The 112,848-nt window shown below is 72.7% G+C and carries 103 protein-coding genes, 1 tRNA gene and 1 pseudogene (2 of these 105 cut by a window edge); 52 read left to right on the top strand and 53 right to left on the bottom strand.

Going from position 1 to position 112,848, the window contains the following annotated elements; translation table 11 throughout:
- On the bottom strand, positions 1-11 hold the start of the coding sequence (locus ACRRSS_RS29635; protein ID WP_435974117.1) for an endonuclease/exonuclease/phosphatase family protein. It extends 1,090 nt beyond the left edge of the window; only the first 11 of its 1,101 coding nucleotides appear in the window; the start codon lies at positions 9-11; the stop codon falls past the left edge of the window.
- Positions 12-134: 123 nt separating this feature from the next.
- Between ACRRSS_RS29635 and ACRRSS_RS29630 the strand changes: the two genes are divergently transcribed.
- Genes ACRRSS_RS29630 through ACRRSS_RS29600 form a run of 7 tightly spaced genes read left to right on the top strand, consistent with a single transcriptional unit; the run spans position 135 to position 8,034 of the window.
- Positions 135-1,178 (top strand): glycosyltransferase family 2 protein, encoded by a 1,044-nt coding sequence (locus ACRRSS_RS29630; RefSeq protein WP_435974116.1) that lies wholly within the window; start codon positions 135-137, stop codon positions 1,176-1,178.
- Positions 1,175-2,296, top strand: a complete 1,122-nt coding sequence (locus ACRRSS_RS29625) for a lysylphosphatidylglycerol synthase domain-containing protein (protein ID WP_435974115.1) — start codon at positions 1,175-1,177, stop codon at positions 2,294-2,296. The genes ACRRSS_RS29630 and ACRRSS_RS29625 overlap by 4 nt, the downstream gene beginning before the upstream one ends.
- A complete protein-coding gene (locus tag ACRRSS_RS29620) occupies positions 2,283-3,683 on the top strand; it encodes an aspartate aminotransferase family protein (protein WP_435974114.1) in 1,401 nt (466 codons plus the stop codon). Before ACRRSS_RS29625 ends, ACRRSS_RS29620 begins: the two co-directional genes overlap by 14 nt.
- Entirely contained in the window at positions 3,677-4,699 is a 1,023-nt protein-coding gene (locus ACRRSS_RS29615) for an NAD-dependent epimerase/dehydratase family protein (protein ID WP_435974113.1), read from the top strand. The genes ACRRSS_RS29620 and ACRRSS_RS29615 overlap by 7 nt, the downstream gene beginning before the upstream one ends.
- 11 nt (positions 4,700-4,710) lie before the next feature.
- Entirely contained in the window at positions 4,711-5,619 is a 909-nt protein-coding gene (locus tag ACRRSS_RS29610; RefSeq protein WP_435974112.1) for a UbiA prenyltransferase family protein, read from the top strand.
- A gap of 55 nt (positions 5,620-5,674) precedes the next feature.
- Positions 5,675-6,682 carry a glycosyltransferase family 2 protein gene (locus ACRRSS_RS29605; protein ID WP_435974111.1) on the top strand — a complete coding sequence of 336 codons (1,008 nt, stop codon included), beginning with the start codon at positions 5,675-5,677 and terminating at the stop codon, positions 6,680-6,682.
- On the top strand, positions 6,679-8,034 hold the full coding sequence (locus ACRRSS_RS29600; RefSeq protein ID WP_435974110.1) for an endonuclease/exonuclease/phosphatase family protein: 1,356 nt from the start codon (positions 6,679-6,681) through the stop codon (positions 8,032-8,034). The genes ACRRSS_RS29605 and ACRRSS_RS29600 overlap by 4 nt, the downstream gene beginning before the upstream one ends.
- A gap of 20 nt (positions 8,035-8,054) precedes the next feature.
- Here ACRRSS_RS29600 and ACRRSS_RS29595 read toward each other — a convergent pair whose 3' ends face one another.
- The 4 genes from ACRRSS_RS29595 to ACRRSS_RS29580 all read right to left on the bottom strand — a co-directional run bounded on the left by ACRRSS_RS29595 (position 8,055) and on the right by ACRRSS_RS29580 (position 10,602).
- Positions 8,055-8,804, bottom strand: a complete 750-nt coding sequence (locus ACRRSS_RS29595) for an AfsR/SARP family transcriptional regulator (RefSeq protein ID WP_435974109.1) — start codon at positions 8,802-8,804, stop codon at positions 8,055-8,057.
- Between the two features lie 25 nt (positions 8,805-8,829).
- A complete protein-coding gene (locus tag ACRRSS_RS29590) occupies positions 8,830-9,090 on the bottom strand; it encodes a hypothetical protein (RefSeq protein ID WP_435974108.1) in 261 nt (86 codons plus the stop codon).
- A gap of 73 nt (positions 9,091-9,163) precedes the next feature.
- Entirely contained in the window at positions 9,164-9,406 is a 243-nt protein-coding gene (locus ACRRSS_RS29585; protein WP_435974107.1) for a hypothetical protein, read from the bottom strand.
- Between the two features lie 431 nt (positions 9,407-9,837).
- On the bottom strand, positions 9,838-10,602 hold the full coding sequence (locus ACRRSS_RS29580) for a GntR family transcriptional regulator (RefSeq protein ID WP_435975454.1): 765 nt from the start codon (positions 10,600-10,602) through the stop codon (positions 9,838-9,840).
- A 285-nt stretch (positions 10,603-10,887) separates the two neighbouring features.
- Here ACRRSS_RS29580 and ACRRSS_RS29575 point away from each other — a divergent pair, with 285 nt between their 5' ends.
- The 4 genes from ACRRSS_RS29575 to ACRRSS_RS29560 all read left to right on the top strand — a co-directional run bounded on the left by ACRRSS_RS29575 (position 10,888) and on the right by ACRRSS_RS29560 (position 15,736).
- Positions 10,888-12,177 carry an extracellular solute-binding protein gene (locus ACRRSS_RS29575; RefSeq protein ID WP_435974106.1) on the top strand — a complete coding sequence of 430 codons (1,290 nt, stop codon included), beginning with the start codon at positions 10,888-10,890 and terminating at the stop codon, positions 12,175-12,177.
- A 131-nt stretch (positions 12,178-12,308) separates the two neighbouring features.
- The gene (locus tag ACRRSS_RS29570) at positions 12,309-13,331 is read left to right on the top strand and encodes a carbohydrate ABC transporter permease (protein ID WP_435974105.1); all 1,023 of its coding nucleotides are present in this window, start codon (positions 12,309-12,311) and stop codon (positions 13,329-13,331) included.
- 35 nt (positions 13,332-13,366) lie between these two features.
- On the top strand, positions 13,367-14,203 hold the full coding sequence (locus ACRRSS_RS29565) for a carbohydrate ABC transporter permease (RefSeq protein ID WP_351895910.1): 837 nt from the start codon (positions 13,367-13,369) through the stop codon (positions 14,201-14,203).
- A gap of 9 nt (positions 14,204-14,212) precedes the next feature.
- Positions 14,213-15,736 carry a glycoside hydrolase family 3 protein gene (locus ACRRSS_RS29560; protein ID WP_435974104.1) on the top strand — a complete coding sequence of 508 codons (1,524 nt, stop codon included), beginning with the start codon at positions 14,213-14,215 and terminating at the stop codon, positions 15,734-15,736.
- 105 nt (positions 15,737-15,841) lie between these two features.
- Here ACRRSS_RS29560 and nagB read toward each other — a convergent pair whose 3' ends face one another.
- Positions 15,842-16,627: a glucosamine-6-phosphate deaminase gene (nagB, locus tag ACRRSS_RS29555; protein ID WP_435974103.1), complete on the bottom strand. Its 786-nt coding sequence runs from the start codon at positions 16,625-16,627 to the stop codon at positions 15,842-15,844.
- 317 nt (positions 16,628-16,944) lie between these two features.
- On the bottom strand, positions 16,945-17,793 hold the full coding sequence (locus ACRRSS_RS29550) for an SDR family oxidoreductase (RefSeq protein WP_435974102.1): 849 nt from the start codon (positions 17,791-17,793) through the stop codon (positions 16,945-16,947).
- Between the two features lie 84 nt (positions 17,794-17,877).
- Here ACRRSS_RS29550 and ACRRSS_RS29545 point away from each other — a divergent pair, with 84 nt between their 5' ends.
- Positions 17,878-18,477 carry a TetR/AcrR family transcriptional regulator gene (locus tag ACRRSS_RS29545; protein ID WP_435974101.1) on the top strand — a complete coding sequence of 200 codons (600 nt, stop codon included), beginning with the start codon at positions 17,878-17,880 and terminating at the stop codon, positions 18,475-18,477.
- Positions 18,478-19,030: 553 nt separating this feature from the next.
- The gene (locus tag ACRRSS_RS29540; RefSeq protein ID WP_435974100.1) at positions 19,031-20,497 is read left to right on the top strand and encodes a sensor histidine kinase; all 1,467 of its coding nucleotides are present in this window, start codon (positions 19,031-19,033) and stop codon (positions 20,495-20,497) included.
- A gap of 197 nt (positions 20,498-20,694) precedes the next feature.
- Here the strand turns inward: ACRRSS_RS29540 and ACRRSS_RS29535 are convergent, their stop codons facing one another.
- A complete protein-coding gene (locus ACRRSS_RS29535; protein ID WP_003953983.1) occupies positions 20,695-20,952 on the bottom strand; it encodes a WhiB family transcriptional regulator in 258 nt (85 codons plus the stop codon).
- Between the two features lie 317 nt (positions 20,953-21,269).
- A complete protein-coding gene (locus ACRRSS_RS29530) occupies positions 21,270-22,238 on the bottom strand; it encodes a diacylglycerol/lipid kinase family protein (protein ID WP_435974099.1) in 969 nt (322 codons plus the stop codon).
- 107 nt (positions 22,239-22,345) lie between these two features.
- Between ACRRSS_RS29530 and ACRRSS_RS29525 the strand changes: the two genes are divergently transcribed.
- Positions 22,346-22,765, top strand: a complete 420-nt coding sequence (locus ACRRSS_RS29525; protein ID WP_435974098.1) for a hypothetical protein — start codon at positions 22,346-22,348, stop codon at positions 22,763-22,765.
- A gap of 3 nt (positions 22,766-22,768) precedes the next feature.
- Here ACRRSS_RS29525 and ACRRSS_RS29520 read toward each other — a convergent pair whose 3' ends face one another.
- The 3 genes from ACRRSS_RS29520 to ACRRSS_RS29510 all read right to left on the bottom strand — a co-directional run bounded on the left by ACRRSS_RS29520 (position 22,769) and on the right by ACRRSS_RS29510 (position 24,898).
- The gene (locus tag ACRRSS_RS29520; RefSeq protein WP_435974097.1) at positions 22,769-23,842 is read right to left on the bottom strand and encodes a SigB/SigF/SigG family RNA polymerase sigma factor; all 1,074 of its coding nucleotides are present in this window, start codon (positions 23,840-23,842) and stop codon (positions 22,769-22,771) included.
- Entirely contained in the window at positions 23,839-24,252 is a 414-nt protein-coding gene (locus ACRRSS_RS29515) for an anti-sigma regulatory factor (protein WP_019889334.1), read from the bottom strand. The genes ACRRSS_RS29520 and ACRRSS_RS29515 overlap by 4 nt, the downstream gene beginning before the upstream one ends.
- 385 nt (positions 24,253-24,637) lie before the next feature.
- Positions 24,638-24,898 carry a UBP-type zinc finger domain-containing protein gene (locus ACRRSS_RS29510; RefSeq protein ID WP_435974096.1) on the bottom strand — a complete coding sequence of 87 codons (261 nt, stop codon included), beginning with the start codon at positions 24,896-24,898 and terminating at the stop codon, positions 24,638-24,640.
- Between the two features lie 39 nt (positions 24,899-24,937).
- Between ACRRSS_RS29510 and ACRRSS_RS29505 the strand changes: the two genes are divergently transcribed.
- Positions 24,938-26,533, top strand: a complete 1,596-nt coding sequence (locus ACRRSS_RS29505; RefSeq protein ID WP_435974095.1) for a Na+/H+ antiporter — start codon at positions 24,938-24,940, stop codon at positions 26,531-26,533.
- On the opposite strand, the gene ACRRSS_RS29500 is transcribed toward ACRRSS_RS29505, so the two are convergent.
- Both ACRRSS_RS29500 and ACRRSS_RS29495 read right to left on the bottom strand, forming a co-directional pair.
- Positions 26,509-27,447, bottom strand: a complete 939-nt coding sequence (locus tag ACRRSS_RS29500) for a 1-aminocyclopropane-1-carboxylate deaminase/D-cysteine desulfhydrase (RefSeq protein WP_435974094.1) — start codon at positions 27,445-27,447, stop codon at positions 26,509-26,511. The two genes, ACRRSS_RS29505 and ACRRSS_RS29500, sit on opposite strands and share 25 nt — an antisense overlap.
- Positions 27,448-27,475: 28 nt before the next feature.
- On the bottom strand, positions 27,476-28,066 hold the full coding sequence (locus ACRRSS_RS29495; RefSeq protein ID WP_435974093.1) for an N-acetylmuramoyl-L-alanine amidase: 591 nt from the start codon (positions 28,064-28,066) through the stop codon (positions 27,476-27,478).
- 279 nt (positions 28,067-28,345) lie between these two features.
- Here ACRRSS_RS29495 and ACRRSS_RS29490 point away from each other — a divergent pair, with 279 nt between their 5' ends.
- The gene (locus ACRRSS_RS29490) at positions 28,346-29,764 is read left to right on the top strand and encodes a family 2B encapsulin nanocompartment shell protein (protein ID WP_435974092.1); all 1,419 of its coding nucleotides are present in this window, start codon (positions 28,346-28,348) and stop codon (positions 29,762-29,764) included.
- A 172-nt stretch (positions 29,765-29,936) separates the two neighbouring features.
- Complete coding sequence (locus ACRRSS_RS29485) at positions 29,937-30,980, top strand: family 2 encapsulin nanocompartment cargo protein polyprenyl transferase (RefSeq protein WP_435975453.1); 1,044 nt, start codon at positions 29,937-29,939, stop codon at positions 30,978-30,980.
- Positions 30,981-30,996: 16 nt separating this feature from the next.
- Here the strand turns inward: ACRRSS_RS29485 and ACRRSS_RS29480 are convergent, their stop codons facing one another.
- Complete coding sequence (locus ACRRSS_RS29480) at positions 30,997-31,572, bottom strand: TetR/AcrR family transcriptional regulator (RefSeq protein ID WP_435974091.1); 576 nt, start codon at positions 31,570-31,572, stop codon at positions 30,997-30,999.
- A gap of 235 nt (positions 31,573-31,807) precedes the next feature.
- Here ACRRSS_RS29480 and ACRRSS_RS29475 point away from each other — a divergent pair, with 235 nt between their 5' ends.
- From ACRRSS_RS29475 to ACRRSS_RS29465, 3 genes are read left to right on the top strand one after another with little or no spacing between them, the layout of a single operon-like run.
- Positions 31,808-32,389: a dihydrofolate reductase family protein gene (locus ACRRSS_RS29475; protein WP_435974090.1), complete on the top strand. Its 582-nt coding sequence runs from the start codon at positions 31,808-31,810 to the stop codon at positions 32,387-32,389.
- 42 nt (positions 32,390-32,431) lie between these two features.
- A complete protein-coding gene (locus tag ACRRSS_RS29470; protein WP_435974089.1) occupies positions 32,432-32,770 on the top strand; it encodes a hypothetical protein in 339 nt (112 codons plus the stop codon).
- 42 nt (positions 32,771-32,812) lie between these two features.
- Positions 32,813-33,232, top strand: a complete 420-nt coding sequence (locus ACRRSS_RS29465; RefSeq protein WP_435974088.1) for a DUF6304 family protein — start codon at positions 32,813-32,815, stop codon at positions 33,230-33,232.
- A 129-nt stretch (positions 33,233-33,361) separates the two neighbouring features.
- Here the strand turns inward: ACRRSS_RS29465 and snpA are convergent, their stop codons facing one another.
- Positions 33,362-34,006 carry a snapalysin gene (snpA, locus tag ACRRSS_RS29460; RefSeq protein ID WP_435974087.1) on the bottom strand — a complete coding sequence of 215 codons (645 nt, stop codon included), beginning with the start codon at positions 34,004-34,006 and terminating at the stop codon, positions 33,362-33,364.
- 185 nt (positions 34,007-34,191) lie between these two features.
- Here snpA and ACRRSS_RS29455 point away from each other — a divergent pair, with 185 nt between their 5' ends.
- On the top strand, positions 34,192-35,160 hold the full coding sequence (locus tag ACRRSS_RS29455; RefSeq protein ID WP_435974086.1) for a LysR family transcriptional regulator: 969 nt from the start codon (positions 34,192-34,194) through the stop codon (positions 35,158-35,160).
- Positions 35,157-35,642: an N-acetyltransferase family protein gene (locus ACRRSS_RS29450; protein ID WP_435974085.1), complete on the top strand. Its 486-nt coding sequence runs from the start codon at positions 35,157-35,159 to the stop codon at positions 35,640-35,642. The genes ACRRSS_RS29455 and ACRRSS_RS29450 overlap by 4 nt, the downstream gene beginning before the upstream one ends.
- A gap of 34 nt (positions 35,643-35,676) precedes the next feature.
- Here the strand turns inward: ACRRSS_RS29450 and ACRRSS_RS29445 are convergent, their stop codons facing one another.
- On the bottom strand, positions 35,677-36,831 hold the full coding sequence (locus tag ACRRSS_RS29445; RefSeq protein ID WP_435974084.1) for a hypothetical protein: 1,155 nt from the start codon (positions 36,829-36,831) through the stop codon (positions 35,677-35,679).
- Between the two features lie 151 nt (positions 36,832-36,982).
- Positions 36,983-37,378: a superoxide dismutase, Ni gene (sodN, locus tag ACRRSS_RS29440; RefSeq protein ID WP_015036129.1), complete on the bottom strand. Its 396-nt coding sequence runs from the start codon at positions 37,376-37,378 to the stop codon at positions 36,983-36,985.
- A 134-nt stretch (positions 37,379-37,512) separates the two neighbouring features.
- On the opposite strand from sodN, the pseudogene sodX reads away from it, so the two are divergent.
- A pseudogene (sodX, locus tag ACRRSS_RS29435) lies at positions 37,513-37,848 on the top strand (nickel-type superoxide dismutase maturation protease); the annotation flags it as partial.
- A gap of 17 nt (positions 37,849-37,865) precedes the next feature.
- On the opposite strand, the gene ACRRSS_RS29430 reads toward sodX, so the two are convergent.
- Positions 37,866-38,519, bottom strand: coding sequence for a CGNR zinc finger domain-containing protein (locus tag ACRRSS_RS29430; RefSeq protein WP_435974083.1), 654 nt, complete (start codon positions 38,517-38,519; stop codon positions 37,866-37,868).
- 95 nt (positions 38,520-38,614) lie between these two features.
- Here ACRRSS_RS29430 and ACRRSS_RS29425 point away from each other — a divergent pair, with 95 nt between their 5' ends.
- Positions 38,615-39,364, top strand: coding sequence for a class I SAM-dependent methyltransferase (locus ACRRSS_RS29425; protein WP_435974082.1), 750 nt, complete (start codon positions 38,615-38,617; stop codon positions 39,362-39,364).
- 115 nt (positions 39,365-39,479) lie between these two features.
- Here the strand turns inward: ACRRSS_RS29425 and ACRRSS_RS29420 are convergent, their stop codons facing one another.
- Genes ACRRSS_RS29420 through ACRRSS_RS29410 form a run of 3 tightly spaced genes read right to left on the bottom strand, consistent with a single transcriptional unit; the run spans position 39,480 to position 42,192 of the window.
- Positions 39,480-40,247 (bottom strand): amino acid ABC transporter ATP-binding protein, encoded by a 768-nt coding sequence (locus tag ACRRSS_RS29420; protein ID WP_435974081.1) that lies wholly within the window; start codon positions 40,245-40,247, stop codon positions 39,480-39,482.
- Positions 40,244-41,194, bottom strand: a complete 951-nt coding sequence (locus ACRRSS_RS29415; protein WP_435974080.1) for an amino acid ABC transporter permease — start codon at positions 41,192-41,194, stop codon at positions 40,244-40,246. The genes ACRRSS_RS29420 and ACRRSS_RS29415 overlap by 4 nt, the downstream gene beginning before the upstream one ends.
- 29 nt (positions 41,195-41,223) lie before the next feature.
- On the bottom strand, positions 41,224-42,192 hold the full coding sequence (locus ACRRSS_RS29410) for an ABC transporter substrate-binding protein (RefSeq protein WP_351895453.1): 969 nt from the start codon (positions 42,190-42,192) through the stop codon (positions 41,224-41,226).
- A 537-nt stretch (positions 42,193-42,729) separates the two neighbouring features.
- Between ACRRSS_RS29410 and ACRRSS_RS29405 the strand changes: the two genes are divergently transcribed.
- From ACRRSS_RS29405 to ACRRSS_RS29395, 3 genes are all read left to right on the top strand, one after another.
- Positions 42,730-43,941 (top strand): NAD(P)-dependent malic enzyme, encoded by a 1,212-nt coding sequence (locus ACRRSS_RS29405; RefSeq protein ID WP_435974079.1) that lies wholly within the window; start codon positions 42,730-42,732, stop codon positions 43,939-43,941.
- A gap of 146 nt (positions 43,942-44,087) precedes the next feature.
- Positions 44,088-45,053, top strand: coding sequence for a zinc-binding dehydrogenase (locus ACRRSS_RS29400; protein WP_435974078.1), 966 nt, complete (start codon positions 44,088-44,090; stop codon positions 45,051-45,053).
- Between the two features lie 90 nt (positions 45,054-45,143).
- Positions 45,144-46,541: a cellulase family glycosylhydrolase gene (locus ACRRSS_RS29395; protein ID WP_435974077.1), complete on the top strand. Its 1,398-nt coding sequence runs from the start codon at positions 45,144-45,146 to the stop codon at positions 46,539-46,541.
- A gap of 11 nt (positions 46,542-46,552) precedes the next feature.
- Here ACRRSS_RS29395 and ACRRSS_RS29390 read toward each other — a convergent pair whose 3' ends face one another.
- Positions 46,553-47,452: a PadR family transcriptional regulator gene (locus ACRRSS_RS29390; RefSeq protein WP_435974076.1), complete on the bottom strand. Its 900-nt coding sequence runs from the start codon at positions 47,450-47,452 to the stop codon at positions 46,553-46,555.
- A 1-nt stretch (position 47,453) separates the two neighbouring features.
- Positions 47,454-48,329, bottom strand: coding sequence for a DUF4097 family beta strand repeat-containing protein (locus ACRRSS_RS29385; RefSeq protein ID WP_435974075.1), 876 nt, complete (start codon positions 48,327-48,329; stop codon positions 47,454-47,456).
- Positions 48,330-48,479: 150 nt separating this feature from the next.
- On the opposite strand from ACRRSS_RS29385, the gene ACRRSS_RS29380 reads away from it, so the two are divergent.
- Positions 48,480-49,295, top strand: coding sequence for a hypothetical protein (locus ACRRSS_RS29380; protein ID WP_435974074.1), 816 nt, complete (start codon positions 48,480-48,482; stop codon positions 49,293-49,295).
- Between the two features lie 46 nt (positions 49,296-49,341).
- On the opposite strand, the gene ACRRSS_RS29375 is transcribed toward ACRRSS_RS29380, so the two are convergent.
- Positions 49,342-49,527: a DUF6104 family protein gene (locus ACRRSS_RS29375; RefSeq protein WP_010061466.1), complete on the bottom strand. Its 186-nt coding sequence runs from the start codon at positions 49,525-49,527 to the stop codon at positions 49,342-49,344.
- A gap of 94 nt (positions 49,528-49,621) precedes the next feature.
- Between ACRRSS_RS29375 and ACRRSS_RS29370 the strand changes: the two genes are divergently transcribed.
- From ACRRSS_RS29370 to fxsT, 7 genes are all read left to right on the top strand, one after another.
- On the top strand, positions 49,622-50,137 hold the full coding sequence (locus tag ACRRSS_RS29370) for a CU044_2847 family protein (RefSeq protein ID WP_435974073.1): 516 nt from the start codon (positions 49,622-49,624) through the stop codon (positions 50,135-50,137).
- Positions 50,134-52,179: a trypsin-like peptidase domain-containing protein gene (locus tag ACRRSS_RS29365; protein WP_435974072.1), complete on the top strand. Its 2,046-nt coding sequence runs from the start codon at positions 50,134-50,136 to the stop codon at positions 52,177-52,179. The genes ACRRSS_RS29370 and ACRRSS_RS29365 overlap by 4 nt, the downstream gene beginning before the upstream one ends.
- Positions 52,180-52,300: 121 nt before the next feature.
- Positions 52,301-53,311 carry an AAA family ATPase gene (locus ACRRSS_RS29360; RefSeq protein WP_435974071.1) on the top strand — a complete coding sequence of 337 codons (1,011 nt, stop codon included), beginning with the start codon at positions 52,301-52,303 and terminating at the stop codon, positions 53,309-53,311.
- Between the two features lie 7 nt (positions 53,312-53,318).
- Complete coding sequence (locus tag ACRRSS_RS29355; protein ID WP_435974070.1) at positions 53,319-56,540, top strand: SAV_2336 N-terminal domain-related protein; 3,222 nt, start codon at positions 53,319-53,321, stop codon at positions 56,538-56,540.
- Between the two features lie 114 nt (positions 56,541-56,654).
- Positions 56,655-56,852 carry a hypothetical protein gene (locus tag ACRRSS_RS29350; protein WP_435974069.1) on the top strand — a complete coding sequence of 66 codons (198 nt, stop codon included), beginning with the start codon at positions 56,655-56,657 and terminating at the stop codon, positions 56,850-56,852.
- Positions 56,853-56,990: 138 nt separating this feature from the next.
- The gene (locus ACRRSS_RS29345) at positions 56,991-58,289 is read left to right on the top strand and encodes an aKG-HExxH-type peptide beta-hydroxylase (protein WP_435974068.1); all 1,299 of its coding nucleotides are present in this window, start codon (positions 56,991-56,993) and stop codon (positions 58,287-58,289) included.
- Between the two features lie 58 nt (positions 58,290-58,347).
- Complete coding sequence (fxsT, locus tag ACRRSS_RS29340; protein ID WP_435974067.1) at positions 58,348-61,368, top strand: FxSxx-COOH system tetratricopeptide repeat protein; 3,021 nt, start codon at positions 58,348-58,350, stop codon at positions 61,366-61,368.
- A gap of 77 nt (positions 61,369-61,445) precedes the next feature.
- Here fxsT and ACRRSS_RS29335 read toward each other — a convergent pair whose 3' ends face one another.
- The 11 genes from ACRRSS_RS29335 to ACRRSS_RS29285 form a co-directional block, all read right to left on the bottom strand.
- Positions 61,446-65,252 carry a multifunctional oxoglutarate decarboxylase/oxoglutarate dehydrogenase thiamine pyrophosphate-binding subunit/dihydrolipoyllysine-residue succinyltransferase subunit gene (locus tag ACRRSS_RS29335; protein WP_435974066.1) on the bottom strand — a complete coding sequence of 1,269 codons (3,807 nt, stop codon included), beginning with the start codon at positions 65,250-65,252 and terminating at the stop codon, positions 61,446-61,448.
- A 304-nt stretch (positions 65,253-65,556) separates the two neighbouring features.
- The gene (locus ACRRSS_RS29330) at positions 65,557-66,627 is read right to left on the bottom strand and encodes a HAMP domain-containing sensor histidine kinase (protein WP_435974065.1); all 1,071 of its coding nucleotides are present in this window, start codon (positions 66,625-66,627) and stop codon (positions 65,557-65,559) included.
- 50 nt (positions 66,628-66,677) lie between these two features.
- Positions 66,678-67,415, bottom strand: a complete 738-nt coding sequence (locus ACRRSS_RS29325) for a response regulator transcription factor (protein WP_435974064.1) — start codon at positions 67,413-67,415, stop codon at positions 66,678-66,680.
- A gap of 71 nt (positions 67,416-67,486) precedes the next feature.
- Positions 67,487-68,158 (bottom strand): spermidine synthase, encoded by a 672-nt coding sequence (locus ACRRSS_RS29320; RefSeq protein WP_435974063.1) that lies wholly within the window; start codon positions 68,156-68,158, stop codon positions 67,487-67,489.
- 272 nt (positions 68,159-68,430) lie between these two features.
- Complete coding sequence (locus ACRRSS_RS29315) at positions 68,431-69,033, bottom strand: hypothetical protein (protein WP_435974062.1); 603 nt, start codon at positions 69,031-69,033, stop codon at positions 68,431-68,433.
- Positions 69,030-70,355: a hypothetical protein gene (locus ACRRSS_RS29310; protein WP_435974061.1), complete on the bottom strand. Its 1,326-nt coding sequence runs from the start codon at positions 70,353-70,355 to the stop codon at positions 69,030-69,032. The genes ACRRSS_RS29315 and ACRRSS_RS29310 overlap by 4 nt, the downstream gene beginning before the upstream one ends.
- Positions 70,352-71,146 carry an ABC transporter ATP-binding protein gene (locus ACRRSS_RS29305; protein ID WP_435974060.1) on the bottom strand — a complete coding sequence of 265 codons (795 nt, stop codon included), beginning with the start codon at positions 71,144-71,146 and terminating at the stop codon, positions 70,352-70,354. Before ACRRSS_RS29305 ends, ACRRSS_RS29310 begins: the two co-directional genes overlap by 4 nt.
- Positions 71,143-72,039, bottom strand: coding sequence for a zf-HC2 domain-containing protein (locus ACRRSS_RS29300; RefSeq protein WP_435974059.1), 897 nt, complete (start codon positions 72,037-72,039; stop codon positions 71,143-71,145). Before ACRRSS_RS29300 ends, ACRRSS_RS29305 begins: the two co-directional genes overlap by 4 nt.
- The gene (locus ACRRSS_RS29295) at positions 72,036-72,644 is read right to left on the bottom strand and encodes an RNA polymerase sigma factor (RefSeq protein WP_435974058.1); all 609 of its coding nucleotides are present in this window, start codon (positions 72,642-72,644) and stop codon (positions 72,036-72,038) included. The genes ACRRSS_RS29300 and ACRRSS_RS29295 overlap by 4 nt, the downstream gene beginning before the upstream one ends.
- 108 nt (positions 72,645-72,752) lie before the next feature.
- Positions 72,753-73,352, bottom strand: a complete 600-nt coding sequence (locus tag ACRRSS_RS29290) for a hypothetical protein (protein WP_435974057.1) — start codon at positions 73,350-73,352, stop codon at positions 72,753-72,755.
- 83 nt (positions 73,353-73,435) lie between these two features.
- Positions 73,436-74,074, bottom strand: coding sequence for a GNAT family N-acetyltransferase (locus tag ACRRSS_RS29285; RefSeq protein WP_435974056.1), 639 nt, complete (start codon positions 74,072-74,074; stop codon positions 73,436-73,438).
- 131 nt (positions 74,075-74,205) lie between these two features.
- Between ACRRSS_RS29285 and lon the strand changes: the two genes are divergently transcribed.
- Together lon and ACRRSS_RS29275 are read left to right on the top strand one after the other, a co-directional pair.
- Positions 74,206-76,632, top strand: a complete 2,427-nt coding sequence (gene lon, locus ACRRSS_RS29280; RefSeq protein ID WP_435974055.1) for an endopeptidase La — start codon at positions 74,206-74,208, stop codon at positions 76,630-76,632.
- A 125-nt stretch (positions 76,633-76,757) separates the two neighbouring features.
- Positions 76,758-77,363, top strand: coding sequence for a DUF4240 domain-containing protein (locus ACRRSS_RS29275; RefSeq protein WP_435974054.1), 606 nt, complete (start codon positions 76,758-76,760; stop codon positions 77,361-77,363).
- Here the strand turns inward: ACRRSS_RS29275 and ACRRSS_RS29270 are convergent.
- Both ACRRSS_RS29270 and ACRRSS_RS29265 read right to left on the bottom strand, forming a co-directional pair.
- The gene (locus ACRRSS_RS29270; protein ID WP_435974053.1) at positions 77,360-78,235 is read right to left on the bottom strand and encodes a lytic polysaccharide monooxygenase auxiliary activity family 9 protein; all 876 of its coding nucleotides are present in this window, start codon (positions 78,233-78,235) and stop codon (positions 77,360-77,362) included. The two genes, ACRRSS_RS29275 and ACRRSS_RS29270, sit on opposite strands and share 4 nt — an antisense overlap.
- Positions 78,236-78,428: 193 nt before the next feature.
- The gene (locus tag ACRRSS_RS29265) at positions 78,429-79,259 is read right to left on the bottom strand and encodes a lysozyme (protein ID WP_435974052.1); all 831 of its coding nucleotides are present in this window, start codon (positions 79,257-79,259) and stop codon (positions 78,429-78,431) included.
- Between the two features lie 244 nt (positions 79,260-79,503).
- Here ACRRSS_RS29265 and ACRRSS_RS29260 point away from each other — a divergent pair, with 244 nt between their 5' ends.
- A complete protein-coding gene (locus ACRRSS_RS29260) occupies positions 79,504-80,055 on the top strand; it encodes a MarR family winged helix-turn-helix transcriptional regulator (protein ID WP_435974051.1) in 552 nt (183 codons plus the stop codon).
- Here ACRRSS_RS29260 and ACRRSS_RS29255 read toward each other — a convergent pair.
- Positions 80,033-80,842, bottom strand: a complete 810-nt coding sequence (locus ACRRSS_RS29255) for a hypothetical protein (protein WP_435974050.1) — start codon at positions 80,840-80,842, stop codon at positions 80,033-80,035. The genes ACRRSS_RS29260 and ACRRSS_RS29255 overlap by 23 nt on opposite strands.
- Before the next feature lie 359 nt (positions 80,843-81,201).
- On the opposite strand from ACRRSS_RS29255, the gene ACRRSS_RS29250 reads away from it, so the two are divergent.
- From ACRRSS_RS29250 to ACRRSS_RS29225, 6 genes are all read left to right on the top strand, one after another.
- Positions 81,202-84,258 carry a nitrate- and nitrite sensing domain-containing protein gene (locus ACRRSS_RS29250; RefSeq protein WP_435974049.1) on the top strand — a complete coding sequence of 1,019 codons (3,057 nt, stop codon included), beginning with the start codon at positions 81,202-81,204 and terminating at the stop codon, positions 84,256-84,258.
- The gene (locus tag ACRRSS_RS29245; protein WP_435974048.1) at positions 84,255-84,746 is read left to right on the top strand and encodes a roadblock/LC7 domain-containing protein; all 492 of its coding nucleotides are present in this window, start codon (positions 84,255-84,257) and stop codon (positions 84,744-84,746) included. The genes ACRRSS_RS29250 and ACRRSS_RS29245 overlap by 4 nt, the downstream gene beginning before the upstream one ends.
- The gene (locus ACRRSS_RS29240) at positions 84,743-85,174 is read left to right on the top strand and encodes a DUF742 domain-containing protein (protein WP_435974047.1); all 432 of its coding nucleotides are present in this window, start codon (positions 84,743-84,745) and stop codon (positions 85,172-85,174) included. Before ACRRSS_RS29245 ends, ACRRSS_RS29240 begins: the two co-directional genes overlap by 4 nt.
- Positions 85,155-85,862 (top strand): GTP-binding protein, encoded by a 708-nt coding sequence (locus ACRRSS_RS29235; RefSeq protein WP_435974046.1) that lies wholly within the window; start codon positions 85,155-85,157, stop codon positions 85,860-85,862. The genes ACRRSS_RS29240 and ACRRSS_RS29235 overlap by 20 nt, the downstream gene beginning before the upstream one ends.
- A 29-nt stretch (positions 85,863-85,891) precedes the next feature.
- Positions 85,892-87,127 (top strand): styrene monooxygenase/indole monooxygenase family protein, encoded by a 1,236-nt coding sequence (locus ACRRSS_RS29230; RefSeq protein ID WP_435974045.1) that lies wholly within the window; start codon positions 85,892-85,894, stop codon positions 87,125-87,127.
- 102 nt (positions 87,128-87,229) lie between these two features.
- Positions 87,230-87,757 (top strand): DUF6584 family protein, encoded by a 528-nt coding sequence (locus ACRRSS_RS29225; protein ID WP_435974044.1) that lies wholly within the window; start codon positions 87,230-87,232, stop codon positions 87,755-87,757.
- 88 nt (positions 87,758-87,845) lie between these two features.
- Here the strand turns inward: ACRRSS_RS29225 and ACRRSS_RS29220 are convergent, their stop codons facing one another.
- From ACRRSS_RS29220 to ACRRSS_RS29205, 4 genes are all read right to left on the bottom strand, one after another.
- Positions 87,846-89,279: an NlpC/P60 family protein gene (locus tag ACRRSS_RS29220; RefSeq protein WP_435974043.1), complete on the bottom strand. Its 1,434-nt coding sequence runs from the start codon at positions 89,277-89,279 to the stop codon at positions 87,846-87,848.
- Positions 89,280-89,353: 74 nt separating this feature from the next.
- Positions 89,354-89,638 carry a hypothetical protein gene (locus tag ACRRSS_RS29215; RefSeq protein WP_351895536.1) on the bottom strand — a complete coding sequence of 95 codons (285 nt, stop codon included), beginning with the start codon at positions 89,636-89,638 and terminating at the stop codon, positions 89,354-89,356.
- Positions 89,639-89,708: 70 nt separating this feature from the next.
- Positions 89,709-90,431, bottom strand: a complete 723-nt coding sequence (locus ACRRSS_RS29210) for a TetR/AcrR family transcriptional regulator (protein ID WP_435974042.1) — start codon at positions 90,429-90,431, stop codon at positions 89,709-89,711.
- 46 nt (positions 90,432-90,477) lie between these two features.
- On the bottom strand, positions 90,478-91,413 hold the full coding sequence (locus ACRRSS_RS29205; RefSeq protein ID WP_435974041.1) for an AurF N-oxygenase family protein: 936 nt from the start codon (positions 91,411-91,413) through the stop codon (positions 90,478-90,480).
- A 225-nt stretch (positions 91,414-91,638) separates the two neighbouring features.
- Here ACRRSS_RS29205 and ACRRSS_RS29200 point away from each other — a divergent pair, with 225 nt between their 5' ends.
- Both ACRRSS_RS29200 and ACRRSS_RS29195 read left to right on the top strand, forming a co-directional pair.
- Positions 91,639-92,748: a ferritin-like domain-containing protein gene (locus ACRRSS_RS29200; RefSeq protein ID WP_435974040.1), complete on the top strand. Its 1,110-nt coding sequence runs from the start codon at positions 91,639-91,641 to the stop codon at positions 92,746-92,748.
- Positions 92,749-92,805: 57 nt separating this feature from the next.
- Positions 92,806-93,645 carry a hypothetical protein gene (locus ACRRSS_RS29195; protein ID WP_435974039.1) on the top strand — a complete coding sequence of 280 codons (840 nt, stop codon included), beginning with the start codon at positions 92,806-92,808 and terminating at the stop codon, positions 93,643-93,645.
- 128 nt (positions 93,646-93,773) lie between these two features.
- Here the strand turns inward: ACRRSS_RS29195 and ACRRSS_RS29190 are convergent, their stop codons facing one another.
- The 7 genes from ACRRSS_RS29190 to ligD all read right to left on the bottom strand — a co-directional run bounded on the left by ACRRSS_RS29190 (position 93,774) and on the right by ligD (position 103,592).
- Complete coding sequence (locus tag ACRRSS_RS29190) at positions 93,774-95,249, bottom strand: penicillin-binding transpeptidase domain-containing protein (protein WP_435974038.1); 1,476 nt, start codon at positions 95,247-95,249, stop codon at positions 93,774-93,776.
- Between the two features lie 136 nt (positions 95,250-95,385).
- Positions 95,386-96,765 carry an FtsW/RodA/SpoVE family cell cycle protein gene (locus ACRRSS_RS29185; protein ID WP_435974037.1) on the bottom strand — a complete coding sequence of 460 codons (1,380 nt, stop codon included), beginning with the start codon at positions 96,763-96,765 and terminating at the stop codon, positions 95,386-95,388.
- 145 nt (positions 96,766-96,910) lie between these two features.
- On the bottom strand, positions 96,911-98,182 hold the full coding sequence (locus tag ACRRSS_RS29180; RefSeq protein WP_435974036.1) for an ATP-binding protein: 1,272 nt from the start codon (positions 98,180-98,182) through the stop codon (positions 96,911-96,913).
- Positions 98,179-98,979, bottom strand: a complete 801-nt coding sequence (locus tag ACRRSS_RS29175; protein ID WP_435974035.1) for a hypothetical protein — start codon at positions 98,977-98,979, stop codon at positions 98,179-98,181. The genes ACRRSS_RS29180 and ACRRSS_RS29175 overlap by 4 nt, the downstream gene beginning before the upstream one ends.
- 316 nt (positions 98,980-99,295) lie before the next feature.
- Positions 99,296-101,428: a PBS lyase gene (locus ACRRSS_RS29170; protein ID WP_435974034.1), complete on the bottom strand. Its 2,133-nt coding sequence runs from the start codon at positions 101,426-101,428 to the stop codon at positions 99,296-99,298.
- A gap of 185 nt (positions 101,429-101,613) precedes the next feature.
- On the bottom strand, positions 101,614-102,501 hold the full coding sequence (locus ACRRSS_RS29165) for an ATP-dependent DNA ligase (protein ID WP_435974033.1): 888 nt from the start codon (positions 102,499-102,501) through the stop codon (positions 101,614-101,616).
- Between the two features lie 194 nt (positions 102,502-102,695).
- Positions 102,696-103,592 carry a non-homologous end-joining DNA ligase gene (gene ligD, locus ACRRSS_RS29160; protein ID WP_435974032.1) on the bottom strand — a complete coding sequence of 299 codons (897 nt, stop codon included), beginning with the start codon at positions 103,590-103,592 and terminating at the stop codon, positions 102,696-102,698.
- A gap of 59 nt (positions 103,593-103,651) precedes the next feature.
- On the opposite strand from ligD, the gene ACRRSS_RS29155 reads away from it, so the two are divergent.
- The gene (locus ACRRSS_RS29155; RefSeq protein WP_435974031.1) at positions 103,652-104,686 is read left to right on the top strand and encodes a Ku protein; all 1,035 of its coding nucleotides are present in this window, start codon (positions 103,652-103,654) and stop codon (positions 104,684-104,686) included.
- Positions 104,687-104,761: 75 nt separating this feature from the next.
- Here ACRRSS_RS29155 and ACRRSS_RS29150 read toward each other — a convergent pair whose 3' ends face one another.
- The 3 genes from ACRRSS_RS29150 to ACRRSS_RS29140 all read right to left on the bottom strand — a co-directional run bounded on the left by ACRRSS_RS29150 (position 104,762) and on the right by ACRRSS_RS29140 (position 108,107).
- Positions 104,762-106,489: an AAA family ATPase gene (locus ACRRSS_RS29150; protein WP_435974030.1), complete on the bottom strand. Its 1,728-nt coding sequence runs from the start codon at positions 106,487-106,489 to the stop codon at positions 104,762-104,764.
- A 281-nt stretch (positions 106,490-106,770) separates the two neighbouring features.
- The gene (locus ACRRSS_RS29145; RefSeq protein ID WP_435974029.1) at positions 106,771-107,463 is read right to left on the bottom strand and encodes an HAD family hydrolase; all 693 of its coding nucleotides are present in this window, start codon (positions 107,461-107,463) and stop codon (positions 106,771-106,773) included.
- Positions 107,464-108,035: 572 nt separating this feature from the next.
- Positions 108,036-108,107: transfer RNA gene (locus tag ACRRSS_RS29140), tRNA-Arg, on the bottom strand.
- Positions 108,108-108,267: 160 nt separating this feature from the next.
- Between ACRRSS_RS29140 and ACRRSS_RS29135 the strand changes: the two genes are divergently transcribed.
- The 5 genes from ACRRSS_RS29135 to thrC form a co-directional block, all read left to right on the top strand.
- Entirely contained in the window at positions 108,268-108,750 is a 483-nt protein-coding gene (locus tag ACRRSS_RS29135; protein ID WP_435974028.1) for a response regulator, read from the top strand.
- A 98-nt stretch (positions 108,751-108,848) separates the two neighbouring features.
- Positions 108,849-109,958, top strand: a complete 1,110-nt coding sequence (gene nrtL / locus ACRRSS_RS29130; RefSeq protein WP_435974027.1) for an ArgS-related anticodon-binding protein NrtL — start codon at positions 108,849-108,851, stop codon at positions 109,956-109,958.
- Between the two features lie 18 nt (positions 109,959-109,976).
- Positions 109,977-111,368 carry a diaminopimelate decarboxylase gene (lysA, locus tag ACRRSS_RS29125; protein WP_435974026.1) on the top strand — a complete coding sequence of 464 codons (1,392 nt, stop codon included), beginning with the start codon at positions 109,977-109,979 and terminating at the stop codon, positions 111,366-111,368.
- 136 nt (positions 111,369-111,504) lie between these two features.
- The gene (locus ACRRSS_RS29120) at positions 111,505-112,803 is read left to right on the top strand and encodes a homoserine dehydrogenase (RefSeq protein WP_435975452.1); all 1,299 of its coding nucleotides are present in this window, start codon (positions 111,505-111,507) and stop codon (positions 112,801-112,803) included.
- 6 nt (positions 112,804-112,809) lie between these two features.
- Positions 112,810-112,848 carry the 5' end (the start) of a threonine synthase gene (gene thrC, locus ACRRSS_RS29115; protein WP_435974025.1) on the top strand. Its footprint extends 1,032 nt past the window's final position, so the window shows 39 of its 1,071 coding nt (coding positions 1-39); it begins with the start codon at positions 112,810-112,812; its stop codon lies beyond the right edge, outside the window.

Below are 112,848 nucleotides of genomic sequence, written 5' to 3'. Positions count from 1 at the left end.
GGGAGGTTCACGACCGGGAACGCTAGCAGCGCCCAACTCCCTTTTGTTTCAGCAACGTTGACCGTCTCGGACTGCGAGAAGCCGCGATACGCGATCGATATCCGGTCAATACGCGGACCCAGTGTGCTCTTCCCATGACGCAAACCGTGTCGGTCGTCATACCGGCCTACAACTCCGCACGCACCCTCGACGCCTGCCTCAGATCCGTCCTCGCGCAGACCCACCCCGTCCACGAGGTCATCGTCGTCGACGACGGCAGCACCGACCGGACCGCCGAGATCGCCCGGACCCACCCGGTCGTCCTGATCGGCGGCGAGGGCAACCGCGGTGTCTCCGCCGCCCGGAACGCGGGAATCGCCGCAGCCACCGGCGACGTCCTGTTCTTCCTCGACTCCGACGAGGCGCTCACCCCGGACTCGGTGGCCAACGCGCTGGAGATCCTGCGCGACGACCCCTCCTGCGGCTGTGTGCACGGTGTCATCGCGCCCGAACCGCTCTTCGACGACGGGCCCGTCGAGTGGTACAAGACGCTGCACGCCTACTGGTGGCGCGCCCGGGGCGCCGGGGTCGTGGAGACCGCGTTCTTCGCCCAGGCGGCGGTGCCGCGGGAGGTCTTCGACCGGCTCGGCGGCTTCGACGAGCGGCTGCGCGACTCCGAGGACCTGGAGTTCAGCGACCGACTGGCCCCGCACTACCGGATCATCCTCACCGAACGGGTGATGGCGCGCCATGACGAGGAGCACCGGCTCGGCCCGCTCCTGTCGGAGACCTACCGCCGGGCCCTGCTGCTCGTGCCCGCCCTCCTCTCCGCCCGCGCCGGCGGACGGAGCAACCTGACGGCCAACACCCCCGCGTCCGTCCTCGCCGCCGCCCTCTGCCTCGGCTCCGTGCCGCTGCCGTTCCTCGCGCTCCTCCTGTCCGCGCCGTCGCCGGTCGTGCCGCTCCTCGCGGCCCTGCCCGCGGCCGGACTGCTCGCCTTCTGCCTGGCCAACCTCGGTCTGCTCGGCTTCGCGGCCCGGCGCAGGGGTGCCTCCTTCGTCCCCTTCTTCACCGGCGTGCACCTCGCCAACCACGCCGCACTGCTCGCCGGTGCCGCGCGGGGGGCCCTCGGCGCGCTCACCTCGGCCCGGCCCTCCGCCGGTGACCGGCGGACCCCCGAACGGGCGGCGGCGCGATGACGGTGTGGCTGCGCAGACTTCTCACCCCGGTCGTCGTGGCGGCCGCCCTGATCGGGGTCTACTTCCTCCTGCGGGGCGAGGGACCCAAGGTGGTGGAGGCGTTCGCCCGCGCCGACGCCGTCCCCCTGATCGCCGCCTCGGTGGTCGCCAACGTCGCCGGCCTGGTCCTCGCCGTGCACGCCTGGCGGGTTCTCATCCCCGGCGACCACCCCATCCGGGGCCTGCGCGCGGCGAAGATCTACTTCCTCGGCCAGCTCAGCAAGTACGTGCCCGGCCGGGTCTGGGGGGTCATCACCCATGTGGCGCACGGCCGGGAGGCCGGTGTCCCCGGCGCCCAGATGACCTCCGCCTATGTGCTGAGCCTGGCCCTGACCCTGCTCACCGGCGCCGCCGTCGGCCTGGTCGCGGCCCCCGCCGCGCTCCCGGGGTACTGGGTGTGGCTGTGCCCGCCCGCGCTCCTCTTCCTCGCCGGCGTCGTGCGGCCCGCGCTGATCACCCGGCCCGTCACGGCCCTCGCACGGCTGGTGAAGCGGCCGGTCGTGCCCCCGCCGGACCACGCGGTCCGCAGGGCGGTCCTGCTCGCCGTCGCCTCCTGGACGGCCTCCGGACTCCACCTGTGGTTCCTGCTCCTGGCCGTCGGAGCACCTCCTCTGGCCGGGTTCGGCGCGGCGGTCGGCGGCTTCGCCCTGGCCACCGTGATCAGCAGCCTGGCGCTGATCGTCCCCGACGGCTGGGGCGTGCGCGAGCTGACCCTCACCGCCGCCCTCTCCACCGTCCTGCCCGGTGGCCTGGCCGCCGCCGCGGCGATCGCGAGCCGCCTGGTGTGCGTCGTCGCCGAGCTCGCCAGTTCGGCGGTCGTCCTCGCCTGGTCGCGGGCCAGATCGGCCCGGGAGCCCCGTACGGCCGCCGGCACGAAATCGTCCCCGCCCGCCTCGGCCGCCCCCACGGCCCCGCCCGCCCCGACCGCCCCCACGCACGAGGCCGCCCCCACGAGCACCACGGCCGCCCGCCGCGCCCCGGCCCCCGCCCCCGACCCCCTCTCCTTCCCCGCCCTCCTCGTCGCCCCGATCACCCACACCACCGCCCCGATGGGAGACCAAGCCCGTGTACACCCTTGACGACGCCGAGAAGTTCCAGGTCGACGAGGTCCACGACCTCTACCGCCGCTACGTGAACAAGAGCCAGGTCTCCCTCATGACCTCGTTCGGCTTCGGCCGCGAGCTCGTCCGCAGCGCCGAGGGCGCCTACCTCACCCTTGAGGACGGCAGGCGGATCCTCGACCTGACCGGAGGCGTCGGCGTCCTCAACCACGGCCACAACCACCCCCGCATCCTCGCCGCCCGCGAGCGCTTCGCCCGTGACAAGCGGATGGAGGTCCACAAGACCTACTTCTCGCCCTACCTCGCCGCCCTCGGCCACAACCTGGCCGAGGTCCTGCCCGGCGACCTGAACATGGCGTTCCTGCCGAACTCGGGCGCCGAGGCCGTCGAGGGCGCGGTGAAGCTCGCGTACAAGTTCCACAACGGCAAGCGGAACACGGTGCTGCGCGCGGACTGCGCCTTCCACGGCAAGCTCCTCGGCTCGGGCGGGCTGACCGGCCAGGCCCAGTTCGGCTTCCCCACCATCCCCGGCGTGGACACCTTCCGTTACGGGGACCTCGACTCCGTCCGCAGGGTCGTCGCCGCCCACCGGGGCGACGTCTACGCCCTCCTCATCGAGCCCTTCAGCGCCTCCACCATCCAGGAGTGCTCGGAGGAGTTCCTGCGCGGACTGCGCGAGATCTGCGACCGCGAGAAGATCGTGCTGATCTTCGACGAGATCTACACCGGCTGGGGCAAGACCGGCAGCCTCTTCCACTTCATGCGCTACCCGGGCCTGATCCCCGACGTGCTCACCACGTCCAAGTCCTTCGGCGGCGGCAAGTCGTCCATCTCCGCCTTCGTCGCCCGCGAGCCGATCTTCCGCAAGGCGTACGACAACCTCGGCGACTCGCTGATCAACTCCACCTCCACCACCTACTACGGCTTCGGCGAGGAGTGCGCCACCGCCCTCGAAGCCGTCAACATCGTGGTGGAGGACGACTACCCGGCCCGCGCCCGCGCCCTCGGAGCCGTACTCGAACCCGGCCTCGAACGGCTCGCCAAGCAGTACCCCGACGAGATCGGCCGCGTGGCGGGCGCCGGCGCCCTGTGGGGCGTCTTCATCGAGGGCGGCCCCCGCATCCTCGACCTGGTCGCCAAGCTCGCGCCCGGCGGCATGGCCCGCGACCCGCGCTTCAAGACCAAGCTCGTGACCTGCGCCGTGATCAACGCGCTCTACCAGGACCACGGCATCTTCACGTACTACACGCTCAACGGCGCCAACCCCCTGATCATCGGCCCCTCCCTGGTCACCGAACCCGAGGAGGCCGAGCGCGTGATCGACGCCCTCGACGACGTCCTCGGCCGCGGTCTGACCGGTCTCGTGGCCCGTTTCATCAAGCAGAAGGTGAGCTCCCAGTGGTGATCACGATCACCGGCGCGGCCGGCATGCTCGGTTCCCGCCTGGCCGAACGGCTCCTCTCCGAGGGCCACGAAGTACGCGGCGTCGACCTCAGGCCCGGCCCCGGGGTCGTGCTGACCGGAGACATCCGCGACCGCGAACTCATGGACCAGGCCCTCGAAGGCGCCGACGTCCTCGTCCACGCGGCGGCCGCCCTGCCCAGCTACCCCGACGAGCAGATCCGCTCCATCATCATCGGCGGCACCCGCAACGTCTTCGCGGCGGCCAAGGCCGCCGGCACCCCCCGCGTCGTGCACATCTCCTCGACCGCCGTCTACGGCCTGCCGACGATCGTGCCCACGCCCGAGGAGTACCCCCGCGAGCCGGTGGACACCTACAGCCGCGCGAAGGCCTCGGCCGAGGAGATCGCCGAGAAGTACCGGGCCGAGGGCATGTGCGTCCCCATCCTCCGGCCCAAGACCTTCGTCGGACCCGGCCGCATGGGCCTGTTCTCGATGCTCTTCGAATGGGCCGAGGAAGGACGGAACTTCCCCGTCCTCGGCAAGGGGAACGTCAAGATCCAGATGTTCGCCGTCGACGACCTCGTCGACGCCGTCGTCACCGTCCTCACCGCGCCCGAGGACGTCGCCAACGACACCTACAACCTCGCGGCGGCCGAGTTCGGCACCATCCGCGAGGACTTCCAGGCGGTCCTCGACGCCGCCGGCCACGGCAAGCGGGTCATCGGACTGCCCGCCCGCCCCGCCCTGGGCCTGCTCAACGTCCTCCAGCGGGCCAAGCTCTCGCCGGTCTACGGCCGCCTGCTGCACAAGCTGATGGACGACTCCTACGTGAGCATCGACAAGGCCAAGGCCAAGCTCGGCTTCACCCCGCGCCTGTCGAACGCCGACGCCGTCCTGCGCACCTACGAATGGTGGCGCACGGCCCGTCACACCGCCCCGAAGGCGGGTGCCAACGGCCGTACGAGCCGTGACCCGTGGAGCCAGGGCCTGCTGTCCACCGCGAAGATCTTCTTCTGAGAGGCCGTGCCATGACCCAGACCCAGACCCAGCTCACGGGGCACCCCCCTGCCCCGGCGCCGGTACGGCGGGGACGGCTGCCCGCGCCGATCGCCCTGCTCAGACCCGGCCAGTGGCCCAAGAACCTGCTCGTCGTGCCGCTCGCGCTGCTCGGCGGCCACCTGGACACCACGACCCTGGTCCGGGTCGGCGTGGCCCTCGGCGCCTTCATCCTCGCCTCGTCCCTCGTCTACGTCCTCAACGACATCGCCGACGTCGAGCGGGACAAGCGGCACCCGGTCAAGCGCCACCGGCCGCTGGCCTCGGGGCGGATGAGCATGACCTCCGCCGTCACCACGGCCCTCGTGCTCGCCGCCCTGCTCGTCCCCGCCCTGCTCGCCCTCGGGGCCGGGTCCGCCCTGATCGTCCTGATGTACCTCGCCGTGAACGGCGCGTACAGCTGGAAGCTCAAGCACCTCCCGCTGCTCGACGTCTTCGTCGTCGCCACCGGCTTCGTGCTCCGCCTCCTCGGCGGGTACGAGGCCGCCCACCGCCCGGTCGAGATATGGCTGGTGCTCACCGTGCTCACGTCCTGCCTGGTCCTGATCCTCGGCAAGCGGCGGCACGAGCTGAGCGTCTCCGGCACCGGGCACCGGCCGGCGCTCGTCGGCTACTCCGCCCACTTCCTCGACCTGGTCCTGGTGCTGTGCTCGGCCCTGACCCTGTTCGGCTATCTCCTCTACCTGCGCACCGAGTCGGGCTTCGGGGAGTACGCCCTGCTCACCGTGGTGTGCGCGCTCTTCGCCCTCTTCCGCTATCTCCAGATCGTGATCGTGGACGGCGGCGGGGGAGAGCCCGTCAAGACGCTGATGCGCGACCGGGTGATGCTCGTCAACTCCGCCGTCTGGGGCGCGCTCCTCGTACCGCACCTCGCCACCTGACCGCCCTCCTCCGCGCCCATCACCCCTTTCACCTCCTTCACCACCGAGGAATCCCATGTCCGCACCCCTCGTGTCGGTCGTCGTCCCGATGTACAACGACCGGCCCACCATCGACCTCTGCCTGCGTTCCATAGCCGAGCAGACCTACCCCCACATCGAAGTGATCGTCGTCGACGACGCCAGCACCGACGGCTGCGCGGACATCGCCGCCACCCACCCCGTCCAGCTGGTCCGCGTCCGGGAGAACGGCGGACCCGGCTCCTCCCGCAACGAGGGCGTCCGCCGCTCCCGGGGCGAGATCGTCTTCTTCCTCGACGCCGACCTGACCATGCACCCCGAGGCGGTCGCCCAGGCCGTCGCGCTCTTCGACGAGAACCCCACGTACGGCGCGGTGTTCGGGATACCCGACAAGGAGCCGCTGTTCGAGGAGGGCGCGGTCGGCCAGTACCGCATCCTCCAGTACCACTACTGGCGCAAGAGCGCCGAAGGCCTGGTCAGCGGCGGCTTCTACGCCCTGGGCGCGGTCCGCAGGTCCGCGTTCATGGAGGCCGGCTGGTTCAACACGGCGCTGCGGCAGACCGAGGAGATCGACCACGCGGAGCGGCTGGCCGCCCGGTGGCCCATGCTGCTCACCTCCCGGATCAGGGGCCGGCTCTCCGACGAGAACCGGATGCGGCCCCTGCTGCGCAAGGCGTTCGTCCGCAGCCGTCTCCGGGTGCCGTTCTACTTCGACCGGGGCCGTGCCATGCAGGGCATGGAGACCGGGGGCCGGGCCGTCGCCTCGGGGCTCGGCGGCCTCGCCGTCGCGGCGCTGCCGTTCGGCCTGGTCCACCCGGCCGCGTTCGCGGTCTCGCTGGCCGCGCTCACCGGGTCGGTCCTCGCGGACCTGGGGCAGTACCGCTTCGTGCTCAAGGAGCGGGGACTCCTCTTCGGGGTCTTCTTCACCGGCGCCCAGGCGCTGGTGAACACCGCCGTCATGACCGGTCTCGCGGCCGGGCTCGCCCAGTACGCGGCGAGCGGCCGCTTCCGGCGGATGTACGAGCCGCAGGGGAGCCTCACATGACCACGGCACGGACCCCGGGCACGGCGCCGACGAGTGGGGCCGGGACCGAGAGGGGGGAGGAGACGGCGGGCGCGGCCGGGACAGCGGGGACTGCCGGGACCGCCGGGGCCATGAGCGGGGCCGGAGCCGGCGGGACCGCGAGTGCGGCCGGAGCGGACGGGACCGCGAGTGCGGCCGGAGCCGACGGCGCCGCTCACTCCCCGGCAGGGGAGGAGCCCGGCCGCGGCCGTCGGGTCGCCCGCGCCATCCGCCTCTGGTACGGCCGGACCGTCCTCGGCCTCGCCGCCCTCTGGCTGCTGTTCGCCGCGGTCCGGTGGCTGGTGAGCGGCCGGTGGCACTGGTCCCTCATCCTGGACGTCGCCCCGCCCCTCTTCCTGACCGGCATCCCGCTGGTCCTCCTGGTGGCCGGCGCCGCCGCCTGCGGACGCCGCCGACGGCTCGCCGCCGGCGTCTCGGGACTGGCCCTCGCGCTCGCCCTCACCACCGGCTCCGGCTTCAACTGGCCCGCGCTCTGGCGCGATCCGGGCCCCGTGCCGCCGGAGGCCCTCCGGGTGGTCTCGCTCAACACCCAGTACTGGGCGATGGCGACCAGCACCGACCGGCTGTTCGCCCTGCTCCACGCCCGCGACGCCGACGTCTACCTCCTCCAGGAGCACGTGGGCTGGACCCCCGGCCTGGGCGAGGACGGCTACTGGCGGCTCGACGACGACGCCGAGCTGCGCCGCCAGTTCCCCGGCTACCACATCGCCCGTCGCAGCGAACTGCTCACGATCTCCCGCTTCCCGATCCTGTCCCAGACGACCGTGGGGCCCCGGCCCCGGACCGCGGACGGCGGGAAGCCCGACTTCGGGCAGGAGTTCGCGCGGGAGAAGGTGCTCCGGACCGACCTCGATGTGCGCGGCCGGGTGCTGAGCACGTACAACGTGCACATCACCGTGCCGCTGGCGCTCGACAACCTCAACCTCTTCTCGGACTTCGAGCACGACCCGTACCTGCGGCGCAAGCACGCCTGGCGGCAGGAGGAGTTCCGCGGCCTGGAGCAGGACGTGGCGGCCAACCAGAACCCCGTGCTCATCGCCGGCGACTTCAACGCCACCGACTCCATGCGCTCCCTCGACGGGGTGCGCGAGGTGGCCGAGGACGCCACCCCGGCCAACCCCGACTTCCTGCCGCTGAGCTGGAAGTTCGCGGCCCTGGGGGAGTTCGGCGACAACGTCTTCAACCAGAACCTGCCGTTCTTCCGGATGGACTGGGCCTTCACCAGGAACCTCAGCCGCGTGCACCGCTACGAGTTCCTGCCGACCGACGGGGTCTCCGAGCACCGGCTCCAGGAAATTCGGATCACCGTGTGAGCGAGGGGCGCCACGGCCGTTCAGGCGGAGACGCACTCACCGAGCAGGATGGACCGCTCCATGCCGCTGAGTCCCGGACCGGGCTCGATCCCCAGCTCCTCGACCAGGGTCAGCCGCACGCGCCGGTACGCGGCCAGCGCCTCGGCCGTCCGGCCGGCGCGGTGCAGGGCCAGCATCAGCTGGGCGTGCAACTGCTCGCGGAAGGGGTACATGGCCGTCAGGGCCATCAGCTCGCCGATGACGTCCCCGTGCCGGCCGAGGGCGAGTTCGAGGCCGAGCCGCTCCTCGGTCGCCCGGATCCGCAACTCCTCCAGGCGCCGGATCCCGGGATCCAGGGCCCGGCTCGTCTGTCCGGCGAGCGCGGGGCCGTTCCACAGGGCGAGGGCGTTGCGCAGCTCCAGTACGGCCTCGGCCCTGCGACCGCCCTCGGCGAGGGCGCGGGCGCGCTCCACCCCGCTCTCGAACACGGTGGAGTCCAGGTCATGGCGGCCGAGGCGCAGCCGGTAGCCGTACGAGTGGGTCTCGATCAGCTCCGGGGCGCCGGCGCCGGAGAAGGCGCGGCGCAGCGTGGAGACACAGATACGGATCTGGGTGCGGGCGCTGGCTGGGGGGTGGGGGCCCCAGACGGCTTCGACGAGGCCTTCGACGGAGACGGCCCAGTCGACCTCCAGAGCGAGGGCGGCCAGGACGGTCTGGGTCCGTCTGCCGCCCAGGGGCACCGGGCGGTCGTCGACGGTGGCGCGGAGGGGGCCCAGGATATGGACGAACACGGCTGAATTCCCCGTTCGGGAGGGTTCACAGGAGTCTGCAGTCGGCGATGCCGTAGCCGCCGAGCTCGGGAGAGCGCCCCAGCATGCGCAGGCAGATGCCGAGCGCGCGTCCGACGGCCTCGAGTTCGTCGGGGCAGTCGAGGCAGAGCGCGATCCGGACGGAGTGGTCCGCGACCAGCGCACGAGCGGTCTCGACGGGGTCCGTCGGCTCGACGGCCCGGTACAGGGCGGCCAGTACGCCGCTGGGGGTGGGGCGCTCGGTGTCCGCCGCGGCGGACGCGGACATCGAGATGCCGATGAGGAAGATGGCGGGTCCTGCGGAAGAGAGGGGCGGGCTCGTGGGACGCGGGGGGCGGCGGTCAGCCCCACGAGAAGCCGTCGGAGGAGGCGGCGGACGGCGTGGGCACCACCGTGGGCGCGGCGGTCGGTCCGGCGCCCGGGTCGGCCTCGGGGCCGGTGACCGGGTCGGCGGCGAGGACCCGCGCCGGCGCCGTACCCGGTCCGGTCGTGGCACCGGCGGAGGGTCCGGCGGTGACGAGGATCGCGCCGAGGACGGCGAGCGGGGCGGCGGCGAGGACGAGACGGCGGGCGGAGGAGCGCATGGCGGAGACACCTCTGACGGGTTCGGGATTCGGTGGTTTGTGTCGATTGCCCTTGGGTGGGGCCCTTTCGACACGTTCAAGAATGCTCGAACGAGAGCGAGGTGTCAGCGGTTCACCACTGGCAGCAACCGCCCGGTCGTTTGGCGCCACCCCGCGGGGCACCGTCGGAGACGGCGCTCACCAGCGGGTTCACGGGTGGTGTCACGTTGCTGCCGTGCACAAGGTGCCGAGGCGCGCGGTCGGCGAACCGGCGAAGAGCGGGCCGGGAAACGTGCAAACAGGGGAGCGGCGACGGGGCCCGGCCGGAAGAGGGGAACGGCGGCGGGGCGCGGCCGAAGCGGAAGAGGAGGGGAGAGCGCAGCGGAAAGAGGGGGACGCCGCTGCCGCGGCGTCCCCCTCTTTCAGTGGTTCCGGTGTGCGGACCCGACCGCTCAGCCGTTGGGGCGCTTGAGGCGCGCCACGAACTTGTACCGGTCGCCGCGGTAGACCGACCGTACCCACTCGACCGGCTCGCCCTGGGCGTCCAGCGAGTGCCGGGAGAGCATCAGCATCGGCAGGCCCACGTCCGTGCCGAGCAGTCCGGCCTCGCGCGGGGTGGCGAGGGAGGTCTCGATGGTCTCCTCGGCCTCGGCGAGGTGCACGTCGTACACCTCGGCGAGGGCGGTGTACAACGAGGTGTACTTCACGAGGGAGCGGCGCAGCGCGGGGAAGCGCTTCGCCGACAGGTGGGTCGTCTCGATCGCCATCGGCTCGCCGCTCGCGAGCCGCAGCCGCTCGATGCGGAGCACCCGTCCGCCGGCCGAGATGTCGAGCAGGCCGGCGAGGGTGTCGTCGGCGGTGACGTACCCGATGTCGAGGAGCTGTGAGGCGGGTTCGAGGCCCTGGGCGCGCATGTCCTCCGTGTAGGAGGTGAGTTGCAGGGCCTGCGAGACCTTGGGCTTGGCCACGAAGGTGCCCTTGCCCTGGATGCGCTCCAGGCGGCCCTCGACGACCAGCTCCTGGAGGGCCTGGCGCACGGTGGTGCGCGAGGTGTCGAACTCGGCGGCGAGTGTGCGCTCGGGCGGGACCGGTGTGCCGGGCGGCAGGGTCTCCGTCATGTCGAGCAAATGCCGCTTCAGTCGGTAGTACTTGGGCACGCGCGCGGTACGGGTGGGTGCCCCACCTTCCGTCTCCGCGCTGCCCGCGTCCGTGGCCATGGCCTGCCTTCCCGACTCCTGTGCTGCTGCCGTCACCGGCTCCTCCGTCTGTCGCGGCTCACATGGTGGCACGGACCGGTCACGGGTCGTCGCCCTCCCTCAGGTGTCGGTCCGATAACGGACGCGACTGCCCTTCTTATACACCCTTGACACCCCTAAAGGTCTAGGCCAAGCTCCGGGTACTGGTCTAAACCATTAAAGACCAGGTCCCAGCCCCACGAGCACTACCTGACGTATGTCTTCGCGCGGTGGGCAGGGGTTGCAGGCATCCCTGAGGAGGGTGGCGTGAAGCGCAAGCTCATCGCGGCGATCGGCGTCGCGGGCATGATGGTCTCTATCGCTGCATGTGGTTCGGACAGCGACGGCGACAAGGGCGGCAAGACCGAGGCCGGGGGCAACAAGAACCTGACCGTCTGGGTCATGGACGGTTCGGCGCCCCAGGCGTGGATCGACGGCGTCAACAAGGAGTTCGAGGCCAAGCACCCGGGCGTCAAGGTCAAGGTCGAGACGCAGGCCTGGGGCGGCATCCAGGAGAAGGTCACCACCGCCCTCTCCGAGGACACCCCGCCGGACGTCATCGAACTCGGCAACACCCAGACCACGGGTTACGCCGCCTCCGGTGGTCTCGCCGACCTGACGGCCGACAAGGCCAAGCTCGGCTACGACTCCTGGAACAAGGGCATCCTTCCCTCGGCCGAGCTGGACGGCAAGCTGTTCGCCGCCCCGTGGTGGGCCGCCAACCGTGTCGTCGTCTACGACAAGGCCGCCTTCAAGAAGGCCGGCGTGACCCCGCCGAAGACCCGCGCCGAGTGGGTCGAGGGTCTGAAGAAGCTCAAGGCCTCGGACCCGAAGAGCCAGCCGATCTACCTGCCCGGCCAGAGCTGGTACGTCCTCGCGGGCTTCGTCTGGGACGAGGGCGGCGACCTCGCCGTCAAGGACGGCGACAAGTGGAAGGGCGCCCTCGGCACCCCGCAGGCCGCGGCCGCCATGAACTTCTACAAGGAGCTGCAGTCCTTCTCGACCGCTCCCAAGGACAAGGACGAGGCGACCCCGCAGCAGTCCGTCGACGTCGTCCCCAAGGGTGGCGTCGCGTCCTGGATCGGTCTCGGCTGGGAGGCCGGCGGCGCGATCGCGGAGATCGAGAAGGCCGGCAAGAAGGCCGACTTCGGCTACTTCCCGATCCCGGGCAAGACCGCCGACAAGCCGGGCTCCGTCTTCTTCGGCGGCTCGAACCTCGCCATCTCCGAGCGCTCCAAGAACAAGGACCTCGCCAAGGAGTGGCTGGCCCTCGCGTCCGGTAAGGCGCAGATGGCCGAGTACGGCAAGGCCACCCTCGGCGGCATCATCCCGAACGACCCGGCCGCGCAGTTCAAGCCGGAGGCCGGCTCCTTCGCCGAGGCCATGGTCAAGGCCGCCGACACCGGCAAGATCACGCCGGTGACCGAGGGCTGGGCCAACGTCGAGACCGACCCGAACCCGATCAAGGACTTCATGACCAAGGTCCTGAAGGGCGAGGACCCGCAGAAGGCGGGCGAGGCGGCCGACAAGGTCATCACCGAGCGCATCAACCAGTAGTGAGACCGAGCCCGGGGGCGTGGCCGGACCCTACCGGCCACGCCCCCGGGACATCGCAGTGATCAGCGGCCCGCTCCCCCGGGCCGCGCCCCGGTGGGCGCGGGAGCCCCAGAACCGCGAGGAATAAGACCATGACCGTGGACTCCCAGGGGACGGCGGCCGCCGCTCCTCAGGACGCGCCCGGGAGGGCGGCAGGGAAGTCTCAGACTCCGCCACCCCCTTCCGGCCCGAAGGAAGTCCTTCAGCCCTCGCGTGGGAGACGCTCCCTGCCCAGCGGGCTGCTGCCGTACCTGCTCATCACGCCCGCCCTGCTCTCCATGGCGGTGCTGCTGCTCTACCCGCTCTTCCGCAACGTCGTCCTCTCCTTCCAGGGGGTCAACAAGCGGGAGATGATCCGGCGCGAGACGCCCTGGATCGGCTTCGAGAACTACACCAGCCTGCTGAGCGACCCCGACTTCTGGAACGTCGTCGTCCGCTCCCTCGTCTTCACCGCGGTCAACGTGGCGCTGATCATGCTGATCGGCACCCTGCTCGGCCTGCTGCTCAACCGCCTCGGCAAGAAGATGCGGCTCGTGCTCTCCCTCGCGCTGATGTTCGCCTGGGCCATGCCGATCATCGCCTCCATCACCGTCTTCCGGTGGCTCTTCGACGAGCAGTACGGCGTCGCCAACTGGGTGATGCGCACGCTCGGCTTCTCCGGCTACGAGCAGCACAACTGGTTCGAGACCGGCTTCGACGCCCTCGTCATCATCATGGTGCTCCTCGTCTGGGGCTCGATCCCCTTCGTCGCGCTCAACATGTACGCGGCCCTCACCACCGTCGGGACCGAGCTGTACGAGGCCGCCAAGATGGACGGCGCCAGCGGCTGGCGCACCTTCTGGTCCGTGGTGTTCCCGAGCCTGAAGCCCTTCTTCCTGATCACGACGTTCCTGGAGATCATCTGGATCTTCAAGGCGTTCGCCCAGGTCTACGCGATGAACGCCGGCGGCCCCGACCGCGGCTCCGAGACGCTCCCCGTCTACGCCTACATCGAGGGCCTCGGCCAGCAGCACTACGGCCTCGCGGCGGCCATCTCGATCCTCACGATCGTCATGCTGATCGTGGCCATGTCCTTCTACTTCCGCCTGATCCTGAAGCAGGAGGATGAGCAGTGAGCACCACCACGCAGACCACGCAGACCCCCCAGAAGCTGCGGACCCGCAAGCCGCTCCGGGTGGGCACGGTGGCGAAGAACGTCACGGCCCTCGTCCTCGCCGCGATCTTCGTCTTCCCCGTCTACTGGATGTTCTCGTCCTCGCTGAAGCCGCAGCGGGAGATCCTCACCAAGGACCCCGTCTTCGTCTTCACCCCGACCTTCGAGAACTACACGACGGCGACCGGCGTCGACCTCTTCTGGACGTACGTCACGAACAGCCTCATCGTCACCGTCGGCGCGGTGCTCCTCGCCCTCGTCGTCGCCCTGGCCGCCAGCTTCGCGATCGCCCGGATGAAGTTCAAGGGCCGCAAGGGCATCGTCCTCATCGTGATGATGGCTCAGATGGCCCCCTGGGAGGTCATGGTCATCGCGATGTACATGATCGCCCGCGACGGCGACATGCTGAACAGCATCCCGCTGCTCACGATGATCTACTTCGTGATGGTCCTCCCCTTCACCATCTGGACCCTGCGCGGCTTCATCGCCGCCGTCCCGGTCGAGCTGGAGGAGGCCGCCCAGATCGACGGCTGCACCCGCGGCCAGGCATTCCGCAAGGTGATCTTCCCGCTGCTCGCCCCCGGCCTGATGTCGACCTCGCTCTTCGGCTTCATCACCGCCTGGAACGAGTTCGCTATGGTCCTCGTCCTCAACAAGGACAAGGAAGCGCAGACGCTGACCCTCTGGCTGACGCAGTTCCAGACCGCGTTCGGCAACGACTGGGGCGCCACCATGGCCGCCTCCACGCTCTTCGCTCTCCCCGTGCTCATCGTCTTCCTCTTCCTCCAGCGCAAGGCCGTCGGCGGCATGACCGCCGGCGCGGTGAAGGGATAAGGGCTCCCCATGACCACACTCCTTTTCGGCTCGGACACCCTGACCCGTGACGCGCTCACGGTGCTCCAGCCCGGCTTCGTCGGCACCACCGCGCCCGACTGGCTGCTCCGCCGCATCGGCGAGGGCCTGTCGTCGGTCGGCCTGTTCGGCCGGAACATCGTCAGCCCCGAGCAGCTCACCGCGCTCACCGCGCAGCTGAGGGCCGAGCGGGACGACGTCCTCGTCGCCATCGACGAGGAGGGCGGGGACGTCACCCGCCTCGAGGTCAAGCAGGGTTCGTCCTTCCCCGGCAACTACGCGCTGGGCAGCGTCGACGACGTCGAGCTCACCCGGGCCGTGGCCCGCGAGCTCGGCCGCCGGCTCGCACGCTGCGGGGTCGACCTCAACTGGGCGCCCTCCGCCGACGTCAACTCCAACGCCGAGAACCCGGTCATCGGCGTCCGGTCCTTCGGGCCGGACCCGGACCTGGTCGCGCGCCACACCGTGGCGTACGTCGACGGCCTCCAGGGCGTCGGGGTCGCGGCCTGCACCAAGCACTTCCCCGGACACGGCGACACGAACGTGGACTCCCACGACGCCCTGCCCCGGATCGATGTGGACCTCGCCACACTGCACGCCCGTGAGCTGGTGCCCTTCCGCGCGGCCGTCGCCGCGGGTACCAAAGCCGTCATGAGCGCGCATATCCTTCTCTCCGCGCTCGACCCCCACCACCCGGCCACCCTGAGCCCGCAGATCCTCACCGGTCTGCTCCGCCAGGAGCTGGGCTTCGAGGGGCTGATCGTCACCGACGGCATGGAGATGCAGGCCGTCGCGGCGACGTACGGCATCGAGCGCGGATCGGTCCTCGCGATCGCCGCGGGCGCCGACGCCATCTGCGTCGGCGGCGGGCTGTGCGACGAGGACACCGTGCTGCAGCTGCGCGACGCGCTGGTGAACGCGGTGCGGACCGGTGAACTGCCCGAAGAGCGGCTGGCCGACGCCGCGGCGCGCGTGCGCGCCCTGGCGTCCTGGACCCAGGCGCACCGGGCCAGGGGGGCCGAATCGGTGTCGGGCGCGGCAGTGCAGGAGGGGACCGCGCCCGGCGCCGACATCGGACTCGTGGCGGCCCGCCGGGCGCTCAAGGTGACCCGGGGGGAGCACCCCCACACGCCGATGACCACCGCTCCCTACGTGGCCTCCTTCACCCCCGTCGCCAACTTCGCGGTCGGTGACGAGACCCCCTGGGGCATCGCCGCCGAACTGGAGCGCCTGCTCCCCGGCACCGAGACCGGCTCCTACGCCGACTCCTCGGTGGACGCCGTCCTCGCCGCCGCCGGTGAGCGGCGGGTCGTGGCGGTCGTACGCGACGCCCACCGCCACCCGTGGATGACCGAGGCCCTGGACGCCCTGGTCAAGGCCCGCCCCGACACCGTCGTGGTCGAGATGGGCCTCAACGAGGCGGAGCCGCGCGGGGCCCTGCACATCGCCACGCACGGCGCGGCCCGGGTCTGCGGCCGCGCGGCCGCCGAGGCCGTCGTCGGAACCGGCGCCTGACCGGCGTCCCCGACACCCGTCGTACGCGCAGGGGCCCGGCACCTGAACAGGTGCCGGGCCCCTGCGCGTACGCGGACGCGGCTACGACCGGGGGATCCGGGCGGTTCAGATGCCCTGCCAGGAGGGCTTGCTGGCGAAGGTGTGGCGGAAGTAGTCCGCGAGCTTCAGCTTGGACGCGGCGGCCTCGTCCACCACGACCGTGGCGTGCGGGTGGAGCTGGAGCGCGGAGGCCGGCACGAGCGCCGCCACCGGGCCCTCGACGGTCTGCGCCACGGCCTCGGCCTTGCCCTCGCCGGTGGCCAGCAGCACCAGGTGACGGGCCTCCAGGATGGTGCCGATGCCCTGGGTGATGACGTGGTGCGGCACCTGCTCGATGTCGTTGTCGAAGAAGCGGGCGTTGTCCACGCGGGTCTGCTCGGTGAGCGTCTTGATCCGGGTGCGGGAGGCGAGCGAGGAGCACGGCTCGTTGAAGCCGATGTGCCCGTCCGTGCCGATGCCGAGGATCTGCAGGTCCACGCCACCGGCCTCGGTCAGCGCCTTGTCGTACGCCTCACAGGCAGCCTGGACGTCCTCGGCGGAGCCGTCGGGCCCCATGAAGGCCTCCGCGGAGAGCCCGAGCGGCTCGACGACCTGGCGGAGCACGGTGGAGCGGTACGACTCGGGGTGGCCCGAGGGCAGGCCCACGTACTCGTCCAGCTGGGCGATCCGGGCCCGCGAGGCGTCGACGGAACCGGCCGTGACCTGGGCGATCAGGGCGTCGTAGATGGGCAGCGGAGTCGAGCCCGTGGCCACGCCGAGCAGCGCGTCGGGCTTGCGGCGCAGGAGGTCGGCGATGCCGTCCGCGATGAGCTCGCCGCCCGCCTTGGCGTCCTTGACGATGACAACTTCCACGCTGTGCCTGCCGATCTGGTGAGGGGCTGGTGAGGGACCGTGTGGTATAGACCAATCTAAGGGCAAATCTAGCAGAGGAGGGGCCTTCCCCTCATGCCGTTCCGCCCCCCGGACGCCCCGCCGCCTCCATCGTCGGCCGCCCCGGTCCCCCCAGCCACTCGAACCCCTGCCCCACCTTCCAACCCGCAGCCGCAGCCCCCTCCGACGCGCCCCGCCACGGGCTCCGCACCCTTCGTCCCCCGTGAACCCGGCCCCCTCTTGTGCGCGCCCAGGCCAGGGAGCCGCCCGCGAACCCTGCCTCTCCGACGGCGCCCGGCTCAGGTCAGGGAGCCGCCCGTGGCGTCGATCCAGTGGCCCGTCACCCAGCGCGCGTCCTCGGAGGCGAGGAAGGCCGCCACATCGGCTATGTCCGACGGGGTGCCGACCCCGCCCAGCGCCGACAGGGCCGCCGCCCCCGCCCAGGCCTCGTCGCTCTCCCGCAGCCAGGCCGCGTTGATGTCGGTGTCCACGATCCCCGGCGCCAGCGCGTTGACCGTGATCCGGCGCGGCCCGAGGACCTTCGACAGGTCCCGGGTGAAGACGTCGAGCGCGGCCTTCGACATCGAGTACGCGATCAGCTCCGGCATGAGCGCCGCCTTGGTGAGACCCGTCGAGACGTTGATGACGCGTCCGCCGTCCCGCAGTCGCTCCGCCCCCAGCTGGGCCACGAAGAACGGCGCCCTGGTGTTGATCGCGAAGACCCGGTCGTACTCCTCCTCCGTCAAGGTCGCGAAGGGCTGCGAGGCCCCGATCCCCGCGTTGTTCACCAGGATGTCCAGGCCCCCCTCGCCCCCGACGGCCGTGTCGAACGCCTCCCACAGGGCGGCGGCGTCCCCGGGCACCCCCAGCTCCTGGCCGAGCGCGAACGCCTCGCCGCCGGCCGCCTCGATCGCCGCGACCGTCTCCTTCGCCGCGGTCTCGTTGCTTCCGTAGTGCACCGCGACCCGCGCCCCCTCGCGGCCGAGCCGCTCGGCGATCCCGCGCCCGATGCCCCGGCTGCCGCCCGTCACCAGGGCCGTCTTCCCGACCAGCTTCCCGGTCGACCGCACGGCCGCCCGCTCCGTCGCGTCCGCTGCCGTGTCCCCTGCCGTGTTCTCCGCGGCCGTCGTGCCTTCGAGCACGCCCATGACGACGCCCCCCTCATTTCTGTAGCGGTCGTTATGAAAAGACCGTACCCCACTTTCCGTAGCGGACGCTATAGAATTCACTCCATGGTGACGACACCGCGCGGCCGCCCTCGCTCCTTCGACCGGCTCACGGCCCTGGAGAAGGCGACGATGGCCTTCTGGGAGCACGGCTACGAGACGACCTCCGTCTCCGATCTGACCCGTGCCATGGGCATCAGCGCCCCCAGCCTCTACGCCGCCTTCGGCGACAAGAAGACGCTGTTCGAGGAGGTCGTCGAGGCGTACGCCACCTCGTACGGCGCGTACGGCGGCCGGGCCTTCGAGGAGGAGCCGACCGCCCGCCGGGCCATCGGCCGCCTCCTCGGCGAGGCCGCCTGGCTCTTCACGGAGCCGGGCCACCCCCGGGGCTGCCTGATGATCTCCGCCGCGATCAACTGCTCGACCCCCGAGGTCGAGGAGTCCCTGCGGGTGCGCAGGAACTCCAATCTGGCGTCCATGGAGGCCCGGATCCGCCGGGGTGCCGAGTCCGGCGAGCTGCCGGCCGACACCGACGCCCGAGCGCTGGCCCGCTTCAGCGGCGCCGTCCTCCAGGGCATGTCCCAGCAGGCCCGCGACGGGGCGACGGAGGAGGAGCTGGCGGCCGTCGCCGAGCTGGCGATGCGGGCCTGGCCGACGGGGGAGTGACACGGGGCGGGCCGGGAGCGGCCCACGGGGAGGCTCCCGGAGGTGCCTGCGGGGAGGGGCCCCAGAAGACGCCCGCGGAGAGGTGCCTATGGGGAGGGTCCTGCGGGGAGAGGTCCGGAAAGGGGCCACCGGGAAGGCCCGGGAAGGGGCCGCGGAAGGCTCGGAGAGCGGCCCGCGAGGAGGTCCGGACAGCGGCGCGGAGAGAGCCCGGAGGCCGGTGCGCGGCCCCCGGAAACACCCGCGGGCCGCGGCGCCCGGCGGGACCCTCAGCCCGCCCGGCACCGCAGCCCGGAGTTGCGCCGGCCGGGGGTGTGCGGTCCCTCGGCCGTTGTGGGAGGTCTCGACGCAGTCAGGGCAGAGAGCGTCGGGTACCTCGTTCCATCCTCCTGTGCGGGGAGGATGGAGGCTCTGTTGCGTTCATTGTGGACTAGACCATTCTTGTCTGTCCATCCACAGGAACGCGGTGGTTCATGGCCCATCCTCCAGTACGAACGCCCGGAGATCCAGGTTCACCGCCCGTTTGTTCCGCGGGTACGCTCGCACCGTGCCCTCCATGAACGACCTCGTGCGCCAGCACACCGCCCTGAGCGACTCGGACCTCGAGTGGCTCCACCTGCTGGTGTCGGAGTGGCAGCTGCTCTCCGACCTCTCCTTCGCCGACCTCGTCCTCTGGGTTCCGACCCTCGACGGTACGCGGTACGTCTCCGTCGCGCAGATGCGGCCGAACACCGGCCCCACCTCCTATCAGGACGACATGATCGGCCATCTGGTGCCGCGCGGTCGCCGTCCGCTGCTGGACGCCGCGCTCGACGAGGGCAGGATCGTCCGCGAGGGCGACCCGGAGTGGCGCGAGGAGGTCCCGGTACGGGTCGAGTCCATCCCCGTGCGCCGCGAGGGCCGGGTCCTCGGTGTCATCGCCCGCAACACCAACCTGCTGACCGTCCGTACCCCCTCCCGGCTCGAACTCACCTACCTCCAGTCCGCCTCCGACCTCGCGCAGATGATCGCGGCCGGGACCTTCCCCTTCCCCGGCGAGCAGGTCGACATGGACTCCTCGCCCCGGGCCGGCGACGGACTCGTCCGCCTGGACGCCGAGGGCATCGTCCAGTACGCCTCTCCCAACGCCCTCTCCGCCTACCACCGGCTCGGCCTCGCCGCCGACCTCGTCGGCCAGCACCTCGGCCAGATCACCGCCGAACTCGCGCCCTCCCGCGGCCCGGTGGACGAGGCCCTGGTGACCCTGGCCTCCGGCTACGCGCCGCGCGAGTTCGAGGTCGAGGGCAACGGCGGGGTGATCCAGCTGAGGGCGATCCCGCTCAAGCCCAAGGGCACCCGCATCGGTTCGCTGGTCCTGCTCCGGGACGTCACCGAACTGCGTCGCCGCGAGCGCGAGTTGATCACCAAGGACGCCACCATCCGGGAGATCCACCACCGGGTGAAGAACAACCTCCAGACCGTGGCCGCCCTGTTGCGTCTCCAGGCCCGCCGGATGGACTCCGACCACGGCCGTGAGGCCCTCAACGAGGCCGTGCGGCGCGTCGGTTCGATCGCCATCGTCCATGAGACGCTGTCCCAGAACCTGGACGAACGGGTGGAGTTCGACGAGATCGCCGACCGGGTGATCGCGATGGTGGCCGAGATCTCTCCGGGCAGGGTCACCTGCCGGCGCAACGGCCGCTTCGGCATTCTCGACGCCGAGGTCGCGACCCCGCTCTCCATGGTCCTCACCGAGGTTCTCCAGAACGCCTTGGAGCACGCGTTCGCCCAGGGCGACGAGGGCACCGTCGAGGTCACCGCCGTGCGCGGCGAACCCCGGGCCGACGCCCGGCTCCTGATCACGGTCAAGGACGACGGCCGCGGACTGCCCGAGGGCTTCGACCCCCAGCGGGCCGGCAACCTCGGTCTCCAGATCGTACGGACCCTGGTGGAAGGGGAGTTGGGCGGATCCTTCGACATGCTGCCGGGCGCCGAGCGCGGCACGAAGGTGGTCCTCGACATCCCCGTACAGCCGCAGAAGTAGCCGACCGTGGAAGGGGCCCGCCGCTGAAGCCGGTCCCCCCGCGGAAGGGATCTCGGCGGCGGACGGCAGCGAGCCCCGGACCGAAGGAACTCGGTCCGGGGCTCGAATGCTGTGGGTTACTGCTGCGCGCTGCGGCTCGGGGGCGGTGATTGCATACGCGATGTATGCGCCGCTGGCCTCAGGCTGTCGGTGGGGCGTCAGGCGCTGGCGTTACGCGCCCGGTTGCGAGCGGCACGGCGCTTCATCGCGCGGCGCTCGTCCTCGCTGAGGCCACCCCAGACGCCCGAGTCCTGGCCGGACTCGAGCGCCCACTGCAGGCACTGCTCCATGACGGGGCAGCGGCGGCAGACGGCCTTGGCTTCCTCGATCTGCAGCAGCGCAGGACCGGTGTTGCCGATGGGGAAGAACAGCTCGGGGTCTTCCTCACGACAAACGGCGTTGTGACGCCAGTCCATGGCTGCTACCTCTCTTGGTATTACATGCGGGTTGCTTGTGAATGTGAACGCTTTCACGAATCCCCCCGCAAGGGAAGGGCCGACTGCCAGATGAACTGGTGTGGTCCTAAGACTGAGGAGGGGTTCTGGCTCTCAGTGGAGGCCGGTGTTGCGGGCCGTCCCGATCGCCAAGAAGAGACTCGCAAACCTCGGCAGCGGATACAACCCCTTCCGGAAAGTTTTTTTTGATTCCTCGGTGTCGGCTAGGTCACAGCCGTACTTCTAAGGGGTGGATGCGCGCCTAAACGTTCGAGTGAAAGGACTTTGGGCCCTTCCACTCACACAATCACACGCAGTGCACGGCGTACGCCTGTGAACGCCACGCTCGTACGCAGTCCCAGGTGGTCTCCGTCCATCTGGAGGGGGAGCGGGACCTTCGAATGCAAGGTGAAGTCGGTCAGGTCGTGCAGGGATACCGCATGCTTGCCGCGAGGCCCTCGTTCCGGGGTCGAGGTGAGCAGCTGGGTGGCGTAACGGGCCACCGCCGGAGTGGAGAGACGGCGCAGTCCGAGCACGTCCAGCGCTGTTTCGAAGGAGGCCTCCGGGGACGCGTACACCGGACGATTGCCCAGGTAGGTCCAGGGGGAGGTGTTGCAGATTATGGAGAGGACCAGGTCCTCCACCGGCTCGACGCCGGGGCGCTCCAGGGTGATCGTGCCGTGCCGCCGGTGCGGTTCCTCCAGGAACTGGCGCACCACCTGGCGCAGATAGAGGGCGTGCGTGGATCTCTTCCCGCGCTCCCGCTGCTGTTCGACCCGGCCGATGACACTGGCGTCGAATCCGAGGCCGGCGCAGAAGGTGAACCAGCGGGCCGGAACCGACTCGTCCTCCGTGCCCGGCGCACCCGAGGCCAGACCGAGGCTCACTGTGCGTGTCCGCCGCTCACGCAACGCGTCGAGCAGCGCGCCGGTCGCCTCCACCGCGTCGTTCGGCAGTCCGAGGGCGCGGGCGAAGACGTTGGTCGACCCGCCGGGGACCACGGCGAGGCCCGGAAGCCGCTCGGGATCGGGCCCGTCGTGCAGCAGTCCGTTCACGACCTCGTTGACCGTGCCGTCGCCGCCGAGGGCCACGACGAGGTCGATGTTGCCGGAGTCGGCGGCCCGTCGGCCCACGTCGCGGGCGTGCCCGCGGTACTCGGTGGTGACCGCCTCGATCTTCATCTCGCTCGCGAGCGCGTGGATGAGCACGTCACGGGTGCGGGCACTGGTGGTGGTGGCTGCCGGGTTGACCACGAGAAGTGCGCGCATGAGCGCCAGGGTACCTACCCGGCGGTACCGGGCCCAGTCCAGCCCGATCCGTGGACGGCCTCGCCCGGCTTCCGCCGCCCCGCCCCGCCCCCGCTACCCTGCCCTCTATGAGCAGTACGGAGCAGACCCCCCGACCCGCCCGTCTCGCCGCCGCGGCGGCCGTGGCCGGTATCGAGGCCCTCGGGCTCCTCGCCGGTGGCGTGTACATGCTGGTGCACGCGCTGACCGGGACGTCCGACGACCTCACCGGCGCCGCGACCGGCGCTGTGACGCTCGTCGCACTCGGTCTGATCCCGCTCGCCGCCGCCCGCGGTCTGTGGCTGCGCCGCTCCTGGAGCCGCGGCCCGGCCGTGATCACCCAGATCCTGGCGCTGCCGGTCGCCTGGCAGATGCTCCAGTCGGACAGCGCGATGATCCCGGCCGGCGTCGTCCTCGGCGTCCTGGCCGTCGCCGGGCTCGTCCTCCTGGTGAACCCGGCCACGACCGAGGCGCTCGGCATCCGGCGCCCCGGCCAGGACACCCCCTAGGACCTACTCCTCCACCAGGAGCTTCTCCCGCAGTTGGGCGAGGGTCCTGGCGAGCAGTCGGGAGACGTGCATCTGCGAGATGCCCACCTCCTGCGCGATCTGCGACTGGGTCATGTTCCCGAAGAAGCGGAGCAGCAGGATCCGTTTCTCCCGGGGCGGCAGGTCCTCCAGGAGAGGCTTGAGCGACTCCCGGTACTCGACCCCCTCCAGGGCCTCGTCCTCCGCGCCCAGCGTGTCCGCGACCGCCGGCGACTCGTCGTCGGTGTCGGGAACGTCCAGGGAGAGCGTCGAGTAGGCGTTCGCCGACTCCAGACCCTCCAGGACCTCCTCCTCCGAGATCCCGAGCCGCTCGGCCAGCTCGTGCACCGTCGGCGAGCGGCCGTGCTGCTGGGAGAGCTCCGCCGTCGCCGTGGTCAGCGAGAGACGCAGCTCCTGGAGCCGGCGCGGCACCCGGACCGCCCAGCCCTTGTCGCGGAAGTGGCGCTTGATCTCGCCGACGACCGTGGGGGTCGCGTACGTCGAGAACTCGACGCCCCGCTCCGGGTCGAAGCGGTCGACCGACTTGATCAGGCCGATCGTCGCCACCTGCGTCAGGTCGTCCAGCGGCTCGCCGCGGTTGCGGAAGCGCCGGGCCAGGTGCTCGACCAGCGGCAGGTGCATCCGCACCAGCCGGTTGCGCAGCTCGGCCTTCTCCGGGGAGCCCTCGGGCAGTTCGCGCAGCGTGACGAAGAGGGCACGGGCGCCGCTCCGGTCGTGCGCGGCGGTACGGGGGACCTCCGGGGCCTCGTCGGCCTCGTCGTCGTCCCCCGGTTTCCCCGCCTCCGCGTCCGTCCCGTCGGCCTCGGCCCCGCCCGCCCCGGGCCCCTCCGTCGGGGACTCCGCCGACGTGGGCTCCCCGGACGTCCCGGAGGAGCCTTCCGCACTCGCGGGGCCCCGGGGGGCTTCGGAGACGCCCGGCGTCTCGGGAACCTCAAGGTGCTGCTCGTGCTCGCTCATCTGGTCCGCCTGCTCCGTAGCGACCTCATACGGCCGCGCCTGCTGCTCAGGGATGCCGGCCGTCGCGTCCCCGCTCCTCACGCCGGGCCTGGCCCCGCGCCGCGCTGTTTGTACAGGCTGATCGAGACCGTACGGTCGTCGGCCACCGACGATTCCACCTTCCCGGCCAGCGCCGACAGCACCGTCCAGGCGAACGTGTCGCGCTCGGGTGCCCGGCCGTCCGTGGTCGGGGCGGAGACGGTCACGTCGAGGGAGTCGTCGACCAGCCGGAAGACACAGCTGAGGACGGATCCGGGCACGGCCTGCTGGAGCAGGATGGCGCAGGCCTCGTCGACCGCGATCCGCAAGTCCTCGATCTCGTCGAGGGTGAAGTCCAAGCGCGCCGCGAGGCCGGCCGTGGCCGTACGCAGCACGGACAGATAGGCACCCGCAGCGGGCAGCCGGACTTCCACGAAGTCCTGGGTCCCGGGCTCGCCTGCGATCTGGGACACCCTCACCTCCAAGGTGGCACAAGCTCATTCGGGGTTCGGGGGGAGAGGCCCCCGAACCGGGCGGTACGCAGGGGGCTGCGCAGTCCGCCGTGACGCTATCGCGATCCGTCCCGCCGTGTCGCCGCGAGTCCCCGCCCCCACCGGCCCTCCGGTCACCGCTCGTCACCCATGGTAGGCCCATGGGTGCGGACGGTGGGCGGGAGTCTGCGGGGCCGGGAACGTGCGACCGGCGGAGGGGTGACGTACCCAACCGCGGGGCGGCCGAATCGTCGGACGGCCGAATCGCCGGACGGTCGTACCGTCGGACGACCGCACCGGCCCGCCGTAGCCCGACGTACCGGCCCGCCGTGCCGGACGCCCGGGCCGGCGTCGGGGGCGGGCCCCCTCAGACGATCGAGCCGTCCACGAAGCACCAGCGCCAGGCCTCGCCCGGTTCGAAGGTCCGCATCACCGGGTGCCCGGACGACGAGAAGTGCCCCGTCGCGTGCCGCCCCGCCGAGGAGTCGCAGCAGCCCACGTGCCCGCAGCTCAGACAGAGCCGCAGCTGGACCGGGTGCGTCCCGTCCGCCAGGCACTCGGGGCAGGTGTCGGCCAGCGGCGCCGGTTCGGGGCGCGGCATTTCGGCAACGTGGGGGCACTCGCTCATGATGGCCAGGATACTTTGCGGCAGGAGACGGGGACGGGCATGGATGCACTGCAACTGGTGGCGCTGGTGGCGGCGAGCGCCGCGATCGCGGGGGTCGCCCGGAGGACCCCCGTGCCCGCTCCGCTCCTCCTGGTCGCGGCCGGCCTCGCCGCCTCGTACGTCCCCGGCGTCCCCGACTACACCCTCGACCCGCACATCGTGCTGCCGCTGATCCTGCCTCCGCTCCTCTACACGGCGGCGGTCGACTCCTCGTACCTCGACCTGCGGGCCAACATCCGGCCGGTCGCCCTGCTCTCCGTCGGGTACGTCCTCTTCGCCACGGTGGCCGTGGGGTGGCTCGCGTACGTCCTCGTCCCCGATCTGCCGCTCACCGCGGCCCTGGTGCTCGGCGCCGTGATCGCCCCGCCGGACGCCGTCGCCGCCACGGCCATCGCCCGCAAGCTCGGCCTGCCGAACCGGATCACCACGATCCTCCAGGGCGAGTCCCTCGTGAACGACGCCACCGCCATCACCGCGTTCAAGGTCGCCCTCGCGGCGGCCGTCGGCGAGGGCGTCAGCTGGGCGGGGGGAGTGGGGGAGTTCGCGCTCGCGGCCCTCGGCGGCATCGGGGTGGGCCTGGTCCTCATGGTCCCCATCCACTGGCTGCGCCGCGGCCTGGGCGACTCGCTCCTCCAGAACACCCTCTCCCTCCTCATCCCCTTCGTCGCGTACGCGGCCGCCGAGGAGGTCGGCGCCTCCGGGGTCCTCGCCGTCGTCGTGGTCGGCCTCTTCCTCGGCCACCGTGCCTGGCAGGTCGACTTCGCGACCCGGCTCCAGGAGGAGGCCGTCTGGAAGATGGTCGCCTTCGTCCTGGAGTCCGCCGTCTTCGCCCTGATCGGCCTCCAACTGCCGTACGTCGTGCAGGGCCTCGGGCGGTACGGCATCGGTGAGGCGGTCTGGTACGCGGTCGGGGTCTTCGTCGCCGTGGTCGTCGTCCGCTTCGTCTGGGTCTATCCGGCGACCTTCCTGCCCCGGCTCTCCTCCCGTGTCCGGGAACGGGAACCGGGGGTGGACTGGAGGGCGCCCCTCGTCGTCGGCTGGGCCGGCATGCGCGGGGTGGTCTCCCTCGCCATCGCCTTCTCCATCCCCGTCGTCACCGACGGCGTGGAGTTCCCGGCCCGCAACCTGGTCCTCTTCCTCACCTTCACCACCGTCATCGGCACCCTCGTGGTGCAGGGCCTCACCCTGCCGCCCCTCATCCGCTTCCTGAAGCTCCCCGGCCGGGACCGGTACGCGGAGACCCTGGCCGAGGCGCAGGCCCAGAGCGAGGCCTCACAGGCCGCGGAGGCACGCCTCGAAGCGCTCCTCGCGGACGAGCGCAACGCCCTGCCGCAGCCCCTCGCCGACCGGCTCCGCACCGTCCTGGAGCGCCGCCGCAACGCGGTCTGGGAGCGGCTCGGCGCCGTCAACGAGGTCACCGGGGAGACCGCCGACGACACCTACCGGCGACTGTCGCGCGAGATGATCGGCGCCGAGCGCGAGGTCTTCGTCCAGCTGCGCGACGCACGGCGGATCGACGACGAGATGATGCGGACCCTGCTCCGCCGGCTCGACCTGGAGGAGGCCGCCGCCTACCGCGAGGAGGCCGTGGACTGAGCCCCGTCGGGGGCGCGGGGCGCGTCCGGGGCGCCCGTCACCACCGCCACGAGCCGGCTACCCGCCGGGAACGCGCCCTCCTCCGCCAGGGTGGTGAGGCCGTGCAGCATTTTGGCCACATACAGCCGCTCGATGGCGAGTCCGTGCCGCGCCTCGAAGTCGCGTGCGAACGCGTCGAGCGCCGGGGGCACGCGCGCGTACCTCCCGGAGTGGAACCGCTCGTCCAGGGTCCAGTCGCCGCGCGGGCCGCCGAACGCCGCCTCCTGGAGGGCACGCACCTCGCCGCCCAGGAAGCCGCCCCTGAGGACCGGGACGCCCAGCGCCCGCTGGCCGGGGGAGAGGCCCGCCGCGAGGCCCGCCAGGGTGCCGCCGGTGCCGCAGGCGACGGCGACCGTGTCCGCCGCCCCGGCCAGCTCGCGGCCCAGCTCCACGCACCCCTGGACGGCGAGCGCGTTGCTGCCGCCCTCCGGGACCACGTACGCGCCCGCGGGGGCCCGTTCCAGGAGCGCCGCGCGCGTGGCCGGGTCGTTCTTCGCCCGGTACGTGGCCCGGTCCACGAACTCCAGCCGCATCCCGTCCGCCGCGCACCGCGCGAGCGAGGGGTTGAGCGGGCGCCCGGCCAGCTCGTCGCCGCGCACGATCCCGATCGTCGGGAAGCCGAGCAGCCGGCCCGCCGCCGCCGTCGCCCGCAGGTGGTTGGAGTACGCGCCGCCGAAAGTGAGCACGGGACGCCCGCCCGCCGCGCCCAGGTTGAGCGCGAGCTTGCGCCACTTGTTGCCCGGCAGGTCGGGGTGGATGAGGTCCTCGCGCTTGAGCAGCAGGGTGAGCCCGCGCCGGGTGAAGCGCTCGTCCGCCACCGGCTCCAGGGGCGAGGGGAGCCGGGGCCGCAGGGGGGAGAGGTCGAACGCGTTCACCCGGCCATTGTCCGTGTGCCCGGCGCGGTCAGCCCAGCAGGTCGGCCACCCGCTCCCGCATCGAGGCCATCGTGAAGCCGCGCGGGTCGACCTTCCCCGGCTGCCACTCGCGGTGCCCGATGACCGAGCGCTGCGTCCAGCCGTGCACCCGGCACACCGCGGCCGCCGCCTTGGCGATGGCGTCCAGCTGGACCTTCGGCCACGGGTCCACGCCGTCGCCGAGGTTCTCGCACTCGAAGCCGTAGAAGTACCGGTTGCCGTCCGTGGTGGTCTCGTCGTCGGGCGGCAGCCCCTGCTCGGCGACGACCGCCCGGAGCACCTCGTCGTCGCCGAGGCCCGCATGGTTCGCGCGCCCGTATCCGACGAGGTGGACCGTTCCGTCCTTGGCGATGACGCCGTGGCAGAGCGGCCCCGGCAGGCCGGCGTAGCCGTCCCGGCAGATCCGGACGGTGTGGGCGGTGCCGCGGGTCACGGTGTGGTGGATCATCACGCCGTGCACCGGGCCCCAGGGGCCCTTGTGGTTGCGGTTGTGGGTGGACCAGTGGCCGACCTGGACGACCGCCAGGCCCTCGCCGCGCAGCGCGTCGAGGAACCTGCTCGCGGACATGGGAATGGACATGACCGACTCCCTTCGGAGAACGGGTGGGCTTCCGGAGGACCGGCAGCTTCCGAAGTACCGGAGTACCGGAGTCCGCTCCTCCGTTGCCATCCGTTCGGACCGTGTGCGAGCCGATCAGGACAGGGCGTCGTGCGGCGGTCGGGGCTCCGCTGTTCGGATGGAAATCACGTGACATGCCCCGAAGTTTGTCGAACAGTCCCACTCGAATGTGTAATGGCGCCGACACGTTCCGTGCTGAAAGGCTTCGTCTCGCAACTCAGTCATACGAGAGGGAGTTCCATGTCCGTTGGTTCGGTTGGCGAAGAGGTCCGCGCGGAGCAGCAGGCGCCCCCGCAGCAGAGTCTCGGTACCGCCGCCGCGCGGAACCTCGCCACGACCACCAAGTCGGCGCCGCAGATGCAGGAGATCACCTCACGGTGGCTGCTGCGGGCGCTGCCGTGGGTCCAGGTGCAGGGCGGTACGTACCGGGTGAACCGGAGGCTCAGCTACTCCGTGGGCGACGGTCGCGTCACCTTCGTCCAGACCGGAGAGCGCGTCGCGGTCATCCCCGCCGAACTCGGCGAACTCCCCGTCCTGCGCGGCTACGAGGACGAGGCGGCCCTGGCCGAGCTGGCGTCCCGCTGCCGCCAGCGGGAGTACGCGGCCGGCGAGATCGTCGCCGTCGCGGGCGAGCCGACCGACCGGGTCCACCTCCTCGCGCACGGCAGGATCGAGCAGATCGGCGAGGGGCCGTACGGCGACGAGGCCGTCCTCGGCGTCCTCGCCGACGGCTCCTACTTCGGCGACGCCTCGCTCCTCGACCCGGACGCCACGTGGGAGTGGACCGCCCGCGCGGCCACCTCCTGCACGGTGCTGGAGCTCACCCGGGACGACGTGCGGAACCTCGCGGAGCGGGCCGACTCGCTCGCCGCCCATCTCGCGAGCGTGGCGGCGCTGCCCCGCCAGCGCACCAACAACTACGGCGAGGCCGAGATCGACCTCTCCGCCGGCCACGTCGGCGAGGCCGTCGTCCCGCACACCTACGTCGACTACGACGCCTCGCCCCGCGAGTACGAGCTGAGCGTCGCCCAGACCGTGCTGAAGGTCCACAGCCGCGTCGCCGACCTCTACAACCAGCCGATGAACCAGACCGAGCAGCAGTTGCGGCTCACGGTCGAGGCGCTCCGCGAGCGCCAGGAGTACGAGCTGGTCAACAACAAGGAGTTCGGCCTCCTCTCCAACTGCGACTACGAGCAGCGGATCCAGCCCCACGACGGCGCCCCCAGCCCGGACGACATGGACGAGCTGCTCTCCCGCCGCCGGGGCTCCAAGCTCTTCCTCGCCCATCCGCGCGCCATCTCCGCCTTCGGGCGCGAGCTGAACAAGCGCGGCCTGGTGCCCGAGACCATCGACATCAACGGCAACCGCATCCCGACCTGGCGCGGTGTGCCGATCTACCCGTGCAACAAGATCCCGGTCTCGGACGCCCGGACCACCTCGATCATCTGCATGCGTACCGGCGAGGCCGACCAGGGCGTGATCGGTCTCCACCAGACCGGTCTCCCCGACGAGATCGAGCCCAGCCTCTCGGTCCGCTTCATGGGCATCGACGAGCAGGCGATCATCTCCTACCTGGTCACGGCCTACTACTCGGCGGCGGTCCTCGTCCCGGACGCGCTCGGTGTCCTGGAGAACGTCGAGGTCAGCCGCTGGCACTGAGCCGCCGACGCCCGGGGGCGGGGACCGAACCCTCCCGCCCCCGGGCGTTCCCGGTTCGTCGCACCGCGAGATCGCCCCACCAGGCCGCCGCGCGAGGCCGAACGGTGGGGGCCGACACGCGGGGCCGACACATGAGATCGCCACGGAGGATACGAAGGAAATGACCGTGACCATGGCCAGTGCGGATGCCGTCAGTGACGGTCAGGGGGCCGTGAGGCTCCTGGACCGGACGCGGACAGCCGTCCATCCCCAACTGCGCTCGACCGTCGAGACCCTGCCCGGTTCCATAAGGCGCGTCGCGATGTACCACTTCGGCTGGGAGCACGCCGACGGCAGCCCGGCCGCCGAGCAGGCCGGCAAGGCGATCCGGCCCGCCCTGGTGCTCGCGGCCGCCCGCGCCCTCGGTGCCGAGGAGGCCGTGGCCGTGAAGGCCGCCGCCGCGGTGGAGCTCGCCCACAACTTCACCCTGCTCCACGACGACATCGTCGACGAGGACCCGACCCGGAGACACCGGCCCACCGCCTGGACCGTCTTCGGCATCCCGGACGCGCTGATCGCCGGGGACGCGATGAGCGCGCTCGCCCTGCGCCTGCTCGCCGAGGACCCGCACCCCGCGTCGGCCGCCGCCTCCGCGCGCCTGACCGCCTGCATCATCGAGCTCTGCGCGGGCCAGCAGGCGGACTGCGCCTTCGAGCAGCGCGGGCCCCGCGAGGTCTCCCTCGACGAGTGCATGGCCATGGCCACCGCCAAGACCGGTGCGCTGCTCGGCTGCTCCTGTGCCATCGGCGCGCTCTACGCGGGCGCCGGCGAGGAGGAGGTCGCGGCGATGGACGCCTTCGGCCGGGAGGCCGGCCTCGCCTTCCAGCTGATCGACGACCTCATCGGGATCTGGGGCGACCCTGACCGTACGGGCAAGCCGGCAGGGGCCGATCTGGTCGCCCACAAGAAGTCGCTTCCGGTGGTGGCGGCGCTCGCCTCCGGGACGGCGGCGGGGGAGGAGCTGGCCGAGCTGTACTCCCGTCCGGTCCTCGACGCGGCGGCGGTCCGGGCCGCCGCGGACGCGGTCGAGCGGGCCGGCGGGCGCGACTGGGCCCAGGCCCAGGCGGCCGAGCGGATGGGCCGCGCCGTCGAGTACCTGGCGCAGGCGGTCCCGGACCTGACGGCGGCGGGGGACCTGCTGGCCCTTGCGGAGTTCGTCACGAGGCGTACGCGCTGAGCCCCGGGACGGGCGGTCACACCTCGGGGACGATCCGGCTGACCACCGTCTCGATCAGGTCGTCCAGGTCCCGGTCGCCGTGGAGGCCGGGAACCGTGAAGTGGTCGAACAGCAGCCCGGTGAGGGCGAAGTAGAGCAGCCGGACCGTGTCCGCGTCCCCGGGCATGTCCGAGGAGAGGTGCAGCCGGACGTTCTCGTCGAGGTCGGCGCGGAGCACCTTGGTGAGCTGGGTCCGCAGCTCTGGGCGGCGGGCGGCTTCGAGACGGAGCTCGAAGAGGCCGAGGTAGCAGGTGCGCTCGGCGGCGAGCCGCTGGGCGAGTTGCCGCATGAGCTCGACGACCAGAGCGCGGCTCGGTGTCGGCACCAGCGAGTCCTCGATGACCCCTGGCGCGGGGGTGAGCCGCACGAAGATGCGGTCGGCGACCTGGGAGAGCAGGTGGTCCCGGTCGCGGAAGTAGTTGGACGAGGTGCCCGTGGGGACCCCCGACCCGGCGTCGACCGCCCGGAAGGTGAGCCCGCGGGCGCCCTCGTCCGCCAGGACCTGGATCGCGGCGTCGAGCAGCGCCGTGCGGCGTTCCGGGTTTCTCGCCATGTCGGGCTCCCTCTGTCCGGAGCGATTCTCTCGAAGCCTCCGGTCACGTCGTAACTCAGCGGACCTCTGTGGACCACCGTGGATCTCTCCGGACCTCTCCGGCCCTCTTCGGGATCTCTCCGGGATCTCTCCGGGATCTCTTCGAACATAGGTCTTGCGTAACCACTACAGGTGAAGCACTATAGCCGTCGTGGTTGCGATCGCGGCCACGCTCCGAAGGAGAATGAGGACCGGTTTGCGCAAGCTGACGTACTACATCGCCTGCACCATCGACGGCTTCATCGGTGACCCCGAGGGCGATGCCACGTCGATGTTCAAGTACTCGGAGGGCTCCTACGGGCAGGCCATGGGCGCCGAGTACCCGGAGACCTTCCCGACGCACGCACGGGAGATCCTCGGCGTGGAGGGCGAGAACAGGCACTTCGACACCGTCGTGCAGGGGATGCGGTCGTACCGGCTCGCCCTGGACGTCGGCATCACCAGCCCCTACAGCCACCTGCGGGAGTTCGTCGCCACCCGCTCGCTGGCCGAGTCGCCCCACCCCGACGTCGAGCTGATCGCCGACGACCTCGTCGGGCGCGTCCGCGAGCTCAAGGCCGAGGACGGCCCGCTGGGCGTCTGGCTGTGCGGCGGCTCCACCATCGCGGGTGAGCTCATCGAGGAGATCGACGAGCTGATCATCAAGACGTATCCGCAGGTCTACGGCACCGGCATGCCGATGTTCGGCGCCGGCTTCGAGCCCCGTGACTTCGACCTCGCCGACGTGCGCGTCTTCGACAACGGCGTGATCGTCCGTACGTACACCAGGAAGCGGTAGCGGCGGGAAGCGCTCCCGTGCGAGGCGTCCTACCCTGGAGACATGGTGGACGAGGCGCCTCGCACGACGACGCGGGACCCCCGGGCCGAGTACAGGTGTCCGGCCTGCGGCAACCCGCGTGCCATGGTGGCCACCCGGCACAAGGTCCTCGGGGCCTGGGTGCCGGAGTGGGAGGTCCAGCCCTGTCACAGCCCCGACTGTTCGCCCCACGAGGACCCGGTAGCGGGCACGGAAGCGGGCACCGACGTGGGCACCGACGTGGCCGGGGGCGAGCACACGGACCTGGGTGCGGGCAGGGGCGCGGTCACGGGTGCGGAAGCCGCGAGCCCGCACGTGACCGGCAAGAACGTCGAGAACGGGAGAAGTCCGGCCACGGGGTGACCGGCCGAGCGCTGGAGCCGGTCATACCGCTACAGTCCGCGCATGTCATCGGAGTCGACAGAAGTCTGGACCGGCTGGTACCGGGACCGCAGCGGCGCGGAAGCGATCGTCATCACGGCCGACGGGCGGCACGTCGCCACCCGGATCAGGGGGATCGAGTACACGGGCGAGAGCTTCGCCGCGCTGAGCGCGGCCGAGGAGGGCGGACAGGCCCTCACCGGCTGTGTCCTGGAGTGGGACCTGCCGCTCCCCGTCGTCCTGGACGGTGTCGCCCAGGAGGCCACGCTGGCCTGTCTGCTGACGCTCGGTGAGCGCGCGGACCTCAGCCTAACGCTGCACTACGGCGGCGCCGCCTTCGAGTCGTGCGTCGCCGGGGGTGACTTCGACGGGGCGCTGGAGCGGGTCCGGCGCCAGCTGCCGCCCGGCGCGGATTTCGGCCGCCGACTGCTCCAGGCGGCCTGAACACGAGATCCAGGCGGCCCTGACCAGGAGGCCGCCCGAGCACGAGGACGGCGGCGCCCCGGGGAGAGGGCGCCGCCGTCATGTTCTTCCCGCCCGCTCGGCCCGTGAGGGCGGAGGCGAGCCGCCCGCTCAGCCCTTGAAGGCGGAGGCGAGGCCGTAGCGCCACAACTGGTCGACGCGGGAGCGCTCCTGGGCGTTCGGCTGGGCGTTCTGGCAGGACGTGCCGGGACCGCCGCCCGACATCAGCTCGCTGCACGGCCCGCTGTAGCGGTCCGGCAGGCCCAGGACGTGTCCGGTCTCGTGGGCGGTCACGCGGGTGGAGTTGTACTGCTGGTTCTGCCGGTAGTCGAGGAAGATGTAGCCGCTGCCGTGTCCGTCGGTGCTCGCGTACGAGCCACGGGAGTCGTTGCCCTCGTAGTAGGCGAAGTCCGGGTTGCCGCCCTCGACGAGCCGGACGTTCACCACCGAGCTGTTCCAGATCTGGGTGGAGCGGGCTATCTGGGTGCGGAAGCTCGGCGCGTTGGAGGCGCTGTAGACGACGGTGACGGCGGCCGCGCCGGGGTTGGCGGCCCGCTTCTTCGCCACCGACTTCACGACGGCGTCGAAGAAGGCCTGGTTGGCCTTCGCCTCCTCGGCCGAACCGGCGTAGGCCACGACGGCCTTGCTCGTCGAGTCGGTGCTCGCGGCCGCCGCCGGACCCGCGCCGAGGGAGGCGGCGAGGCCGAGGCCGAGGGTGGTGGCCAGCACGGAGGTGAGGACCTTGGGGTGACGCATGGGGGGCTCCTCCTGTAGGGGACTGGAGAGAGTCTCGGTGGAGCCGGGGCGTACGGGGATGATGTCAACCGCCGATAGCCCCACCGCATCACCGCCCTGTTTCCTCCCAACTGCCTTGAAAATGAAGGTGATTGAGAGGTTCCGGGTGTCTGGTGCGACTCCGGGAGCCGCCCTACCCTCGGGACATGGAGCTGGAGGTGAGACACCTGCGCGCGCTCTGCGCCATCGCGGACACGGGCAGCCTGCACAAGGCGGCCCGGCAACTGGGCATGAGCCAGCCCTCGTTGACCACCCAGCTGCGCCGCATCGAGAACTCCCTGGGCGCCGAACTGTTCTCCCGCGGCCGCACCGGCTGCCGCCCCACCCCGCTCGGCCGCTCCCTGCTCAGCCGCGCCCGCCCCCTCGTCGCCGACATGGCCGCGCTCGTCACCGAGACCCGGGCGGCGGCGGCCCGCACCGCAGGGCCCGGGCTCAGCGTCGGCTCCACCGCGAGCCGGGCGCTCCCCGGCTGGCTGCGCCGGCTCCGCCAGCGGCTGCCCGGCACCGACATCGGCCTGCGGATGGACGTCTCCGCGAACGCGCTGCTGCGGAGCGTCGCCGCCGGGCAGCTGGACGTGGCCTTCGTGCACGAGGTGGAGGGCTGTCCGTTACGGGTCCCCGAGGGCCTCAGGGGGCGGGTCCTGGTCGCCCGCGAACCGCAGTTCGTCTCCCTGGCCCGCGACCATCCGGCCGCCGCCCGGCCCGTCGTGGACCTCGCCGACCTGGCCGCCGACCACTGGATGGTCGACCCGACCGTGGACGGCGAGTGGGACGGCCTCCGACGGGTCCTGGACGCCGCCGGCATCGACCCGCCCCTGCTGCACGGCGACTACCACACGGCCGCCTCCCTCATCGTCCTCGGCGAGGCGGTCGCCCCCTGCCAGCCGACCTCGGTCCCGCGCGAGGACATGGCGGTCCGCCCCCTGCGCGGCGACCCCCTGGCGGTCCGCCTCCTGCTGTACGCGCGCCCCGGGGCGCCCCTGGACACGCTGTACGCGGAACTCGCCGCGGCCTACCGGGAGGTGGCCCTGCGGGCGGCCCCGTACCGTGAGTGGCTCCGCCGCCAGGGGACGGAGGCGGGGCTGTCGGTGGGGCCGTGCATGATGACCGTATGAGCGAACGCGAGGACGGCTCCGGCCGGGCGGTGGTACGGCACGCGCACCCCGAGGACCTGCCGGGGGTGGTGGAACTCATCGCCGAGCACGCGGCGTACGAGAAGGCCGCGCCCCCCGCCGCCGGGCTCGCCGACCGCCTCGGCCGCCTCCTCTTCGGCGCCGAACCGCCCCGCCTGCGCTGCCTGGTCGCCGCCCTCCCCGACGGCACCCTCGCGGGCTATGCCACCTGCGCTCCCGAACTCTCCACCTGGGACGGCGCGGAGTACCTCCACATGGACTGCCTCTACCTCACGGAGACCTCCCGCGGCCACGGCCTGGGCCCCCTCCTGATGGCGGAGATCCGAGCCGAGGCGCGCCGCCTGGGCCTCCGGGAGATCCAGTGGCAGACCCCCGCGTGGAACGAGGACGCGATCCGCTTCTACGACCGCCTGGGCGCAACGTCGAAGGAGAAGCACCGGTACAGCCTGCGCGTGCTGGCCTGAGCCGTCTCAGGGCAGGGCAGTGGGGCCCGGGCGCTCACGTGCGGGGCGCCATCGGCTGCTCGTCGTTCGGGGCGCTCCCGTCGTGCGGCGGCCAGGGCCCGGCGAGGAGCCGCTCGGCCTCCGCGACGATCGGCCCGGCCGACGGCGTGCGCCGGCCCGCGTGGGCGACCGCCCAGGTGTTGTACGCGTCGACCCGGTCGACCAGCGGTTTCAGCCCCCGAGGCCGGCCCAGGCTGCTCCAGCCCTCGTACGTGACGAGATCGCCCCCGGGCCCCGGGTCCAGGTGCCCGGCCACGACCAGCCGGAGCCACCAGCGCACGAGCGTCCAGCGGGCGGTGGCCTCGTCCGGAAGGTCGTCGGAGAGCCCCAGCTCGGCCACCACCCGCTCGAAGAGGCCCTCGGCCCGGTCGTGCTCCGAGCGGGGCAGGCCGGCGAGCAGCGCGAGCGACTCCGTCTCGACATCGAGCACCAGCGCCGTGAGACCCGCCTCGATCAACTGCTCCGGGAAGTGTCGCCGGCCGATCAGCCGCTCCAGGGCGAGCATCCGGAAGCACTCGACGGCCTCCGGCGCGCTGACGGCGTACGGGGTGTACGGCGTGGGCAACGTGACGTCGCTGCTCCCGTCTTCGACGAAGGAGGACCAGAAGTCCGCGGTCGCGTGCGCGGTGAGGCCGCTCGACGCCCCGCCGGTGAACTCGCGCCGGAGGTAGTCGGCGAGGTCGTTGCCGTAGAGGACGACGTCGGTCTGGTGCACGGACAGCACGGGGTGGCCCCACGCGCCGGCCGTACCGGGCAGGTAGCGGTGGCCGAAGACGGGAACGAGCCGTGGCGCGGCCGCCAGCCCGGCCCGCGCGACCCGCAGCGCCTCGTCCGTCCCGGAGGGCCTCGGGCTCCAGGAGGGATGCCAGAAGCCGCTGTGCTCCACGTCGAACAGCACCCCGTCGGCCGGGCCTTCGAGCCACCGGGCCAGCTCCTCGGGGTCACCGTCCCGCCAGTCGGGCCACGAGCCCCCGAGCGGCAGCCCGGTTCCGAGCAGCACCCGGTGGTCGGCCGCGAAGGAGAACCCGAACCGCGCCTCGACGGCGCCGAGTTCCGCCGCCCCGAGGCCGGGCCCGACGTCGACGGGGAGCAGGGCGAGCAGCAGCCGGGCGTCCTCGGGGGTGAGCGGCGAGGGCGACGGCATGATCATCCGATCAGCCTAGTTGCCGCCGGCGCACCACCGCTGACAGCCGGCGCACGGGCGCAGACGACGGCGCAAGGCCGCCGGCCGCCCGACGCGCGGGAACGCCGAAGGGGCACGGCTGTCGCCAGCCGTACCCCTTCGGGCGGGAACGGGAAGGTCAGGCCTTCTTCGTCTCCCAGAAGATGCGGTCGATCTCGGCGATGAGCTCCAGCGCCTTCTCGCCCGTCTTCGGGTCCGTCGACGCCTTGGCGGCCGAGAGGGCCTTCAGGGTGTCGTTGACCAGCTGGTTGAGCTCGGGGTACTTCTCGAAGTGCGGGGCCTTGAAGTAGTCGCTCCAGAGCACCGAGACGTGGTGCTTGGCGAGCTCCGCGCGCTGCTCCTTGATGACCGTGGCGCGGGCACGGAAGTGCGCGTCCTCGTTCGCCAGGTACTTCTCCTGGACAGCCTTGACGGATTCGGCCTCGATGCGGGCCTGGGCCGGGTCGTACACGCCGCACGGGAGGTCGCAGTGGGCGCTGACCTTCACCTTGGGGGCAAACAGGCGGGAGAGCATTGAGCCGTCCTTCCTCGTGATCGTCTTCTCAGGTGGGACATTACTCGGTGAGAAGGGCGATTTCGCGGGCGCCCCTGGGGCTTAGGCCAAAAGTCCAGGGTCGCCATGGGACTCGTGTACGAGTGGACGAGTGGATGAGTGGGTCTGTGCGTGGGCGGATCGGGAGGTGCCGGATGACCGGGTCGGGGCGGGAACGGATGGCGGAGGCCGGGGCTCCGTTCGGGATCGCCGAGGTGACGGGGGTGTCGATGGTGCCCACGCTGCTCCATGGCGATCAGCTGCTCGTGCACTACGGCGGGCGGCTGCGGCCGGGGAACGTGGCCGTGCTCCGGCACCCGCTCCAGCAGGATCTGCTCATCGTGAAGCGGCTGATCGAGCGACGTGACGGCGGCTGGTGGGTACTGGGGGACAACCCGGACGCCGAGGGGGACAGCCGGGTCTTCGGGGCCGTGCCGCCCGAGCTGGTTCTCGGGCGGGTGCGGGCGCGCTACCGGCCGGTGACGCCGGGGCGCCGGCGTTCGCCGGGGGTGACGCTCTCCTGGCTGCTCTCGTCGGTCAGGCCGGTGGGGGCGGGCCGTTCGGCCTCCAGGCGCTTGCGGGCCCGGTAGGCGGCCACGTTGGCGCGGGTCGCGCAGCGGTCCGAGCAGTAGCGGCGGGAGCGGTTGGTGGAGGTGTCGAGGTAGGCGTTGCGGCAGGGCGGTGCCTGGCAGAGGCCGAGCCGGTCGGCGCCGAACTCCGTCAGATGGAAGGCCAGCCCCATCGCGGCGATCGCCGCGTACCCCGCGGTCGCGTTCGAGGGGTGGTCGGCGAGGTGCATGTGCCACCGCGGCCGGCCGTCCTCGTCGAGGATGTCGTGGCCGGAGATCTGCGGACTCACCGGGAACTCCAGGAGCAGGGAGTTCAGCAGGTCCACGGCGCCCGTGTGGTCGCCCTCGTCGGCCGTGGTGAAGACCGCCCGCAGCCGGGCCCGTACCGCGCGGAAGCGGGTCACGTCGGAGTCGGTGGCCCGGCGGGCCATCTGGGTGGCGGGGCCGAAGAGTTCCCTGATGACCTCGACGGAGGTCAGGGCGTCCTTGTTACGGGCCGGCTCCTCGGTGTTGACCAGACGCACGGCGTAATCCGAGTAATAGGCCAGTTCCACTTGTAGTCCTTACTCCGGCGGGCTAGTGTCGCGGTCGGCAGCGGGTAACGGCTGTTACCCCTACGAGGGTATTACGAAGGCGGGGAGGAACGGCGATGACCGGAACCGACTGGGCGGGCTGGCAGCAGAGCTGGGACCGTCAGCAGGAGTGGTACATGCCGGACCGTGAGGAGCGGTTCCGCGTGATGCTCGACATGGTCGAGGCCTTGGTGGGGCCGAAGCCCCGCGTCCTCGACCTCGCGTGCGGTACGGGAAGTATCACGGATCGGCTCCTCAAGAGGTTCCCGGAAGCGAGCAGTACCGGTGTCGATCTCGACCCGGCCCTCCTCGCCATCGCCGAGGGACACTTCGCCGGCGACGGGCGCGTCACCTTCGTGACCGCCGACCTCAAGGACCCCTCGTGGGCCGCGCGGCTGCCCCACGACTCGTACGACGCCGTCCTCACCGCCACCGCGCTCCACTGGCTCCACAGCGAGCCCCTGACGGCCCTCCACGGGCAGGTGGCCGGTCTCGTCCGCGACGGCGGCGTCTTCATGAACGCCGACCACATGATCGACGAGACCACCCCCCGCATCAACGCCGCCGAGCGGGCGCGGCGGCACGCCGTCATGGACCGCGAGAAGACCGGTGGCGCCCTGGACTGGGCCGAGTGGTGGGCCCTCGCGGCCGCGGACCCCGTCCTCGCCGGGCCCACCGCCCGCCGCTTCGAGATCTACGGCGAGCACGCCGACGGCGACATGCCCTCCCCGCGCTGGCACGCCGACACCCTCCGCGCCGCCGGGTTCGGCGAGGCCAGGGCCGTCTGGGCCTCGCCCTCCGACACCCTCCTCCTCGCCGTGAAGTAGCCCGGCCGGGGAACGGAGAACCGGGGACGGGGAAGGGGCGGGACGGGGAAGGGGCGGTACGGGAGAACCCGTACCGCCCCTTCCCCGCTCCGGGTGCCTCGCGGCGCCCTTTCGCCTACAGCACCTTCGACAGGAAGGCCTTCGTGCGGTCGTGCTGCGGGTTGCCCAGGACGTCCCTCGGGTTGCCCGCCTCGACGACCACGCCGCCGTCCATGAAGACCAGCGAGTCGCCGACCTCACGGGCGAAGCCCATCTCGTGCGTGACGACGATCATCGTCATGCCCGACTCGGCCAGGTCCCGCATGACGTCGAGGACGTCACCCACGAGCTCCGGGTCGAGCGCCGAGGTCGGCTCGTCGAAGAGCATCAGCTTCGGCTCCATCGCCAGCGCGCGGGCGATGGCGACGCGCTGCTGCTGGCCGCCGGAGAGCTGGGACGGGTAGTTGCCCATCTTGTCCCGCAGGCCGACCCGGTCGAGCAGGCGCTCGGCGCGCTCGCGCGCCACCGCCCTGGACTCGCCCTTCACCTGGATGGGGGCCTCCATGACATTGCCCAGGGCCGTCATGTGGGGGAAGAGGTTGAAGCGCTGGAAGACCATGCCGATGTCCCGGCGCTGGACCGCGACCTCGCTGTCCTTCAGCTCGTAGAGCTTGTCGCCCTTCTGCCGGTAGCCGACCAGCTGCCCGTCGACCGAGAGCCGGCCGCCGTCCACCCGCTCCAGGTGGTTGATGCACCGCAGGAAGGTCGACTTGCCCGAGCCGGACGGGCCGACGAGGCAGAAGACCTCGCCGTTCTGCACTTCGAGGTCGATGCCGCGGAGGATGTGGGCGGCGCCGTACGACTTGTGGACGCCCTCCGCCTTGACCATGGGCTGGCCGGTCATGCCGATCCCTCCGGTGAGCGCTTGAACGTGGTGAGGTTCGTCTTGACCCGCTGCCACGGGGTGGGCGGCAGGCTGCGGAGCGAACCCCGGGCGAATCGGCGCTCCAGGTAGTACTGGCCGACGCTGAACACGCTGGTGAGCGCCAGGTACCAGATGGAGGCCACGAAGAGCATCTCCATCACGGCACCGGCCGTGCTGCCGATGTTCGACGAGGCCCGCAGCAGTTCGGTGTACTGCACGGCCGAGACCAGCGACGAGGTCTTCAACATGTTGATGAACTCGTTGCCCGTCGGCGGCACGATCACCCGCATGGCCTGCGGGAGGACGATGCGGCCCATCGTCTTCGTCTGGGACATGCCGAGCGCGTGCGCCGCCTCGGTCTGGCCCTCGTCGACCGACTGGATGCCCGCGCGGACGATCTCCGCCATGTAGGCGCCCTCGTTGAGGCCGAGACCGAGCAGCGCCACCATGAACGGCGTCATGACGTCCACGGTCTCGTTCTTGTAGATCGGACCGAGGTCGATGTACTGGAAGATCAGCGACAGGTTGAACCACACCAGCAGCTGGACGTAGACCGGGGTACCGCGGAAGAACCAGATGTAGAGCCAGGCGACCGCGCCCGTCACCGGGTTCTTGGAGAGCCGCATCACGGCGAAGACGACGCCCAGGACGAGGCCCAGCGCCATGGACGCGACGCTGATGATGATCGTGTTCCACAGGCCGCTGATGACCGACGGGTCGAACACCTTGTCCCACACCGTGTCCCAGATGATGTTGCCCTGGGAGAAGGCGTAGACGAGCCATCCGAGCAGTACGACGACCACGACGGCGCTGACCCAGCGCCCGTAGTGCCGCACGGGGATGGCCTTGATCGCCTCGTAGGGGGAACCCGAGGCGCCGGGCCCGGCCGGAGCGGCGGCCGGGTCCTTGCTGATCTTGTCAGTCATGACGACTGCCCTTCAGTGGAGCGGGGAGGTCACTTGCCGGCGTTGACGGTGGCCGACTTGACGGCGCTGTCCTCGACGTCCCACTTCTTCAGGGCCTCGGCGTAGGTGCCGTCCTTGATGATGGCGTCGAGCGCCTCCTTGACGGCGTCGCGCAGCTGGGTGTTCTCCTTCGAGACACCGATGCCGAAGAGGCCGACGTCGCTCTGGCTGCCGACGACCTCGAAGTCGTTGCCGCCGCCCGAGGTCTTCGCGATGTACGCGGCCACCGGGTAGTCGTTCAGGTCGGCCACGGCGCCGCCGGCCTTGACGCGGGTCTGCGCCTCGGCGTCGGTGTCGAAGGCCTGGATCGTCAGCGTCTTGGCGCCGCACTTCGTGGCCTGGGCCTTGAAGGTGTCCTCGTAGATCGTGCCGCGCTGGACGGCCACGGTCTTGCCGCAGAGGTCGTCGAGGGAGTTGATGCCCTGCGGGTTGCCCTTCTTGACCAGCAGGGAGACGCCGGAGCTGAAGTAGTCGACGAAGTCGATGCCCTTGCCGATCTTCTTCCCGCTGTCGTCCAGGCCCTCCTGGCGCTTCTTGTTGTCGGTCATCGAGGACATGATCAGGTCCTGGCGGCCGGTGTAGACCGAGGTGATCAGGCCGTCGAAGGTGCCCGAGGTGAACTTGAACTCGACGCCGAGCTGCTTGCCCAGGGCCGCGGCGATGTCGGGGTCGACACCGACGATCTTGCCGCCCTCGGTGAACTCCATCGGGGCGTACGAGGCGTCCGTGCCGACCTTGATGACACCGGCCTTCTGGATGTCGGCGGGGAGCTTCGAGAAGAGCGGGGCGGCGTTGGCGGACGCGGAGCCGCCGTCCTTCGTGGGGCTCGTGGAGCCGCCCTCGGTCTGGTCACCGCAGGCGGTCAGCAGCATGGAGCCGGCGACCGCGATGGCGGCGACCGCGGCAAGACGGGTGGTGCGGGTCTTGGCGGTCGTACAGCGCGTGGAGCGTGCGGTCATGATCGGGTTCCTCCGGCGTGTGAGGGATGCCAGGTGGGCCACGTACGCATCTTCGAGTGTCGTGACCTCGTGTGATTACGGCATCTTGCCATTCGGACCGCCTCAAACCGACGGCCACGGATGTCAAAATCGGATAACGGGTGACCCCCGAATGCCGACAGGCCGGTACATCAGGGCCGGATCTCTTGCCGTATCCCTTCCCCGTCACCGAATAATTTCCTGTTGATCTCGCCATTCGGACGAGCTGAAAGCCGCCAATCGGGTGGGGAGTGCATCTATCTGGACATCGAGTGACGTGTCGTCCTCCGTCCGTGTCCGGATGCGCTCGGTATGAGTCGCATCACCGAGTGCTTATGGACTCGTCCGCGGTGCCGTCCGTCCGGTAAGAAGGATCCTTACACCCCTCATCCGGGGCTCAGGGCGCGTTGTGCGGCGCGCCCGAGCGGCTGCCAGACAAGGCGGCCGCGGTGCCTCCCCACCCCTCCTCAACCAGGAGTGGACAACCCTCAGATGAAACAGACCTAAGGGGTCAACCCAATGGCAGCGGAGATCGTCAATCCTCGCAATGACAGTGGTACGGAAGGGGCTCCGGTGGAGCCCTTCGATCCTGTCTTCGCCCTCCACCGGGGCGGCAAGATGGCCATCCAGGCCACTGTTCCCATCCGGAACAAGGACGACCTGTCCCTCGCGTACACGCCCGGCGTCGCCAAGGTGTGCACCGCGATCGCCGAGCAGCCCGACCTGGTCAACGACTACACCTGGAAGTCCCAGGTCGTCGCGGTCGTGACCGATGGCACGGCGGTGCTCGGCCTCGGTGACATCGGCCCGGAGGCCTCCCTCCCGGTCATGGAGGGGAAGGCCATCCTCTTCAAGCAGTTCGGCGGCGTGGACGCGGTCCCGATCGCCCTCGCCACCACCGACACCGACGAGATCGTCGAGACCGTCGTCCGGCTGGCCCCGTCCTTCGGCGGCGTCAACCTGGAGGACATCTCGGCCCCGCGATGCTTCGAGATCGAGCGCAAGCTCCAGGAGCGCCTCGACATCCCCGTCTTCCACGACGACCAGCACGGCACCGCCATCGTCACCCTCGCCGCCCTGCGCAACGCGGCGAAGCTGACCGGGCGGGCCCTCGGCGACCTGCGCGCGGTCATCTCCGGCGCCGGTGCGGCCGGGGTCGCCATCGCCAAGTTCCTCCTGGAGGCCGGGCTCGGCGACGTGGCCGTCGCCGACCGCAAGGGCATCGTCAGCCGCGACCGGGACGACCTCAACCCGGTCAAGCGCGAGATCGCCGACCTCACCAACAAGGCGGGGCTCAGCGGCTCCCTGGAGGCCGCCCTCGCCGGCGCCGACGTCTTCATCGGCGTCTCCGGCGGTACGGTCCCCGAGGCGGCCGTCGCGTCCATGGCTCCGAACGCGTTCGTGTTCGCCATGGCCAACCCGAACCCCGAGGTCCACCCCGACGTCGCGCACAAGTACGCGGCCGTCGTGGCGACCGGCCGTTCGGACTACCCGAACCAGATCAACAACGTCCTCGCGTTCCCCGGCATCTTCGCCGGCGCGCTCCAGGTCCGGGCCTCCCGGATCACCGAGGGCATGAAGATCGCCGCGGCGAACGCCATCGCGGACGTGGTCGGCGACCAGCTCGCCGCCGACTGCGTGATCCCGTCGCCGTTCGACGAGCGGGTCGCCCCGGCCGTCGCGGCCGCGGTCGCCGCCGCCGCCCGCGCGGAGGGCGTCGCCCGCCGCTGACGCGCCGCCGGTACGCCGAGGGGGCCCCGTTCCGTACGCCGGAGCGGGGCCCTCTCGCGTACCCGGGGTCCGGTGGGGCCGCGGGCGACACGGGTCACACCGGGGCGTGGTTCCCTGCCCGTCCGCGGCGCCCTAGGGTCGGGTCCATGTTCGCTGCCTACGCCGCCCGAATCGACCGCGACCAGCCCCTGAACGGCCTCGAATTGGGCGAACGCCCCGAACCCGAGGTGCGGTCCGGCTGGACCACCGTCACCGTCAGGGCCGCCTCGCTCAACCACCACGACCTGTGGTCGCTGCGCGGGGTCGGACTGCCCGAGGAGAGGCTGCCGATGATCCTCGGCTGCGACGCCGCGGGCATCGACGAGGACGGAAACGAGGTCGTCCTGCACTCCGTCATCGGCCAGACGGGTCACGGCGTCGGACCGGACGAGCCCCGGTCCATCCTCACCGAGCGCTACCAGGGCACCTTCGCCGAGCGGGTGACCGTGCCCCGCTGGAACGTGCTGCCCAAGCCGAAGGAGCTCTCCTTCGAGGAGGCCGCCTGCCTGCCCACCGCCTGGCTGACCGCGTACCGCATGCTCTTCACCAACGCCGGTGTGCGGCCCGGGGACTCGGTGCTCGTGCAGGGCGCCGGCGGCGGTGTCGCCACCGCCGCGATCGCCCTCGGCAAGGCGGCCGGCCTGCGGGTCTTCGCCACCAGCCGCGACGAGGAGAAGCGCAAGCGGGCCGTCGAGCTCGGCGCCGTCGAGGCCTTCGAGCCCGGCGCCCGGCTCCCGCGGCGGGTCGACGCGGTCATCGAGACCGTCGGTGCCGCCACCTGGTCCCACTCGATCAAGTCGCTGCGGCCCGGCGGCACGCTCGTCATCTCGGGCGCCACGAGCGGCGACCGGCCCGCACACGCCGAGCTGACCCGGATCTTCTTCCTGGAACTGAAAGTCGTCGGCTCCACCATGGGCTCCAAGGACGAGCTGGAGGACCTGCTGTCCTTCTGCGCGGCCACCGGCGTCCGGCCCGTGATCGACGACGTCCTGCCGCTGGACCGGGCGCGGGAGGGCTTCGAGCGGATGGCCTCCGGCGAACTCTTCGGAAAGATCGTCCTGACGACCTCGTGACAACCTCTTGATGACTCGTCAGGAGGACTGATGGGATCACTGGCACGCGAAACGTGAACAACGCTCACCTCGTCGTGCCGGAGGTCCACCTTGATCAGCATCATCCCTGTCTGGCGAACCATCCTCGTCGCGGGCGTCGCCGTCGCCGCGCTGCTCACCCCGACCGCCGCCCACGCGGAGACCGGGCGCACGGGCGGCGACGGCATTCCCGCCCTCACCGACGAACACGGCCGTGTCCTCACCCTGCGCGGCTGGAACGTCGAGGACAAGGCGAACCGCGGCGACGCCGCGCTCTCCGCGATCACCGAGCGGCACTTCCGCGACATGCGGGCCAGGGGGTTCAACCTCGCCCGCCTGCTGGTCTTCTGGGACGACCTGGAGCCCCGCCCCGGCCAGTACAGCCAGGGCTACCTGCGGAAGATCGAACGCATCCTGGGCTGGGCCGAGAAGCACGACGTCAAGGTCCTCATCGACTCCCACCAGGACGTCTTCGGGCCCGCCTTCGGCCACCGGGGAATCCCCGCGTGGGCGACCAGGACCGACGGGCTGCCCTTCACCCCGCACCCGGACGACTGGTTCGCCGAGTACTTCGAGCCCGCCGTCCAGCGGGCCTTCACCCACCTGTACGAGGACGAGGACCTGCGGCGCGCCCAGGCCCGGATGTGGCGGCTGCTCGCCGACCGCTTCGAGGACCACCCGGCCGTCATCGGCTACGACCTGATCAACGAGCCGATGGGTGAGATACGGGAGGGCGAGGACCTGGCCACGGCGGCCCGGCGCATCGAACGGGACCAGCTGACCCCCATGTACAACCGGCTCGCGGACGCGGTCCGTTCGGTCGACCCGTCGACCTGGGTGTTCGTCGAGCCGACCCCGATCGTGGGCGAGGGCGTGCCGACCGGGCTCGGGCGGATCGACGACCCGAAGACCGTCTACGCCCCGCACTTCTACAACACCGGCATGGAGGCGGGCGCCGACTACGACCCCGCCGCCGGCTGGATCGAGAGCTACGAGCGGGCCGTCACCCTGTACCCCACGGAGTACAAGGTGCCCGTGGTGGTGGGGGAGTGGGGTCCGCTCAACAACTCCCTGCCGAACATGAACCGCTTCTACCGGGAGGCCATGTCCTCGCTCGGCCGCTACAGCTCCGGCTGGGCGGGGTACGTCTGGTGCTACGGCGGCGGCTACTGCGCGGTGGACGGCGCCGGGACCTTCCGTACGAACAAGGAGCTGACCGCCGAGCCCTACGCGGAGGCGGTCGCCGGCACCGTGCGCTCCGCCGCGTACGACCCGGGGGCCGGGAGCTACCGGCTCTCGTACGACGCGGCCGGACGTCGGGGCTCCCGGGTCACCGAACTCTCCCTGCCGCCCGGCGACTGGCGGGTGTCGGCCCGGGGCGGCGCGCTGGTGCTCCGCCCTTCCCAGGGCAGGGCCCGGGTCCTCGCGGCCCCGGGCGCCCGGGTGACGGTGACCGCCACCCGGGGCTGAGCCCCGCTCGGCTATGCGCGCGGGCGCGACCGGAGCAGGCCCGTGATCCGGGTCGCCGCCGTCGACAGCTGTTCGCGGGTCTCGGCCAGCTGGTCCTGGCTCACCCCGTGGTCGCGGGCCGCGTCCCGGATCTCGTCGCGGAAGCGGTCGAGGAGCCGGTCGAGGTCGCGGGCCGGGTCGCCCGAACCCTCCGTGTCCCGCGCCCACTCCGGCACGTCACCGGCCGGGGCCGTCGCGGCCGGCGGCTCCTGGCCGGCGGCCTTCGGATGGGTCGTGCCCGTCACGAGGTCGCCGAGCTGGGCCGTGATGCCGGAGAGGCCCTCCCAGACCCCCTTGGGCCAGTCACCGCGCGAGAAGCGGTCCTGGACCTCCTCCTGCACCTGCTGCGCGATCCGCTGGAACTCCTTCGCCTGGTGGCGGGCGGACCTGGCCTCGGCACGGGCCTGGCGGGCCTGCTCCTTCCACTCCTGGCCGACCCGGCGCAGCTCCTCCTTGGCATCGGCGAACGAGGAGGGCTCGGCCGCGCGGGTCCGGCCCGCCGCCGCGCGCATCTCGCTGCGCACCCGGCCGGCCGCGCCCCGCACGTCGTCGCGGATCTCCGCCGCGAGCTCGGAGACCGACTCGCGGATCTCCCGCTCCAGGTCGTCCAGTTCGGTGCCGCGCCCGGCGAGTTCGGCGCGGCCCGCGTCGGTGATCGAGTACACCTTCCGGCCGCCCTCGCTGGCGTGGGTGACGAGGCCCTCGGCCTCCAGCTTGGCCAGGCGCGGGTACACCGTGCCCGCCGAGGGCGCGTAGAGCCCCTGGAAGCGCTCCTCCAGGAGTCGGATCACCTCGTAGCCGTGGCGCGGGGCCTCGTCGAGCAGCTTGAGCAGGTAGAGGCGGAGGCGGCCGTGCGCGAAGACGGGCGGCATGTCAGAGCACCTTTCCGGTCGCGGAGGGGGCGGGGGAGGGGGTGGAGCCGCTGTCCTCGTCCGGCTCGGGACGGCGGAGCAGCGCGATGGAGCCGGAGACGGTGGTCGCCTTGAGGGTGCCCCGGCCGGCACCGAGGGTGCCGGTGACGGACTTGGTGCCCCACTGGCCGTCCACCCTGAGGTCCTCGAAGGCGTTCGACACGGAGCCGCTGGTGGTGCTCGCCGAGACCCGGGCGTCGGCCGGGTGCGGAAGCCGGATGGCGACCTCGCCGGAGACGCTGGACAGCCTGATGTCGGCGGGCGGCCCGTCCAGGTCGGCCGGGTCCAGGTCGATGACCATGCTGCCGCTGACCGTCTCGGCCTTCACGGAGCCGCCCGCGCCCTCGATCACCGTCACGTCCCCGGTCACGGAGTTGACCCGCAGGGCGCCGGTGACCGACTGGGCCTCCAGGTTGCCCGAGACGCTCTCGGCGCGGACCGGGCCGGAGAGCCCGAGGAGGGTGGTGTCGCCGGTGACTCCGCGCACCTCCGTACGGCCCGTGATGCCGGTGACGACGGCCTCGGCGCCGACCACCCCCACCTCGACGTCGACACCCGCGGGGACCGCGACGGAGACGACGGCCCGGCGGCGGAACTCCTTGCGGTCGAGCCACTTCAGGACGCTCTTCCACTGCAGGTCCTCGTAGCTCACGGTCAGCGTGGAGCCGTCCTGCGACACGATCAGGGGCGGGCCCTCGATCTCGGAGATCTCCACGCGGGCGGAACTCTCGTCCGTCCCCACCACGTTCACCGTGCCGTTGACGATGCGGACGCGCAGGCGGGTCACGGGGTCGGTGGGCGCCAGCTTCGTCGGCTCGGCGACGGACCACTCTGTCATGGTGCTGACCTCCCGGTTCGGCAACGCAACATATCGCGTCTCTTGGGGAACACGATATATCGCGGTGAGGGGAAGTCAACCCTGACTCTCCCCTGACAGGGTGGGGGCAATCTCCCTCGTACACGGACAAATTGGCCTAGCGTAGGGCTCATGAACGCGACATCCGGCCTCCACCCCGTCGGCGCGCTGCTCCTCTGCCGCGCCGATCCCCCGGCGGTCCGGCCGCCGGCCCAACTGCTCAGGGAACAGCTGCTCCTCGCCCCCGCGGGCACCGACTGGAGCGTGCTCGTCCCGGAGGGGAAGCCCTGGCTGCACGGCGGGGAACCCGTCGACCAGGTCGTCACCGGCTGGGCCACCGCCCTCGCCGTCTCCGCCGCGACCTGGCCCGTCGTCGCGCTCTGGTGGGACCGGGACCGGGCAGGGGTCACGCTCGCCGCAGGCTTCCGCCGTACGGTCGGCTACACCTGGCTCGCGGACGGCACCCCCGTCGGCGAGGACGAGGCCATGCGCACCTTCGCCGCCCGGCTCGCCCTCGACCCCGTCCTCGACGTGCAGGCCCTCGAACCGCTCACCCGGCCCGACCCGGACGCCGACGCCCACAGCAGGCTCCTCGGCGTCGTCGCCGTCCTCGGCCGCGTCGGGCTCGCCCTGCCGACCGGACTCCTCCCCGGCGAGAACGCCGACCGGCTCCGCTCCGTCGCCCTGGCGCAGGGCGCCGAGCAGCTCGAAGGGGCCGGCTGGCGGGAGGCCGTACGCGCCGAACTCGACGTGGTGGAGGGCGGTCCCCTCGGCCCGTACCTGCGCGGCCCCAGGGCGCGCCTGCTGGGCGGGGCGCAGCTCGCGGCGGGGGTTCCGCTGCTGCTCTGGGGCCTCGGCCGGCGCAGCGGCGGCTGGGCGACGGCCGGGGCGGTGCTCGTCGCCCACGGCGCGCTCGGCCTCGTCTACGACCGGCTGCGGGAGGGGTGAGCCCGCGCGCGTGGGCGTAGCGCTCAGGCCCGGGCGTCCTGGCCGGTCACTCGTCCTCGTCGTCCTCGTCGTCCAGACGGGCCAGCCAGGTCGCGAGGCGCTCGACCGGCACCTCGAAGTCGGGGTTGAGGTCGACGAACGTCCGCAGCTGCTCGGCGAGCCACTCGAAGGTGACCTCCTCCTCGCCGCGCCGCTTCTCCAGTTCCTCGATGCCACGGTCGGTGAAGTACATGCGATCAGGATAGGCCGTACCCCTCACGTCCCCTGTCGCCCGTCAGTCCCACCGACTAGCCTTCCCCATCATCGTTTCGGGGAGCGGGGGCGCTGTGACTCACGGGATCGCTCGGATTCGGCTCGACGACGGCACACCGGTGTGGGCCCGGGTCAGTGACGTGCAGGAACTCGGCAGGGGCGGGGGGTTCCAGGACACCGGCGTCAGGGACCGGGTGGTCTCGATGGCCGGCGGGCTCACGGACGTGGTGCGCGGGGTGGTCGGTTCGCTGCGGGCCGGGCTCGACCCGCAGGGTCCCGTGGAGGTCGCCGTCAGTTTCGGCATCGAACTGTCGGCCCAGTCCGGCAAGGTCATCGGGGTCCTCGCGGACGGTGCGGGCAAGGCCTCCGTGAACGTCTCCCTCACCTGGACCGAACCGGGCGCGACAGCCGAACCGCCCGGCCCCCGTCCCGCCCCGATGCCAGAACCGCCCGGCCCCCGTCCCGCCCCGACGCCAGAACCGCCCGGCCCCGCCCCCACACCCGGTCCCGCCCCCACGCCCGAACCGCCCCGTCCCGCGCCCGCGTCCGGGCCGCCCGCACCGGACCCGGCGGCCGACGGGCGCGCATGAGCGCCTACGACGCTCTCGTGCGCCCCGCCCTGGTACGCGTCGCCGCTCCCGGCGGCGGGTATGACCCGCACGGCGACCGGTACTGGGGCACCGGCTTCTTCATCGCCCCCGGCTGGGTGCTGACCTGCGCCCATGTCGTGGCCGAGGGGGGAAGCGCGGTGTGGAGGAGCGAGCCGGCCGTCGGCATCACCTGGGAGGACGGCAAGACCACCCGGGAGACCACCGGCTCCGTCGTGCTCGCCCTGCCCCGCCCCGACCGGCCCGACGACCCGCCCGACCGGTGGGCCTTCCCCGACCTCGCCCTCGTCCGGGTGCCCGGCGCGCAGAAGGCGTCCTGCGTGCGCCTCGGCGAGCGCCCGCCCGTCCCGCCGACCGCCGTCGGACTCCACGGCTGGTCCCGGGAGACGGGCGAGCTCGGCATCCGGCACGTCCACGGCACCCTGATCGGCAGCGACGGCAAGGCGCTGATCACGGACTGGGTCATGCCCGTCGAAGGCTGCTCCGGCGGCCCCGTCGTCGACCACCAGCAGGGCGCCGTCGTCGGCCTCAACAAGGGCCGCGGGCGCGACGGCGGCGCCGTCGTCCCCGTCACCGCCCTGCGCGGTCTGCACGACCTGCCCGGTGGCGAGGTGATGGGCGAGGTGCTGCGCGCCCACGACCGGTACCACCTCGCCCGCTACCGCTCGCTGGACGACCGGCCCGACTGGACCCGTGCCCAGCGGCTGCTCCCCGGCGGCCGGGGCGTCAGCCCGGGGACCCGCACCCAGCTGTACGGGCGGTTCGCCGAACTGCCCGCGCCCACCGCGCCCGGCGAGATCATGGACCTGATCGACCAGGTCAAGGCCTGGATCAGGGACGACGACCTGCCCGACGCCCTGGAGCACGATCCGCGCACCTGGAGCGAGGGCGCCGGCCTCCTGCGCGGTCTGCGGGCGCCCCGCCGGGACGGTGTCCTCGACCTCGACCTGGACGCGGTGCTCCTGTACGCGGCCCATGTCGTCCGGCACGTCGGCGGGCGGTACGGAGAGCGCGCCGACACCACGGGACTCACCCGCTGGATCGTCGACGAGTCGGGCGACGCCGACCGGCACCTCAGGCGCGAGATCGACCGGCTCGTCGGCCCCGGCCGGCCCGCGCCCCTCTCCGTACGCGAACCCCGCCCACGCGGCGACGTCCTCCTGGAGATCGACACCCCCCGCTACGACCGGCGGTACCCGTGGCGGGTCAAGCTCCTCCTGGACGGACAGACCGTCAGCCCGCTCCACCTCGACGACCGGGGCGTCGAGCGGTCCCGCCTCAGGGAGACCCTGCGCGAACCGCTCGCGGACGCCCTGCGGCGCGGCGACAGCGGACCGCACCTGGCCGCCGTGGAGGCGGTGCTGCCGCGTGAGCTCTTCGACGAACCCCTCGACACCTGGCGGCTCGAACCGCCCCAGGGTCCCGACGACGCCTGGGCGCCCACGCTCGGCCAGCGCCGGATCGTCGTCATCCGCGACGCCCGCCGCCACGACCGGGAACCGGCCCCCGAATGGCGCGAGCGCTGGGAGGCGGGGGAGCGCGGGCCGCTCCACGCCACCCCGCTGCGCGCCGAGGCGCCCGGCGCGGGCCAGGACGCCCACACCCCCCGCGTACGCCGGGAGACCTGGGCGGAGACGTACGACCGGCTCCGCGAGGCCGAGGGCGGTGCCGTCCCCGTCTACTGCGGTCACGTGGGCAGCGGCGACGGGCTCATGGCGATGAACGCGGCCCTCGCCGCCGGGCATCCGCTCGCCCTCTGGCGGACCGGCGCCCACGACCACGCCGACTGCGCGGAGTTCCACGAGCGGGCCGACCGGCTGCTCGCCACCGCCCTCACCGCCTGGGGCGTGCGGGGGCCCGTCCGCTCCCTGCGCACCCGCGCGACCGACCACTCGGCGGGGCCCGAGTCGCGGGCCGCGCACGCGTGGGCGGAGACCGTCGCCGTCCTGCTCGACCCGCCCGACCGGCCGCCCCACGGCGGCCGTCTGGAGGCCCCGCCCCTGCTCGGGGAGGGAGAGCAGTGACCGGTGCTGCCACCGGGGCGACGCCTTCGCGATCCGTCCGGATACGGCATCGGCAGGCCCCTTCCCGGGGCGGTACCTTCGACGGGCCCGGCATCGACACCACAGCCAGGAGGAGTCCCTCGTGAACGATTGGCGGATCTACCGTGGTGCCGGTCTTCCGCACGACGAGATACAGCGGCTGCCCGCCCCGCCGCCCTGGCGCGACTTCTCGGCGGGCAGTGCCGACGACACCCTGGCCGGCTCCGACCGGCGGCTCGGCGTCAAACGCAGACTCGTCCAGAACCACCACCCCCGGCCCGCCGAGACCGACGCCGTCAACGCCGCCCTGTACCTGCGGCGCCCGCTCCTCGTCACCGGCAACCCCGGCACCGGCAAGTCCACCCTCGCGCACGCTGTCGCCCACGAACTGCGCCTCGGGCGCGTCCTCCGGTGGCCGATCGTCAGCCGGACCACCCTCCAGGACGGCCTCTACCGGTACGACGCCATCGGGCGCCTCCAGGACGTCCAGCTGGAGCGCGCCCAGGCGGGATCGCCCGCCGCCGCGGCCCCGGCGGGCATCGGCTCGTACATCCGGCTCGGCCCGCTCGGCACCGCGCTGCTCCCCTCCGACCAGCCCCGGGTGCTGCTCATCGACGAGCTCGACAAGAGCGACCTCGACCTGCCGAACGACCTCCTGAACGCCCTGGAGGAGGGCGAGTTCGCCATACCCGAGCTGGAGCGGCTCGCCGACCGGGAGCCCGTCGTCGAGGTGCTCAGCGACGACGGCCGCAAGGTGGCGGTCTTCGGCGGCCGGGTCCGCTGCACCACCTTCCCGTTCATCGTGCTCACCTCCAACGGCGAACGGGACTTCCCCGCCGCCCTGTTGCGTCGCTGCATCCGCCTGGAGCTCGAACCGCCCGGCGAGGAGCAGCTCCGCGCGATGATCGAGGCCCACCTGGGGTCCGAGGCCGCCGCGGGCGACGGGGAGCAGGGCCTCCTCCAGCGCTTCCTCAACCGCGAGCCCGGCGAGGTGATCGCCACCGACCAGCTCCTCAACGCCCTCTACCTGACCCAGCACGCCTCCCGCGCCGAGCGGGTCACCAGGGAACGCATCGCCGACATGCTCATGCAACCGCTCGATCAGCCGAGGTGACGGTCGGATGCACCGGATGCATCTGGAAGAGCTCACCCGCAGACTGCGGGCCGGCGGCCAGGACCCCACCGCCGAGGACATCGCGGACGCCCTCTGGCTGGCCCGATGGCTCCCCGGGCCCTCCCCCGAAGGAGCCGAAGGAACCGAGGAGGCGGAGGGGGCGGAGGAGGCGGAGAGGGCCGAGGGGGCGGCGGGCCCCCGGACCGGCCCGCCGCCGGAGACCGTCGAGGACGGCTCCGACGGCCCCGGCCGCTCCACCGGGCACGGAGACCCGCTCAGGGGCGAGGACGGTTCCCTACGCCCGGACGGCGGCGCCGCCGGACCGGGCGCCGGGCCCACGGGCGCACGGGAGTCCGTCTCCCTCCACATGGCCACCACCGGAGCCGCCGGGCGAACGGGAGCCGCCGGTGGCCCGGGGCGTACCGAAAGGGGCGCGACCCTGCCCGTACGCGCGCCCGGCGCCAACGCCCTCCCCGGCCTCCTCGGCCTCCAGAAGGCCCTCCGTCCCCTGCGCGACCACGCCCGCGCGCCGCTCCGCCCCGGCGAGGGGACCCTCGACGAGGAGGCCACCGCCGAACGCAGCGCCGCCGCAGGCATCCTCACCCCCGTCCTGCGCCCCGCCGCCGGCCGCCGCCCCGACATCCAGCTCCTGATGGACACCGGCCCCGCCATGGTCGTCTGGAGCCGGATGGTCGAGGAACTCCGCCAGGCCTGCCAGCAGTCCGGCGCCTTCCGCGACGTCCAGGTGCACCGGCTGTACGACACCGGCGACGGCCCCCCGCTCCTCACCACCACCTCCGGAGCCGACGGCAGACCCCGGCTGCGCCCCGTCGACCAGCTCCACGACCCCACCGGCCGCCGGTTCACCCTCGTCGTCAGCGACTGCGTCGGACCCCTCTGGCAGCGCGGCGCCGCCCAGCGCTTCCTGCGCCAGTGGCCCCGCCACTCCCCGCTCGCCCTCGTCCAGCCCCTGCCGCCGCGCCTGTGGCCCCGCACCGCGCTCCCCGCCGAACCCGGCACCTTCCAGCGCTCCGCGACCCCCGGCGGCCACACCGTCTTCCGCTCCGACGACGAACCCTGGGGCCCCCTCGCCGCCGGCCGCAGGGCCGTCCCCGTCCTCACCCCGACACCCGAGGCCTTCGCCTCCTGGACCCGGCTCCACACCGGGCACGGCGGCAACGCCGTACGCGGCTGGGCCGCCTGGCTCACCCCCGAACCGGTGGAGTCGCGCGCACCCGCCACCCCCCGCGCCCGGCGGAGCAACGAGGACCTCCTGCGGGCCTTCCGGGCCGGTGCCTCACCCGGCGCGCTCCGGCTCGCCGTCCACCTCGCGGCGGCCCCGCTGACGCTGCCCGTCATGCAACTCGTCCAGCGCGCGATGCTGCCCGACACCGGCCCCATGGAACTGGCCGAGGTCCTGCTCAGCGGGCTCCTGCGACGGCTGCCCGGCCCCACCCCGTACCCCTGCTTCAGCTATCCGCCCGGCATCCAGCAGCACTTCCTCGGCTCACTCGACCCCAGCGCCGCCGCCCTCGTCCTCAAACACTGCTCGGCGTACGTGGAGCGCAATTTCGGCCAGGGCATGCGCAACTTCCCCGCGCTCGCCGCCGCCCGTCTCGCGGGCACCGGCACCGGCACCGGCACCGGCACCGGCACCGGGACCGGCGGCGGGGACGACCCTTCCGCCGCCACGGGCCGGTCCCCCGGCGGGGTCGCGGACCTGCCCGAGGAGACCGACGAACCCCTCGGCCCGGAAGGCCCCGAGACCGAACTCTTCGCCCGCATCCCCGCGCGTGTGCTCCGCTTCTACCACCCCGACCTCGTCACCCCCGACCCGCTCACCGAGGCCCGTCGCCTGCTCGCGCAGGGCCGCGGCCAGTCCGACCCGGCCCTCCTCGCCGGCGCCCGCGAGCGCGCCGAGGCGGCGCTCCCCACCGAACCGGTCGAGGCCCGGATCATCCTCGCCCGCGCCCTGTACGCCGAGGCCGGCACCGCCGCCGCCCGCCGCGCCGGCCGCCGCCCCGAACTCCTCAACCAGGCCGCCGACACCCTCGTACGGGCCGGGGAACTCGCCACCACCGGCGAGGAGTCATGGGCCGAGGCCCGGCTCGACCTCGCCGTCGTCCACCACGCGCTCTGGCGCGACACCGACGAGACCGGCCACCTCGACGCGGCCCTCACCGCCCTCGCCGAGCACGCCGACCGCTGGCCCGACACCGCCCGCCACACCCTCCACCTGCGCCGGGGCCGGCTCCTCCTCGCCCGGGGCGACGGCGACGCGGCGGCCGGCGAACTCACCGCCGCCCTCACCCTCCACGAGAGCGCCGCCGCCCTCCTCGACCTCGCCGACGCCCTGCGGCTCGCCGAGGCCGACCCCGGCCGCATCGGCCTCGTGCTCGACCGCGCCGAACCCCTCCTCGGCGACGCCCGCGCCCTGCGGCTCCGCCTCACCACCGCGCGCGCCCGGCTGTACGACACGGAGGGCGACGGGGCCGCCGCCGACGCCGCGTACGAGGAGGCCACCCTGCTCGCCCCCGCCGACAGCGAGCAGCGCGGCCCGCTCCTGCTCACCTGGGGCGGATCCCTGCTCCGGCGCGCCGCGACCGGCACCGGGACCGCCCCCGTCGACCGGGCCGAAGGGGTCCTGCGCGAGGCCCTCACCCGGCTGCCCGCCGGAGCGCCCGAGCGGGCCCGGGCGCGGACCCTGATCGGCAGCGTCCTCGCGCTCCGCTTCCACCGGGCCGGCTTCCTGCCCGACCTGTTCGAGAGCCGCCACCTGCTGGAACAGGCGCTCCGGGGCACCGGGGACCCGGCGGGCCGCGCCGAAGTGTGGCTGCAACTGGGTCGGGTCAGGTTGGAGTTGGCCGAAACCGCACGGGAGGGAGTGATCGGCGATGCCCTCACCGCGTACCGCAACGCCGAGGAGGACTCCCGTGCCGCCCACGGATCCGCCCCGGGCACCGTCACCGGCGCCCGCGCCCTGCACGCCCAGGGCGCCGTCCTGTTGCTGATGGGCCGGCCGGCACGGGCCAGGGCCGCGCTGCTCGCCGCGACCGAGCGGTGGCGAGGGCTGACGGGGGAGCTGGTGGAGGTCGACTGGAACGACGTCGAGCGGACCCGGGCGCTGCTCGCGGGGGTGGAGGGCGCAGGGGGGCGGGAGGGCGTGCCGCTCACGTCCGAGGAGCGCCGCCGCGTCCTTCCCCCGTGGTGGTTCTGGACGGCTGGATAACGGGGGCGCACATGGGGGCAGTTGAATCGAATGGGTTTCCGGTCTCGTGGCGTCGGGAAGAACCGCCGCACCGCTACGACCGTGGGGGACAGCGTCGGTGAGGAGGAGCCGAGAGTGTTCGAGCACACGGGGTGGGCGACCGGTGGCGGCAGGGCCGCCGCCAGGTCTCCGCATCTGTCCGATCTCGCGGCTGTCGACCTGCGGACCCTGCGGGTCATGGACGACGCCGCCCTCGGGGCGGCGGTGGAGAGAGTGCTGCTCCGTCCCTCGGATCTCGTCCAGTCCTGGCAGGAGGACGAGTCCGTTCGGTGACGGCCGCGGGCCCGCGCGGGACGTCCGCGCGAGGAGACGGCCCGGTGTCCTGACGGGGCGGTCGCCCGGAGTCCGTGCGGGGCGATCGTTTCCGGCCGTATCGACGCCCGGCCGCCGCTCGTCGGCGGGGAGCCCCGGGTGATCGCCGCACCGCCGGACCCGGCGGTCCTCGCCGGTCTCGCCACCACGCGCCCCGGACCCGCCGGGGCGTCCTTCCTCCGCTCCGGGCTGCACGCCCGTCGGCTTCTCCTCCTCAAGACCCTTCTGGTGCGGGTCCAGCGCCACCGCGAGGCGGTGGCGCCCGCCGTGCTGCGCGGCTTCGGGGCGGGCTGGCTCCTGCTCGAACGGGCCGAGCGGGTCCGCCCCGACGTCGTCCGCGCCGTCCTGGACTACCCCACCACCGGCGGCTGGCTCGCCACCGCGCTCACCGAGCCGCTCGGGACCGGCCTCGACCGTCACCTCGCCCACCTCGAACTGCTCGCCGCCACCGCCGCCCTGCGCGCCGGGCTCCCCGTGGACCTGGTGGTCGAGACCCCCGGCGGGGTGCTCCCGCTGCCCGGTGTCGGCCGGGTCGACGCGGGCGGCGCGCGGCGGGTCCGGATCGACGCCCGCTCCCGCTCGGTGCGGATCGGGGCCGAGGACGGCGCGGGCTCCCGCGCCGTGCTCCGCCGCCGGGCGGGCGGCCCCGCGGGGACGCTGACCGGCAGCGGTCCCGGCTGGCGGGGGCTGCGCGCCCTGCCCGGCGGCACGACCCGGCTGGAGGACCTCGACCCGTACCGGCTGCCGCCGGCCATGGGCATCCCGGTGCGGGCCGCGGCGGATCACGCCGACACCGACCACGCCGGCTGGGCCGTCCGCTGGACCGCCGCCCGCGTTCTGCTGCGCGGGACCGACCGGGCCAGGGCGGTGGAGGTGAGCCGCTCGGTGGAGGCCGTCGTGCCGCTCGTCCCGCGCGGGACGAGCTCCGCCGGGGCCACCCTGAGCGCCGCCCCCGGCGCCGTCCTCATGACACCCGCCGCCGGTGCCGCGGACATGGCCGAGACCCTCGTCCACGAGCTGCAGCACAGCAAGCTCGCCACGCTCCACGAACTGGTCCCGCTCCACCGGCCCCACCCGCCGGACCGGGCGGCCCCCACCTACCGGGTCGGCTGGCGCTCCGACGCCCGCCCGGTCGCCGGTGTCCTCCAGGGCGCCTACGCCCACCTGGCGCTCACCGACCTGTGGCACCGGGCGGCTCGGGCCCCGCGCGCCGCCGGAGTGTCGGGGGAGTGGCGCGTACGGTCCGCGCAGAGGTTCGACCATGTCCACGATCAGGTGGCCGCAGCCCTGGCGATCCTGCTTGAATCCGATGAACTGACCAATGAGGGAAGGGAGTTCGCCCGGCAAATGCGGAAGCATCATGCGAGCCTCGGCCCCGGCCGGCGAGCCCTTGGGTAACACTGTGCCCACGGCACATGACACTGCGTTGCGCGTGAGCGGGACGGGAGATGCACACATGGCGGAACAGCGGTCGGGCGGCGCTTCGGCGGACGGCGGTGGCAGAGCCGCTCCCGAACACGTCCTCGTCGTCTTTCCGGGCTACCACCGACCCTGGGCGGCCTGGATCAACCAGCGCCTCGACACCCACGGCGTCCGCGCCACCCTGCAACGCTGGGACCCGCCCCGCGAGATCCCCCTGGAGGACTCGCTCGGCGACCTGCTCCTCGCCCGCGGCCGGGTCCTCCTCGTCCTCGACGACTGGTTCTTCGAACTGGGCCCCCGCGCCTCCGGCGAGTGGAACGACGTCCTGCGCAGCTTCGTCGCCAACCACGCCGACCGCTTCGCCGCCGTCAACCTCACCAACCGCACCCTGCTCCCGGCCACCGCCGTCCTCGAACCCGTCAGCCTCTGGGGCGTCGGCGAGGAGGAGGCCGAGGCCCGGCTCCTCGGCAGGCTCGACATCGAACCGCGCCGTTCCCCCGCCCGGCGGATCGCACCGGCCGCCCTCGTGCGCTACCCCGACACCCCGCCGGACATCTGGGGCGAGGTACCCCGCCGCAACCCCCGCTTCACGGGCCGCGACGACCTCCTCACCGAGCTCCAGGAACGGCTCATGGACGCCGAGCGCGGCAACGCCGCGTACACCCTCCTCGGCATGTCCGGCATCGGCAAGACCCAGATCGCCGCCGAGTACGCCCACCGCTTCAGCTCCGACTACGACGTCATCTGGTGGGTCAGCTCCGACGACCGCAACGTCCAGCGCGACCGCCTCGGCGAACTCGCCGTCGCCCTCGAACTCCCCACCGGCAGCGAGCCCGGCGAACGCATCCGCGCCGTTCGTGAAGCCCTCCGCCGCGGCGACCCGCACGGCCGCTGGCTCGTCGTCTTCGACGGCTGGGACGACATCGAGGGCGTCAACGTCATGCTCCCGCACGGCCCCGGACACGTCCTCATCACCTCCCGCAACCACGGCTGGCGCGAACACACCGACGTGCTCCCGGTCCGCAACTTCGACCGCGCCGAATCCACCGGCTACCTCATGCGCCGGGCCCCGCACATCACCGCCGCCGAGGCCGACGAGGTCGCCGCCGAGTTCGGAGACGTACCCCTGCCCCTCGTCCAGGCCGCCGCCTGGCTCGGAGAGTCCGGCATGGAGGCCTCCGAATACCTGCGCATGGTCCGCGAAGGACGGCTCTCCACCGTCGACGAACCCCGCGGCGGCGACGGCATGCCCAACACCTCCCTCACCTCCTGGTCGATACTGATCAACCGGCTCCGGCGCGCCCAGCCCCAGGCCATCGACATCCTCAGCCTCTGCGCCTCCTTCGCCCCCGGCCGCATCCCCCTCGGCATCGTCCGCGCCCACCCGCAGGCCCCGCTCCCCGAGGACCTGCGGTGGATGGCGACCGACCTGCCCGCCTGGTCCCGGGCCCTCGACACCCTCGTCAACTACTCGGTGCTCACCCGGGAGACCCGCGGGCCCGTCAGCGAGGAGGCCGTACCCCAGCAGGAGTCGGTCCACATGCACCGGCTCGTCCACGACATCGTGTCCCGGCTCACCGACGGCGAGCACCGCGAAGCCCACCGCAAGGCCGTCCGCACCCTCCTCGCCGAGGCCGACCCCGGGAACCCGACCGACAGCCGGAACTGGCCCCGCTACTCCGAACTCCTGCCCCACCTGGAGCCCTCCGGGGCGCTGCGGAGCACCGACCCGCGCATCCAGACCACCGTCCTCAACTGCCTGCGCTACTGCGACCGCAGCGGCGAGTACAAGGCCGGCACCCGCCTCGCCGAACGCATCCGCGGCAGCTGGACCGGGTTCATGGACCCGCTCTCCCCGCACATGCAGGAACTCACCACCGTGGAAGGCGACATCCTGCGCCGCAGCGGCGGCTTCCGCGAGGCGTACGAACTCGACCTCACCCGCCGCAACCTGCTCACCGCGGCCGACCACCCCGACGAGCTCGGCGAACTCAAGTCCAAGATCTGCATCGCCCGCGACCTGCGCTTCCTCGGCCAGTACAAGGAGTCCGAACACCTCCAGCGCGAGGTCCTCGCCGAGGCGCGGACCCTCCTCGGCGAGACCCAGCAGCTCACCCTCGCCGCCCGGCACAACGTCGGCGTCGTCCTGCGGATGCTCGGCCGCTACCAGCAGGCGTACGAGCAGGACGCCGACACCCTCGCCCGCTGCGAGAACATCCTGCGCCCCCACCACCCCTCCACCCTCAACTCCAACAACGCCGTCGCCCAGGACCTCCGGCTGCTCGGCCGCTACCGCGAGGCCCTCGGCCGCCAGGAGGCCAACGTCCGCCTCCATGTGAAGATCCTCGGCGCGCAGCACCAGCAGACCCTCTACGCACGCAGCCAGCTCGCCCTCTGCCGGCGCCGCGAAGGCGGCTTCAAGGAGGACATCGGGGCCGTCATGGCCGGGGTCCTCGACCACCTCGAACAAGCCCAGGGGCGCGGCCACTACCTCACGCTCTCCGCCGTCACCAACTACGCCAACTACCTGCGCGAGCACGGCGACCTCGACCGGGCCCGCGCCCTCATCAACGAGGCCGAGGCCGGCTACCGCGCCCTGCTCGGACCCGCCCACCCCGTCTCCACCGGCGTCCTCGCCAACACCGCCCTGGTGATGCAGGCGGCCGGCGAGCGCACCGAGGCCATGACCATGCTGGAGGCGGCGCTCGCCGGACTCACCGCCGCCCTCGGCCCCGACCACCCCTGGGTCCTCGGCTGCGCCCTCAACGCCACCGCCGCCCGCAACTTCAACGGGCGGGTGTCCGAGGCCGCCGAACTCAGCCGGGACACCCTCCGCCGGGCCCGCCACGTCATGGGCCACGAGCACCCGCTGACCCTCTCCTGCCAGGTCGCGCTCGCCACCGACCTGCGCGGACTGCGCGAGACCGAGGAGGCCGGGAAGCTGGAGGAGGACGCCCTGCTCACCCTCACCAGGACCCTGGGCGCCCAGCACCCCCACACCCTCTCGGCGCGCCAGCGCAACCGCCCGTACTGGGACTTCGAGGCGAACCTCTGACCCGGCCGCGCGTACGCCGGAGGCCCGGCACCCCCTCGCGGGGTGCCGGGCCTCCGTACGTGCTCCGAGGGCGACGATCAGGCGTCGAAGACCTCGTTGACCAGCTGCTGCTGCTCCGCCTGGTGGCGCTTGGCCGAGCCGACCGCCGGGGAGGAGGAGTGCGGACGCGAGATCCGGCGCAGGCGCTCGCCCGCCGGGATGTCCGCGCCGACCGCCAGGTCCAGGTGGTCGATCAGGTTGAGCGCGATGAACGGCCAGGCACCCTGGTTCGCCGGCTCCTCCTGCGCCCAGATGTACTTCGCGGCGTTCGGGTACTTGGCGATCTCGGCCTGGAGCTCGGCACCCGGCAGCGGGTACAGACGCTCCAGACGGATGATCGCGGTCTCCGTGTCACCGCGCTTCTGACGCTCGGCCTCCAGGTCGTAGTAGACCTTGCCCGCGCAGAAGACGACCTTGCGGACGTCGGCCGGGTTCACCGTCGAGTCGCCGATCACCGGGCGGAAGCCGCCGGTGGTGAACTCCTCCACCTTGGACGCCGCGGCCTTCAGACGCAGCATCGACTTCGGGGTGAAGACGATGAGCGGCTTGTGGTGCGGGTTGTGCACCTGCCAGCGCAGGAGGTGGAAGTAGTTCGACGGCAGCGTCGGCATGGCGACCGTCATGTTGTCCTGGGCGCACATCTGGAGGAAGCGCTCCGGGCGGGCGGACGAGTGGTCCGGGCCCTGGCCCTCGTAGCCGTGCGGCAGGAGCAACGTGACGCCGGAGGTCTGGCCCCACTTCTGCTCGGCCGAGGAGATGAACTCGTCGACGACGGTCTGCGCGCCGTTGACGAAGTCACCGAACTGGGCCTCCCAGACGACCAGGGCGTCCGGGCGCTCCAGCGAGTAGCCGTACTCGAAGCCCATCGCCGCGTACTCGCTGAGCAGCGAGTCGTAGACGTTGTAGTGGGCCTGCTCCTCGGTCAGGTAGAGCAGCGGGGTGTAGTCCTCGCCGGTCTCCTGGTCGACCAGGACCGCGTGGCGCTGGCCGAAGGTGCCGCGGCGGGAGTCCTGGCCGGAGAGCCGGACCGGGGTGCCCTCCATCAGCAGGGAGCCGATGGCGAGGGTCTCGCCGAAGCCCCAGTCGATGGTGCCGTCGTCGATGGACGCGGCGCGGCGCTGCATCTGCGGCAGCAGACGCGGGTGGACCGTGATCCGCTCCGGGATGGTGACCTGCGACTCGGCGATCCGCTTCACGACCTCCGTGGAGACCGCGGTGGTGACACCGACCGGGAACTCGGCGCGGGCGTCCGGGACATGCGCCGGGGTCGGGGCGGCGGTGGCCTCGCGGACCTCCGCGAACACCTTCTCCAGCTGGCCCTGGAAGTCCTGGAGCGCCTGCTCCGCCTCTTCGAGGGTGATGTCGCCGCGACCGATGAGCGACTCGGTGTACAGCTTGCGCACCGAACGCTTCTTGTCGATCAGGTTGTACATCTGCGGGTTGGTGAACTGCGGGTTGTCGCCCTCGTTGTGACCGCGGCGGCGGTAGCAGATGAGGTCGATCACGACGTCCTTGTTGAACGTCTGGCGGAACTCGAAGGCGAGCCGCGCGACGCGGACCACGGCCTCCGGGTCGTCGCCGTTCACGTGGAAGATCGGCGCCTCGATCATGCGGGCCACGTCGGTCGCGTACATCGAGGAACGCGAGGACTCCGGGGCGGCGGTGAAGCCGACCTGGTTGTTGATGACGATGTGGACCGTGCCGCCGGTGCGGTAGCCGCGCAGCTGCGACATGTTCAGCGTCTCGGCGACGACACCCTGGCCGGCGAAGGCCGCGTCACCGTGCAGGGCGACGGGCAGGACGGTGAAGTCCGTGCCGCCCTTGTTGATGACGTCCTGCTTGGCGCGGACGATGCCTTCCAGGACCGGGTCGACCGCCTCCAGGTGCGAGGGGTTGGCGGCCAGGGAGACCTTGATCTCCTCGCCGTCCAGACCGGTGAAGGTGCCCTCGGCGCCCAGGTGGTACTTGACGTCGCCGGAGCCGTGCATCGACTTCGGGTCGAGGTTGCCCTCGAACTCGCGGAAGATCTGCGCGTACGACTTGCCGACGATGTTCGCCAGGACGTTCAGACGGCCGCGGTGGGCCATGCCGATGACGACCTCGTCGAGGCGCGACTCGGCGGCCGAGTCGATGACCGCGTCGAGCAGCGGGATGACGGACTCGCCGCCCTCCAGGGAGAAGCGCTTCTGGCCGACGTACTTCGTCTGCAGGAAGGTCTCGAAGGCCTCCGCCGCGTTGAGCCGGCGCAGGATCCGCAGCTGCTCCTCGCGCTCCACACGGGAGTGCGGGCGCTCGACGCGGTCCTGGATCCACTTGCGCTGCTTCGGGTCCTGGATGTGCATGAACTCGACGCCGGTGGTGCGGCAGTACGAGTCGCGCAGCACGCCGAGGATGTCGCGGAGCTTCATCATCGACTTGCCGGCGAAGCCGCCGACCGCGAACTCCCGCTCCAGGTCCCACAGGGTGAGGCCGTGCTCGGTGATGTCCAGGTCGGGGTGCTTGCGCTGCTTGTACTCCAGCGGGTCGGTGTCGGCCATGACGTGGCCGCGGACCCGGTAGGAGTGGATGAGCTCGAAGACGCGCGCGGCCTTGGTGACGTCGTCGTCGTGCGAGGCGTCGATGTCCTTGAGCCAGCGGACCGGCTCGTAGGGGATGCGCAGGGCCTTGAAGATGTCGTCGTAGAACCCCTCCTCGCCGAGGAGGAAGTTGGCGACGACGCGCAGGAACTCGCCGGAGGCGGCGCCCTGGATGACCCGGTGGTCGTACGTCGAGGTCAGGGTCATGACCTTCGAGATGCCCAGCTTGTTCAGGGTGTCCTGGGAGGTGCCCTGGAACTCGGCCGGGTAGTCCATCGAGCCGACACCCATGATGACCGACTGTCCGGGCATCAGACGCGGCACGGAGTGGACGGTGCCGAGGCCACCGGGGTTCGTCAGGGAGACCGTGACGCCGGTGAAGTCCTCCATCGTGAGCTTGCCCACGCGGGCGCGCTTGACGATGTCCTCGTACGCCTGCCAGAACTCGAAGAAGTTGAGCGTCTCGGCCTTCTTGATGCCCGCGACGACGAGCTGGCGGTCGCCGTTGGGCTTCACCAGGTCGATCGCGAGACCGAAGTTCACGTGCTCCGGCTTGACCAGGGTCGGCTTGCCGTCCTTCTCCGCGAAGGAGTAGTTCATCGACGGCATGGCCTTGATCGCCTGCACCATCGCGTAGCCGATGAGGTGCGTGAAGGAGATCTTCCCGCCCCGGGCGCGCTTCAGGTGGTTGTTGATCACGATCCGGTTGTCGAAGAGCAGCTTCACCGGGACGGCGCGGACGGACGTGGCCGTCGGCACCTCCAGGGAGGCGTTCATGTTCTTCGCGACCGCGGCGGCGGGGCCGCGCAGCGTGATCAGCTCGGGGCCGGCGGGGGCCTCGGTCGCCGGCGCGGCCTTCGCCGCGGCCGGAGCGGCGGCGGCCGGCTTCGCGGCGACCGGCGCGGCCGGGGCCGCGGCGGGCTTCACGGGAGCCGGAGCGGGCGCGGGGGCCGGGGTCGCGGCCGGAGCGGGCGCGGGGGCCGGAACGGCCGCAGGAGCGGCAGGCGCGGCCTGTGCGGGGCCCGCCTGCTGCGCGGCGGGCGCGCTCTGCGTGGTGGGTGCCGGGGCGGCCGGGGTCTCCGACGTTCCGGGCTTGTAGTCGGCGAAGAAGTCCCACCAGGCACGATCGACCGAATTCGGGTCCTGGAGGTACTGCTGGTAGATCTCGTCGACGAGCCACTCATTGGCACCGAAGGCGGCTGCAGGGTTCTGGCCCTGCCCGTCTTGGTCGGTCGGGGAGCTCGGGGTACTGGGGGACTGAGACGACACGGCGGCAACCGCCCTCTTCCGCTTCACAAGGTGATGGACAGCGGGAATCAAGGCTACGCCTGTCCGGCCGGGAGGTGCAGGCCGGGCGCACCAACGTCGCGCAAGTCACACTTGACGGGGTGTTTCGGGGCCGTGAATGGCGGGAAACAAGCGGGGTTTCACCGCTGTGAGGGTACGGAGAAGCACGAGCACGGCCCGCTTCGGCCGCACCTCTGACCACGTCCCGCTCGTGTACGCCCCGGTGAACAGGGTCCACCGGAGCGCCGCGCCGCGCGGGACCCGGCTCCTCCTGTTCGACCCTACGTCAATCTCTCGGACGGGGACTTCCCGGAAGAGTGACCCTGATGCGGCAGCCGCGTGCGGATTCGGCCACACCGATCCCGCCGCCGTGCAGATCCACCGCCCAACGGGCGATCGCGAGCCCGAGCCCCGTGCCGCCGTCGCTCCCCGGCCCCGACCGGTGCGCCGCCGTACCCCGGTTGAAGCGCTCGAAGACCTTGTGCCGCTCCGACTCGGGGATGCCGGGGCCCTCGTCCTCGACCTCCAGCTCCAGCGAGTCCGGATACCGGCCGCGCCGGGCCCTGACCGTGACCCGGCCGTGCGGCGGCGAGTGCTTCACCGCGTTGTCGATCAGGTTCGCCATCACCTGGTGCAGCCGCTCCGCGTCCGCGTGCGCGACCAGCTCCGGCGGCGACACGTCCAGGTGCAGATGGACGTCCGTGCGGTTGTGCAGGCCCGAGGTGGACGAGAGCCCGCGCTGCGAGGCGGCCAGGTTCGCTTCCCGCAGAACTCCCGAGAGGTACGGCCAGACCTCGAAACGGCTCGCCCGCAGTCCGACGACACCGTTGTCAAGGCGCGACAGGTCCAACAGCGTCTCCACGAGCCGACCCAGCCGCTCGGTCTGCTTGAGCGCCCCCCGCATCGTCTCCGGATCAGCCTCGGAGACCCCGTCCACGACGTTCTCCAGTACGGCCCTGAGCGCGGCGATCGGGGTGCGGAGCTCGTGCGACACGTTGGCCACCAGCTCCTTGCGGTGCCGGTCGACCGCCTCCAGGTCGTCCGCCATCCGGTTGATCGTCGACGCGAGGTCGCCCAGCTCGTCCCGCCGGTCCGCGCCCCGCACCCGGCGGGTGAAGTCCCCGCGCGAGATCGTCCCGGCCACCGTCGTCATCTCGTCGAGCGGAGCCGTCAGGGACTGCGCCACGAACTGGGTGATCAACAGGGTCGCGATCATGGCGAAGATCGTGATGTACCGGAACTCCGTGGACGTGCGGATCGCCACCAGGGCCAGGCAGGAGGTCAGCAGGACCGCCCCGACGACCAGCGTGCCCAGCTTGGTCTTGATCGAGATCACGATCCGACGCCGCCGGCGCACCGCACCGCCGGGCCCCCGCTGCTCCCGCGGCCCTCCGGGCCCCCGCCGGCTCACAGCGCCGGGGTCTCCAGCGCGTAGCCGACGCCGTGGACCGTGCGGATCCGCTCGGCCCCGATCTTCCGGCGCAGCGCCTTGATGTGGCTGTCCACGGTTCTGGTTCCCGAGGCGTCCGCCCAGTCCCAGACCTCGGCGAGCAGCTGCTCGCGGGAGAGGACCGCCCGGGGGGAGCTCGCCAGGCAGACCAGCAGGTCGAACTCGGTCGGGGTCAGGTGCACGTCCTCGGAGCGGACCCGGACCCGGCGCTGGGCGTGGTCGATCTCCAGCTCGCCCAGGCGCAGGATGCCGCTGCGCGGGGTGACCGCCGCGAGCGCGGCCCGCTCCACCCGGCGCAGCAGCACGTGCACCCGGGCGGCCAGTTCACGCATGGAGAACGGCTTGGTCATGTAGTCGTCGGCGCCCACGCCCAGGCCGACCAGCATGTCGGTCTCGTCGTCGCGGGCGGTCAGCATGAGGACCGGGACGGGGCGCTGGGCCTGGACCCGGCGGCACACCTCCAGGCCGTCGAAACCGGGCAGCATCACGTCGAGGACCATCAGGTCCGGCTGCCAGGCCTCGGCCGCGTCGACGGCCGCCGGGCCGTCGGTCGCGGTCTGCACGAGAAAGCCCTCGGCGCGCAACCGGGCGGAGATCGCCTCGACGATCGTCGCGTCGTCCTCGACCACCAGGACGCGCCGCTGGGCCCCCGGAGTGGCCGCCGCACCGTGGTGAGTGGTGTGTGTCTGCTCCATTGCCCCGCCTCGCGTCGCCGATGTCGGCTCAGCAGCCTAGAGGTACCGGCGGCGTCCCGGCTATCCAGGAGCTATCCGGGACGGACGGCGAGGTGGACCACGTCGGGGACGCCCCGGGCAACGGGGATCTCTTCCGTCCGTACCCCGCTGAATCCGGCATTCCGCAAGGACCCTTCGAAATCGGCGGAGGGCTGGGCGGACCACACGGCGAGCACTCCGCCCGGATTGAGCCGGGCCGCGCAGGCCGCCAATCCCTCGGCCGTGTACAGGGATTCGTTGTCCTCGGTGACCGTCCAGTCCGGCCCGTTGTCGATGTCCAGGCAGAGGGCGTCGTACGTGTCGGAGGAGGTGGCGAGGTGGTCCACCAGGTCCGTGTGCAGGATCACGGTGCGGGAATCGGCCAGAGCCGCGCCGGAGATCGACGCGAGCGGTCCCCGCCGGTGCCAGTCGACGATCGCCTCCTCCCGCTCGACGACGGTGATCCGGCTCCAGCGGGGGTCGGCGGCGGCGTGGGCGAGGGAGAAGCCGACGCCGAGGCCGCCGACGAGGACGGAGGCACCGGCGCGGGCGGCGTCGGACAGCGCGGCCTGCGCGGCGTCGATCAGGAGCCGCTCGGAACGCCCGTCGGAGGTGTCCATCAGGAAGGTCCCGTTGGCGATGATCTCGAAGTGCTCGGCACGGCGGCGCAGTACGACCTCTCCGTACGGTCCTTCACGGCGGTCGAGGGTCACAGGTGCCGGCATCTGCGGTCTCCGCTCTCGTCTCGGCGGTCGGTCCCGGCCCATCCTCGCGGGGCGACGCGGCCGGGACAAACCCGTTACGGGGGAGGAGAGATGGGTTCCGGACAGGCGTGGGCACCGGCGGGCACCGCTCCGCACGCGGTGCGCGGCGCCGGACGAAGGCACGCGGTGCGCGGCGCCGGACGAAGGACCGGGTCGGACGGCGCGTGGGGCCACGCCGCACGGGGAGGGCTCCGGCGCCCCGTGCGGGCTTCCGCCGACGGGAGGGGCGCGGATCAGGACTCGGCGGCCGGAACCCGTCGGCCGCCCCGCCACACGTACAGACCGGAACCGGCCACGAACGCGGCGACCGCCACCGTCCACGCCCCGCCCTGCGGACCCGGCTGCATCACCCAGGCCCACCACTGGGCCGTACCGCCCGGCCGGGACGGCGCCGCCAGATAGACCGCGCCGACGGAGAAGGCGGGCGGCAGCCAGCTCAGCCGGGCCCCCACGAGGGCGGCGGCGCCCGCCGTCACCCCCGCGAGCCCCAGCGTGTTGCGTACGGCGGCGGGCGGCCCGAAGGCCTCCGCGTGACCCGGCACGGCGAGGGCCAGCAGGCCGACGGCGAGCGCGGTCGGGGCGAGCAGGTGGGCGAGGCGCCGGGGCCACCACGGGCGGACCGCCGTACGGTCCAGCTCGTCGCTCGGCGTGTGCAGGCCGGTGCCGATCGCGGCCACCGCGAGCAGCGGGCCGAAGACGACGACCGGCAGCCGGGCCGTGTGGTCGAAGCCGGGCAGTGACAGCAGCCAGCGGGCCGCGAGGGCGGCGACCACCGCCGTGCCGACGAGGGCGGCGAGCGTGGCGGGCACCGCGCGGGAGCGCAGGTAGAGCCTCACGGGACCGGCACCTCGTCCGGGTGGCAGCTGTTCGCCCCGAGATAGCGGGCCAGGTAGTCGCGCTGCCCGGCCGGGGTCTTGGCGCGTAGCCGCTCGATGTACGGCAGGGCGGCGGTGGGGTCGGGGCCGTAGTCGGCGGGGGTCGGAGCCAGCCACTCGGAGACGGCGAGGTGGATGTCGCTCGCCCGGCGCGCGTTCGGGCCCGTGCCGTCGCCCGGCTCGCACGTGTCCGAGAACAGCCAGGTCACGGCTGAGTTCAGGTACACGTCGGGGCGGGTGAGCCGACCGCGCGTCGCGTCCTCGGCGGCGTCGGGCAGCTCGACGTCGCCGGGGCGGGTGGGTCCGTACGGGCCGGCCACCCAGCGCACCGGGGCGCCGGGCAGCCCCCTGAGGCGGGCGTTCAGCGGGGCGAGCACCGCCGACACCTCCGGCAGCAGATTCTGGTCCAGGGCCGTCAGGCACACCTGCGGCGTGCCGTCGTCGCAGACCTGCCGGGCCAGGGCCGGGTCCGGGCGCCACGGCCCCTGGTCCGCCGGAAGGCGCAGGATCAGGCCGGCGGCGGCGACCGCCACGGCCAGCGGAACCAGCGCGATCGGCCGCAGCCGGGCCGGACGGAGGCCGTACGCGAGGAGCGCGGTGAGCGCGAGACCCGCCGTCCACGCCATCGACACGGGCCCGAACCACCACACCGGCCGGTCCCAGAAGGACTGGTGCTCGGCGGCGGGTCCCAGCCAGCGCGCGGCGCTCTCCGCGTACGTGGCGACGGCGAGCCCCACGTACCCGACGATGCCCAGGAGCGGGGCCGTGAGCCGCCAGCGGACCACCCGTCCGGCGACATGGCCGAGCGCGCCGAGGGCGCCGACCGCCACCACGTCGGCGGCGAGGAGTTCGAGGAAGGGACGGCCACCGGAGACGTACGGCCAGGTCGCGAGGAGGCAGACGGCGTCGGCCAGGAGCACACCGGCGGCGGGCCAGAGCGCGGACGGGGCCGCCGCGACGAGCACCCGGCGCAGCGGCGGCCGGGGGACGGACTCCCAGAGGTCCACCGTCCGGCGCCGCCGGTCCCGGCCGCCCTGCCAGCAGCCCGCGGCGAGCGCGAGCGGCCCGCCGAGCAGCCCGGCGGCGACGTGCAGCATGTTCGTGGCGTCGCTCCAGCGGGCCTGCCAGCCGGGCGCCTTGCCGTACATCGTCAGGAGCAGGGTGAGGGCGACGGCGGCGCCGGCCCACGGGCCGAGTCCGCGCCGCAGCTCGGTCAGGAGCGGCGAGGGGGCCCGTACGGGCGCGGTCGGCTCGGTGCCCGGCGGGGTGAGGGTGGCGGTCATCGGAGCGCCCCCTTCGTCTCCGTGGACGACCGGTGGGCGCGCAGGGCGGCGGTGTAGCCGCGCTCGACGGCGTGCGTCGTGGAGTCGTCCGCCTCGGCGGACGCGCCGCCGAGTGCCGTCAGTTCGGCCGTCGTGCCCTGGAAGGCGAGCCGGCCCGCCTCGATCAGGGCCACCTCGGTGCACGCGGCGGCCACGTCCTCCACCAGGTGCGTGGAGACCACCACCGTCGCCTCCGTGCCCAACTCCCTCAGCAGCGAGCGGAATTCGACCCGCTGTTCCGGGTCGAGACCGGCGGTCGGTTCGTCGAGCAGCAGCAGCTCGGGTCCGTTCACGATCGCCTGGGCGATCCCGGCGCGCCGGACCATGCCGCCCGAGAGCGTCTTCATCCGCGCGTCGATCCGGTCGCCGAGCCCGACCCGCCGCACCGCGCGCTCCACGGCCGCCGGGACCCGGTCGGCCGGCAGCTCCTTGAGCCAGGCGACGTACGCGACGAACTCCCGCACGGTGAATCCCGGGTAGTAGCCGAACTCCTGGGGCAGATACCCGAGCCGGCGCCGGATGCCGGTCCGGTCGCGGTGGCTCGTGGCGTCGCCGCCGAGCAGCTCCACCCGGCCCGAGGAGGGCGCGGCGACGGTCGCGAGGACCCGGATGAGGGAGGTCTTCCCGGCTCCGTTCGGGCCGAGCAGGCCGTGGACGCCGGGCCCGAGGGAGAGGTCGAGCCGGTCGAGGGCGACGGTACGGCGGTGGCGGACGGTCAGTCCGGTCACCGCGACGGCGGTCGGGATGTTCACCGGGGCTCCAGGTGGTCGAAGGAACGGCGCCGCAGCGCGAGCAGGCCGGCGCAGGCGAGCGCGGCGGCCGCCCACCCCCCTTGAGCTGCGGGGCCGGAGAAGTACGGGGCGAGCGCGGCCATCCCCGGAGCGGCACCCGCGTCCGGCCGGCCGAGCAGAGGGCCCGTGACGGTGAGCAGCCAGCCGCCGCCGAGCGTCGCGGCCGCCGCCCTGCAGCCCACGAACGAACCGAGCGCGAGCGCGCCCAGGGTCAGCGCGAGACCCGGGAGCAGCCACGCGGCCGCGCCCGGGAAGCCGGCCACCGGCGGCAGCAGCGCCCCGGCGGCCGTCAGCAGCGGCACGCACACGGCCAGGACGGCGGCGGTACGGGTGAGCAGCAGCCGCAGTCCGCCGGACGGGGTGGCGGCGGTGATCTCGTACAGCGGATCGGCGTGCCGCCCGTACGAGACGGCGACCCCGGCGAGCGGAAGGAGCGGCGAGACGGCGAGCAGCAGGCTCCGCGCGCCCCGGAAGCCGGCCCCGTGGGCGAGTGCGAAGGCCCCGCCGACGACGAGGAGCACGGCCACCACCCAGGACCCGCGAAGCGCGGGCCCGACAGCCCACCAGAACCGCGCCCAGCGCCCGAGGGGGCTCCCGGCGGCGGGCGCGCGCCGCCGGGAGCCCCCGTTGGCGGCGGCCGGCGCGGGGAGGTGTCCGAGGGAGGTCAGGAGCTCGTCGCGGACGGACGCGAGGACGGGGCCCGCCGCGCCGGAGCGGACGGCGGCCGAGACGCGGGCCGCGCAGCCGCCGCAGGACTCGACGTGCTTCTCCAGGGACCAGGCGTCCGTCTCGGGGGCCGTGCCCCGCGCGTAACGGGCCGCCAGGGTCTCGGTGACGTGCCAGGGGGACGTCATGCGGTGCCTCCCAGGGCGTGGGGTCCCCCGGGGCGGGGCGCCCCGAGAGCCGCGCGCAGTTCGCGGCGGGCGCGCAGGGCGCGGGTCTTGACGGTGCCCTCGGGTATGCCGAGGAGCCGGGCGGTCTCGCGGGTCGTCAGGCCGTCGACGACGGTCGCCCGCAGGACCTCGGCGAGTTCGGGAGAGATCCGGTCGAGGGCGGCGCCCACCTCCCCGTACTCCAGGCCCGCGAGCACCCGTTCCTCGGCGGAGGGCGCGGTCGGGGGCGGTTCCGCCGGGGTGGCGGCGCGCTCCACGCGGGCGCGTGCCCGCTGGGCGTCGACCAGCCGCCGGGCGGCGATCACCCAGAGCCAGCCACCGGCCTCGCCCCGGCCCCGGTGGCCGCCCGCCGAGCGCCAGACCGTGACGAAGGTGTCCTGGAGGACCTCCCGTACGGTCTCCTCGTCCGGGCAGCGCCGGGCGAGGCGCGCGTGCAGCCAGCCGGCGTGCCGGTCGTACAGCACGGCGAGCGCCTCGGTGTCCCCCCGGGCGACCGCGCGCAGCAGCGCGGAGTCGTCCTCGTCGCCCCCGGCGGGGCCTCCCCCTGCGGGGCGCAACAGTCTCACGCCCTCTCTATCGCCCGCGCGGGCCGGTCCGGTTCACGGGATCGCGCGTGTGTGCCGGTTCCGTCCACGGGATCGCGCGCGTGCCCGGCCCGGTGCGTGTCCCTCCGCTCAGGGGTCCGTCGGCGGGCCGCCCTCCGGGAGGGCGGCGAAGACCCGCCGGAGGGCGGGAGGGCGTTCCCCGTCGCCGGCGACGACGAGGCGGTGGCGGTACGTCACGGAGTACCGGAAGCCGTCGGCGACCGGGCTGCCGGTGGGCCGCTCGGGGACCCGGGCGTACGCGGGGTCCTCCAGGGCGGCCCGGAGCTCGGCGGCCTCGGCGGGGGTCTGCCGACCGGTGCGGGGCGGCTCGGTTCCGGAGCGGCTGGTCCAGCCGCCGTCGTAGTGGACGACGAGCCGGTTGCGGACTCCGGCGAGGCCACCGCTCACGACCACCTCGACGAGGACCTCACCCGGCTGCGGGTCGGCCGACGGGGTGCCCGCAGTGCCCGGGGTTCCCGCAGTGCTCGGGGTGCTCGGGGTTCCCGGCGTGGCGGTGGTGGTGCCCGGGCCGGTGTTGCCCGGGCCGGTGGTGGCGCCGGGTGCGGTGGCGGTGGGGCCGGTGGCGCCCGGCGCGGACCCGCCGCCCGACCCGCAGCCGCTCACGCCGCCGACCAGGGCACCCGCCAGCAGCAGGGCCCCGCACCACGTCCGCCGTACGCCTCGCACCATGGACCGAGCATGCCGGGTGACGGGCGCGGCGCGCAGCCGGACGGCCGGGTTCGGTCGGGACGGCCGGGGCCCGGGGCCGTACGTCAGGGGCCGTCCCGGACGATTCCGGTGAGCGGCCCCCGGTACCGCCAGCCCAGCGAGTCGTACAGCGCGAGCCCGTCCGTGGTCGCGGAGAGCACCCCGGTCCCGGCGCCCGCCTGGGCGGCGGCGGCCTCCAGGGTGCGCATGACGTTGGCGCCGAGACCGCGCCGCCGGTGCGCGGTGTCGGTCTCGATCTGGTCGGCGACGGCGGTCGAGCCGGTGGGCGCGATCTGGCCGCGGGCGGCCAGGGTGCCGTCGGGGGCGAGGATCCGGACCCGGATGACGCCGTCCCTGACCTCGGTGGTCCGGGCGTACCCCTCCGGCGGCACGGGCCGGGTCCCGGGGTCGAGCGGCTTGACCATCATGAAGCCGGGGTCGTCGGGGACGGTCCACCCGTCGGTGATCCACGCGGCCGCGTCCTCGGGGCCCGCCATGATCTTGAGCCAGCTGTACGGGGCTGTGAGGCGGGCGCAGAGCGCGCCGACGGAGTCCGCGTCGGGGGCGGGCAGGACATGCCGCACGACGTGCCGGGGGAGACCGACGTCGATCCGGTATCCCCAGGGCTCGGCGACGGCCGCCGGGGTCCCCCGGGAGAGGGTCCAGCCCGCCACCCACGCCGATGTAATAGACGAGATATCCATAGGGTCATTACATCGGCTCGGGCCCGGTCGACGGGAGAGTGATCGCTCAGAGCGAACGGGCGGTCGGGAACATCCTCGGGCTCACATGCATTGAGTCCACATAGCTCAACTTGACTGCCGAAGGGGAGATCATGGCTTCTGACTCCAAGCCGTCCGTGCCGCTCACTCTGCCCGTGCTGCCGCTCGACGACGAGGTCGTGCTGCCCGGCATGGTGGTGCCGCTCGACCTGTCCGACAACGAGGTGCGCGCCGCCGTCGAGGCGGCCCAGGCCGCCGCCCGGCCCGGCGCCGGAAAGCCGCGGGTGCTGCTCGTGCCCCGCGTCGACGGGACCTACGCCGGAACCGGCGTCCTCGGCACCGTCGAGCAGGTCGGACGGCTGTCCGACGGCGACCCCGGAGCCCTGATCCGCGGCATCGGCCGCGTGCGCATCGGCGCCGGTACGACCGGGCCCGGCGCGGCCCTCTGGGTCGAGGGCGGCACCGTCGAGGAGACCCTGCCCGACCCGCTCCCCGGCCAGGTCACCGACCTGATCAAGGAGTACAAGGCGCTGGCCACCAGCTGGCTCAAGAAGCGCGGTGCCTGGCAGGTCGTCGACCGCGTCCAGCAGATCGACGGCGTCGGCGCCCTCGCCGACAACTCCGGCTACTCGCCCTTCCTCACCGTCGAGCAGAAGGTCGCGCTCCTGGAGACCGCCGACCCGGTCGCCCGCCTCAAGCTCGCCACCGCCCAGCTCCGCGAGCACCTCGCCGAGCAGGACGTCGCCGAGACCATCGCCAAGGACGTCCAGGAGGGCGTCGACAAGCAGCAGCGCGAGTTCCTGCTCCGCCGCCAGCTCGAAGCCGTCCGCAAGGAGCTCCGCGACCTCAACGGCGAGTCCAAGGACGCGGCCGACGAGTCCGACGACTACCGCGCCCGCGTGGAGGCCGCCGACCTGCCCGAGAAGGTCCGCGAGGCCGCCCTCAAGGAGGTCGAGAAGCTGGAGCGGTCCAGCGACCAGTCCCCCGAGGGCTCCTGGATCCGCACCTGGCTGGACACCGTCCTCGAACTGCCGTGGAACGAGCGATCCGACGACGGCGCGGCCCGGTACGACATCAGGGGCGCCCGCGCCGTCCTCGACGCCGAGCACGCGGGCCTGGACGACGTGAAGGAGCGCATCACCGAGTACCTGGCCGTGCGCAAGAGGCGTGCCGAGCGCGGCCTCGGCGTGGTCGGCGGCCGCCGCGGCGGAGCCGTACTCGCCCTCGTCGGCCCGCCCGGCGTCGGCAAGACCTCCCTCGGCGAGTCCGTCGCGCACGCGATGGGACGCGAGTTCGTGCGGGTCGCCCTCGGCGGCGTACGGGACGAGGCGGAGATCCGCGGTCACCGCAGGACCTACGTCGGCGCCCTCCCCGGCCGGATCGTCCGCGCGATCAAGGAGGCCGGGTCCATGAACCCGGTGATCCTGCTCGACGAGATCGACAAGGTCGGCTCCGACTTCCGCGGCGACCCCGCGGCGGCCCTCCTCGAAGTCCTCGACCCGGCGCAGAACCACACCTTCCGCGACCACTACCTGGAGGTCGAACTCGACCTCTCCGACGTCGTCTTCCTGGCCACGGCCAATGTCCTCGAAGCCATCCCCGAGGCCCTCCTCGACCGTATGGAGCTGGTCAGGCTCGACGGCTACACGGAGGACGAGAAGGTCGTCATCGCCCGCGACCACCTGCTGCCCCGGCAGCTGGAGCGCGCGGGCCTGGAGCCCGGCGAGGTCGTCCTGGAGGACGCGAGCCTGCGCAGGCTGGCCGGTGAGTACACCCGCGAGGCGGGCGTCCGCACCCTGGAGCGCGCCCTCTCCCGGCTGCTCCGCAAGATCGCGGCCCAGCACGAACTCGGCGAACGCGCACTGCCCTTCACGGTCGGCCCCGACGACCTGCGGGGGCTCATCGGACGGCCGCACCACGTACCGGAGTCGGCCCAGGACCCGGCGGAGCGCCGCACCGCCGTCCCCGGCGTCGCCACCGGGCTCGCGGTGACCGGCGCGGGCGGTGACGTCCTCTTCGTGGAGGCGTCCCTGTCCGATCCGGAGACCGGCGCCTCCGGCCTGACCCTCACCGGTCAGCTCGGCGACGTGATGAAGGAGTCGGCGCAGATCGCGCTCTCCTTCCTCCGTTCGCACGGCGCGGAACTGGAGCTGCCCGTCACCGGTCTGAAGGACCGCGGCGTGCACGTCCACTTCCCGGCGGGCGCCGTCCCCAAGGACGGCCCGAGCGCGGGCGTCACCATGACGACCGCACTGGCCTCGCTGCTGAGCGGCCGGCTCGTCCGCACGGACGTGGCCATGACCGGCGAGGTCTCCCTCACCGGCCGGGTCCTCCCGATCGGCGGCGTCAAGCAGAAGCTGCTCGCCGCGCACCGGGCGGGCATCACGACGGTCGTGATCCCCAAGCGGAACGAGGCCGACCTGGACGACGTCCCGGCCGAGATCCTGGAGAAGCTGGAGGTCCACCCGGTGACGGACGTCCGTCAGGTGCTGGAGATCGCGCTGGCTCCGGCGGCGGTACCGGTGGGCGTGGCGGCGTAGCGGGCCCACGGTGAGCGGGGTGTCCTCGGACGGGGCACCCCGCTCCGCCGTGTCCGGTGGGAGCCGGGGCGCACCGGAGGAAATTCGTCACCTGGATGTCAGCGAGGGGTGTCATGCTCGTACGCATGAACGAAGACGCCTTCTGGGCTCTCATGGACGAGTTGAGCCGCCGCCCCGGTGACCGGGACGAGCGGCTGGAGTGGCTGCGGACGGAGTTGCTCCGCCGGCCGGCCACGGAGAGCGTGGAGTTCCAGGTGCGCCTCGAGGACGCGGGCGAGGCCGCGGCGACGCACGCGCTGTGGCGGGCGGCGAACCGGATCGAGGGCGGGTCCTGCTCCGACGACGGCTTCGACTACTTCACGCTCTGGCTGGTGGGCCAGGGGCGCAAGGTGTACGAGTCGGTCGTCGCCGACCCGGACGCGCTGGCCGACGTGCCCGAGGTGCGGGCTCTCGTGGGACGCCACCAGGACGAGTGGGACGACGACGAGTGGCCGGAGTGGGAGGAGCTCGACTACGTGGCGCAGGACGCCTACGACGAGCTGACCGGCCAGGAGGACGACGAGGGCGAGGAGTTCCTCGACGCCGTCGAGGAGCTGGCCGAGGAGCTCGCGGACGAACTCGCCGACAGCCGGGGCTGGGAAGAGGACGGCGAACCGCAGGGGGCTCGACCGGAGGGGTTGGCGCTACCCCGGCTCACCGCCCTCTTCCCGCTCGGGAGATCCGGCTCCTAGGAGGCGGACGTGTTCCGGCGCCGGCCCAGGAGCAGGCTGCCCGCCGCGAAGACCGCGAGGCCGCCCGCGCCCGCCAGGGCGAGGGGGAGCGGCGAGGAGGGGGCCGCGGCGGTCTCGGCGGAGAGGGCCGGCGCCTGCTCGTCGCCGCCGTGGCCCGCGTGGCTCACGGTGGACAGGGACGCGCCCGCCGCGATCTTCGCCTCGGTCGGGGCCTTGGCCTGCGCGGGCGCGGCCGCGGCGCCGAAGGTGACGTCCGAGCAGCTGTAGAAGGCCTCGGGGCTGTCGTTGCGCTGCCACACCTTGTAGACGATGTGGCGGCCGGTGCGGGCCGGGAGGGTGCCCGTGAAGTTGTAGAAGCCGTCGGTGGCGGTGCGGGTGGTGTTGTAGACGGCGACGGGGGTCGCGTCCAGGTCCGACCACTTCAGGGGCTGCGTGGGGTCGAAGCCCGGCTTGGTGATGTAGACGGTCATGGTGCCGGCGTGGGCGGCGGTCACCCGGACCTTGAAGCCGAAGGAGCCCGCGGCGACCGCGGTCGCCGGCCAGTCGGTGCGCGCCCAGTCCAGGGCCCGGTACTTCGCGCGGTTCGCCGAGCAGAGCTTGCCGTCCGGGATGACCGTCTGGTGCTGGCCGGCGGCGTTGGCGATGTTGACCTCGTTCCAGTCGTAGAGCGGCTGGGTGCCGGAGTCGGCGACGAGGTCCTTGCACACCTGCGACTTGGGCGTCTCGGGGCCCTCGGCGTAACAGGCGGCCACCCGGCTGACGGGGTTGAAGACGGCACCGTGGGCGCTCGCGGTGGTGGGGGTGAGGCTGACGAGTGCGGCGGCGGCGGACAGGGCGGCCACGCCGGTGGCGGTACGGCGGGAGGACTGCATGCGGGGGCTCTCTCTCGTGCGTGGGGGAGGACGGAACGAGCAACGCGCGCTGAGCGCCGGGAAGTTGAATACCGGGCGATCGGCGTAGAGCGTCGCATTGGTCCATACCAATAGGCAAGAGGGTCGGCCGGAAAAGCCGAAGCGGCCCCCGGGGGTGCCACACACCCGGGGGCCGCCTCGTGAGACGTCGGCGTCAGCCGTTCGCGAGCGCCCGCACCCGCGAGAGATCGCCGTTGAAGTGGTTGTGGTCGCCGACCGTGGGGCCGGAGGACGTGTACTGCCACATCGTGTAGTACTGCCAGCCGGCCGGGAGTTCGCCCACGGTGGCGGCGTACCGCGCGATCCACAGCGGGTTGGTCGCGGCGAAGCCCGCGTAGTTGCCGGTGCACTGGGTCCACCAGCTGGTCGCCGTGTAGATGACGGCGTCCCGGCCGGTCCTCGCCTTGTAGCGATTCACGAAGTCGCGGATCCAGCTCACCATCCCGGCCTGGGTCTTGCCGTAGCAGGTCGCGCCGTACGGGTTCCACTCGATGTCGAGCACCCCCGGCAGGGTCCTGCCGTCCGGCGACCAGCCCCCGCCGTTGTTGACGAAGTAGTCCGCCTGGGCCGCGCCGGTCGTCGTGTCCGGGGTGGCGAAGTGGTACGTGCCCCGGATCATGCCCACGTTGTACGAGCCGTTGTACTGCTGGGCGAAGAAGGTGTTCTTGTAGTAGGTGCCCTCCGTCGCCTTCACGTAGGCCCACCTGACGCCGCTGTTCCACAGCGTGGACCAGGCGACGTTCCCCTGGTGACTGGAGACGTCCACGCCTTCCGTCTGCGCGGCCCGGCCGGAGCCGCCGCCGGGTGCGCCGTCGCGCCCGTCGTGGGCGAGGACGCCCATGCCCATGCTGGCGGAGCCGCGCGCGGGAACCTGCCGGACGCCCGGGTCCTGGGCGGCACCGGCGGATCCGGCGAGGGGGAGGAGGAGGGCCAGGGCCGCGAGCGCGGCGCCGGCGAGGGTCGTTCCGGATCTGTGCACACGCATTGCGTGCCTCCGAAAGGATCGGTGGGGGAGCGATGTCGACAGGTCTGGTGTGGACATGTCAGCGATGACGCCGGTGATGACGCTACGCACGTAGACCCGGCCGACGGAAGGGGGCCCGGACGCCGCCGTTGGTCTACTCCTGCGAAACTCTGAAGGAGCTGCGGCGATGGCCTCGGCCGGAAGAAACTTTCAACGGCCGGAAAGCCGTCGGCGGGCCGTGAGAGAACTCCTGAGAGGTGCTGACGTGCACGGAAGCGGTACGGGAAGCGAACACCGGGCCACCCCGTCCGCGGGCGGTTCGGGAAGCGAACACCGGGCCACCCCGTCCGCGGGCGGTACGAGCCGGGCCACCCCGCCCGTCGCGGTCGACCGGGAGTTCCTCGCGCTCGAACGCGAGCTGGCGGTCTTCCTGCGCCGCGCCCGCGCCCAGTCCGGCGAGATGGCCCGCGAGGTCCACCCCGAGCTGGAGCCCGCCGCCTACGGGCTCTTCGTCCGCCTCGACGACGCCGGCCCCCAGCGGGCCACCGAACTCGCCGGGTACTTCGGGGTCGGCAAGGCCACCATGAGCCGGCAGCTGCGCGCCCTGGAGGACCTCGGGCTCGTCGCCCGCGACCCCGACCCCGCCGACGGCCGCGCCTCGCTCGTCCGTCTCACCGAGGAGGGGCGGAACCGCTTCCGGCGCGTCCGCGACGCCCGTCGCGAGCGGTACGTCCGCAAGCTCGCCGACTGGGACCGCGCCGAGGTCGCCGAACTCGCCCGCCTCCTGAACCACTTCAACGTGCGCGCGGAAGGCTGACCGGGCCGAGCTCCAGGAACGCGGCCGTCGCGTCGTCGTGCAGCTTCCAGCGACGTATCCCGCCCGCCCGCTCGTCCGCCGCCTCCAGGATCCGTACCCGCTGGAGCAGGCCGAGCGCGCCCTCCTCGCGCAGGACGCCGTGGCACTCCGCCCAGTCGCCCTCGGCGAACAGCTCCACCCAGCGGCTCGCCCCGTCCGTGAGCGCGGCCAGGGACCGCACCCGCGCGCGCGGGCTCGTCCCCGTCACCGCCCGTTCCGCCACCGCCGGGTCCGCCGCCGCCGTGAAGAAGCCCCCCTCCCGGTTCCGCAGCCGGTCCGTCGCCGCGAGGGAGCGCAGGATCTCGTCCGGCACCCGGTCGAGCCGGTCGTCGAGCACGGCCCGCACCGCCCCCTCCGGCGACTCCAGGAGGAGGACGGAGTCGGAGAGGACGAGGTGTTCGACCGAGGTGTCGTCCCAGCGGGCGAGCACCACGGTTGCCTGAGGGGTGCGTACGTGAGAAAGGTCACAGGTGTCCCGGTGGGCTTCCGCGGTGCGCCGGATTGCCCGCGACAGGATCTCGGACAAGGACATGTCCGGCCGGGAAGCGGACAGTTCGGTCAAAGCCCCGCCGAGCCGAGCGGTGAACCACGGCACGGTGTGCACACAACCGTCATCACCGGCGGGTGGTGTGACGCCGTCGAGGAGGACGACGGTTCCCCCGCTGCCCGAAGAGGGCAGGGCGGTGGCCACCCAGTCCTCGTTGGGGCGTTCGGGGCTGCCGGGGAGGGAGGCGACATCGCTGCGCATGACGACCAGTGTGCCCGGCTCCGCACACTCCTTCACCGGACCTGCAAATGACCGGAAATGGCCTGTACCAACCCGCGGAGGGCGACGGAAGAGGCGGAGCGGTCACCTCCGCGGAGCTGCGGGCGGGCATCCTGCCAAAGCCCGCCCGGAAGATCCAACCGAGGGCCTTTCGGGGCCCTGCGGCGCCACCCGGAGAAGTTGTTCGCCAACTCATGAGTGTTGTTCACTCGTTCGGGTGGCGGAGCGGCCGATGCGCGCCCCCTTCACAGAAGCGCTGGAATGGTCGGAAGCCGTACCAGGGGTGGGGGTGCTCCATGTGACCGGCCGTCACCTCTGCTTTGTGGGCGGACGAGTCAAGAATGCGAGCACCGGTGCAGATGAAGCGGCCTCGGAGCAAGAACGGCACGCGGAGCCAGACCCCCGGTGCGGCGCCGACCGTGGAGGGCACCGCCACGGCACCCCCCGCGGGGACGCAGCTCCAGGACCCCGCACGGCCCCAGCCCCCCGCCGGCCGCGCCAAGCGCGTCCGGAACCGGCTGGTCGCCGGTGTCGCCCTCGTGGGCATCACGGTCCTCGTCGCCGGAGTCCCCGCGATCCTCACCGCCTCCGCCCAGCTCAACGACGCCCAGAGCCTGCTCACCCTCGCCGAACTCGACCGGCAGGCCGTCACCCTGGCCCACTCCCTCGCCGACGAGCGCGACGAGGTCGTCGCGTACATCGCCGCGGGCCGTGACAACCAGACCGGCGACGCCAAGGACAAGCGGCAGATCACCAGCACCCGGTCCACCCGGGTCGACCGCCAGATCGACGAGATCCGGCCCGCCGCCTCCGTCGAACTCCGCCGCGACCTCGCCGGGGTCCCCTCCGTCCGCCGCACCGCCCTCACCGGCAAGGGCTCGGCCCTGGAGGCCCACCGGGCCTACACGCAGGTCATCGGCAAGCTCCAGGTCCTCGCCGACGAACTGGCCGACCAGACCCCGGCCCGCGCCGCCGACACGGCGCTGACCGAGGCCACCCGCGCCCCCGCGGCCCTCGGCCGCGCCGTCGAGCAGGCCTCCGCCGCACGCGGACTGCTCATCGCCGCGCTCTCCGTGCCGCAGCCCGAGCCCACCGGCGAGGTCCACTACGACCCCGAGACCGGCACCTACGTCCCCGACGTGCCCGCGGGCGCCGCCGAGGCCGACCGCGCCCGCGACAGCCTCACCGCCGCCGCCCAGCAGGCCCGGGTCCGTGAACTCGCCGCCCTCGGCGACTTCGACCAGGCCGCCGGCTCCGCCGCCCGTGACTCCTTCGCCGCGACCGTCGCGGGCCCCGACGTCAAGAGCGCCGAGCGCGCGCTGGCCTCCCTCACCGACCAGCCCCGGCTGACGGAGACCGAGCGCGAGACCGACCCGGCCGGCCTGGAGGCCGCGCTCTCCGCCCGTATCGAGCAGATGCGCGGCGTCGAGTCCGCGCTCGCCGCCGAGCGGGTCGAACGGCTCGGCGCCCTCCGCGACGACGACGTCACCGCCCTCGAACTGCGCGTGGCCTTCCTCGGCGGCTGTCTGCTGGTCGCGATCGGCATCTCCACGTACGTCGCCCGCACCCTCACCCGGCCGCTCGCCGTCCTCCGCATCGGCGCGGCCAGGCTCGCCGGCGCCCCCGCCCCGCAGGCCGAGGAGCCGATCCGCTTCACCGGCCGCAACGACGAGTTCGCGCAGGTCGTCCGCTCCCTGAACACCCTGCACGGCAAGCTCTCCGGACTCGCCGTCCACAGCGAGCGCCTCAGCGGCGGACAGGCCGACCTGACCGCCGCCAAGGAGGCCCTCGGCGCCGAGCTGGCCACCCAGCGCGCCGACCTGCAGGGCCAGGTCGCCCTTCTGACCGCCGACCTCGAACGGCTCAGGAGCACCGTCCACCACACCTTCGTCAACCTCTCGCTGCGCAGCCTCGGGCTCGTCGAGCGGCAGCTCGGCGTCATCGAGAAGCTGGAGGAGCGCGAGCAGGACCCGGACCGCCTCGCGACCCTCTTCAAGCTCGACCACATGGCGACCGTCATGCGCCGCCACAGCGAGAACCTGCTGGTGCTCGCCGGGCACGAGCACGTCCACGGCCACGCCGGGCCCGTCCCGCTCGTCGACGTGCTGCGCGCCGCCGTCAGCGAGATCGAGCGGTACGAGCGGGTCACCATCCAGTCCCTGCCGCCGCACGCCCAGATCGCGGGCTTCGCCGCGGACGACCTGAGCCACCTGATCGCGGAACTCCTGGAGAACGCCACCTCCTTCTCGCCGCCCGACGCCGAGGTCCAGCTCTCCGGCTGGCTCCTGGAGTCCGGTGAGGTGATGCTCTCCGTGCAGGACGCGGGCATCGGCATGACCTCCTCCCGGCTCGCCGAGCTCAACGCGCGCCTGGCCGAGGCCGACCCGGCCGCCTTCGACGGCGAGGGCCTCGGCATGCGGGTGACAGCGCTGCTCGCCGCCCGCCACGGCGTCCGCGTCGAGCTGCGCGAGCAGAAGCCGGGCGGCACGGCGGCCGTCGTGGTCCTGCCCCGGCCGCTGCTCCCCACCGCCCCGCCGGCCGCCGTGACGGAGCCGGTACGGGTGCCGGGCGCGCCGCCCGCGCTCCAGCTGCCCGGTTCGGCCGCGGAGGCGAACTCCAACACCCTGCAGTCCCGGAACCGCGACCCCCTCGTCGAGGCGGCCGAGCGGGCGTTCCTGGCGGCGGAGGTGAACGCGGCGAAGGAGCGGCACGAGCCGGAGCCGACCGCGCCGGTGGATCCGGAGCCGCAGCCGCAGCCGGGGACGCCGTTCGAGCCCGCGTACGACGGGACGCCGTTCGAGCCCGCGTACGACGCGACGACGCCCGCGTACGCCCCCGAACCCGCGTACGAGGAGCCCGTTCCCGACGGGCCCCACGACGGGCCCGTCGCCCCCCGCGAGTCCGTCTCCGAGACCACGCTCCAGGTCCGGCTGCCCGACCCGCCGCCGGAGCCGGACGCCCACGAGCGCGCCGCCGACGCGGCCGCCGACCCCGCACCGCACGCCGGGCCCGCACCGGCGGAGCCCGTACCCGCGGAGCCGGTGCGCACCGAGACCGGACCCACCGGACCCACCGGGCCCCCGGCGCCCTCCGACCCGGAGCCGGTCACCGACCAGCCGGTTCCCGGGCCGCGCAACGCGCAGGGGGAGCGGGTCACCGACAAGGGCCTGCCCAAGCGCACCCCGCAGGTGGTCCGCCCGGCCGGCGCCGCCACCACGCCCCGTCAGGGCGGCGTGGACGCGGAGGCCCTGCGCCGCCGGCTCGGCGGCTTCCACCAGGGCGCCAAGGCAGGGCGCCGCGACGTGGAGGCCGAGATGGACACGCCGGGCGCGGAAGCCGTAAGGACTGCACGTACAGAGGAGATGACGGGGGACACAGTCGAGGAGGCACGCAGTTGACTGCGACGGGAACGTTCGGACTGAGCACGGAAGCCCGCAACCTGCAATGGCTGCTGGGGAATCTGGTGGAGGAGGTACCCGGGGTCCGCTCGGTCGCCGTCGTCTCCTCCGACGGCCTGATGCTGCTCTCGTCCGACCCGGCCGCCCAGCAGAGCACGACGGCCGCCGCCGAAGCCGGCCGTCCCGACGGGCCGCGCGGCTCCAGCGCCGATCTGGCCACCATCGTCTCCGGCATCGGCAGCCTGACCATCGGCGCCGCCCGGCTGATGGACGGTGGCGGGGTCAAGCAGACCATGGTGGCGATGGAGGAGGGCAGCGTCTTCGTGATGTCGATCAGCGACGGTTCGCTGCTCGGCGTGCACGCCACGCCCGACTGCGACATGAGCGTCGTCGCCTACCACATGGCGCTCTTCGTGGGCCGCGCCGGTCACGTACTCACCCCCGAAGTCCGCAGCGAGCTGCGCAAATCGATGGAGAGCACCCAGTGACGTCAGTTTCGTCGGCCTACCCCGGGCCCCACGCCCACCGGCTGCCGGTACGGGGAGACGCGCGCCGCCCGGCGCGCGTACGCCCGTACTCGCTGACCGGCGGTCGTACCCGCTTCGGCCACGTCCTGCTCGTCGAGACCTTCGTGGCGGCGCTCGAAGCGCCCGCCGTGCGCAAGGTCCTGACGGACGGCGGGCCCGGCGCCCGCGGTCTGATGCCGGAGATGCGGGCCATCGTCGAGATCTGCCGCCGGATGCGGACGGTCGCGGAGATCTCGGCGCTGTTGAAGATGCCGTTGGGGGTCGTCCGGGTGCTCCTCAGCGACCTGGCCGACCAGGGAAAGATCCGTGTGTACGGGACCGGTCACGGCACCGGCCAGCCCGACCGCGCGCTCCTCGAAAGGGTGCTGAGTGGACTCCGTCGTCTCTGACGCCTCCGCCGTCTCCGATGCTCCGGCGGTGGCGGGCATTCCCGCGCAGCCCAAGGCGCCCGACACCGATCTGTTCCGACGGGATACCGCCGGCCCGGACACCGAGGACGGCGCCCGGGACTGGCAGCTCGACCACACCCGTGCCCCGATCGCGACGAAGATCGTCGTCGCGGGCGGCTTCGGCGTGGGCAAGACCACCTTCGTCCGGGCGGTCTCGGAGATCACCCCGCTCCAGACCGAGGCGCTGATGACCCGGGCGAGCGAGGACACCGACGACCTCACCGCCACCCCGGACAAGATCACCACCACGGTGGCGATGGACTTCGGCCGGATCACGCTCGACAACGACCTGGTGCTGTACGTCTTCGGCACGCCGGGGCAGCAGCGCTTCTGGTTCATGTGGGACGACCTGGTGCGCGGGGCGATCGGCGCGATCGTGCTCGCCGACACCCGGCGGCTCACGGACTGCTTCCCGGCCCTCGACTACTTCGAGAGCTGCGGACTGCCGTACATCGTGGCCGTCAACCACTTCGAGGGCACCGAGCTGTTCGAGGCGGACGACGTCAGGGAGGCCCTGACCGTGCCCCCGCACGTGCCCGTCGTGATCATGGACGCGCGCAAGCGGTACAGCGTCGTCGAGAGCCTGCTCGCGATGGTCGCGCACGCGCTCGAAGCCACCCCCGAATAGTTCTCCCCGTCACGCCAGGAGCACCACCCATGCGGAAGATACTCATAGTCGGCGCCGGTCAGTCCGGTCTGCAGCTCGCCCTCGGCCTCCAGTCGCAGGGGTACGAGGTCACCCTCATGTCGAACCGGACGGCGGACGAGATCCGGGCCGGCCGGGTCATGTCCACCCAGTGCATGTTCGACACCGCGCTCCAGCACGAGCGGGACCTCGGCCTCAACTTCTGGGAGTCCCAGGCCCCGAGGATCGAGGGCCTCGGCGTCTCCGTGGCCGCCCCCGACTCCAGCCGCGCGATCGACTGGGTCGGCAGGCTCGACGGGCACGCCCAGTCCGTCGACCAGCGGGTGAAGATGGCCGGCTGGATGGAGACCTTCGCCCAGCGCGGCGGCCAGCTGGTGATCCACGGCGCGGCCGTCGGCGACCTGGACTACTTCTCCCGTAGCTACGACCTGGTGCTGGTCGCGGCGGGCAAGGGCGAGCTGGTCTCGATGTTCGGCCGGGACGCGTCCCGCTCGCCGTACGACGCGCCGCAGCGGGCCCTCGCCGTCGCCTACGTCCACGGTCTCGGCCCGCGCCCCGAGCACCCGGAGTTCGACGCGGTCCGCTGCAACCTCGTCCCGGGCGTCGGCGAGCTCTTCGTCATGCCGACCCTGACGACCGGCGGCCGTGCCGACATCCTGTTCTGGGAGGGCGTCCCCGGCGGCCCGCTCGACGTCTTCCAGGGCGTCAAGGACCCGGCGGAGCACCTCTCCCTGACGCTCGAACTGATGGAGAAGTTCACGCCCTGGGAGTACGCGCGGGCCACCCGGGTCGAACTGACCGACGCGGGCGGCACCCTCGCCGGCCGGTACGCGCCCACCGTCCGCAACCCGATCGGCCGCCTCCCCGGCGGCGGTCTGGTCCTCGGCGTCGCCGACGTGGTCGTCGCCAACGACCCGATCACCGGCCAGGGGTCCAACTCGGCGTCCAAGTGCGCCGCCGCGTACCTCGCGTCCATCGTCGAGCACGGCGACAAGCCCTTCGACGAGGAGTGGATGCGGGCCACCTTCGACCGCTACTGGGACACCGCGCGGCACGTCACCAAGTGGACGAACGCGATGCTCGGCGTCCCGCCGGAGCACGTCCTCAACCTGATCGGCGCCGCGGGCCAGCTCCAGCCGGTCGCCGACCGCTTCGCGAACGGCTTCAACGACCCCTCGGACTTCGAGAACTTCTTCTTCGACCCCGAGAAGACGAACGCCTACCTGGCCGAGGTCGCCGGAGCCTGATCCCGGAGAGCGTGGCGGACGGCCGGTGCCCCGAGTGCGGGGTGCCGGCCGTCCGTGTAAAACGGGTCGAGCCGCCCCGCCCCGGTGCTCGATCATGTGGTCATGTCCCCGCTGAACACCCTCGCCCGCGTCGACGCCGATCTCGCCGCCGGCCGGATCCCCATGGCGCGCCAGCGGCTGCGCGGGCTCGTCTCGTCGTTCCCGAACGACCTGACGCTGCGGCGTCGGCTCGCCGAGATGTACCGGCTGTACGGGGACGCGGCGGAGGCCGGGCGCTGGACGTACCTCGAAGAGGACCGGAGCGCCCGGGAGACCGCCGCCTTCGAGGCGCGGTACGCCACTCCCGGGCGGCGGATGAAGGCCCTCGCCTGGCACGGACCCGAGACGCTCGCCGCCTCCGCCTTCGCCCAGGAGCAGCTGGCCGCGGTGCGCGCCGCCTGCGCCGAGCGGCTGGGGCGCCCGGTCGACTGGGACGACCCGGACTCCTACGCGGAGGACCGGGACGAGGCGTACGTACCGGAGGCCGGGGGGTGGTCGGTCCGTGGCGTCCTGGTGGGCGGCGGCTGCCTCGTGGGGGTCGTCGGGCACGTGTGGATCTGGGTGCTCGGGGTCGTCTCGATCGTCGAGTAGCGGCCTCCGCCGGGCGGACGGGCAGGGGCGTCACGAGGCCCGTCACCGCGAACAGCGCGTCGACGACGTACCAGCCGGTGCCGGCACCTCAGTTCCGGTCGTAGCCCTCGTCCCCGCCGTCCCTCGCCCCCGCCGGAAGCGGCGGCGGGGTGTACGCCGACAGGGTCTCGCCCTCGGGGTCGGGGCGAACGGCGCCGAGCAGCGGGTTCGCCGCGATCGGGGAGACCTTCACCTTCCCGCCGGGCCGCGGCGCCTGCACCACCAGGCCCTCGCCGAGATAGACCGCCACATGGGTCGCGCCCGGGAAGTACACCACCAGGTCCCCGGGGCGGAGCTCCGCCAGCTCCACCCGGGGCAGCGTCGCCCACTGCTCCTGGCTGGTGCGCGGCAGCTCCCGGCCCGCCGCCGCCCACGCCCGCTGGGTCAGGCCCGAGCAGTCGTACGTCCCCGGGCCCTCCGCCCCCCACTCGTACGGCTTGCCGATCTGGTCCACCGCGAACCGGAGCGCCTCCGCGCCCGCCCGGGACGGGGTGCGCCGGCCGTCCAGGACACCGGTGTCGAGCAGTTCGCGCTGCGCGCCCGCCGTCTGGACCCGCTCCAGTTCGGTGAGCCGGGCCAGCTGCCCGGGGGAGAGACCGGCCAGCAGCTTCTCGACCTCCGCGAGCCGGGCCCGTACCTCGTCGCGCCGGGTGCGCTGCGCGGCGGCGAGGGTCTGCTGACGGTCGAGCGCCTTCCGGGAGGCGCTCGCCAGGGTGCCGGCCTGCCGCTCGGCCCTTTCGAGCCGGGAGACGGCCGTGGCCCGGTCGCGGGCCGCGCGGGACATCAGGTGCCCCTGGTCCAGGGCCGACTGGGGGTCAGGTGAGAGGAGCAGCCGCAGGTACGAGGAGAACTCGGACCTGCCCTGGTACTGGCCGCGGGCGATCCGGCCGGCCGCGGCGCGGCCCTCGGCCAGGGCGGTACGGGCGGCGGTGAGCCGGGCGGTGACCTTCCGGGTGTCGGTGGTCTGGAGCTTCAGCGCCTCCTCGGCGGCGTTGAACCGCTCGGTGGCCTCCTCCGCCTGCTGGTAGAGGGTGCGCATCCGGGTCAGCAGGGCGGTGACGGAGTCGCCGCCGGGGGGAGGGAGGGCGTCGGCGTCGACGGTGGCGTCGGCAGTGGTCCCGTCGGTGGTCGTGGCGGAGGGAGCGGCCGGGGGCGTGGCCGGAGGCTCGGGGGGTGGGTCGGCCGGGTCGCGTCCCGCCGCCGCCCCGACCGGTGCCGTCTCCGGGTCCGCCTCGGTGTCCGTGTCCGCGTCCGGGTCGGCCTCTCGCTCACCCGGTGCCGTCGTCCCCGCCTCCGGGTCGACCGGCTCCACCGGCTCCGCCGACGGGTCGGCCCAGGCGATGGGCGCCTCCACCGGGGGTTCGGCCGGCGGTTCCGGCGCGCCCGCGCCCGCCGGGCCCGCCCCCAGGAGCGCCACTCCCGTGAGCGTGCTCGCCACGGCGAGCGCCCCCGTGCGGACCGTACGCGGCAGCCTTCGCGACACGTCACCACCTCCACGGGGATGATGACGCGTCACCTCATCCGATTACCGTACGAATGGGGGCGCGTCCGGCGGCCTCACCCGTTCGGCTCCGTGCCCTTCGGCTTCGACCACGGCCACCTCAGCTCCCGCCGCTCCCGGCCCTCGGGCGCGTACTGGTAGACCCAGCCCCGCTGGAGTCCCAGCCGCTTCGTGTACCCCGCGGGCTCGCGCCGGTACGTGTACAGGGTCGGCGGGCGTCCGTCGTGGGCCGGGACCGGGACCTCGTACCACTTCGGCGGGTGACCGGTCGGGCCGAGCAGGATCGGCAGGGCCCGGCCGTCGAGGGGGCCGCCACGGAAGGGGGTGTTCTCGCTTCTCACGCCTCCAGTGTCCCCTCCGGGCCCCGGCCCGCGTTCGCCCCCGTCCCCTCCCGCGGGGTCTCCCCGCCGGTCAGATCAGGTGGGCCGCCGCGCCGACCACCGGCGCCACCCGGCGGGCCAGCCTCGCCACCGGTCCCTCGGACGTCTCCTGGGCGAGGAGCCGTGCGACGACCCCCGCCGTCTCCTCGTCGCTCGCCGTGGTCGCCGCGAGCAGGGCCACGAGATGGTCCACGAGCCAGTCCCGCAGCTCCGGGGCCGGGGGCCGCTTCTCCTCGTCGAGCCAGATGAGCGAGGCCGCCTCCACGGCGGCGATCCACGTCCTGACCATCATGCTCAGCCGGGGCCCGGGCCGCTCCGCCCCGAGGTGGACGAGGATCTGTTCGGCGGCGGCCCGCCGCACCTCGTCGACGATCGCGGTGGTCCGGGAGGTCTCGGCGACGCTGCCGCCGCGCAGCAGGGCGCTGAACCCGGCGTCGTGCTCGTCGACGAAGGTCAGGTAGCGGTCGAGCACCCGGCCCAGCCGCTCGGTGGGCGGCCCGGCCGGCGGCTCGGTGAAGCAGTGGTTCAGCGCGTCGGCGGAGGAGCGCAGGGCCGCCTCGTACAGCTGCTGCTTGCCACCGGGGAAGTACCGGTAGACGAGGGGCCGAGAGACGCCGGCCGCCTCGGCGACGTCGTCGAGGGAGACGTCCTCGGGCGTCCGGTGGGCGAAGAGCCCCTGGGCGGCGTCGAGGAGCTGCCCGCGCCGCTGCTCGACACTGAGTCTGCGGTACGCGGGAGTGGCGGCACTCGTCATGCCCGCAGCGTAACCGCGCGGTGGCTCGCCCGGTCAGGGGGATCCGTCAGGCGAGCAGTCCCGAGGACTTCCAGAGGCGGCGCCCCGGACCGCGCAGGAGGCCGATGTCGTCGAGGAAGTCCGTGAGCCGCCCGGCACCGGACCGCATGATCTCGCGCCGGTGTCCGCTCGCCTTCACCTGGGCGACGGCCTCGCGCCGGTCCAGGCCCACGGCCTCGTACACCTGGGGGTTGACGAAGCAGGTGGAGAAGACCCGGGCGGCCTCGCCGCAGCTGAGCCGGGTGAACTCCCGCTCCCAGCGCGGGGCGGTCGTCATCTGGCGCCGCAGCTCCTCGCGGGCGTACCGCACGTGGCGGGCCTCCTCGACCACGTGGATGCGGGTCACCCCGCGCACCAGGGTCTGCACCCGCTCGTCCGGGAAGGTCAGGCGCTGCATCCAGTCGAGGATCTCCTCGCCGAGGAGGGTCGCGGCGAAGGAGCCGGGGGTGGTGGAGACGGTCTTCAGGACGCGCGCGAGGTTGTGGTAGACCCTCGGCACCGGGTACGCCGGGGTGCCGCCCTGCCGGATCAGCCGGGCGAACATCATCGAGTGCCGGCACTCGTCCGCGATCTCCGTGAGCGCGTATCGGACGTGATGGCTGGTCAGCGACTTGTCGTAGATGTGCCGGACGAGCAGCTGCATCAGGATGATCTCGAACCAGATCCCGAGGGAGGCCAGTGAGGCCGCCTCGTGGCGTGAGAGCGCGATCCGCTGCTCCTCGGACATCCGGTGCCACAGCGGGGTGTCGTAGAGGGAGAGGAGTTCGGGCGGCCAGAACCACTTGCCCTCCTCGAACGGCGCGTCCCAGTCGAGCTCGGTGTCCGGGTCGTAGGAGTGCTTCCGGGAGGACTCCAGCAGACGCCGCGCGACCTGTTCGCGGTCGCGCAGCGGTCCCAGGGCGTCCCGGAGGAGGCTGAAGTCGGGCTCGGTGAAGGGGGTCATGGTCGCGCACCTCGCTGGCTGGCCGTCGTCGCGTTACCGGTGGACACCTCTTATCAGACTGCCCGTCAGTAAGACCGTCAATCCCTCGCGCGCGCCAACTCCCGCTTCTGCGCGACTTGTTGACGTTCCGTCTACCAACGTGTGAGCCTGGGCCGAAGGACCCGCAACGCCCGCACCACCGCAACGCACCACGGGAAAGGCCCGACCCCACCCAAGGAGGCGTCAGTGTCGACGCGCGACCTCTACACCACCGCCCCGCCCTCCCCGGGCTGGCAGGTGCCCGCCACCGGCGCCGCCCGCTTCTCCTGGGAGTACGGCGACGGCCGCGAGCGCCTCCTCGCCCTCTACCAGAAGGGCAAGGACAAGCAGTGGGACGGCGCCACGCGGATCGACTGGGACCTGGCGGTCGACCCGTACGACCCGCTCGGCACCCCCGACGAGGTCCTGACCCTCCACGGCACCCGCCACTGGGCGAAGATGACCGAGAAGGACAAGGGCGACCTGCGCCGGCACTACGCCTCCTGGCAGTTCAGCCAGTTCCTCCACGGTGAGCAGGGCGCCATGATCTGCGCCGCCCGGATCGTCGAGTCCGTGCCCGACCTGGACGCCAAGTTCTACTCGGCCACCCAGACGATGGACGAGGCCCGGCACGCCGAGATCTACGGCCGCTTCCTCCAGGACAAGGTCGGCATGCTCTACCCGATCAACGACAACCTGCGGGGCCTGCTCGACGACACCCTGCGCGACTCCCGCTGGGACATGCCCTACCTCGGCATGCAGGTCCTCATCGAAGGCCTCGCCCTCGCCGCGTTCGGCATGATCCGCGACACCACCGACAAGCCGCTCCCGAAGCAGATCCTCGCGTACGTGATGCAGGACGAGGCCCGGCACGTGGCCTTCGGACGGATGGCCCTGCGCGACTACTACAAGCAGCTGTCGGACGCCGAACTCCGCGAGCGCGAGGAGTTCGTCATCGAGGGCTGTCACCTGATGCGCGACCGGCTGCGCGGTGTCGAGGTCCTGGAGAACTTCGGCATCCCGCGGAAGGAGGCGGAGGAGCTGACCGAGCGGAGCGAGTTCCTGCACCTCTTCCGCAGGCTCCTCTTCAGCCGGATCGTCCCGTGCGTCAAGGACATCGGCCTCTGGGGCGAACGCCTCCAGAAGGCCTACCTCGACATGGGCGTCTTCGACCTCGGCGACTCCAACCTCGACCTGCTGATGACCCAGGACGAGGAGATCGCGGAACGGCTCGACGCGGAACGCTTCGCGCAGGAGGAGCGGGCCAGGGTGACGGAGGTGGCGGACGCGATCGCGGAGGGGGCGGCGGGGGACTGAGCCCGTGCCCGTACCCGGGAGAGCGGCCTGTCACAGGAGTGACGTAGCGTGCCCGTCATGACCATGCCGCCTCCGCCGCACCAGCCGCCCCACAACCCGTACGGCGGACCGGTACCGCCCCCGGGGCAGCCCGGCGCGTTCGGCGCGCCGCAGGGCTACCCGCCACAGGGCTTCCCCCAGCAGGGGGTCCCGCCGCACGGCGTCCCGCCGGGCTACCAGGGGCCCGGCGCCGGAGGCTGGGGACAGCCGCCCGTGGGGCCACCGCCGAAGAAGGGCCTGTCGGCCGGCGCGATCGTCGCCATCGTCATCGGCTCCCTGGTCCTGGTCGGCGGTCTCGGCTACGCGGTCAAGGCAGGGCTCGACGGCGTCGCCGGCGACTTCCCCGAGGCGACGCACCAGCTCGTCGTCCCCAAGACCCTGCTCGGCGGCGAGTACACGCTGGTCTCCGACCTCTCCGACACCCAGGGCAAGGAGATCGAGGAAGCCCCCGATCTCACCGTGAAGGACGCCACGGCGGCGGTCGGGCAGTACAGCGCCGAGGACGAGTCCGTCCTCGTCCTCTCCGGGCTGTACGGACGCATCAGGAGCGGCGAGTCCACCCGTGGCTCCATCCTCAAGGGCGCCGCCACGGAGAAGGGCTCCAAACTGGTGGTCAAGCCCAGGGACTTCACCCCCGCCGGGTACGGCGTGACCATCAGGTGCCAGGTCACCACGTCGCGGAACGGACTCGCCACGACCACGCTCCCCATGTGCGCCTGGGGCGACGGCAACACGGCCGCCGCCGTGGCCCTCGTCGCCCCGGAGTCGGCCACCGCCGACCCGCGTGACATAGACCTGGCCGAGCTCGCCGAGAAGACGGCCAGGATCCGCGCGGAGATCCGCAAGCCGATCGCCTGACCCGGCCGGAGGGCGCGGGAGGCAGGGCTTGCGCCGGGGGAGCGGCGGCCGGGAGAGCGCCGGGGGAGCGGCGGCCGGGGAAACGCCGGGGGAGCCGGCGGCAGGGGGAACGACGGCCGGAGACCGGGCTACCCCCGCGCCTCCGCCTCCAGGCGGAGCGCCTCCTCCATCACCGCCTTCGCGATCGGGGCCGCGCTGCCGCCCCCGCTGATGTCCGTACGGGCGGCCTCCGCGTCCTCCACGACCACCGCCACAGCGACCGCCGGCTGGGCCGCGTCGTCGGCCTGTGCCCAGGCGATGAACCAGGCGTACGGGGTCCCCGTGTTGCCGAAGCCGTGCTGCGCCGTGCCCGTCTTGCCGCCGACACGGGCCCAGGGGATCGCCGCGTTCGTCCCGGTGCCCTCCTCGACCGCCTTCACCATCAGCCGCTGGAGCCGCATCGCCGTCGAGGGGTTCATCGCCTGCCGGTAGCTGCGGCGGCCCGTGCGGTCGACGGTCGTGCCGCCCGAGGTCGTGGTGCGGTCGACGAGGTAGGGCTGGGCGATCTCGCCGTTGTTGGCGACGGCCGCCGCGACCAGGGCCATCTGGAGCGGGGTCGCCGTCGTGTCGAACTGCCCGATGGAGGAGAGCGCCAGCTGGTCCGGGCTCATCTCCCGGTCGAAGTGGGACTCCGCCACCCAGGACGGCACCCTCAGCCCGGTGTCGTTGAAGCCGAACCGTTCCACCGCGTCGACCATCCCGGTCAGCCCCACCTCCACCCCGAGGCCGGCCATCACCGTGTTGCACGACCACTGGATGGCGTACGCGAGGGAGGCGTCGGCGCAGCCCGTCGCCTCGTTCGGCAGCACCTGCCGGGTACCGGGCAGCACGAACGGGTCGGGGGTGTCCGTCGGCGCGTCCACGTCCCGCACCGCCCCGGCGTCCAGCGCCGCCGCGGCCGTCACGATCTTGAACGTGGAGCCCGGCGGGTACGTCTGCCGCAGCGCCCGGTTCAGCATCGGCTGGTTCGGCGAGGTGTTGAGCCGCCTCCAGGCGTCCTTGACCTCCTTGCCCGTCCCGGAGAGGACACCGGGGTCGTACGAGGGCGAGCTGACGAGCGCCAGGACGCGACCGCTGTGCGGCTCCACCGCGACGACGGCGCCGCGCTTCCCCCCGAGCCCCCGGTAGGCGGCCTCCTGCATCGACGAGCGGATCGTCGTCACCACGTCACCGCCGGGCTGCCTGCCCCGGGTGAGGTCGTTCCAGAGCGGCAGTGGTGCCAGCGCGGACGCGGTGCCGGACAGGATCGCGTCCTCGGCGTGCTCGACGAGGGTCGTGCCGTAGGTCTGGGAGGAGTAGCCGGTCAGCGGGGCGTACAACGGGCCCTGCCGGTAGGTCCGTTCCCAGCGCAGCTGCTGCCCGCTGTCCCGTGAGCCCGTCACCGGCTTCCCGTCGACGACGATCTCGCCGCGCGGCTCCGCGTAGCGCTTGATCGCGATCCGCCGGTTGGCGGGGTTGTCGTCGAGCGACTCGGCCTCGAAGACCATCACCCGGGCGGAGTTGACGAGGAGGGCGACGAGGAGGACGAGACAGAGCGCGGCGGCCCGCCGCGCGTAGCGGATCACGAGGCATCCTCCTTGGAGTCGACCGACGGGTTCACGAGGCGCCTCCCTCTCGCGCGTACCACCGGTTCACGAGGCGCCCTCCTCTGGCAGGTACGACCGGTTCACGAGGCGCCCTCCTCTGGCAGGTACGACGGGTTCACGAGGCGCCCTCCTTGACGGGCGCGAGCGTCCCGGTGTCCGCGTCGTCGGGCTGGGGCGCGCGGGCCGAGTCGCTGACGCGGATGAGGAGCGCCACGATCACCCAGTTGGTGACGACCGAGGAGCCTCCCTGCGCCAGGAACGGCATCGCCATGCCGGTGAGCGGGATGAGCCCCATCACCCCGCCCGCGATGACGAAGACCTGGAGGGCCACGATCGAGGCGAGCCCGATCGCGAGGAGCCGTCCGAAGGGGTCGCGCAGCGAGAGGCCGGCACGGTAGCCGCGGGCGACGAGCAGCGCGTACAGCAGGAAGAGCGCCGTGAGGCCGACGAGTCCCAGCTCCTCGCCGGCGGTGGCGAGGATGAAGTCGGACTTGGTGGCGAAGCCGATGAGGACGGAGTGGCCGAGGCCGAGCCCGGAGCCGAGCATTCCGCCGGCGGCGAAGGAGAACAGCGACTGGGCGAGCTGCCCGGGCCCCTCGCCCGCCCGGATCGAGGCGAAGGGGTCGAGCCAGTCCTCCACCCGGCTGTGCACGTGCGGTTCGAGGGAGCCGACGAGGAAGGCCCCGGCCGAGGCCAGGACGAGTCCGACCGCGATCCAGCCGATCCGTCCGGTGGCCACGTACAGCATGATCACGAAGAGTCCGAAGAAGAGCAGCGAGGTGCCCAGGTCCCGTTCGAGGACGAGCACGCCGACGCTCAGCAGCCAGATCGCCACGATGGGCCCCAGCACCCGGCCGGTCGGGAACTGGAACCTCCAGATCGTGCGGCCGGCGTACGCGAGCGCGTTGTGGTTGGCGGCGAGGTACGCGGCGAAGAAGACGGCGAGCAGGATCTTGGCGAACTCGCCCGGCTGGAAGGAGAGGCCTCCGATCCGGATCCAGATCTTCGCGCCGTTCACGGCGGGGAAGAAGATCGGCAGGATCATCAGGGCGAGCGCGGCGGCCACCGACACGTACGCGTACCCCTGGAGCGCGCGATGGTCGCGGAGCAGCAGGACGACCACGATGAAGAGCGCCACCCCGAGCGTCGACCAGACCAGCTGCGTCGCCGCCGCCTGGTCGTTCGGCGTCTCCAGGTCGAGCCGGTAGATCAGGACCAGGCCGAGGCCGTTGAGCAGCACCGCGATCGGCAGGAGCAGCGGATCGGCGTACGGGGCGCGGAACCGGACCGCGAGATGGGCGACGAGCGCGAGCAGGCCGAGCCCGGCTCCGTAGCGGGCGGCGTCCGGCGGTACGGCTCCGCTGCGGGCGAGTCCGACCTCGGCGTAGCCGCAGACGGAGATGAGGACGGCGCAGACGAGGAGGGAGAGTTCCACGCCGCGGCGCTTCGGCAGGCGCACCCCCGGCGGGGGAGCGTCCGTGCGCGGTGCGGTCATGGCCGCAACGTAGCAAGCGGTATGCCCTATGTCCCTTTTGTGTGACGGTGTGCCGTGGGCGGGCTGTCCGCGCCGCCGAGGGTCCGTCCCCGCGACGGGCGGTCCGCCCGTGCCGCGCGGGGTCCGCCCGCGCCGTGCGGCGCCGTCAGTCCTCCCGCGCCGGGTCCGCGAGGGTCACGTACTCGGGCAGCCGCAGCCGGGCCTCGGCTCCGCCGCCCTGCGCGCCGGTGAAGCGCAGCTCGGCGCCGATCACCCCGGCCTGCCCCACCGCGATCGTCAGCCCGAGACCGTGCCCCTTGCCCCCGCTCTCGGTGCGGAACCGCTGCGGCCCCGACTCCAGCAGGTACCCCGGATAGCCGGGCCCGTGGTCCCGTACGGAGAGCACCGGCCCGTCCACCGTCACCACCACGGGCGGGGACCCGTGCTTGTGCGCGTTGGCCACCAGATTGCCGAGCACCCGCTCCAGGCGCCGCCGGTCCGTCTCCACCGTCGTGTCCCGGACGACCCGCACCTCGGTGTCCGTGCCCGACGCGCGCACCACCCGCTCGACGAGCGGACCGAGCTCGTGCACCGCCAGGTCCACGGTCTCGTTGCGGGCGTCGAGCCGCGAGATCTCCAGGAGGTCCTCGGTGAGGGCGCGCATCGCCCGCACCCGGTCCCGTACGAGCTCCGAGGGCCGCCCCTCCGGCAGCAGCTCCGCCGCGGCCGAGAGCCCGGTCAGCGGGGTGCGCAGCTCGTGCGCCACGTCGGCGGTGAACCGCTGCTCGCTCTGCAGCTTGCTCTGGAGCGAGGACGCCATCGTGTCGAGTGCCCCGGAGACCGTGGCCACCTCGTCCTGGGGGCGCGAGGGGTCCTTCGTACGGGGGTCGTCGACGCGCGCGTCGAGATCGCCTGCGCTGATCCGGCGGGCCACCTGGGCGGTGAGGTGCAGCCTCCGGGTCACCCGCGTGACGGCGAAGACGCCCACGAGCAGCGTCGCCCCGATCGCGAGGACGGAGGAGCCGAGGATCGAGCGGTCGAGCGCGTCGATCGTCTCGGCGCTCTGGGTGTAGTCGACGCGTACGGCGAGGGCGCGGCCGTCCGCCGGACCCGCCGCCCACATCGTCGGCCGGCCCCGGTCCTCGGCTACCACCGTGCCGCGCTCGCCCCGGACGGCCAGCGCGCGGAGGGAGGCCGGCAGGCCGGGCGGGTCGATCCCGGCGAACCGGGGGAGCGGCTCGCCCGCCTCGTGGAGACGGGTGACGTCGGTGAGCCGTGCGAGCGCCTTCTCCCGGGAGTCGTTCACGGTCTGGCCGGTCACCGACACGTGGACGAGGACGCCGAGCAGCGCGGCGAGGGCGCAGCACATCACCGCGATGAAGACCGCGGCCTTCCACGTCAGGGTCGCGGTCCAGGCGGGCAGCCGGGGGGCCCTCACGGGCTCGGCTCGTCGGGTACGGGGAGCGGGGCGGGCGCGTCGGCGGCGGGCTCCGGCGGAGTGGGCGTCAAGGTCGGTGTCGGACTCACGAGGCGGGGCGCGGGCACGGTCGAGGGCCCGGTGCCCGAGGGTTTCACCCGGATGATCTCGTCACGGGTCGGCAGCATGCTGTGCTGCTGCTCGTCCCAGGACCAGGCGGTGCGGTACTCGTACCCCGGGATGCCCGCCGAGCCGACCCGCATGATCAGGTCCCGGCCGGCCAGCTCCACGCTGATGACCTGGTCGACGGTGGACATGACGCGGGTGAGCCCGCCGTTCTCGGCGAGGTAGACCCGCACCCCGACCTGCTGGTCCGGCATGCGGATCCCGACGATCAACTCGTCCCGGCCGTTGCCGGTGAGGTCGTGGTAGTACGGCCGCATCACCGGACAGGCGGCGGGCGCGGTGCCACAGGCCTCGATCGCGCGGGCGGTCTCCTCGTACAGCCCGTCGCCGCCGGTGTACGTGTCGGGGTGGGCGCGCACCTCGGCGGCGACGACCGCCACGGCGTCGAGGGAGTGGACGTCGTTGTCGGGGACCTGGACGCCGGGGACGCGCGCGGTGTCGGTCTCCCCGTAGTCGATCGGTGGATTCGTGGCGGGCGGCAGATCGGGCCAGAGCCGCACGGGCCCCACGGCGGTGGGCGTGGCCCCCGCGCTCCGGAGACCGCCCTCGGAGCGCCCGCAGCCGGCGAGGCCGCCGAGCGCGAGGGCGCACAGGACACCGGCGGCGGCGATCTGCACTCCGCGCGGTCTCACACTGCTCCTCGTTCGGTCGGCCGACGGGGCGAGGCCGGTCCGGGCCCGCCGCTCCTTGTAGACCCTATGCGGAATCCGGAGGGAAGTCCCTTTTGTCCGTTCGTAGGGTTGTCCGATACGCAACGGACCCTGTGGGCCTCGCGGACGGGAGCGGGGCGGGCCTCTTGGACGGGGAGCTCGGGAACGGACTTCCTGCACGGGGCGCTCGGGAACGACCTCCGCCGCGCGCGCCGAATCGGTCCCTGCCGAAGGGAGCGGGAGCCGCCCTCCGTCGTCCCCGCGGGCTTCGGAGCAGGCCCCGGAGCCCCTGGGGTAGCTAGAACCCGCCCCGCTCCATCCTCGCCAAGGCCGCCCGGCACACGGTCAGAAGCTTCTCGTCGACGTGGATGTCATGGCTGCCGGAGGCGCCCTCGCGGGCGTTGTGGCGGCGACGGCGGGTCAGCTCGGTCAGGATCACCAGCTGCGCCTCAGAGGCGGCGGGACCCATCTCCGCCAGGCACTCGGCCACGTCCACGCGCGCGTGCCGGTTCTCCTCCCAGGCCGCCAGCAGCACCGGCAGCGTCGCCGCCGTGTCCCCGGACACCCGCCACAGCGCCGCCGCGCTGCGGACCCGCACCCACAGGTCCCGCGAGGTCAGACCGGGCCGCAGGGCCGGGGCCACCGCCGCCGCGGCCGGGCCGATCTCGCCCAGGGCCTGCGCGGCCGCGCACCGGTCCGCGCCCGGGGCGCCCGGCCGCAGCCACCGTTCGAGCGCGGGCAGGACCTCGCCCAGGTCGCCCTCCGCCGCCCACAGGGCGCGCGCCGCCGTCGTGGAGACCGTGGCCGACTCGGCGGCCAGGAGTCTTCGGATGTCCGGCAGGGCGTCCCGGGCGGCGGGGCCGAAGGCCGCCAGCGTCCGCAGGGCCGCCTCGCGCACCCAGTCGCGCCGGTTCGGCGGCGCCCCCCGGAGGACCCGCAGCACCTCCGGCACGGCCTGGTTGCCCCGTACCGCCGCGAGGGCGTACAGCAGCGGGGCCGCCCGGTCGTACAGCCGTTCGTCCAGCTCGACCTCGGCGAGCCGGCGCCGCAGCAGCGGGGCGAGCATCGCCGCCGAGGGACCGAGGCCGTCCATGGCGTACAGCAGCTCCCGCCGCACCTCGGGCTCCTCCAGTGCGTGGGCGAGCAGCGGCACCGCACGGGTGTCCCCGGCGCGGGCCAGCGCGAGGAGCGCCGCGTCCCGCCCGGACCGCCCGACGAAACCGCCCTGACCGCCGCCCTGCCCCCGGCGGGGCGCGGTTCCGCCGCCCCCGGGCCCGCCCGCGCCCGTCGCCAGACGGTCCACCAGCGCGTCGGCGGCGGGCGCGCCCAGCTCGAAGAGCCGCTCCAGGAGAGAGGCCGCGGCCTCCCGCAGCCGGGGCTCGGGATCGTGCAGCTGCGCGCCGACGAGCCGGACGACCTCCTCGTACCGCCCCCGCCAGATCCGTATCAACCCGCCGCACAGCCAGATCGCGTCCGAACGCTGCCCCCAGTCGGGGCTGCGCAGCTGCGCGAGGATCAGCGCGATGCGGTCGTCGACCCGGTCGTCGAGCGCGGCGTGCAGGGTCCGCAGCAGCTCCTCCGTCCACGGGGCCGGGCGCCCGGCCGCGTGCTCCTCCAGGAGCTCCCTGACCTGCCCGATGAGGGTCGGCGTCGCGGACCGCTCCGTGCCGGGGGAGACGGGCCGGTGGGCCATGGTCCGGATCTCCTCCAGGAGCCCCGTCACCCACGGCACGATGTCGTCCGGGATCTCGGCGGGCGCGCACCGGGCCTGCTGCGCGAGGGCCGCGAGCCGCAGCCCGGGGTCCTGCGCGGCGCGGGCGAGCCACCCGAGCCAGTCGACGGTCTCCGTACGCAGCGCGGCGTGCCGCAGAGCGATCCGTCCGACCGCGGCGACCAGGGCGAGCCGTACCTCGGTGTCCCGCTCGACGGTGAGCCGCTCCCGCAGCAGGGTCAGCACCGTGGCGGGCTCGGGGTGCAGCGACGCGAGCGCGCAGGGCGCGGCGAGCCGCACCTCGGGGTCGGCGTCCGACACCAGCCCCAGGAAGACGTCGGCGCCGGCGGCGATGGCCGCGGCGGCCATCGCGTAGTTGGCGGCGGGGATGAACTCCTCGTCGTCTGGGTCGAGTTCGTCGAGAAGCTCCTCGTCGTCGTCGAGTTCGATGCCGCCGATGCTGGTGAGCAGCTCGACGATGCCGCCGCGGTCCTGGACGGCGGGGTCGGCGACGAGTTCGAGGAGGAAGGGGATGCAGGCGAGCGTGGAGTCGTAGACGTCACCCTGGTGGTGCACGGCCCCGTACATGCCGTCGAGGGCCGTCTCCCGCTCCGCGAGGTCGGCCGAGGCGAGCCCGCGGAGCAGCTCCGGCACGTCGTCCGCGGGGCCGTACGCATGCCCCAGCGAGGCCCAGTCGACCTCCTCGATCCCCGTCAGCATTGCCGGCCGCCTTCCCCGTGAGCGCCATACCAGGCAGCAAGTGTGCACCACGGGAAGGACGGCAAGGCCTTACCGGCGACACCGGCCGCGCACGGAGCCCGAGTTGCGGTCTCTTTGCGCCATGTACGGTGCGCAGCAAGGCAGTTGCACTCCGTGCCGACCCGGAGCGGGGGTCCGGCGGCGGTTCAGCCCTCCGACCGCACCCGGACGAACGCCGCGTTCTCCTGCCGCTGCCTCCCCGCGAGCTGCCGCAGCTCCACGGGGACCGGCGGCTCCACCCACCGCACCGGCCCGTGCTCCGGGTCCCGGGCGAGGGGACCCGCGCGGTCGCCGACCAACGAGCCGACCTCGCGCGCCTGCGCCGGGGTGAGCCGGGGCGAGGTGGTCACCGTACGCCCGTCGGGGAGCCGCACGACCAGGGCCCGGGGCCGGTCGGCCGGGCCCACGACACCGAGCAGCACGCCGTCGCTCGTGTCCACGTGCCGGATCTTCCGCCAGGCCCAGGTGGAGCCCGCCCGGTAGGTCGAGCCCAGCGACTTCGTGACGATCCCCTCCACACCCGCCTCCCGCAGGTCCCGGAACCACCCGCGCGCGGTCTCCTCGTCCAGGGTGGCGAGGACGCGCTGGAGCGGCGGCCCGGCCTCCCGAAGAGCCGCGCCCAGCAGCACCCAGCGGTCCCGGAGCGGCAGGCCGCGCACGTCGCGCCCGGGGACGGCGAGCAGGTCGAAGGCGATGTACGAGACCGGCACCCCCGCACGCGCGCGGTCCGCGGGCGAGCGGAGCAGGTCCGTGAAGCTCAGCCGTCCCTCCCGGTAGGCGCACAGCTCCCCGTCGAGCACGATCCCGGGCGGCAGCCGGTCCCGCAGGTGCGCGGCGATCCCGGGGAACTCGGGGGCGAGGTCCCGGCGGGAGCGGGACTGCAGGACGACCCTCCCGTCGTCGAGGACGAAGGCGAGCGCACGGAACCCGTCCAGCTTGAGCGAGTACTGGAGTTCCCGGGGCGGCTCCTTCTGTACGGGGATCTCGTCGGCGGACCGGGGCCGCATGACGTCGACGGGCGGCGTGAGGACCACGGCCCCGGGTCCCGGGGCGCCGCCGCCGGGGGCCGGTCCGCTCGCGGCCGTACGCCCCGGGACGCCGTCCCCGACCCTCCCGCCCCCGGCCTCCCGGCCCCCGCCCCCACGCCCCCCGGCCCCGCGTCCCCCGGTGCCACCCCCGGCGGGCCCGGGGGCCCCGTCGCCGCCCCCGGCCCCGCCCGCGGCCCCCTTCACGGCACCTCCCCCGCCCGCTCGGCCGCGAAAAGAGGGGCCAGGAGCTCCCCGTACCGCTCCAGACGTGGCGCGATGTCGTCCATGAGGAAGACCATGCCCTCGGGGTCCGAGCCGGGGCGGGCGCACTCCTCCACCTCCTCCCAGGTGACGGGGGCGGAGGCGGCGGGCCGGGCCCGCGCCCGCAGGGTGTAGGGGGTGGCGGTGGTCTTGGCGGCGGCGTTCTGGCTGTGGTCGACGAAGACCTTCCCCGGCCGCAGCGCCCTGGCCATCCGGTGCACGACCAGCTTCGGCAGCGCCGCCTCCGCCTCGACGGCGAGCCGGCGCGCGTACGCCGAGACATGCTCGGACGGCGTCGGCACCACCGGGACCAGCAGGTGCAGCCCCTTCGCGCCGGAGGTCTTCGCGAAGGCGTCGAGACCGTCGGCGGCGAGCCGCTCGCGCAGGTGGAGGGCGACCCGGCAGCACTCGACGACCGTCGCGGGCGGCCCCGGGTCGAGGTCGAACACGAGGCGGTCGGCGACGGCGGGTGAGGCGGCCCGCCACTGCGGCGTGTGGAACTCCACGACGAGGTTCGCCGCCCACATCAGCGAGGGCAGGTCCTCGATCACGACCTGCCGCGCCCGGGGGTCCTCGGAACGGGGCACGGGGGTGGTCCTCACCCAGGAGGGTGTGCCGGGCGGCGGATTCTTGGTGAAGAACAGCTGCCCGTCCGGACCGTCGGGGTAGCGCAGGAAGGAGACCGGACGGTCGCGCAGATGCGGCAGGATCGCGGCCCCCACGGTCGCGTAGTAGTGGAGCAGCTCACCCTTGGTGGTGCCGGTGACCGGGTGGAGGACCTTCCCCAGGTTGCTCAGCGTGAGGCGTCGCCCCTCCACCTCCGTGATCGGCGTCATACGATGAGAATCCCACGATTGCCGACAAAGAGTACTGATCCGACCGGAAGGAACGAAACGTGCGATCCATCTGGAACGGCGCCATATCCTTCGGCCTGGTCAGCATCCCGATCAAGCTGGTGAACGCCACCGAGAGCCACTCCGTCTCCTTCCGCCAGATCCACACCGAGGACGGCGGCCGCGTCCGCTACAAGAAGGTGTGCGAGCTCGACGGCGAGGAGGTCCCCCAGGCGGAGATCGGCAAGGCGTACGAGGACGCCGACGGGTCCATGATCCCGATCACCGAGGAGGACCTGTCCGCGCTGCCGCTGCCCACGGCCAGGACCATCGAGATCGTGGCGTTCGTGCCCGCCGGCGAGATCGACCCGCTCCAGATGGACGCCGCCTACTACCTCTCGGCGAACGGCGTCCCCGCGGCGAAGCCGTACACCCTGCTCCGCGAGGCGCTCAAGCGCAGCGACAAGGTGGCCGTCGCCAAGTACGCCCTCCGGGGACGGGAACGGCTCGGCATGCTCAGGGTCGTGGACGACGTGATCGCCATGCACGGCCTGCTCTGGCCCGACGAGATCCGCGCCCCCGAAGGAGTCGCCCCCGAGACCCCGGTCACCGTCCGCGACGCCGAACTCGACCTGGCGGACGCTCTGATGGCCACCCTCGGCGAGGTCGACATCACCACGCTGCACGACGACTACCGCACCGCGGTGGAGGAGCTGATCGCGGCGAAGGCGGAGGGCGGCGAGGGCGTCCCGGCCCCGGCCCAGGGGGAGGAGTCCGGCGGCGGCCAGGTCATCGACCTGATGGCGGCCCTGGAGAACAGCGTGAGGGCGGCGAAGGAGGCCCGCGGTGAGGACGCGGTGGTGACCGAACTCAAACCGCGCGCGACGCCGAAGGCCACGGACACGAAGAAGTCCACGTCCCGCGCGCCGGCGAAGAAGACGGCTGCCCCGGCCCACAAGTCGACGTCGACGAAGAAGACGGCGGCGAAGAAGACCGCGACGAAGTCGACGGCGAAGACCACGGCGAAGAAGACCCAGGCGAAGGCCCCGGCGAAGACGCAGACGAAGAAGTCGACCCCACGCAAGCGGACAGCCTGACACGGGCACGCGAAGGGCCCCGGGTCTCCTACTGGCGGCCTTACACCGCCAGGTGTGGGCCCCGGGTCTCGGGTCTCACCCGGTGGCGGAACGCAACTCCTCATAGGCCGTGTTGATGTCCACGAAGCGCACGGTGGTCAGGTCCTCCCGACTCGGGGCGCTGCTCTCGCCGTGCGTGTCGTACAGGCGCAGATCGCGCGCCGAGGCGGCCTTGCGGCAGAGCTCGCGCGCGAACCGCCCGTTGCCGAGCTGGTCCACCAGGCCCTCCCGTACGACGCGGTGGAAGTGCGCGTCGAGCGCGGTGGCCGCGTCCTCGTCGAGCGCGTCGCCCTGGGACTCCAGCACCCCACGCGCGATCCGCAGGAGCTCCTCCGCCGAGTACGAGGGGAAGTCGACCCGCGTGTTGAAGCGGGAGGTGAGCCCGGGGTTCGCGGCCAGGAGCCGGGTCATCTCCTCCGGGTAGCCGGCCAGGATCACGACGAGCCGGTCGCGGTCGTCCTCGGCGCGCTTGAGCAGCACCTGGAGGGCCTCGTCGCCGAAGGCGTCGCCACCGGAGTAGCCGCTGTTGGAGAGCGCGTACGCCTCGTCGACGAAGAGGACGCCACCGAGGGCGGAGTCGATGACCGCGCTGGTCTTGAGGGCCGTCGAACCGAGGTGCTGCCCCACGAGGTCGACCCGCTGTGTCTCGACCACCTGACCCGTCTCCAGCATGCCGAGCCCGGCGAAGATGTCGCCGATGATGCGGGCCACGGTCGTCTTGCCCGTGCCCGGCGGACCGGCGAAGACGAAGTGCTGCGGCCCGGCGGTCGCCGGAAGGCCCTGCTCCTTGCGCACGGTGGCCATCCGGAGCTGGGCGACGAGGGTCCGCACCTGACGCTTGACGGGGTCGAGGCCGATCATGCGGTCGAGGCGGGCGAGGGCCTCGTCGAGCAGGCTCTCCGTGTCGCCGGCGCCGGCGGCCCCGGACGGAGGTGCCTCGGCCGAGGGCCCCTGCCGAGCCGGCGCCGGTACGGGGGCCGGTGCGGGCGCGGGAGCGGGAGCGGAAGGCGGCTCGGGAACGCGGGCCCGGGCGCGCTGGGCGACATCGAACAGGTGGGGGGAGCAGCGGTAGGCGTACTGGAACTGGCGCAGGGCCTTGTCGTGCTCACCGAGGCCCTCGTGGGCGAGACCGCGCAGATAGGCGACCTCGGCCTCGAACCTCCCGCCGCGCTCCAGGGAACGGGGGAGCGGGGCGACGGTGCTCAGGACCTCGTGGAAGACGTGCTGGTCGGCGAGGGCGTAGCCGACGTACAACAGGGCCTCGTCGCTGAGGAACGTGTCGCCGATCCCGCGCGAGTACTCCAGGACCAGCGGCCAGTTCTTCTTGAGGAAGGCGTAGCGGGTACAGAGGAACCGGGTCTCGTCACAGTCGAGGAGGGCGGTCAGCAGCCTCGGCTCGGCCACGTCGACACGGCCCTCGGTGAGCAGCTTCGCCAGGCCGGCCAACCAGAGGTCACGCGCGGTCTCCAGCCGGAAGGTGACGTAGACGCCCAGGTCGAACCGGGAGTGCAGCGTCAGTCCGGCCCGCGCCCGCAGCGCCCCGAACGACCGCCGGTGCGCCTCCATGGCATCGACCGCCTCGTCCCGCCGTCGACCGGTGGCGTGGAGCCCGAGCCACGCGTCTGCGGCCGTCGGGTCGTACTCCAGGGCCTCGTCGAACCGAAGCGCCGCCCGGTCGAACTGCCCCTGCCGGAGCAGCGCCACCCCTTCGCCCCAGACCCGCTCGCACTTCCTGGCGGACCGCCTGGACACGTCGCCGGCCACGGTTCCTCCTGTACGCACCCTCATGACGTCTCATCAGCACGTCACCCCCGAAAGCGATCCGTCAGAGCGTAGTACCCCTCCACCCGCCCAGACCCTCCACCCAGCCAGGCCTTCCGCCCTACCAGGACTTCAGGCCGAAGCCTCACGGGGCCACGGACCGACGCACGCACGGAGTCCGCGACCTCGCGGGGGTCACCGCCGTCACCGCCGGACCCTCAGCCGGCGCCCGCTCCATCCCGGAGACGGAGCACTCCCGCCGGAGCCCCCCTGTGGCCGCTCTGCTACGTCGTGGTGAGTGCGTCGGCGATGGCGTGCATGTCCTCGGTGATGACGTCGGCCTGTGCCTCGGTGAACTGATCTGACGCATGGGGCTTGTTGGCGTAACCGATCACTGTCGCCCCGGCCGCGTGGGCCGCCTGGATGTCCGTGAGCGAGGCGCCGATCAGAGTGCAGCTCGTGACGTCGATGTGCATCTGCTCGGCTGCCGTGATGAGCGGGAACGGGTTCGGCTTCATCAGGTGTGGCTGCTCCGCGGGCCGACCCACGATCTTCGTGACGTACTCCTCCAGGCCGTGCAGCTTCAGGAAGGCCTGCACGCACTCGGCCGAGTTGTCGCTCACCACCGCTACGCCTCGGCCCGCCGAACGCGCGGCCTGGAAGGCTTCCGCTGCTCCTGGCGTCGGCTGGCCCGCCACCGCGACGGCTCGGACCTCGGCGGCCGTGAGGGCCTGCTCGATCTTCTGGCCCAGGCCGGTGTCGGCCTCGTGCGCGATGCGCAGGACCTCGATCGGGTCGTCCGTCTGGGCGGCCTTCGCGCCCGCGGCTTCGTCCTGGGCGGAGAGCAGGGCGGTCAGCTCCCGCGCGACCTCGGGAGCCGGCAGTCCCGCGAACACGTCGCACACGGGCCCGTCGAAGTCGAAGAGGAGGACGCGGGCGTTCGCCAGGGTCTCGATGAGCGGGTCGGCGTCTGTCACGGTCGAAGTTCCTTCCGATGGTCTCCCGGACGCTGTCGAACCACATCCGGGCTTGCTGGACCTCATGGGCTCCGCCCGAGGATTCGCCGTCGTAGCGAGGGGGAGAGGAGGACGGGTCCTTGCTTACCAGGTCGTAGTCCTCCATCGTCTCGCCCCGGGCGACGACCTTGTCGCGGCGGATCGGGTAGCACCCGAAGAACGCGTCCTCGTCGTCGACCACGGAGAGCCCGACCAACTGCGTGCCGCTGTCTGCGCGAACGCTGAACTGGTCTCCGCGACCACGCCGAGTCCGAGCTCGGTGATGGCGTCCAGGATGCTGCTTGTGTAGCCGACCATGATGTCACGCGTGCGGTCGCGGCCGTCGGCGCCGTGCTCCCCGCGCAGGGGCGCGGTGCGCAGGATCTCGCCGGCGCATCCGGCGAAGTGGTCTCCTCGTCGACGTACTGCCGGGCGCGGCAGGAGGCGCGAGAACTCACGCTCCTGCTCGGCGCCGCGGCCCGCCCGCACATACAACAAGACCCCGTTCTCAGCGTTTCCGCTGATCACGGGGTCTGTGTGGCACTTCTGCGAAGTGCCCCCGGCAGGATTCGAACCTGCGCACACGGCTCCGGAGGCCGTTGCTCTATCCCCTGAGCTACGGGGGCGTCCGCCGCGTTCGGCGGCGACGGGTAGAACCCTACCAGCTCTGCGGGAGTGGCTGTGAACAGGTATTTCCGGGGTGTCACCAGGGGCTCGGTCCCCCGCACGGGTCAGAAGTGGGTAAAACCCGGACGCGGCCGTCGGGGGCGGCCTACTCTCGTTCGTGTGTCAGGCGTGCCCGGCCGGGTGCTCGTTGTCGACGACAACAAGGTGATCCGGCAGTTGATCAGGGTCAATCTCGAACTCGAGGGGTTCGAGGTCGTGACCGCGGCCGATGGTGCCGAGTGTCTGGATGTCGTACATCGGGTTCGTCCTGATGTCGTCACCCTCGACGTCGTCATGCCCCGCCTGGACGGGATCAGGACGGCGGAGCGGCTACGCGCCGATCCGCGGACCAGCCATCTCCCGGTCGCGATCATCAGCGCCTGCGGGGAGCACGAGGTCGCCGGTGGGGCCGCCTCCGGTGTCGACGCGTTCCTCGCCAAGCCCTTCGAGCCCGCCGAGCTCGTGCTCGTCGTACGTCAGTTGATGCACCGCGAGCGGCGCGAGCGGCCGGAGGCGGCCGGGCCCGACGGGGGAGAGGAACCGGCCGCAGTCGACGGCCGGCAGGAGCCCCGACGCGCCGGGAGCGCGCCCCGCCCGCACTGAGCCCGGTCGCATGGGCCGTGCGGCCTCGCCACGGCCGGGGTGCCCGCATGGCGAAACCGGTTCGCTTTCCGCCCCCCCTCCTCCCCTACGCTTGTCCCGTGACCCCCGCGGACCTCTCCCTCACCGTGCTGCACGCCGTGCGCCGCGCGGTCGACGACGGTGCGCTGCGGGTCGACGTACCCCCGGTCGTCAAGGTCGAGCGGGCCCGCCCCGGCGGGGTCGGGGAGTACGCCAGCAACATCGCCCTCACCCTCGCGCGGCCCGCCGGGCGCACCGCCCTCGACGTGGCCGGGATCCTTCGGGAACGCCTCCGTGACGCCCCGGGGCTCCGGGGCGTCGAGATCACCGGGCCCGGATTCCTGAACTTCACCCTCCGCCGCGAGGCCGGTGCCGAGCTCGTGCGCGCGATCCGCGAGGCCGGGAGCGCGTACGGGAGCAGCACCGCCCTCGCCGGGACCGCGCCCGTCCGCTTCGCCGGCCCCGGTGACCTTGCCCGCCCGGGTGGCCTCGGTGAGCAGAGTGACGTCGGTGAGCCGAGTGACCTCAGTGGCCCGGGCGCTCCGGCCGGAACGGCCCGCACGGCCCGAACGGCCCGCACCGCCCGCACCCTCCGCCCAGCCGACCTGACAGAGTCGCGGGCCCTGATCGTCACCGCGACCGTCGTTCGACTGCTTCGGGGGCAGGGGGCCGACGCCGGGTTCGGTGGCGACGAGCGGGTTCATGTGCGGCCGGGGGAGTACCGGCCCGAGGTGCTCGGTGTCGACGCCGCCCGGTGGGCCCTGCTCCGGCCCGCGCCGCAGGACCGGCCCCTCGACGGGGCGCCCCTCCTCGTCCAGCACGAGCGCAACCCGCTCTTCCGCGTCCGGTACGCGCACTCCCGGGTCCGCAGGCTGCTCGCCAACGCGGCGCGGCTCGGCTTCGGTCCCGCGTACGAGACCCCCGTCGACGCACCCGAACTCCTCGGCCTCCTCGGCGACCACCCCCGCGTCCTTCTGGCCGCCGCCCGCCACCGCGCCCCCGACCGGGTCGCCCGGCATCTGGAGGCCACCGCCGACGCGCTGCTCGCGTTCCAGCACACCGTTCTGCCGCTCGGCGACGAGAAACCCTCGGCCGCCCACCGTTCCCGGCTGGCGCTCGCCGAAGCCGCCGGGACGGTGCTCGCCGGTGGCCTCTCCGTGCTCGGCATCAGCGCACCCGACCGGATCTGAGAGAGCAGAAGAACAGACATGAGCCGTTCCGCCCACCCCGCAGGGCCCCGTCACGCCGACGTCCTCCCCGAGGGCCACTACTCGGCGCCGCCCGCCGACCTCAACGTCCTCGACCCCAAGGTGTGGTCCCGGACCGTCGAGAGGGACGAGCGCGGCGTCGTCACCGTCGGCGGGCTGAGCGTGACCGACCTCGCCGAGGAGTTCGGGACCCCCGCCTACTTCCTCGACGAGGCCGACTTCCGCGCCCGCTGCCGCGCCTGGGCCGAGGCCTTCGGCAAGGACGCCGACGTCTTCTACGCGGGGAAGGCGTTCCTCTCGCGTGCCGTCGTGCGGTGGCTCAAGGAAGAGGGGCTGAACCTCGACGTGTGCTCCGGCGGGGAGCTCACCACCGCCCTCTCCGCCGGGATGCCGGCCGAGCGCATCGCCTTCCACGGCAACAACAAGAGCGAGGACGAGATCCGTACGGCCGTCGAGGCCGGGGTCGGGCGCATCGTGCTCGACTCCTTCCAGGAGATCGTCCGCGTCGCCCACGTCGCCGAGTCCCTCGGCCGCCGCCAGCCCGTGCAGATCCGGGTGACCGTCGGCGTCGAGGCCCATACGCACGAGTTCATCGCCACCGCCCACGAGGACCAGAAGTTCGGCGTCGCGCTCGCCGGCGGCCAGGCCGCCGAGGCCGTGCGCAGGGCCCTGAAGCTCGACGGCCTCGAGCTCATCGGCATCCACTCGCACATCGGGTCGCAGATCTTCGACATGGCCGGGTTCGAGGTCTCCGCGCGGCGCGTCGTCCAGCTCCTCGCCGAGGTGCGGGACGAGCACGGCGTCGAGCTGCCCGAGATCGACCTCGGCGGCGGGCTCGGCATCGCGTACACCTCGGACGACGACCCGCGCGAGCCGCACGAGATCGCGAAGGCGCTCCACGAGATCGTGGCGCGGGAGTGCGAGGCCGCCGGGCTCCGTACCCCTCGTATCTCCGTCGAGCCCGGGCGGGCCATCGTCGGGCCCACCGCCTTCACCCTCTACCGGGTCGGCACGATCAAGCCGCTCGAAGGCCTGCGGACGTACGTCAGCGTCGACGGCGGCATGTCGGACAACATCCGCACCGCCCTGTACGACGCCGAGTACAGCGTCAGCCTCGTCTCGCGGACCAGCGACGCCGCGCCCATGCTCTCCCGGGTGGTCGGCAAGCACTGCGAGAGCGGTGACATCGTCGTACGGGACGCGTTCCTCCCCGCCGACCTGGCGCCCGGCGACCTCATCGCCGTGCCGGCCACCGGCGCGTACTGCCGCTCCATGGCCAGCAACTACAACCACGCGCTCCGGCCGCCCGTCGTCGCCGTCCGCGACGGCGAGGCGAGGGTGATCGTGCGGCGCGAGACGGAGGAAGATCTCCTGCGCCTCGACGTCGGATGATGAAATAGTCGAGTGATGAAATAGATGTCTCAGGATCCGGACGAGGGGCGGAAACCCCCGTCCGGTGAGTGAGACTGGTTCCACCGTAGAGATACGACCGTAGAGATACGAAGTAGGACGAGAAAGAGGTCGGATGATGCGTACGCGTCCGCTGAAGGTGGCGCTGCTGGGCTGTGGAGTGGTCGGCTCAGAGGTGGCGCGCATCATGACGACGCACGCCGACGACCTCGCCGCGCGCATCGGCGCCCCGGTCGAGCTCGCCGGCGTGGCGGTCCGCCGCCCGGACAAGGTCCGCGAGGGCATCGCGCCCGAGCTGATCACCACCGACGCCACCGCCCTCGTCAAACGGGGGGACATCGACGTCATCGTCGAGGTCATCGGCGGGGTCGAGCCGGCCCGCACCCTCATCACCACCGCCTTCGAGCACGGCGCCTCCGTCGTCTCGGCGAACAAGGCGCTCCTCGCCCAGGACGGCGCGAGCCTCTACGCCGCCGCCGAGGAGCACGGCCAGGACCTCTACTACGAGGCCGCCGTCGCCGGCGCGATCCCGCTGATCAGGCCGCTGCGCGAGTCCCTCGCCGGCGACAAGATCAACCGCGTGATGGGCATCGTCAACGGAACGACGAACTTCATCCTCGACAAGATGGACAGCTCCGGCGCCGGGTACTCCGAGGCGCTCGACGAGGCCACCGCCCTCGGGTACGCCGAGGCCGACCCGACCGCCGACGTCGAGGGCTTCGACGCCGCCGCCAAGGCCGCCATCCTCGCCGGGATCGCCTTCCACACGCGCGTGCGCCTCGACGACGTCTACCGCGAGGGCATGACCGAGGTCACCGCCGCCGACTTCGCCTCCGCCAAGCGGATGGGCTGCACCATCAAGCTGCTCGCCATCTGCGAGCGCGCCGCCGACGGCGGCTCGGTCACCGCGCGCGTGCACCCCGCGATGATCCCGCTCAGCCACCCGCTCGCCTCCGTCCGCGAGGCGTACAACGCGGTCTTCGTCGAGGCGGACGCGGCCGGGCAGCTCATGTTCTACGGCCCCGGCGCCGGTGGCGCTCCGACCGCCTCGGCCGTCCTCGGCGACCTCGTCGCCGTCTGCCGGAACAAGCTCGACGGGACCACCGGTCCCGGCGAGTCCGCGTACACCCAGCTGCCCGTGAGCTCCATGGGCGAGGTCGTGACGCGGTACCACATCAGCCTCGACGTGGCCGACAAGCCGGGCGTCCTCGCCCAGGTAGCGACGGTCTTCGCCGAGCACGGCGTATCCATCGACACGGTGCGCCAGCAAGGCCGCCAAGACGGATTCGGCGAGGCCTCCCTCGTCGTCGTCACCCACCGCGCGCCCGACGCAGCCCTTTCGGGGACTGTCGAGGCGCTGCGCAAGCTCGACACCGTGCGCGGTGTCGCCAGCATCATGCGTGTTGAAGGGGAGTAAGGACCCATGACCCACAAGGGCACCCACCAGTGGCGCGGCATCATC

The sequence above is a fragment of the Streptomyces sp. Qhu_M48 genome (assembly GCF_051305195.1).
Classification (GTDB): Bacteria; Actinomycetota; Actinomycetes; order Streptomycetales; family Streptomycetaceae; genus Streptomyces.
The sequence above is the reverse complement of the archived record's forward strand: the minus strand, read 5'-3'. Positions and strand labels throughout refer to the sequence as shown.

Excerpts from the sequence above, each read along its gene's own strand:
- ACRRSS_RS29445 (WP_435974084.1), bottom strand. The coding sequence starts at position 36,831 with ATGATCATGCCGTCGCCCTCGCCGCTCACCCCCGAGGACGCCCGGCTG.
- ACRRSS_RS29610 (WP_435974112.1), top strand. The coding sequence starts at position 4,711 with ATGACCCAGACCCAGACCCAGCTCACGGGGCACCCCCCTGCCCCGGCG.
- ACRRSS_RS29320 (WP_435974063.1), bottom strand. The coding sequence starts at position 68,158 with ATGCCGGCACCTGTGACCCTCGACCGCCGTGAAGGACCGTACGGAGAG.
- ACRRSS_RS29510 (WP_435974096.1), bottom strand. The coding sequence starts at position 24,898 with ATGAGCGAGTGCCCCCACGTTGCCGAAATGCCGCGCCCCGAACCGGCG.
- ACRRSS_RS29285 (WP_435974056.1), bottom strand. The coding sequence starts at position 74,074 with ATGGATATCTCGTCTATTACATCGGCGTGGGTGGCGGGCTGGACCCTC.
- ACRRSS_RS29255 (WP_435974050.1), bottom strand. The coding sequence starts at position 80,842 with ATGCGCAGCGATGTCGCCTCCCTCCCCGGCAGCCCCGAACGCCCCAAC.
- ACRRSS_RS29505 (WP_435974095.1), top strand. The coding sequence starts at position 24,938 with ATGGATGCACTGCAACTGGTGGCGCTGGTGGCGGCGAGCGCCGCGATC.
- ACRRSS_RS29625 (WP_435974115.1), top strand. The coding sequence starts at position 1,175 with ATGACGGTGTGGCTGCGCAGACTTCTCACCCCGGTCGTCGTGGCGGCC.
- ACRRSS_RS29195 (WP_435974039.1), top strand. The coding sequence starts at position 92,806 with ATGACCATGCCGCCTCCGCCGCACCAGCCGCCCCACAACCCGTACGGC.
- ACRRSS_RS29270 (WP_435974053.1), bottom strand. The coding sequence starts at position 78,235 with ATGCAGTCCTCCCGCCGTACCGCCACCGGCGTGGCCGCCCTGTCCGCC.
- ACRRSS_RS29380 (WP_435974074.1), top strand. The coding sequence starts at position 48,480 with ATGAACGCGACATCCGGCCTCCACCCCGTCGGCGCGCTGCTCCTCTGC.
- ACRRSS_RS29455 (WP_435974086.1), top strand. The coding sequence starts at position 34,192 with ATGGAGCTGGAGGTGAGACACCTGCGCGCGCTCTGCGCCATCGCGGAC.
- ligD (WP_435974032.1), bottom strand. The coding sequence starts at position 103,592 with ATGACGCCGATCACGGAGGTGGAGGGGCGACGCCTCACGCTGAGCAAC.
- ACRRSS_RS29400 (WP_435974078.1), top strand. The coding sequence starts at position 44,088 with ATGTTCGCTGCCTACGCCGCCCGAATCGACCGCGACCAGCCCCTGAAC.
- ACRRSS_RS29290 (WP_435974057.1), bottom strand. The coding sequence starts at position 73,352 with ATGGTGCGAGGCGTACGGCGGACGTGGTGCGGGGCCCTGCTGCTGGCG.
- ACRRSS_RS29365 (WP_435974072.1), top strand. The coding sequence starts at position 50,134 with ATGAGCGCCTACGACGCTCTCGTGCGCCCCGCCCTGGTACGCGTCGCC.
- ACRRSS_RS29390 (WP_435974076.1), bottom strand. The coding sequence starts at position 47,452 with ATGCCGCCCGTCTTCGCGCACGGCCGCCTCCGCCTCTACCTGCTCAAG.
- fxsT (WP_435974067.1), top strand. The coding sequence starts at position 58,348 with ATGGCGGAACAGCGGTCGGGCGGCGCTTCGGCGGACGGCGGTGGCAGA.
- lon (WP_435974055.1), top strand. The coding sequence starts at position 74,206 with ATGGCTTCTGACTCCAAGCCGTCCGTGCCGCTCACTCTGCCCGTGCTG.
- ACRRSS_RS29605 (WP_435974111.1), top strand. The coding sequence starts at position 5,675 with ATGTCCGCACCCCTCGTGTCGGTCGTCGTCCCGATGTACAACGACCGG.
- ACRRSS_RS29465 (WP_435974088.1), top strand. The coding sequence starts at position 32,813 with ATGTCATCGGAGTCGACAGAAGTCTGGACCGGCTGGTACCGGGACCGC.
- ACRRSS_RS29600 (WP_435974110.1), top strand. The coding sequence starts at position 6,679 with ATGACCACGGCACGGACCCCGGGCACGGCGCCGACGAGTGGGGCCGGG.
- ACRRSS_RS29425 (WP_435974082.1), top strand. The coding sequence starts at position 38,615 with ATGACCGGAACCGACTGGGCGGGCTGGCAGCAGAGCTGGGACCGTCAG.
- ACRRSS_RS29485 (WP_435975453.1), top strand. The coding sequence starts at position 29,937 with ATGGCCAGTGCGGATGCCGTCAGTGACGGTCAGGGGGCCGTGAGGCTC.
- ACRRSS_RS29585 (WP_435974107.1), bottom strand. The coding sequence starts at position 9,406 with ATGCGCTCCTCCGCCCGCCGTCTCGTCCTCGCCGCCGCCCCGCTCGCC.
- ACRRSS_RS29410 (WP_351895453.1), bottom strand. The coding sequence starts at position 42,192 with ATGACCGCACGCTCCACGCGCTGTACGACCGCCAAGACCCGCACCACC.
- ACRRSS_RS29205 (WP_435974041.1), bottom strand. The coding sequence starts at position 91,413 with ATGACCCCCTTCACCGAGCCCGACTTCAGCCTCCTCCGGGACGCCCTG.
- lysA (WP_435974026.1), top strand. The coding sequence starts at position 109,977 with ATGAGCCGTTCCGCCCACCCCGCAGGGCCCCGTCACGCCGACGTCCTC.
- ACRRSS_RS29375 (WP_010061466.1), bottom strand. The coding sequence starts at position 49,527 with ATGTACTTCACCGACCGTGGCATCGAGGAACTGGAGAAGCGGCGCGGC.
- snpA (WP_435974087.1), bottom strand. The coding sequence starts at position 34,006 with ATGCGTCACCCCAAGGTCCTCACCTCCGTGCTGGCCACCACCCTCGGC.
- ACRRSS_RS29275 (WP_435974054.1), top strand. The coding sequence starts at position 76,758 with ATGAACGAAGACGCCTTCTGGGCTCTCATGGACGAGTTGAGCCGCCGC.
- ACRRSS_RS29540 (WP_435974100.1), top strand. The coding sequence starts at position 19,031 with ATGAACGACCTCGTGCGCCAGCACACCGCCCTGAGCGACTCGGACCTC.
- ACRRSS_RS29590 (WP_435974108.1), bottom strand. The coding sequence starts at position 9,090 with ATGTCCGCGTCCGCCGCGGCGGACACCGAGCGCCCCACCCCCAGCGGC.
- ACRRSS_RS29405 (WP_435974079.1), top strand. The coding sequence starts at position 42,730 with ATGGCAGCGGAGATCGTCAATCCTCGCAATGACAGTGGTACGGAAGGG.
- ACRRSS_RS29325 (WP_435974064.1), bottom strand. The coding sequence starts at position 67,415 with ATGGAGCAGACACACACCACTCACCACGGTGCGGCGGCCACTCCGGGG.
- ACRRSS_RS29530 (WP_435974099.1), bottom strand. The coding sequence starts at position 22,238 with ATGCGCGCACTTCTCGTGGTCAACCCGGCAGCCACCACCACCAGTGCC.
- ACRRSS_RS29480 (WP_435974091.1), bottom strand. The coding sequence starts at position 31,572 with ATGGCGAGAAACCCGGAACGCCGCACGGCGCTGCTCGACGCCGCGATC.
- ACRRSS_RS29490 (WP_435974092.1), top strand. The coding sequence starts at position 28,346 with ATGTCCGTTGGTTCGGTTGGCGAAGAGGTCCGCGCGGAGCAGCAGGCG.
- ACRRSS_RS29580 (WP_435975454.1), bottom strand. The coding sequence starts at position 10,602 with ATGGCCACGGACGCGGGCAGCGCGGAGACGGAAGGTGGGGCACCCACC.
- sodN (WP_015036129.1), bottom strand. The coding sequence starts at position 37,378 with ATGCTCTCCCGCCTGTTTGCCCCCAAGGTGAAGGTCAGCGCCCACTGC.
- ACRRSS_RS29120 (WP_435975452.1), top strand. The coding sequence starts at position 111,505 with ATGCGTACGCGTCCGCTGAAGGTGGCGCTGCTGGGCTGTGGAGTGGTC.
- ACRRSS_RS29210 (WP_435974042.1), bottom strand. The coding sequence starts at position 90,431 with ATGACGAGTGCCGCCACTCCCGCGTACCGCAGACTCAGTGTCGAGCAG.
- ACRRSS_RS29545 (WP_435974101.1), top strand. The coding sequence starts at position 17,878 with ATGGTGACGACACCGCGCGGCCGCCCTCGCTCCTTCGACCGGCTCACG.
- ACRRSS_RS29385 (WP_435974075.1), bottom strand. The coding sequence starts at position 48,329 with ATGACAGAGTGGTCCGTCGCCGAGCCGACGAAGCTGGCGCCCACCGAC.
- ACRRSS_RS29550 (WP_435974102.1), bottom strand. The coding sequence starts at position 17,793 with ATGGGCGTGCTCGAAGGCACGACGGCCGCGGAGAACACGGCAGGGGAC.
- ACRRSS_RS29355 (WP_435974070.1), top strand. The coding sequence starts at position 53,319 with ATGCACCGGATGCATCTGGAAGAGCTCACCCGCAGACTGCGGGCCGGC.
- ACRRSS_RS29250 (WP_435974049.1), top strand. The coding sequence starts at position 81,202 with ATGCGAGCACCGGTGCAGATGAAGCGGCCTCGGAGCAAGAACGGCACG.
- ACRRSS_RS29170 (WP_435974034.1), bottom strand. The coding sequence starts at position 101,428 with ATGCTGACGGGGATCGAGGAGGTCGACTGGGCCTCGCTGGGGCATGCG.
- ACRRSS_RS29185 (WP_435974037.1), bottom strand. The coding sequence starts at position 96,765 with ATGACCGCACCGCGCACGGACGCTCCCCCGCCGGGGGTGCGCCTGCCG.
- ACRRSS_RS29495 (WP_435974093.1), bottom strand. The coding sequence starts at position 28,066 with ATGTCCATTCCCATGTCCGCGAGCAGGTTCCTCGACGCGCTGCGCGGC.
- ACRRSS_RS29420 (WP_435974081.1), bottom strand. The coding sequence starts at position 40,247 with ATGACCGGCCAGCCCATGGTCAAGGCGGAGGGCGTCCACAAGTCGTAC.
- ACRRSS_RS29230 (WP_435974045.1), top strand. The coding sequence starts at position 85,892 with ATGCGGAAGATACTCATAGTCGGCGCCGGTCAGTCCGGTCTGCAGCTC.
- ACRRSS_RS29470 (WP_435974089.1), top strand. The coding sequence starts at position 32,432 with ATGGTGGACGAGGCGCCTCGCACGACGACGCGGGACCCCCGGGCCGAG.
- ACRRSS_RS29225 (WP_435974044.1), top strand. The coding sequence starts at position 87,230 with ATGTCCCCGCTGAACACCCTCGCCCGCGTCGACGCCGATCTCGCCGCC.
- ACRRSS_RS29265 (WP_435974052.1), bottom strand. The coding sequence starts at position 79,259 with ATGCGTGTGCACAGATCCGGAACGACCCTCGCCGGCGCCGCGCTCGCG.
- ACRRSS_RS29300 (WP_435974059.1), bottom strand. The coding sequence starts at position 72,039 with ATGACGTCCCCCTGGCACGTCACCGAGACCCTGGCGGCCCGTTACGCG.
- ACRRSS_RS29535 (WP_003953983.1), bottom strand. The coding sequence starts at position 20,952 with ATGGACTGGCGTCACAACGCCGTTTGTCGTGAGGAAGACCCCGAGCTG.
- ACRRSS_RS29525 (WP_435974098.1), top strand. The coding sequence starts at position 22,346 with ATGAGCAGTACGGAGCAGACCCCCCGACCCGCCCGTCTCGCCGCCGCG.
- ACRRSS_RS29570 (WP_435974105.1), top strand. The coding sequence starts at position 12,309 with ATGACCGTGGACTCCCAGGGGACGGCGGCCGCCGCTCCTCAGGACGCG.
- ACRRSS_RS29560 (WP_435974104.1), top strand. The coding sequence starts at position 14,213 with ATGACCACACTCCTTTTCGGCTCGGACACCCTGACCCGTGACGCGCTC.
- ACRRSS_RS29310 (WP_435974061.1), bottom strand. The coding sequence starts at position 70,355 with ATGACCGCCACCCTCACCCCGCCGGGCACCGAGCCGACCGCGCCCGTA.
- ACRRSS_RS29630 (WP_435974116.1), top strand. The coding sequence starts at position 135 with ATGACGCAAACCGTGTCGGTCGTCATACCGGCCTACAACTCCGCACGC.
- ACRRSS_RS29415 (WP_435974080.1), bottom strand. The coding sequence starts at position 41,194 with ATGACTGACAAGATCAGCAAGGACCCGGCCGCCGCTCCGGCCGGGCCC.
- ACRRSS_RS29450 (WP_435974085.1), top strand. The coding sequence starts at position 35,157 with ATGAGCGAACGCGAGGACGGCTCCGGCCGGGCGGTGGTACGGCACGCG.